We start from the raw sequence: 115,343 nt of genomic DNA, 5'->3' as shown, positions 1-115,343 counted from the left end.
TTCACAAAAACCGATCAAACCTTTTTGGCTTTTCAAGCGTCTTTGGTAAAAGATAATAATATCACGAATTTCTTTTTTCAGCTCCACGGTCAACTCCTTATGGAATTCCGCCTGCTTTTCCCAAATTTTATCAAACTCATCCAAATAATCCTGCCGGTAGAACACCATGTTACGCAGACTTGTATTGGGATTCTTTTCCAGTTCAGCCATTTGATATTGACCTACCGTCTGACGATTAAAATAAAGGACCTTGCTCCGGTCGCTAATTGCTCCTAAATAACCACTTGAAGTACTTATCTGTCCATTAATTTCCTGCAACACCACTGCAACTTTTTCCAAGTCGAGCTGCTCCGTAAGAGCTTGTACACGCCAACAATAGTTCTCTTTTCTTTGTTCCTCCTTTTTGACAGTCCGTTTAAGACCGACGAGTTTACATTCTTTTTCCACACGTTCTGTTTTGGACTCTTTTTCATTCCAAACAACCATTTCATCCGTCCAAATAAAGTATTTCGCCAGAATAGCCCATGTCTGGCTTTTATTCTTTCCTTTGATTTCTTCTTTGGCGGTATCACAAAAGGCTTTCGGGTTAAACTGTTTTTGGAAGTTCCATATTCTATCAAACTCTTCCTGCAAATCGGAACTATAAAAATCAGGCAGAGACTTTTTGCCCGATTCGAGTAGCTGTAGACAAAGTTGCCCGGGAGTTAAATCCTCATCATACAATTTTTTAGCAACCTCCATTCCGTCAATCAAAGTTCCGGCCTCTTTTTCTTTTATTTTTCGACTGCTTTTATATCCCCGTTTTTTGTTGATCATCAACAACACACGTGCAAGTTCCTGTAAAGAGATTTCTTCATCGGGAGCTTTCGCCCTTAAACGATAAGTCTCAAATGTCGTTCTGTTTCCTTGCTCCGAAAGAATAGTACCATCCGTTATAAACCCAACTTTTTTTAAAAGCTTTATTAATGCATCGCGCCGCAATTTATACCGCTGCAAATTACGGCGCATACTTCTTTTAAGAGTCCTGTCCGCATTAGTAGTAATACTTTTCCCTTTCTCAAAATTTTGCATTTCATCGACAGTCAAAGGATTTACTCGTACACCCAACTTAATGATCGATGATACCTCATCACTATTTTCAGCTTCATTTACCAATGCCCACCCTATACTGTTCGAACCCAAATCCAGACCTAAAATCTTTTTCATGATATATTTGTTTTAACTTTCCCAAATATAAAAATTTTATTTTAAAAATATTTGCACATAAACCATTTATTTTATACTTTTGTCATACTAAAATGAAGCAAATCACAATAAGGATCATTCCGTTGTGAAAACATTAGGTTCCCTCGCCCTTCTGCGGGGGATTTTTACAGGTAAAGCTTATGTTTTCCGGCAATTTAAATTCTATGAAAACACGTCCTACCCTATTTTGAAGTAAGATAAGGCTTTATAAATTTAATTCATAAAAATAGAATCTTAAATATTCTCCCATAAAGATATAAACCACACCTTAAAAATAAATAAGATATCCGCCTATCCCGAATAAACCACATTTATAACATAACTAAAAATAATATGAATTTAAACCAAAAAATCTTATCATTACTATCTCTCATAACGATAAGCAGCTATGGACAACTTGACAAATCCCATAATCGAATATGTATAGGTGATAGTCTGATAAAACAACAAATAGAATATGTCGATCCCGGAAAACCCGGAAAAAATATCACTTGGGATCTCAGCCAAGCACAAGTTATAAGAGAGGAATATCCGATAATATACTCCTCTCCGAAATTAATCGAAGATTCTATATACGTCATCGGAAATGACACAATACTCAAACGATATGTACCCAATACCGAATATTATATCAAAAAAGAATACGGAACTATGTATTATTATCAATTCAAAAACGATACAATATCTCTAATCGGACATGAAAATCCCACTGTCAGGCTCAGATATACCGAACCGTTAATGGAATGCGTATTCCCGCTAAACTATAATGACGAATTCTTGTCTCCTTATCTTTTAGAAGGAGTCTATTCTAACTCATCAAAAATATTATCTTCAGGTAATATAAAAATAAAAGCCGACGCTTACGGAAAAATAATACTTCCTGAAGGGGACACGATCTCTCCGGTTCTACGCGTAAAAACGACACAGACAATATGTCGATCCATGCGTTCCTCCATATACAAAGATTCTATACGACCCAATGTCCAAGACAAAGTCATCGAGACGTATAAATGGTATGCCAAAGGATACCGATATCCGGTATTCGAAACTGTGCACAACATCATAAACGATACACTTTTTTTCGGAACATCCTTTCTCTTCCCACCCCGGCAACATACTTATACCAATATAAAGGACATAACACGTTCCGATTCATTAAATCGGTCATGGGATATCGATAAGAAAAACAAATCAAAAAACAAGGATTCTGAAACATACCAAGACGGTATCGGAAGAGATATGTCGGAAAGAAATTATGAGGTTTTTCCCAATCCTACAGATTCTTATCTAAACATAAAATATGCTATTACAAAGCCTTCAAGAATAAATATCAGCTTATACACAGAAGACGGCAGATTGGCATTAAAAATAGAAAAAGATCTATCTGCATCCGGCTCATATTCTGAAATTATAGATTTCAGAGACTTTATCAAAGGCAATTATCTTTTACAGATTACAGAAAATAAAAGGATAATATTCAGTAAAAAAGTAATTAAAAAATAATATACAATGAGAAAACAATATAATATCGTTGCAGCTTTATCCCTATTCTGCTCCATAAATGCATCCGCCCAATTTTCGGCATCATATCCTAATCATGACGGTTCTTATGTATCTTCTACCTTTTTTAATCAATATCCGGATTTATTCAACACTTTAGTAGAAAAACCTAAAGCTGCTGAATTATTTAAATTCCCAGAACCTGACATTTCTTATGCCACAGGAAAAATAAATCTACAAATACCGATTTACACAATGGACTTACAACTTTTGACTCTACCATTGACCTTGCAATATAATTCCTCAGGTATCAGAATACAAGACAAACCGGGAGTCGCAGGATACGTTAATGGTAAAGAACTCGATCTTTTTCACGGATTGAACTGGTATGACTATCTCGCTCGCGGAATGGACCCGGCCGCAGGAAGGTTTACCGCCATTGATCCTCTCTGCGAGAAATATTTTGCATTATCTCCATACGTGTTCTGAGCAAATAATCCGGTTAACTATATTGATCCTGACGGAATGGACTGGTTTCGCACTAAAGATAATAGTGTGCAATATGATCCTAATATAAAAAAGAATTCTAAGCTGGAAGATGGATATACTTATTTGGGAGAAACCTATCAGATTACAGATAATAACGGTAATATTTTGGAAAATTATAGAGCAGATGGCAGTATTGTTTTTTCTAATCCTACCAAAGCTTATCAAAGAATAAATAACAATACTCTCAAAACAGGAAACGAAGAAATGGCTATAGTAACAAAGGATAAAATATTTGTCTTACCTAATTTTCTAAATACTCCGAATGAAGCGAAGGTAGAGGAATATGGTTATTCATGGGATAATGGGAATCTCATTGATAATATAACAAAAAAGAAAATTCCAACAGAAACAACAATACATACTCATCCCGGGAAAAAAGAGTACGATGATGGATGGGCAAGACCAAGCTCTGAAGACAAAAGATATTTTGGGACTTACACTCCAAATAAAGCTTTTCATGTATTGGGATATGACGGAATCATATGTACCTAAAGATTATAAGAATCAATATATCCCTATATATAAAGTTTCTACTCTAAAAAATTTATTAAATGGTAAATATAAATTGAAAAGATAATGTTATGAAAAAGCTTCTATTTATACCATTATTCATTTTTATTATTAATTGTAATAACAACCGTATCTCACAAAATACAGAAAGTGAAGTTTCAACATTAGAAAACCGATTTATTTCCAATCAGTTAGCCAATATACTATATAATTATATTTCATTTGATGACAGCTGCATATATGCATTATATATCGACAAACGGTTACCGGATGATTATGTTGTAGCTCTGATCAAATATCCTAAACCATCGAAGTATAGGTTTGAAATAGAATATAAAAGTATGAAAGGGCAGAATTTCAATAGCAATTTATCCATAGACACTATTACCAATCAGGCATTTTCCTTGTTTGAGCAATTATATATATTATGCAGGAAACCGCTAAACTATATTACTATAAAAAACAAAAATATATTTATTTTTTCCGGAATAGAAGATCTTCTCAAACAAAAAAACGACACTCTCGAATTTTTATTGGAATATACATCTATAAAAGGTGGACATAATCCGTGGAGTATATTTCTGCAAAAAGACTCCTCCTTTTTACTTGAAGAATCTGATATTGCTTTTAGTGGAATAACCCAAGGATATGAAGATTCTGTTGCTCCACTCGACTCATTCATTAAGCACATCTATACCCTCAAAAACTTACCTCAAATCAAATCGACAGGGCTATTTGCCTTATCCACCAATTTATATAAAATAATAGCTTCATTTATAAAAGAGAACCGGATAAAAGACGGGATTATTGAATTAAAGGTGCAAAAAACAAACTATCAAAACCATGAAATAACAATAGATCTTCGAAAAGACGAACCGGATTATTTATTGAAAAAACATCCGGTTAATATATCATTCATAAACGGACATCCTGTATATATTTATACCGGAATAGAAAATTTTATAGAAGTGGGAATCGACAAAATATATAATTATACGCCTCAGGAACAGCCGATAGCCTCATGGAAAATAGTAATCTCTCCTAAAGTGTCTTCACCATAATATCTAAAGACTAATTAGCTCTATTATGGTCCTACTCCAACAAAATCACAAATTAATAAAAAACAAATAGCGATTATCGGGTTGGTAAAACCTCAATAATCGCTATTCTAATTATTTTTCCCAATTGTCCGTACGGAAAGGAGATGCCGGAAACAACTCTTTATTGTACAGGTTACAAACCGGACTGTTGGAAAATCCATAACGCACAGCAACAGGTTTCAGCACCTTCGGGCTCGAGACAATCACTTGATCTCCATCGATCACGGCATCAGCCCAAACAAATTTACGGTCTTCTCCGGCAATGCAGAACCCGGTAAGTTTCTCGGAATTTTTAGGTTTTTCTCCTTTAGGTGTATAGGGAGAAGATGCTATTGTCAATCCGCTTCCGCAATTACTGAAATGAATAATCGCCTTATCCCCCTCTATCGTCATGCTTTGGTATAATGGACCAGAAGCAATTATCTTTTCGCCGTATGCTAATTTTCTTGCTGCTAATGCCAAACGATGTCCTACGTCATATTTATCGATCGGATGCAGATCGAAAGGATCACCGACATCGATAGTCACAGCCATAGCCGTATTGGGCAAAGCAAGAGCTTTTAATTGTCCTTCACGCACCCAACGCCAGCCTTGTCCTTCTTCTGAAGGTTTCTGATCGACAGGTCCGAAATTCGGTAACTGTACGTATATAAAAGGGAAATCTCCTATTCCCCATTTTTGCCGCCAATCATTTATCATGCAAGGGAACAGCGTAGCATATTCTTTCCCTGATCCTCCGGAATTGAATTCTCCCTGATACCATATCACTCCTTTTATCGACAAGGGAATTAAGGGATTGATCATCGCATTGAACAGATTGGTCGGTCCGTTATTTCCTCCATTCGGTTTAGGCGGATCTGAAGGACGGGGAGAACTCGGTTTCGGTTTTTCAGGAATAGGAAGTCCGGCTGCCTGAGCCTTCTTTACCTCAATAGCCCATTCTTTTTGTGCCTCGTCCCACTCTTTACCCACAGTATTATTCCACTTTTTTATCGCTACGTCAAACTCGGCTTTCCTCTGTTTATAATTAGCGACAACTTCAGGATTTATCCTGACATTTTTTTCATAAAGATCGACATAACGTTTCAACTTAGGTTCAGCCTTCAAAGCAGACAGACTCGTCCAAGCCTCAGCACGTGTACCTCCCCACGCACTTTGTATTATTCCTAAAGGACGACCGTTTGTTTGACGAATATCCCGAGCAAAATAATAAGCTGCACTTGCAAATCCTTGTCCGTTTATTTTCCTCAATGCCTCAGGTGTACATAAAACCCATTTTGCAGCCCATTCGGGGTTTTGGGTATCTTCGGGCATATAAATATCGGACAGAGGATCAAGCGAGGTATTTCTCGGGACAAAAAATAGCCGCAACAAGGAATCTGCCGAAGCATCTACATCTTTTTTATAATGATTTTTATTAATACCCCATTCCATATTAGACTGTCCCGAAGCGACCCACACGTCTCCGACCAATACGTCCTCATATATAATTTTATTATTTCCTTTTATCGTGAGGGTCTGCCCTTTCGATTTCGTTTTTATGGGTTTCAAAGAAACTTTCCATTTACCATCCTGTCCGGCAACCGCCTTTCCTTTTTTTCCGGCAAGAGTCACGACCACCTTTTCTCCGGGATCGGCCCATCCCCATATGGATAATTGCGAGTCCTGCTGCAATACCATATGGTCGCCAAAAATTCGTGGCATACGAATATCGGCTTTTACTGGACAACTACATAAAAGATATGCTCCGGCAATAATAGCTATCTGCTTTATCGATAATAATTTATTCATGATCTTATTCCAATTTTATTCTGCCATAAAATCATTACATTATTTTACAAGAAATTCGTGAATACTCCACCAAGTCGAAACATCTTTAGTCAATGCGATCTTTATATATCTCGTTTCGACAGATGAAGGAAAAGTTATTACCGTTGCATCTCCTTTAATCCCTTCTCCCGTAATAACTGGATTTCCCCAATCTTTTCCATCTTTAGAAAGATACACGGCATAACCTCGAGGGAAATCATTTGCACTACGGCCTTGCTGTAATTCGATCACACTAAATTTCTGAGGAGTCTTCATATCGACAATAATCCAATCTCCCGCAACTTGCGGTTTTCCCAATGTCCAACGAGAATCGAGATCACCATCGACAGTTTTAGAAGGATTTTGAAAATCAAATTTATAATTAGATGCTGTTACAGTCCATTCCGTACGGTCAGTATCTCTTTCTTGATTCTCATTATTCGTTGCAGCTCGTAACATTCCGATCGAAACGATAACACACAAAACAAATACGGTAATTCTTTTTGCATTCATGATTTTAAAAGTTAATGATTAATATATAAAATGTGTCTTTATATAAACAAATATAGGAATGACCGCTTAACAATTTTCGGAAAACGAACTTAATTGAAAATTAATAAATAGCTTAATATCGGAAATATGGTAAAATCAAAAAAGTAACGACTCAATTTCTCAAGAAAACTATAACATGCCTAGGTATAATTATAAAAAAACAGGGGAATGAACTATGTTAAAATCGCTCATTCCCTCTTAAATATATTTTTTTGGGCAAATCAAATATAATGTTCGTCTGTATTTCCCTGATGTTTCAATACTTTTGCATTTACAAAAAAGATTATCTCTTCTGCCATATTCGTAATATGATCTCCCGCACGTTCCAACTTACGAAATACACTGACCAAATTCAGACAAGTCAACCGATCATCCGGATGTTCTCCCAAATAATCGGCAAGAATAGGTGTTACCGCCGAATTTATATCATCTAATAAATTGTCTTTAGCAAGAACAGATGTAGCCAAATCCGGATTTTCCTCATCCAAAGCTCGCTTAGCCATATCCAACATATCAAGAACTGTCATAAACATCGTCTTTAACTGCAATCTTTCCATCAATGCTTCATTTAACGGTTCAGGACAATGAATTACAAACCGAGCTATTCCTTCTGCAAAATCTCCGATTCGTTCCAGGTTCGAATTGATCTTCAGCATTGCCAGAACGAGCCGAAGGTCTACCGCCACCGGACTGTATAAAGCAATTATATCTTCTATATCACTGTCTATTTTCAATTCAAAGGCATTGACATGTTTTTCTCTTACAATGACTGTCTGTGCATCTTCCCTATTCAAATTTTGCACTGCATTCCCAGATTTATCAATCTGCGTTCTTACCAGCTCCCACATTTCATCCACTTCTTTGCGAAGACGGACTAACTTCGATTCTATAAATTCGACCATAACCTTATCTATTTCTAATAATATCAACCAAAGCGACCGGTAATATAATTTTGCGTGGCCTCTTTACCCGGATTTGTAAATATCTTTTTAGTATCGTCATACTCAACCATCTCTCCCATATAAAAGAAAGCTGTCTTATCGCTGATACGCGATGCTTGTTGCATATTATGTGTTACGATAACAATCGTATAATCGTTTTTCAGTTCATGAATCAACTCTTCTACTTTTGCCGTAGAGATCGGGTCAAGAGCCGAAGCCGGCTCATCCATCAATAAAACCGAAGGAGAAACCGCCATAGCACGTGCAATGCACAACCGCTGCTGCTGTCCTCCCGAAAGAGCAAAAGCCGATTCTTTCAACTTATCTTTCACTTCATTCCACAAAGCTGCACCTTTCAATGTTTCCTCTACGCGATTCCGAATAAATTCTTTATCCTTTACACCGTTGACACGCAATCCATAAGCAACATTCTCAAATATACTTTTCGGAAAGGGATTGGGTCTCTGAAAAACCATTCCTACATTTTTCCGCAATTCATCGACCTGTATATCCTTATCATAAATATTTTTCCCATCGATCAAGATTTCTCCATTCAACCGTGTATCGGGAATCAAATCATTCATACGGTTAAATAATCGGAGAAACGTAGATTTTCCACACCCCGACGGACCTATAAACGCTACGACAGATTTCTCTTCGATCTGCATACTTATTCCTTTGAGAGCGTGAAAATTCCCATAGTAAAAGTTTACGTCTCGGGCATCGATCTTATTCATTTTCTTTTTATATTAATTTGTTTTTACTTTATTTGAAAAATACTTTCTCAAGGCATTTGCCAGTAAATTGATAAACAGAATAATAGCGATCAGGACCAATGCTGTCCCGTATGCCAACGGTAACTGAGCTTCCATGTTTGTTCCGCTTGTAGAGATAACATACAGATGATAAGGCAACGCCATACACTGATCAAAAATACTTTCGGGCAACTGTGGCAAAAAATAAGCAGCACAAGTAAATAATATGGGGGCTGTTTCTCCTGAAACTCTCCCTAACGCAAGAATCAAACCGGTAATAATATTGGGCATTCCCATCGGTAAAATCACATGCCATATCGTTTGCAGTTTAGTTGCTCCCAATGCCCGGCTACCTTCTCGCAGACTATCGGGAATAGCTTTCAGAGATTCCTCTGTCGTCCGAATCACCAGCGGCACGCAAAGCAACCCTAAAGTTAATGAACCGGCTATAATACTATCCCCAAAATTCAGATATTTTACAAACAACGCCATACCGAACAGTCCGAATACAATGGAAGGTATTCCGCTCAGATTGTTTGTCATAACCCGTATAAAACGCACCAACTTTCCTTTAGGAGCGTATTCGTTCATGTATATACCGCTCATCACTCCAACCGGAAATGCGAACAAGGCACTTCCGACCATCAAATAAAATGTTCCGACAATCGCCGGCCATATACCTCCCGCAGTCATCCCGTCTGTCGGAGATTCGGTAAGGAAATCCCAACTAATAACCCCGATTCCTTTGTAAATGATAAAGCCCAAAATAGCAAACAGAATAGCTACTACCAGAACACTCAGAAAAGAAAAAATTCCGAATGCAAAGTGTTGAGAACGTCTTTTCCGGACCTCATACCCGGATGGATAAATATTGCGAATATTCATGTTTTTACTTGTTTTTTGATGATACGTATTCTACACATGAGTTTATTATCAACGTAATAAAGAAAAGCACTACACCAAGCATAAAAAGTGCTTGATAATGAGCTCCTCCAGAAGGAGCTTCTCCCAATTCGGCAGCGATAGTAGCGGGTATCGTTCTTAAAGGTTCTAAAATAGAAACAGGGATTACCGCCGCATTTCCGGTGACCATTAAAACCGCCATCGTTTCTCCTATAGCCCGACCTATTCCCAAGACTACTCCCGAAGTAATTCCGGAAATCGAAAACGGAACAACGACTTTATATATAGTCTGCCAACGAGAAGCTCCCAAAGCCAGACTTGCTTCGCGCATCGTACGAGGACAGTTTCTCATGGCATCTTCTGCAACAGTAATGATAGTCGGTAGAGCCATAATCGCTAAAACGACACTTCCGGACAAACCTGTCTCTCCAACCGGTAAATTAAACACCTTCTGTATTATAGGAACAATGACAATCAAACCGAAAAATCCGTAAACTACCGAAGGAATTCCACTCAATAATTCAATAAGAGGTTTAAGGATGCTCCGAACTCTCGGAGTGGCAATTTCAGACATATAGATAGATACGGATAGACCGAAAGGCAATGCTATAAGTATGGCAAAGAAACTTACCCATAATGTTCCCGTAATCAAAGGCAAGAATCCGAACTGCGGTGCCGGCGTTGCCGTAGGGAACCACTCTGTTCCGGCAAATACCTCTTTTAATGAAATCGTTTGATCTTCTAAAACATGAACATTCTGAGGATTCTCAACAAATTTTCGGGGTATAAAAGCGATGATTCCGGGGTCATCTTTAATCAGAGTCTCTATTTTAGATGATGCAAATTCATAAGATTCTCCCAATTCAGCTTCAGAATAATAAGCAGTCAAATCTTCCAGTCTAAAAAGCTTTATAGGTAAATCTTTTCCTCCCACTTCTTTCCAATTAACGATTTCCTCATCGAAAATATCTTTTATTTCTCTGCTGCTTAACTTTCCGATCTCATTTTCTTTATTCAAGACCAAAACATAACCGTCCTCTATTACCTTGTTATTAAATAAACCGAAAGCTTCTGTAAAAAGGAAAGCTACGATCAGCAAAATAGTAATACTTGTTATATATCCGCTACAAGTGAGGATACCTTCTACAATCTTTTCAAAAACTTTTTTCATCGTGTTTCTGTTTGTTGGCACAAAGGAATGAAACTCATATTAAGATCGTGTAAAGGAGATTTGAATAAACTGTTTCAAAATTATTACATTCATATTACAAAAATATCCGAGAGAGGTTTTGTAACTGTCAAATAACACCATTGTAAACCTTTTGTAATATCAGCTCTATTTCTTTGCGAATAAAACAAAAATATGAAACGAACAAAAAGTTATCTGATTATTTCTTTATTCCTCGCCACAACATCATTATATGCACAACGTATTAAGGGAAGCGATACCGTTCTGCCTGTTTCACAACAAGCAGCAGAAAATTTCATGAAAAAATATCCTAAAGCACATGTTACCGTTACAGGAGGTGGAAGCGGTGTCGGAATATCCTCCTTAATGGACAATACTACCGATATAGCAATGCTATCGCGTCCTGTCAAATTCAGTGAAAAAATGAAATTGAAAGAGGCGAAACAAAATATTCAAGAAGTTATTATCGCTTACGATGCTCTTGCCGTTATCATTCATCCAGACAATCCGGTAAATAAACTCACGAGAAAACAATTGGAAGATATTTTTCGAGGAAAAATAAAAAACTGGAAACAGGTAGGCGGTAAAGATCAAAAGATAGTAGTATATACTCGGGAAACATCCTCGGGGACTTATGAATTTTTCAAAGAAAGCGTCCTAAAGAATAAAAATTATATGAGCGGAACACTCTCTATGCCGGCAACCGGAGCTGTAATTCAGTCGGTAAGTCAAACTAAAGGCGCTATAGGGTATGTGGGATTAGCATACGTAAGTCCTAAAATCAAGACATTAGCTATATCATACGACAACAAAAATTACTCATTACCTTCAGTTTCCAATGCTTCCCGAAAATTGTATCCGATCGTTCGCCCGCTTTATTACTACTATAATAAACAAAATGAGAAAACGATCTCTCCATTTATTCAATATTTACTATCCGATGAAGGACAGAGCATAATCAAAGATAACGGCTATGTTCCAATCCGATAAAATACTCAAATCAAAATTGTCTGAGATAGAACCTGAATAAGTAGAATTTTAAACAAAGAAAAAGACGACTCCGAAATTTTTTTTCGGAGTCGTCTTTTTCTTTGTTTTATTTCAAAAGGAATTTAGATTATCTCTTTTTCTTTAGCCGGATTTCTGTAATATACTTTACCTTCTTGATATTCCTGAGCAGCGATCAGTGTAGGTTTCGGCAACTTTTCATAATATCTTGAGATTTCAATCTGCTCTCTGTTTTCGAATACTTCTTCAAGATTATCATTAAAAGAAGCAAATTCCTGTAACTTCTTTTCCAGATCATTTTTCATTTCTACAGAAATCTGATTAGCTCTTTTTGCTATAATACAAACAGTCTCATAAACATTTCCTGTATCCGATGACAAAGCGATCATATCACGGGTAACAGTGTTTGTCGGTGCATTCGTTTTCTTGTAATCCATATTATTGTATTGATTAATCTTTTACGTATTTACTTGCTACATTAAAAATTTTCTTAGCATCCTTTGCATTTGCTCCATCGGGAAAATCATTGATAAAACTATAATATTCATCGATCACGTCTCTGAACCGTTCTATCTTTTTCTCTTCCACACTCTGTATAGCTTCTTGATATTTCGATTTCAAGATCAACATCGAAAGATCTTCTTTTCTCTTTGTATAGGGATAATCTTTCAGAGCATTCTGTGCAGTAATCACAGCCGCATCATAATTGTTACCCATATAGTTGCCCAAATTATAATATAATTGTGCATTCAACCACTCTTTTTCTACCAATTTTTCCTGTAAAGCAAAGATTATATCTTGAGCTTCCTTTGCTTTTTCGCTTCTCGGAAAATATTCCAGAAACATCTGCATCTCATCTATTGCCTTATAGGTTCCCGACTGATCGAGTTCCGGCTCGGGAGAATCCAAATAATAACCATAACCGGCATAAAAACGGGAAAGCTCTGCAAACTGGCCTTTAGGATAGTTGGTATAGTATGTTGTAAAATACTGCCCCGATGTTGAATAATCTTTCGCCATATAATGACTACGAGCCAACAGATAAAGGGATTCTTCAGCTTTATCTGTACCCTTATATATTGTCACCAACTCTCCTAACAGAGTATATGCCCGAGCATATTTTTTCTGTTCAAAATATTTCTTGGCATATTCATATTTCATATCATAATCGGTACTTTTAAGTATTTTATTATACTCACTGCACGAAGCAAGAAATAATACCGATACAAATAAATATAAAATTCTCTTCTTCATATAGACAAATAATGTGCAAATGTAGATAAACTGATTGAATAACGAAAACAAAAAAATGAATTTTAACGGATTAAGAAACTGCTTTAAGTCATCAAGTTTGAGAGCCTCTACGCAAAATTCAGACCGACACTTCAAAATCCATTTGAATTTTTACATGTCTCCAAATATACGAAATAGTGCTGTATATCCGTCTTATGAAAACAAATATACGGCACTATTCTATATTCATCAAATTTTTTATCAAAGTTTATACAACTGATGCGCAGCCATCAATTCGAGCCGATGTTCGGTCAATACCCGAATACAATTCTCTATATTATCCGGACGAATAACGACATGGGCAACATCTCCGGCTGCAAATGCATACATATATTCAATAAAAACATTTTCATCGGAAAGATACCCTAATGCTTTAGCCAAAGCTCCCGGCGTATTCGGACAGTTAAGACAGACGACATCGGTCAAAGAGACTCCGAAATGGTGTTTCTTCAAAGCTTCCAAAGCTTTATCCGGGTCAGAAACAATAACACGAAGAATGCCGAAATCTGCGGTTTCAGCCATACTAAATGCCGAAAGGTTTACACCTTCTTCTCCCAATATACGGGTTACTTCGTTAATACGTCCGGTCTTGTTTTCAAGAAAAACCGATAGCTGTTTTATAATCATAATCGTATCGTTTTTTAATCAATTTTGCGGTTATCAATCACTCGTTTAGCTTTTCCCTGACTGCGTTCTATGCTACGAGGTTCTACCAATTTTATATTGGCAGCAATACCGAGAACACTTTGCAGTCGGTGTCCTATTTTCTTTTTCAGCTCCATCATTCTGTTGATCTCGTCCGAATAGAATTGCTCCCGAACCTCTACTTGAACTTCCAATGTATCCAGATTATTTTTACGGTCAACAATCAGCATATAATGAGGTTCGAATTCTTCCAGTTCAAGAATTACACTCTCGACCTGAGAAGGAAATACATTTACTCCCCGAATAATCAACATATCGTCACTGCGTCCGGTAATCCGGCTCATACGCACAGTGGTCCGCCCACAATCGCATTTATCATATATGAGAGAGCATAAATCTTTGGTACGATAACGAAGCAAAGGCAATCCTTCTTTCGTTATCGTCGTAAATACCAATTCTCCCGACTCTCCCGGCGACAATGGTTCGAATGTTTTGGGATCGATGATTTCCGGGAAAAAATGATCCTCACTGATATGCGCACCATGTTGACACTCACATTCATAAGACACACCAGGTCCCATTACCTCACTCAAACCGTAAATATCAAAAGCTTTGATACCCAATTTAGATTCTATTTCACGGCGCATATTTTCAGACCAAGGCTCTGCTCCGAACATACCGACCCTCAACTTAAATTCTTCACGAGGGATACCGGAATCTTTTATCGCATCAGCTAAATAAAGAGCGTAAGAAGGGGTACAAGCCAAAGCCGTAGAGCCGAAATCATGCATCAACTGTATCTGTTTAGCCGTATTTCCACTCGACATGGGAATAACCGTCGCACCCAAATTCTCTACACCATAGTGCAAGCCCAAACCTCCGGTAAACAACCCGTAACCGAAAGAGACATGAAATATATCGTGCTTATCCGTACCATAAGCAGACAGACAACGAGCTACAACCTCTCCCCAAGTCGCCAAATCCTGGCGAGTATATCCTACGACAGTAGGACGACCGGTCGTCCCCGAAGAAGCATGCAAACGCACAATCTCCGACATCGGAACTGCAAAAAGCCCAAAGGGGTAATTATCTCTCAAATCCTGTTTTGTCGTAAAAGGGAGTTTGACGATATCATCAATACTATTTATATCGTTAGGGGTTATTCCCAGTTCCTGCATTTTCTTACGATAAAACGGAGTATTATGATAAACTCTTTCTACGGTTTGCCGCAGCCGGATTCCCTGTAACTTGCGCATTTCATCCCGACTCATGCATTCGATCGTTTCATTCCAAATCATGGTATATTACAACTTTTATTTTTCGTTTAATTTCATACTATGACGACAAAGTAAATAAAAAAATATCAATCCTACTATTTGTTTAGCAAAAATACAATAAAATGAAAGTAAAATATATGATTAAGAAGACAACAGAAAGTTTGAAGGTAATAGCATGAAAAGAGAACGGATACAGCCGTTTCTCCGAGTTTTTTCGTAACTTCGCAAATCAAAATATATATGGCATTTATGGAGTTCAAAATCGTTTCACCCTACCAACCGACCGGTGACCAACCGGAAGCAATAGAAGAGCTTAGCCGGGGAGTCTTAGACGGACTTTCCGCTCAAACCCTACTGGGAGTTACCGGGTCAGGTAAAACATTTACCATGGCTAATGTCATCGAAAAAGTTCAGAAACCGACGTTGATCCTGAGTCATAACAAAACTTTGGCAGCCCAACTGTATGGAGAATTTAAAAGTTTTTTCCCCGATAACGCCGTAGAATATTTTGTATCATGATCATGATTATTACCAGCCGGAAGCCTATATTCCGACAACCGATACCTATATAGAAAAAGATTTGGCAATCAACGAAGAAATAGACCGACTCAGGCTTTCAACGACATCAGCTTTATTATCAGGCCGCAAAGACATTATCGTCGTATCTTCGGTTTCATGTCTTTACGGTATCGGCAACCCGGAAGATTTTCATAGCAACGTGATAGATGTCCGTGTCGGTCAAAATATAGAACGGAATACATTTTTACGAGCACTCGTAGGCAGTTTGTATTCCCGTAATGAAATCGAACTGAATCGAGGAAATTTCAGGGTCAAAGGAGATACGGTGGATATATATCTGGCCTATACGGAAATCATCTTGCGCATTATCTTCTGGGGAGAAGAGATAGAATCGATAGAAAGCGTAGATCCGATGACCGGGCACACGATTACTCTATTCGATGAATATAAAATATATCCGGCTAATATTTTTGTAACTACTAAAGAACGAATAGACCGGGCAATCGGTGAAATAGAACTCGATTTAGGAAAACAAGTCGAGTTTTTTAAGTCGATAGGAAAAGAAATTGAAGCCAAACGCTTGTATGAGAGGGTAACATACGATATTGAAATGATCAGAGAAGTGGGACATTGTTCCGGAATAGAAAACTATTCACGATATTTCGACGGACGGGCTGCCGGCACCAGACCATTCTGTCTGTTAGACTATTTCCCGAAAGATTTCTTAACCATTATTGATGAAAGCCATGTTACAATACCTCAAATAAGGGCAATGTACGGAGGGGATAATTCCAGAAAAGTAAATCTTGTAGAATACGGATTCCGATTGCCGGCTGCAATAGATAATCGTCCGCTGAAATTTTCAGAATTCGAAGATCTTACCAAACAGACTATTTACGTCAGCGCTACTCCGGCAGATTATGAGTTGATGAAAAGCGAGGGCGTTATCGTCGAACAGGTTATCCGCCCTACCGGACTGCTCGATCCAATAATCGAAGTCCGACCAAGTCTCAATCAAATAGACGATTTACTCGAAGAGATACAACAAAGAATCGAAAAAGATGAGCGGGTTCTGGTAACGACTCTTACCAAACGTATGGCGGAAGAATTGAACACATACCTGTTACGACTCGACATTCGCTGTAATTATATTCACTCAGACGTCGATACGTTAGAACGTATTCAAATCATAGAGGATCTACGCAACGGGCTTTACGATGTCCTTATCGGAGTAAATCTTCTTCGTGAAGGTTTAGATTTGCCAGAAGTCTCATTAGTCGCCATACTGGACGCAGACAAAGAAGGCTTTTTAAGATCTCATCGTTCTTTAACTCAAACGGCAGGACGGGCCGCCCGAAACCTGAACGGAATGGTAATCATGTATGCAGACAAAATTACCGAAAGCATGCAAAAAACGATCGATGAAACTAATCGGCGCAGAGAAAAACAGTTGGCTTATAACGAAGCAAACCATATTACGCCTCAAGCAATACAAAAAGCCAGAAACTCTATTCTCACAAAAGAAGCGGATGTTCAAACCGAAAAAGGTCAACCGATTTTATATAAAGAGGAATATGATATTTCGCATGTCAACATAGCTGCCGATCCGGTAGTCCAATACATGAATAAAGACCAATTGAAAAAGGCTATTGAAAATACCCGGAAAGCAATGGTTGAAGCTGCTAAACGAATGGAATTTATCGAAGCTGCCCAATACCGGGACGAATTGGTAAAACTACAAGACCGATACGATTCATTGTAATACAGCAAACTGAATTTCATAAACCGGATAAAACAAAGAAACAATCGGACGACAATGAAAGAATATAAACTACAAGATTGGTTACCGACTACAAAAAAGGAGCTTGAGATCAGAGGATGGGATTATCTGGACGTAATTCTTTTCTCAGGAGATGCATATGTCGACCATCCTTCTTTCGGGGCTGCAGTAATCGGACGTATTCTGGAATCCGAAGGGTTACGTGTCGCTATTGTTCCCCAGCCGAACTGGCGCGACGATCTAAGGGACTTTAAGAAATTAGGAGAACCCAGATTATTTTTCGGGGTCTCTGCCGGAGCTATGGATTCAATGGTCAACCATTATACGGCAAATAAAAGACTTCGTTCCGATGATGCTTATACTCCAGACGGACGAGCAGGAATGCGACCCGACTATCCGACAATAGTATATACTCAAATATTAAAAAAACTCTACCCCCACATACCGGTTATTATCGGAGGCATAGAAGCCTCACTGCGACGAGTTACTCATTATGACTATTGGGAAAACCGTTTAAGACCGAGTATTTTGATCGATAGCGGAGCAGATATGCTCATCTATGGTATGGGAGAACTCCCGATCAGAGAATTGATAAAGCGGCTTCGGAACGGTGAAAAAACAGGTCAGATCAAAGACTTGAGACAGACCGCCGTTATTACACCTGAAAACGAGTTGCCTCACGCACATGAAAGCGCAACCGATCTCGTTTTGTTCTCTCATGAAGAATGCTTGCAAGACAAAAAGAAACAATCCCGCAATTTTTTCCATGTCGAAGAGGAATCGAACCGATATGAGGCTCGCCGATTATGGCAAAAATATAAAAACTCGGTTATAAAGGTAAACCCACCTTATCCTCCTATGAGCGAAAACGAGATAGACGCTTCTTTCGACTTGCCTTATACTCGTCTGCCTCATCCTAAATATAAAGGGAAAAACATTCCGGCATACGAAATGATCAAGTTTTCTGTAAATTTACATAGAGGCTGTTTCGGAGGATGTGCATTTTGTACGATCTCCGCCCATCAAGGCAAATTCATAGCCTCCCGCTCGAAACGATCGATTCTGAACGAGGTAAAACAAATTACGGAAATGCCCGGATTCAAAGGATATATCAGCGATTTAGGAGGACCTTCGGCCAATATGTACAAGATGCGAGGTTCCTGTCAGGAAATATGTCGTAAATGCAAACGTCCGTCTTGTATACATCCCGAAGTCTGCAAAAATCTATATACCGATCACACTCCGTTGTTAGATATATATCATAGCGTAGATCAAATAAAAGGAATCAAAAAGTCTTTTATCGGCAGCGGGATAAGATATGATCTATTACAACACCGTCATGAGGATGAAAAAGTAAATGCAAGTACTTCGAAATATACATATGAAGTTATTACCCGACATGTATCTGGACGATTAAAGGTTGCTCCGGAACATACGTCCGACAATGTTCTGATGCTAATGCGGAAACCTAACTTCAAAAAATTCGAAGAATTTAAACGGACATTCGAAAAAATAAACGATGAAGCCGGACTCAACCAACAACTCATTCCGTATTTCATATCAAGCCATCCGGGTTGTAGAGAAGAGGATATGGCCGAACTGGCCGCTATCACAAAAAAATTAAACTTTCACCTCGAACAAGTTCAAGATTTCACCCCTACCCCGATGACGCTTTCAACCGAGATATATTATACAGGATATCACCCTTATACGGGAGAAAAAATATATACAGCCCGCAACCAAAACGAGAAACTGGCTCAAAGGCAGTTTTTTTTCTGGTATAAACCCGATCAACGAAAACAGATTTTATCGGAACTGCAAAGAATGGGACGGCCGGATCTAATCAATCGTCTATACGGTCCTCCCATAAAAAATACAAAAACAGAAACATCATCAAAAACAAAATACAAAAAGAAGAAATACAAATAATAGTAAAACTTATGAAATTACCAATCAGCAAACTCATTATGGCAAGTGCGGTACTTTTGTCTGCTTGTCAGACACAGAAAGAGAGCAGCGAAGGGATCATAGGCAAAAGCCATCCCAAAGTAGAAAACGGAATCATGACTCCGGAAGTCATGTACACTCTTGGGCGCGTCGGGGGTATAGAAATATCTCCGGATAAGAAAAAAATCCTTTATGGAGTAACATACGTGAGCATACCCGAAAACAAAAGCAATCGGGAACTATTTGTTATGGACATTGACGGAAGTAATAAAATTCAAATCACCCATACTCCTAAATCCGAACAAAATGCTGTATGGATCAACAATGGAAAACAAATAGCGTTTCTGACATCCGAAAGCGGAAGTTCTCAATTGTGGATAATGGATGCCGACGGATCGAACCGAAAACAAATCAGCAATCAAGAAAAAGGAATAGACGGTTTTCTCTTTTCTCCCAATGAGAAAAAGGTCGTATTCTTTTCGAATGTAAAATACGGTCAACGAGCCTCGGATATTTATCCGGACCTGCCCAAAGCAACCGGACGTGTTATTGACGACCTCATGTATAAACATTGGGACGAATGGGTAGAAGCCATTCCTCACCCTTTTATAGCAGACTTTAACGGCAGCACGTTAGAAAATATTAATGATATTCTCGAAGGCGAACCGTATGAAGCTCCGATGAAACCTTTCGGTGGTACAGAAGGTTTTGCATGGACTCCGGACAGTAAAAGTATTGCATATACTTGCCGAAAAAAAACCGGATTGGAGTATTCCATATCTACCAACTCCGATATTTATCTATACGATACCGAGACGAAAATAACCAAAAACCTGACCGAAGGAATGATGGGTTATGATACGCATCCGAGTTTTTCTCCCGACGGACGTTATTTAGCATGGATGAGTATGGAACGTGACGGATACGAATCAGATAAAAACCGCTTGTTCGTTATGGATATACAAAACGGAGAAAAGAAATATCTGACAGACGAGTTCGATTACAGCTTAGACATGTTAAATTGGGCAGAAGACGGACAATCGATCTACTTCTTAAGCGTATATCAAGGAATAGAGCAAATCTTCAACATTCATATCGATGATAAAAAAATAGAACAGATCACAACCGGACAGGTCGATTACGCCGATATAAAACCGATAAATGATAATCAACTGATCGTATTACAGCATTCTTTCTCAAAACCGGATGAAATTTATAGTATCAATCTAAATGATAAAGCAATTACGGAATTGTCATTCGAGAACAAGGAAACTTTAGATCAAATTACTATGGGCAAAGTGGAAGAACGCTGGATTGCCACAACAGACAATAAAAAAATGTTGACATGGATCATATATCCTCCCCATTTCGACCCGAATAAAAAATATCCGGCATTACTATATTGCCAAGGAGGTCCGCAAAGCCCTGTAAGCCAGTTCTGGTCATATCGATGGAACCTGCAGTTAATGGCAGCAAACGGATATGTCATTGTTGCACCTAACCGCCGAGGGTTATACGGGTTCGGTCAGGAATGGCTGGAACAAATAAGCGGTGATTACGGCGGTCAGAATATGAAAGACTATTTCTCTGCTATCGATGCTGTAAAGGCAGAACCATTTATCGATGAGAATCGCCTTGGAGCAATCGGTGCAAGTTACGGAGGTTTTTCTATTTATTGGTTGGCCGGGCATCATCAAAAACGATTCAAGGCATTTATCGCTCATGCCGGAATATTCAATTTAGAACAACAATATGTAGAAACAGAAGAAATGTGGTTTGCCAACTGGGATTTGGGTGGCGCTTATTGGGAAAAAGACAATGCTGTTGCTCAGCGTTCTTATGCCAATTCTCCACATCGTTTTATAGATCAATGGGATACTCCTATACTAATTACTCATGGAGAAAACGATTACCGAATACTTGCCTCTCAAGGAATGTCGGCATTCAACGCCGCTCGATTAAGAGGAGTTCCTGCCGAAATGGTTGTCTTTCCTGATGAGAATCATTGGATTGCGCAACCTCAAAATGCCATTTTATGGCAACGGATATTTTTCCGTTGGCTCGACCATTGGTTAAAACCGGAAGAAAAGAAATAAAGTTATCCCAAACGTAGAAAGCGGGCGCAAAGGTTTTATACAAAGTCTTTGCGCCCGCTTTTTATTCAAAAAAAACAAGTGTTTATAATTGAAAATTACAACATACTTTTATTATATTTGCAATACACAAACTATATACACACATATCCATGAAAAATAAAATTCTTGCCGGAGTATTATTATGTACTCTTTTTTCCTGTTCTCCTAAAATTGTATTAAACAAGATACAGGAATATCCGTCTTTATCTCAAGAAGATACAATTATGGTCGTAAATGAGGGAGAAAAAGTCCCGGTCGCTGCAACTTTGATAGGACAAGTTGCTATTTTAGACCGAAGTTTTACTATTCGATGCCGATATGATCAAGTACTGAAAATAGCCAAAGAAGAAACAAGAAAAGCCGGAGGAGATATTCTGCAAATCACCGATCACCTTTTACCGGGTGTCGCAAGTTCCTGCCACCAAATTTCAGGAAATATTCTCAAATCCGGTATATCCGATTCTACATACAACACACAAACGACATTCTACAATTATAGTGTAAATAATGTCTTGAACAAAGTACGCCCTTTACCTCCAAGAGTCGATTTTTCATTCAATGTCGGTTACGGATGGTTACCTAAAACAGAAGGGCTCACTGGGACAGATAAACAATTCGATGATAAACTGACTTCCGGACTTGCATGGGATTTGGCATTCCATCATTATATTAAAAATTTCGGATGGGGAATTTTTTATTCAGGGTACAGTTCTGACAGTTATTACGAAAAGACGAACATGGATCATAATGTCTTATTTTTATATATCGCACCTTTATTTTGTACAAAATATTCGTTCAATAAAAAATGGATGATAAACGGAGAAGTCGGTATCGGATATTTAAAATTCTCAGACAAAATATCTTCAGGAATTGAAAAAGGAAAAACCTATGTATCGACTATCGGGTTTAATTATGGAATCGGAATCGAATATAAACTTAACAAACACATGGGAATAGGTATCTCATTCAATGAAATCATAGGTTCTGCATTCCTGAAAAACATAAAGATGGAAAATGTACATAGTACCATAGTTTATAACGACTATGACAGAATAAACTTAAACCGGTTTAATTTACTTGGGGGTATCCGTTTTTATTTCGGAGACAGATAATAAATAATCAAAATATTCCGTACTATCCGGTAGAATGTCCGGATAGTACGGAATATTTTACATTACCGGACAACTCCAGACTACACGATTTTCGAATTCTTCATCTTATATCTAAAACGAGAATAAAACATGACTCCTGCCAAAGTCAGACCAATCGGAAATCCCCACCAGATACCCATAGCACCACCCCGACAAACAAAGCCAAATAAATATGCCGCAGGTAAACATACAAGGAAATAACTGACAAACGCAATCAAGGCCATCGGTTTCACATCTCCTATTCCCCTTAAAGCATTCGCATACGCAACTTGTAAGCCATCTCCGAACTGATATACCATAGTCGGTATTATCAACAATGCTACGATTCCGTTCACTTCTTCCGAATCTGTAAACAGATAACCTACCTGTTGTCGGAACAAAGCCATTATGATTACAATACATACGGCCAAAAGAATTATTACATGAAATCCGGCATTTGCTATCGATCTTACTTTATTCATTTCTCCTGATCCTTTAGCATTACTTACCAAAATCGTAATAGCCGACCCGATACCGTAATAAAGCATAAAACCGATTGTAGTAAAAGTTGCAACTGCCTGATGTGCCGCCAATGCTGCCGTACCGATCCATCCCATCATAATGACACTCAAATTGAAAGATCCGGTTTCCATCCCCATTTGCAAAGCAATAGGCATTCCCATTTTGGTTAAATGAAGCAATTGTTTCCCCGAATCACCTTTAAGATGACGAAAGCCTTCTTTAAATCTGCCATAACGAGACGTAAAGAAAAACAGATACACAAAAACCGACAACGTGAAAATACGAGATAATAATGTAGAGAATCCTGCTCCGAGCAGTCCAAGTTCTGGGAAAAAACCCGGGCCGAATATCAATAAATAGTTACCTATAATATTCAGCACATTACCACACAAAAGTATGTACATCGAGATACGAGTATCCATAATGCCATCGGCAAATTGCTTGAAAGCATTAAATAGCATGATAAAAATCAAACCCGACAAATGAATCAAGAAATAGGGTTTAATTAAAGGCAAAAGTTCTTCCGGTTGTCCCATCCGGTCTATATTAACATAAACTACGGACATAACCCCGATCAGTAAAATCGCTAAAAGCAAATTGGCGATAAGACCATATCGAAGAGTCTGACCGGCTTTTGCTACCTGATTTTTTCCGACCAGATTCCCGATCAACGGAGTAAGCCCCAGAGAAAAGCCTAAAGCAAACATCAACGGAAGATTAAAAAGATTATTTACAAAAGATGCTGCAGCCAACTCCTCCGAAGTATGATGACCGACCATCATATTATCGGCAAATCCAACAATGATAATCCCCAACTGTCCTATCATAATCGGGACTCCCAATCTCAACAATGCTACATAATGATCCCTGTATAATCGAAATGTTTTTTTCAGCATACTACACCCTAATCAAATTAAAGGTTGCAAAGATATAAATCTTATTTCAAATCAATGATCATATAGATTCGGGAATATTAAAGTCTGTCTAAAAGAAAGGCGGTATCCCGCAACGGAACACCGCCTTTACTCAACAAACTAACTCTATATACTTACGATTCACAATCCTATTAACAAAGAATTAGAAGCAGAACCTTTCATCCATTCTTCAACCGTCGACCAACGGATCGGTGAAGCACCTTCCAAAACGACCGTTTGCAAGGCTGGGACACCGTCCCAAGCTGTAGATGACAAATCTATACGTAAACGAACTTTGTCACCTTTTTTTAATCCTGCCAAAGAATATTCATTTTCTCCGCTCTTCAACTGTACCGATTTAGAATCGATTACTTTTCCGCTATTATCTGCAACCTCAACAAAAACCTGAATTTTTCCACCAGCATTTAATTCTGCCCACGCTTTCATTTTTTCAACAGCCGAATCCATAGGACGCCAATCGGTTACTTTCTGAGCTTTACGCATAGCTTCCACACCATTTGTATAAAGTTCTTTTACGGCTTTCTCATCCATCGTCGTACGGGCAACAAGAACATCATCTATAATAAATTTACCTGATGAAAAACGCTGAGACCCGGCAATACGTTCCAGTGGTCCGGCAAAAGGTTTCTGGAAAGCCTTCTTATCCAAACGACCGTCTATGTAAATCGCTCCTTCTTCTTTCTCAGGATTGTAGGTATAAACATAATGTATCCATTTTCCCGATTGCAATTTATTGTTACCGCGAACGTCGCTATTTTCGTAAGAAAGAATTGTTTTTTCTTGGAAAATACCGGCTGCCAACCGTGTTCCGGTTACATCGACATCCGCCCCCATCGGAGCTTGTCCACCGAAGAACATAGCCTGACCGTTATCCATCTGGTTCAGATAAACCCATGCTGCCAAAGTAAACGGTTTCCGGTACAGATCCATACCGCCTGCATCGACAAAAGTCTCTTTTTTGTCTTTCTTAAAACCCTTTCCGTTTTTGCCGTCGATAATTTGGGCTTTACCTTGAATCGGCAACATTTTTCCGGTAATCTCATTTTTGACTTCTTTATCTGTCGCTCCTTCGAAAGTTATATAAGCCAACGGGTCTTGCAATGCCAATCCGATTCCTCCCGGAACAATCAATTGTTGCTCTGCTTCAGTACCGACTTTCACACGGAATGTACCGGAACGAGGGAATGCGTATTTAATTTCGACACGCTGACTAGCTCCAGCATCCAAACGCAACGGTTGTGATGCAACGGTTACGCCTTCTACTTTCACATCCAAACTCTTATTAAAAGGTTCACTTCCTACATTTCGTGCCTCTGCGACATAAACCATTTCTCCTTTCTCGGTCATATTGATCGAACTACCTTCCAAAACGAGTTTTGCCGGAACTTTCGAAACTTTTAAAGGAACGGATTTTATCTGATCATCCAAAATTACGGTTAAAGTCTGATTGCCGCTTGCATATATCTGCACATCAAAAACCATTTCTTTTGTTTCTCCGGCTTCGATCTCAGCACGACGATCATCCAAGAAACTATTTCCATACAATTTAACATCAGCGATATCTAATAAATTTCCGCTGTTCTTCACCTTTACGACCACCTTAAACGATTCTCCGCCTTTTACACTTTTCGGTGCCGATACGGTATATTCAAAATCTGCTTTGTAGTCTTTATCGACCGTAAACTCACCGGAAATACCTTGGCTCGGATCTTTAAAACCGATTTTCTGCTTATGTTCGGTAGAACCTTTTGGCGGTTCAGGACAAACTCCTCCGACATGCATTCTGAATTTTCCAGCTTCCAAAACTCGTTTCATATCCGGATTCAATAAAGAAAGCAAATAAGGGTTCAGTTCGAAAGTAACGGTTTTCTTTTCTCCCGGTTTCAAGAAAACACGCTTAAAACCTTTCAAATCTATAACTGCGGTATTTACCGAAGCTACCAAATCGGTTATATATAACTGAGCTACTTCTTCACCCGGCCTTTTCCCGGTATTTTCAATATCTACCGAAACAGTCACAAAACCGGGATCTCCGCTTTTAGTAGTAGCTTTAAGGTTAGAATAACGGAATGTCGTATAACTCAATCCATGACCGAAACGGTATAATGGAGTAAACGGCATATCATAATAGTCATAATTACGTCCGGAAGTTTCATAATTATACCACAAAGGCAACTGTCCCGGATGACGAGGGAATGAGATAGGCAAACGTCCGGACGGATTCTCATCACCAAAGATAATGTCTGCAGTTGCATTACCGCCTTCTTCTCCCGGATACCAAGTTTCAAGAATAGACTCGATATTTTCATCTTCCCATGTCAATGTAAACGGTTTACCATTTACCAAAACCAGCACGACAGGTTTTCCTGTTGCTTCGACAGCTTTAATTAATTGTCGCTGTACTCCCGGTATTTCTAAAGTAGCACCATCAACATTTTCTCCCGTAGTACTTTTTTTGTTTCCGTTCTCATGTCGGTTCGAATTATCTCCCACAACAAGAATCACGGCATCAGCCTGTTTCGCAATATTCACAGCCTCTGCAAAACCTGTAGTATCCATATCGAGTTGCGTACAACCTTGCGCATACAAAACTTTTGTAGAAGGACTCACATGGTTTTTGACACCTTCTAAAACCGAAATTATCTGACCGGGTGCATATTTTGCAGAGTAGTCACCAGTCTGTCCCTGATCTGCATTCGGACCGATCACAGCGATTGTCTTGATATTTTTATCCAACGGAAGAAGATTATTTTCATTTTTCAGAAGAACCGTACTTTTTACTGCTACTTTACGAGCCAAAGCCCGATGTTCGGGAGTATCATATTCCGGAAGTTTGTTCCAAACCATATTTTCAATACTCGGTCTATCAAACAATCCCAAGCGCATCTTAGCTCTGAATACTCGACGCAGGTTGGCATCCAATTCGCTTTCTTTTATAATGCCTTTCTTTACTGCCGAAGCCAACGCCTTTTTATAAGCCGATCCACATTCGATATCTACTCCGGCACGAACAGCCATAGCGGCAGCTTCTTCCATAGTACCCACAACAGACTGTTTCCGCTGAATATTTTCAGGGCCGCTACAATCAGAAACGACAAAACCTTCAAATCCCCATTCTTCACGAAGGATTTTCTGAAGCAACTCTTTCGAACCGTTATCAGGCACTCCGTTCCAAAGCCCATAAGCCGCCATAACTCCGAATGCATTCGCTTCTTTAATAACATCGCGGAAAGGTGCTAAATGAATATTACGCATTACTCTATCCGACAATCCGTAATCATGACTATCACGACCGCCGACCGGTTGTCCGTGACCGGCAAAATGCTTAGGACAGGCAAACATGTGTTCACCCTGAAAACCCTTGATCCATGCTACACCTATACGACCAACGAGATAAGGATCTTCACCATAGGTTTCCTCGACACGTCCCCAACGGGCATCACGCGCCACATCCAACACCGGAGACCAAGAAACCCGTAAATTTGCAGCTTTAGCCTCAATTGCCGTAGCTTTACCGACTTCTTGTATTAATTCCGTATCAAACGTACTACCCATATTAATCCCGTGTGGAAATATGGTAGAACCGGTAGCATAAGACTGGCCGTGCAACCCTTCGGTTTTCAACATTGCAGGAATCTTCAACCGAGCAATACCTTTTGATCCCCAGCTATCACTCAATTGAATTACTTTCTCCTCAAGAGTAAGCCGAGGTAATAAGTCATCGATACGTTCCTCAATAGGAATGTTCGGATTTAAATACTTTGGAGTCTCTTTACTCACTTGTTGGGATATGCCCGCATTTGCCATCGAACGATTGTAAGCTTCTTCGGGATCCATACCTTCCATTTCACAAGGACAGATCTCTTCCGTTACTGCCTTATCATTTATTTCTCTTTTGTCTTTCGTGTCGGCAAAAGAAATAAACGACCCCACCAGTAACGCAGGCAAAACAATTCTCCATGTTTTTTTCATTCTGTGTGTGTTTTTAATTATTGATTAGTAATTTAAAACGAGCCAAGCAACCGGAAATTTCTCCCGACTACAAAATTTGTTACAAAAATATTCTTGAACAATTATCTTTTCACTTTATAGAGAATTAAAATGCACTTAAAAAAACGGTAAATTGAAAAATTAATCGGCAACCTTTATCAAAGACTCCAGCCATGCATATACATTTTAAAATAATTATATTTAGAAATATCTCTTTTTCAAAAAATAGCAGAATAAATGTTCTCCTTTCATTTTTTTATTACATTTGTAATGTCAAAACAGGATGGATATACAATATCAAGAAATAACACACACATTATCATCATGAAAAAACTTTTTGTCATATTTTGCTTATTATACAGCATTTCTGTTTATTCTTCTAACATAAACGGCGGATTATTTTTCAGATCACACCAACAACCGGGAACAATACGCACACGACTTGTACTGAATGGAGGAAAACCTATAAAAATAGAAAACGGAAGAACCATATCATTCGACCTCATGCTGCGAAAAGAGATTGTATGGGGATATGTCGTGAGAATCATTACAAATACACAAAAAAATATAGATCTCGTATATCTTGCCAACAAGAAAAACGATCGTTATCCGGCATGGATACTCAATGAAAGTCAACATCCGATTACACAAGATCTGACATACAATAAATGGATACCGATAAGCGTCAAATTAATGCCGAAAGATAATAAAATCACTTTTTCGTTCGGATCGATTCAAAGCACTCAATCTTTTGATTTTTCAGGATGTAAAAATGTGACTATCCATTTCGGGACTTCCGGAATCAAAAACTTTCAAGTCGGAGATGTCGCTCCCATCAATATTAAAAATGTACGGGTATTAGACAACAAAGACAACGAAATATATCATTGGGAACTAAAACAACATGCAGATAGTATCTGTTATGATCTCATAAAACAATGTCCCGCAATTACAGAGAATCCTATATGGCTCATCGATAATCACTCTTCATGGGATCAATTATATAAACAAAAAATTAAAGGAAATCCCCAAATCACATATAATTCTGATAAAAATTTATTTTACATCATTAACGGGAGCAATCAACTGACCGTACTTAATCCTATCACACAAAAGTCATATTCAATAGATAATATCAAGGGAAAATTAGCCAGTGAAAAAAACAACCAAATAACTTATGATCCGTACAACCATAGGCTCATATCTTACAGCCTTGACCAGAAATCAATTTCGGTATTCTCATCGGAGAATAATTCTTGGAGCGGTACTTTCACGAACGGTATGGATCCGGCCTATATACACCATACTGTGGCTATATCCCCTAAAGATACCTCTTTAATTACGTTCGGAGGATATGGATATTATCTGTATAAAAACACATTGTTCAAGGTAAATTTGAATACTCATCGATGGGACAGTCTTCAAATCAAAGAGATTTCACCTCGATTTTCCGCCGTATCGACAATCGTAAACAATACTCTTTACATTTTCGGTGGCAAGGGAAGCAAAAACGGACGCCAAGAAGAAGTCAGTCATAACTTATATGACCTGTATGCTGTCGATTTAGCGACATTCGGAATAAAAAAAATATGGGAAATCAAATCAAATATTGGAGATGAGACAGACCTTTTATTAAGAGGAAATATGATTTATAGTCCGACAGATTCATGCTTTTATGCAATCAATGTCTCAAAATCACAAGGTTATTTAGTCCGAATTTCTTTAAACCGTCCTGAAATAAAAAGATGCTCAACCAATATAGGAGACATGTCGGCAGGGTATTTATTTTGTAATCTGTACTACTCTCCCGACAGCAGCAAACTATATACGATATTTAACAGGGAAATAAGGAATAGCGATCCGGAAGTCTCTATTTATTCGATAGATTTCCCGCCGATTGCATTAAAAGACACGATTCAAAAAACCCCTTCGAAAAATAAGTTATGGGTAGGAGTTATCATCTTTCTGATTTTTTTATCGGGCTACGGTTTATATAAATTCTCTCGTCGGAAAAAAGATAAAAAACCGGTCTCTATCGAAATAAAAGAAAAAGAAACAGCTCCTCAGGAAGAAATCAAAAAGACATTTGACAGATCAAAAAGCAGCATCAGCTTATTAGGAGGATTTAATGTCAAAGATAAAGAAGGAGGAGATATAACGAACCAATTTACTCCTATACTAAAATCTTTATTATTAATCATATTATTGTATAGCGTAAAAACAAAGCAAGGAATTAGCAGCAACAAACTGGATAGTATCTTATGGGAAGATAAAGATGAAAAATCTGCAAGAAATAATCGCAATGTCTCTATTCGCAAATTGCGGGTTTTATTAGAAAAAGTCGGAGACATACAGGTTGTTTTTGAAAATAATTTCTGGAAAATCACATTCGGAAACGAAGTTTTTTGCGATTATGTTGCCGCAATACAATTTATTCAGGATACCTCTTTCGACGATTTTACTAAAGAGGCTACATTATATCAATTGTTAGAATTACTCGTCTTCGGTCCGTTATTACCTAATACTCAAGCCGACTGGATCGATAATTTCAAAAGCGATTATTCAGACATAACGTTAGATCTTTTACATTCTCTTTTACAAAAGAAAGAATTTGAAGATAAAGAAGATATTCAATTATTGATCGCAGATACCATTTTTTTGCATGATATTTTCAATGAAGAAGCTTTGAGGGTCAAATGCTCTATTTTATACAAAAAAGATAAAAGAAGCATTGCCAAAAACACATACGACAATTTCTGCAAACAATATAAATCATTATTAGGTACGGATTACAAAATATCATTTTCAACTATCGTAACTTCTAAGACCACCTCATAATAATAAGTTTGTTTTTAGTGGCCGTCTAAATTTTGCTCGGGTCAAGCATGAGAGAAATCCATATGAATAGTCTGTTTCCCTCTCGAAAAGAAAACTGTAGCGATACTGTCAACATCGTTATAGATCTGAAGAAAACGTAAAAATGGTCTGATGATATTTTCTTGTCTGAAAAATTTAGACAACAGCATATTAATTTTCCAAATAAAAAATCTATTTTAAACAAAAGCCCAAATATCTTATAAAATAATCGATAAATTACTCTTATTTTATTTGCCAGTTTATAGGTATTTTGTATTTTTACGAAGACCAATTCTTTTTTATTTAACATAGATGAATCATGTAAAGAAGGTATTTAGAGCCTCCGTTACATGATTCGTCATGTATGTTAGAAATAAGAATTGGTCCTTTTTATTTAAAAAACCGGAGGCTCTTTTTATTTATATAATTGTAAAGAGAAAGTGCATGAACAATAAATACGATGTTTCCGAAATAATAACCAAAAGGTTCGGAAAAATGTTTGACTATTCAACTTATTTAACACATATTTTTACAGAATATATTACCAGTTTCATTCCATCAAAATCAACAATCGACAATTGTTCAAGGCTACGACTCAACCCCGATTTATACAGAAACTTATCTACTGATACTCTCCATATCATTATCGAGGAAATTAATGAAGAATATCAACTACCTACAAAACTCTTTTTAGCCGGTAAAGGAGTTAAAGAAATATCTCGTGAAACAGGTATCCCGATTCGGAAAGTATTACATCAAATTTATTGCGGAGAGAAAGAAATTAAGGCTCATTTAAAACAATTATAAATAAACATCCGAGAAAAAATAAAGCCGCATTACCGATAATCAGAATAATGCGACTTTACTTATATATAGAACTTGACTTATCGAACTTTATGAGCTTTCATACTGTCCTTCAACAAATAACCAATCAGAGCCAAATACAATACTAAACCAAGTACTTGTTTTATTGTATCATTCATCTCGCAACTATATTCAAATCCTCCAAAACGCAATCCGGCACTGACAACCCCCATCAATGCTCCACCGGCAATAAATCCGGATGCCAACAATGTACCTCTTTCATACCGGGATTTATTTACTTCGGCATTTTTGCTGCGTGTACTGACATACCAGCTTACCAATCCTCCTACAACTAAAGGAGTATTCAGTTCCAAAGGAATAAACATTCCTAAAGCAAAAGCCAAAGCCGGAATTTTACAAAAAGTCAGTACTACGGCAATCAATGCTCCGATACCATATAGCAGCCAAGGAGCGCCTTTCCCCGACATAAGAGGTTCGATAACAGCTGCCATAGCATTCGCCTGAGGAGCAGCCAAACCGTTTTCAGAAGTAAAACCGTATGTATCATTCAAAATCAATATAACCCCTCCTACCGTCGCTGCAGAAACCAGCGTTCCTAAAAATTTCCAACTCTCCTGCTTTGCCGGAGTAGAACCCAACCAATACCCGATTTTTAAATCGGTTATAAAACCTCCGGCCATAGAAAGAGCCGTACAGACAACCCCGCCGATAATTAAGGCGGCAACCATACCCGATGTACCTTTAAGGCCAACAGCTACAAGAATAACAGAAGCCAAGATCAATGTCATCAAAGTCATTCCCGATACAGGATTTGTCCCGACTATCGCAATCGCATTGGCTGCAACCGTCGTGAACAGAAAAGCAATGACAGATACCACAATAAAGGCAATAAAGGCCTGTGTAAAATTATGGATAATGCCTAAATAGAAAAATAATAAAATCAGAATCAGTGTTGCGATGCAAGCAATAGCGATAAATTTCATAGAAATATCTCGCTGCGTACGTTTCACCGAAGTCATAACAGCTCCGGCTTTGCCTCCAAGTTCTTTGGATGCCAAACCGACAGCGCCTTTTATGATTCCCCAAGAACGTATTATGCCGATAACTCCCGCCATGGCTATACCTCCTATACCAATATGACGTCCGTAAGTAGTAAATATTTGTTCGGGAGTCATTTGTCCTATGGAGACAGTAATATCGCTGTTTCCCATAGTCAAGACCGAATCTCCCCAAAAGAGTCCCATAAAGGGAACGATAAGAAACCAGACAAATATAGATCCGGCACAAATAATCAAAGAATATTTAAGACCGACAATATAACCGAGTCCCAATACAGCCGCTCCCGTATTTATTTTGAAAACAGCTTTTGCCTTTTCGGCAATTGTCTCACCGAACGGCAATACTCGTGTAGATAGTACCTCGCTCCACCAACCGAATGTAGAAAGGACAAAATCATAGATGCCGCCAATCAACCCAGCAAAAATCAGGGGTTTTGCTTGGTTACCGCTCTTTTCTCCGGATATAAGCACTTGTGTAGTAGCTGTCGCTTCAGGAAAAGGATATTTGCCATGCATCTCGGATACAAAATATTTTCGGAACGGTATCAAAAACAGTATTCCCAAAATTCCACCTAAAAGAGAACTCAAAAATACCTGCATAAAATCGACCGTAAGTCCCGGTATAATATAAAGTGCAGGAAGCGTAAATATCGCTCCGGCAACAATAACGCCCGAACAAGCTCCAATGGACTGTATAATGACATTTTCTCCTAATGCATTCTTACGACGAGTAGCGTTAGACAAACCGACTGCAATAATAGCGATAGGAATAGCCGCCTCGAACACCTGCCCGACCTTAAGTCCTAAATAAGCAGCAGCCGCAGAAAACAGAACAGCCATTATAATTCCCCACGAGACCGACCATAAAGTAACCTCCGGATAATTTTTAGAAGGCGACATAACCGGCTGGTACTCTTCTCCTTCACCTAATTCTCTGAATGCATTTTCAGGCAACTCTACCGGTTGCTTTTCTTCCTCTTTCATGTCTTTGATAAAGTTTGGGTTAGCATAATCATAATAAAAGAATGGCAAGTTACTAATTTTTACAGAAATTTCAGTAACGAAAAATAAAAATAGCGTCAATTTTAGCTATGTTTGCAAGCTATAAAATATGAATAGTGATGAAAGATATACTTGATTTTTTAACAGAACTGCGTCAACACAACAATAGAGATTGGTTTAATGAGCGTAAAGATCGGTTTTATGAATTACGAGCTACATTTTTAAATAGGGTTGACGAACTGATCCGCCTCATTTCGATATTCGATGAAGAAATTGCCGGTTTAGAGGCAAAAGATTGCGTATATCGAATTTATAGAGATACACGTTTTTCTCCGGACAAAACGCCTTATAAAACATTTTTTTCGGCATATATAGCTTCTAAAGGCGGTAAAAAAAGTTTACGTGCCGGATATTATTTACACTTAGAACCGGGAAACTGTTTATTAGGCGGAGGTGTATGGTGTCCGGAATCAAAACTATTGAAAGAATTACGAGAAGCGGTATATGAACATTGCGATGAATTTATCGAAATAACGGAAAACCCGGAGTTTAAAAAAGTATATCCGGCTTTCGACGGTGAAATGCTTAAAACAATTCCACGGCCATTCCCGAAAGATTTCAAATATCCTGAATTGCTAATGAGAAAAGACTACGTCGTAATGGGGAAAAAGCAAGACCGTTTTTTCGAGGACAATAACTGGATACAAGAAACAGCCGCCGATTTTAAAGTTTTGCAACCGCTTAACCGCTTTCTAAATTATACCGTAGATGAAGTATATGATTACTGATCGATTTATAAAAATAAAAAATGGCGTATCGATTTTTTTTCGATACGCCATTTTTTATTAGAGTCTGTTACCGTAACTGTATCTTACGAGTAATCGTGTTCTTTCCATTCATTCCGACAACGATATAAAGACCTTTTTTCTTATTTAACCGGATGGTCTGATAATCGTCATCTATATTGAATTTATCCGACAAAGTTCCATTGATATTGTATATGCTGAATGTATATCCTGAACATTGCTCGAATCTCAACATGTCACCCGAAAGATACACTTTACAATTATCGGTATCCGAATTCGACAGACCTTCAGGTATACTTTCCGACCCATTGAAATCGTCCAGACAGAAATATGTCGGGATAGTCGTTCCCCAATCATTTTTTCGAGAGCCGTCCACCGTAAAAGTGATTTTCTTGACCTTCCCTAAAGAAGTTAAATCAAACCACTCCCAAGTATCTACAACGATTCCTTCTGCCGAATTCCGGTAATCTACCAGATAAAATTCTGCCGAATTACCATTATCTCCGGTAGCTATTATTTTATAATAATCCCCGATAGTAAACGGCAGATTCGCATCTTCCTTCCCGCTCGAGTTCATTCCCGTACCCTGTTCCGTTACATATTTCACCCAAGCTGTATTCGTTACATAACAGCCTTTGACAACATCTCCCTCCGGATTATTCAAGACTTCAACCTGCGTCGGACCAAAATAGCTTGAAGCATACGCAACCGCATAATTTTCAGATTCATGTACCCCGCTACCGGCTGCCGCCCCAAATTGATTCGAAGGGAAATCCGCCGGATTATAAACCGTTGAAGTCACATTTGAATAACCGAAATAAGCCCATGTTGCATAATCCGGCTCATAATAATTAGAGAATTTATAAGAACCGCTTACAAATGAACTCATAGATTCTTCCGGATCACCCATCCAATAGCTTTCAGAATCAAGATATAAATTTTCAAAAGTTGCGGCAGCAGCTTCTCCGGTTACAATTACCCGAACCGTTATCGTTGCAGTTTCACCCCAAGCATCCGTCACAGTCAAAGTATAGTCGCCGCATTCCTGAGGAACAAAAGAATACTGTTCTTCAGTGGAAAGGATTTCATTCTTCGAGTTTCTCCAGCTATATGTATATGGAGAAACTCCTCCTGAAACATCGGCTGTCAAAATTACGGACTCACCTTCCGAAACAGTCTTATCGTCTGCCGTTACCATCAGTTTTTGGGGGTTACCGCTGAAATTATCTATATAAACATTACCCTTACTACTTAAAGTTATAGAAGTTATTTCTCCCCATTCTTTTAAACTGTAATATATCCACCGATCCTGAGTCGAAGCTATAGTCCGGGTAGAAATCTCAAGTTGACCTTTTGATGCAGATATTGTAACATCGGCATCCGACTTCAAATAAAATCCGGTCAATATCAATCCATCAGAAGTATTTATCAAAGTAACAGTTCCTTCTGTTTGGAGTTTTGCTGCTTTCCGGCTATCTTCTATTCCATCAGTAATCTCTTCTACGACAAAACCATTGAATCGAGCCGTTCCATCTTCAAATCCGGTTTCCGTAACGGTTACATCTTCAAATGTGGACACAGATGTCGGTGCATAAACTGTTGTAAAGGCGCTCATAGCGATAACCTCTGATAATTGACCGTCTGCCAAACCTTTCAAAACAAAAAACGCATAATATTCAGTATGCTGTTTCAATTCGGTCAACGGGATTGCTGTTTCCTGTCCTTTAGAAAGCGAAACTTTATTATCGGCAGCAATAACATCTTCCACAGAAGGCTCTTTTTCGTCATTCTTTAATAAATAATAGACTTCTGCATTAGCCGTTACTTTGACAGTAACAACCGCCGAATTATAAGTCACATCTCCTGACAAAACCGGATATCCGGATTCCATCGCCGGCAATTCTGCTACAACAAATTCATAAGCTCCGATAGTCGGGAGTTCCGTATCACGCACATTTCCGACAATATCGGTAGCAACAAAATCTAACGGAATACCGGCATTAAGGCCGTCCAAAGTTTTCAATGCAAGTATTTCGTCTGACTGAAAAGTCACTTTTTGATTAATACTATTAGATTCTTTAGAACCGGTCAACCAATTCTCGATCGTAGTATAATTTTTCGCAAAAACAGTTCCGGAAGTATAAAGAGCATTATTATTGAGCGTCGTTGCTTTCAGCGGCTTGCTGTTTATCCAATAAACATAACCGCCGGCTTCGTTTTGTATAATATTGTTCTGTACCGTAATCGATTCGCTGAAATTGGAAATATTATATATTCCGGCACATTTTTCGGTATTATTTCCACTCAAACGTATCGTATTGTTCACAATATCCACAAAGCTGATTTTATTTGTCGTAGAGCCTCCGGTTACCGAAATTGCATACGCATTATCCGATGATGTCAAAGATTTCAGATTCAATACATTATTATATACGCGGAAGTGCTTTTCTTCTGAACCGGAAACAGGTCTCAGCTTTATGCCGCAGATATAGGGCATTGTCGCAGATATCACATTATTCCGCACAACCGTATTATAACAAGTATTCATATCTATCCCATTATATTCTTTTTTCGATGAACAGTTGCTGCTAATCACGTTTTTCTCTATAACTCCATCTACATCATAATTCAGATAAATCGCTTTACTCCATTGATTCCTGAACGTATTTCCGATAATCTTCGTTCCTTTATTCGTATCTGTCGGATTTGCTCCACCTGCCTGAACCGCAATATAACCTCCTTCAAAAAGGTTGCCCTCAACGGTCATATAGGTATCCGGAGTATTTTCTACAGCTTGATTTACAAAATTCGTATGCAATAATTTATGAGGATCTGATGTAACAGGTTCAGAAGTCATGACCTCTCCTTTAAAATAACAATTCCGAATAGTAACATAATTACTTGCATTTTTCACATCCATCAAATAATAATATGTATTATCAGGATTAGTAAAAGTAATTCCTTCTACCGTCAAATAATCAGCTCCGAATATGGTCATTACAGCCGAGTTTTGTTCGTCATATCCTCCGGAATGGTTTTCTGCCGTAATCGTCACATCGCTATAATTTCCACTTTTAGATTTCAATGTAATCGTATTCGCAGCAGAAGCTCCCGGAATTTCAGGAATTATCACCTCCTCATTGTAGATTCCGTTTTCTAATTCAAAAACGACAGCACCATTTATACCATCTTTCATTGCTTCGACTGCAGCAGTAATAGTTTTATATTTCCCATTCTCTCCGATAGTATGCGTACCATGGAATCCATCTTTAATTTTCAGATTTGCAATTTCCGACGATTCTATTGCAAATGGATTTCCATTAACCTTGATACCGGATTGAACAAAGCTCAATGCCGTTCCGATTGCAGCATCGCTTCTTATATCACAAGTCAGCCAAAAATAATAAGTTCCGGGTGCTGAAATACTCTGTTCTCCCGTAAATACCGGAGTATCGCCCGTTTGTTCTGTGCCAAACTGACTTTCAGGACTGAATACATCACTCGTACCGGTAAAATAAACTTTCGTATTCATCAAACTCTCTGAATTCGTCACTCCGAATGAAAGTTCATCCACAACAAACGAACCTCTATCTCCGATAGCTTCTACGGCAACCTTAAGCATTTTTTCATTCAGAGAACCACCCAAAAGTTCACTTTTTTCATTAACAGATGTCGCCTTCACTGTACCACAGCTCAACGGTTTCAGCGTATAAGAGCTCACCTCTATCTCCCAACCGTCATTGACTATGTATCCCGTTCTGTTAAATCTGATTGTCAAAGAACCGTCTTCTGCCTTAGAGATAATCGATTCCGGTAAACTTTCATTCAGATCTCCATCATATTTCACCAATAAATTTTCATTCTCGACTCCTGTACCATCGTATATTTCCAAATAATCACGGACACTGGTCTTGAACCGTTTGAATGTCAGCTTTATTACATCTCCCGGTTTCGGAACAAATGTCAAAGCACCTTCTTGGGTCTCACTATATTCTCCGTCTGCACCTCCGTCATCATAACAAACATAAGGAAAATCTCCCACATTGATTGTATCATGTCCCGATACCGGTAACAGACAAACATTCTTTATTTCCCGATCGCCTTCCGGATCTCCGTTTTCGACTGATTGCAAAACATTATTTATGGTAACCGACAGTAATTTTGCATCTAACTTCTGTGATGGTGTAGCTCCGACTTTGACATCGTAAGTTATCCAAAAATAAGTATCTCCTTCTTCCAGAATAAAGTCAGACGACACAAGAATCTCCAGATTCCCGACAGAACCGTCAACATCGACACTGCCGATTTTATTTGTTGTTGCAAACGCATCATTCTTACCTGTATAATAAACGGAGACTTTATCTACACAAGATTGACAGTTTTTCAGATCGACAGCAATTTTATTTAAAGGCAACGGGTTTTTATCGCCTCCGGTCACTATCTTAAACCACAAAATTTCCTGATCGGCAGTACCTCCAGCTACAAAGTCCGAACTTGCCTGCACGACATCTATCCCGTCGAATGACATATCTTTCGATTGATATTCTCTTACAAAAGCATGCCAGCCGTCTGCATTATAAAACGAATCATTGGCGTTGAAAAGAACAGTGACAGCTCCGTCTTCCGATTTAGAACGAATAATAGTTTCCGGCCCGTTTTTTCGCTTATCTGCGGTATTTGCTTTCCACAATACTTCTCCGGTCGTTCCTTTACCGCTATAAATTATATAAGTAGCATCCACTCCATAATATCCAGAGCTTGCACTCACGGCAAAATCCTGATACTCCAATTCTATAATTTTACCTTCAGAATACGGAATAAATGTAACGATTTGATTTCCCTGTACAGCTTCATATCCACTACCATACTTTTTGGGGGTATGCGTATAAGTCCAACTACCATAAATCGTTTTTTCAAATGTTCCTACCGTAGAAACGTATTCATTTTTTATCGTACGGTCGCCTTCCGGATTGGTATCGGCAATAATCTCTTCCTTACCCGACAAGACAACAGCGGTGCATCCCGCATCGATTTTATTTCCGGCTACAGCTCTCGGATCTATATCGTATGCCAACCAAAAATAGTTGTTTCCTTCTCCCAGTTCCTGAGTACAACCGGTTATTTCAAAATCAGAACTACCGTTTAAAATAACCTCTCCTATTTTATTAGAAGAACCGAATTCCGCTTTTTTACCCGTATAATAGACCGATGCTTTTGTCACATCTGCAGTATTAGTCGTTCCGGATGTAGTAAACTTAAAAGTCTGCGCTATTATAGGAAAGATATTCTCTGTCTGTATATTCAATGACAATATAGGTTGTAAAAGATCTCCAGCCATAATTGTTCCGTCGGTATATTGTGCTGCAACAATAGATTTCACAGTCATTTCTTTGGGCTCGACCTCAGAAACTACGGCTTCAAAACCATCCCCGAACAATGCACCCGTTACACTGGTCAACGCAACAGTCAATGCTCCATCGTCTGAAGAAGATGTTACCGTAATTATATCTCCATTGGAAATTTGAATATTCAAGTCAGCCTCATTTACCGATTTACCGTTATACACCTTTAGTATATCGCTTTTATCGCTGGTCGTGGTACTGAATAATGCCACTTTCTTGAATTCAATTTGAATCCGCCTACCCAATGTCGAAGGTATAAAAGTCGTCTGCCCTTTAAAACCCTCCGATATTTTTCCGTCAGGCCCGCCATCATCATAAAAATTCAAAGATGTCTGGCCTACATAACAATTCTGCCACATCGCAGACATGCTCAATTCACTGCCAATATAAACTTCTCCTACAGAAGCAATCGGGGTCTCAAGCACCTCGTTTCCGGCAACCTTTATCGACGTACATTGTGCCACTATTTTATTCCCGACAACAGACGCCGCCGTTACATCTCCTACCAACCAAAAATAATTATTTCCCGATACAAGTTCTTGCGATCCGGATGCCTTAATATCGGAACTACCTGATGATCCGGAAGCATAAAGATGAGCATCATTAAACTGTAATTTATTTCCCGAATAATAAACTTTTAAATTCTGTAAATCCGAGACAGAAACCGTACCGTTAAGATTAAAAGATAATTCACTTACCGTTAACGGATTAAGGCTTCCTTCCGCCTTTACGTTAATGAGCATTATCGGTTGACATTCCGAACCTACTGGAACGGAAGAAACGCCCGTAGAAAGAGCGATGCATTCACCGATTATCATATCTTTAAGAGATACGCTTTTCACGACCGCTTTCCAGCCTGTACCCGACATTCCCGGACAATAATAGCCGACTGTCATTTTCCCGTCAGGAGAAGCCGACTGAAAAACAGAATTTGCTGCAATTACACCTTTGTCTCCGTCGGGTAAATCATCATAACCGACATCGACAAAACCGTCATAAATTCTAAATTGAGCAGATTTTACATCGACTGTTTCAAAAGAGACTTCTATAACTTCGCCTGCATTTCCCGGCACAAAACATACCGATGACGGATAATCACACCACGATTCGGCATTGCTTGAGCTTCCGCCGCTATCATAAAATGTTATCGGATCGGTTACCGTAACGGTTTTCGGATTGTCATAGTCATCGCCATACGGCATCATGACTGAGGTTGTTTGTCCCCAAACCGACCCCACCTTGCATAAAAACGCAAAAGCAATCAAGAATGTAATAATTCTTTTCATAAGCATTTTAAATTAAACAATTATTTGAATCAAAACATAATATTCAAATCACCGAATAACTTATACTTACAAAAAGTTATAGGAAAAGATACAGTATAGAGCCAGCGTAACCCGTTAACGTTACATTTTATACTTACCTTTGCTTTAACCCCCGAAAGCATAAGATATTCTGAAAATGTACGGCAGGTCTTCTGACTTATCTCTCCTCTTTCGGACGTCTTCCCAGCATAATCGAAACGAGCCTTTCGATTTTCCCAGTGACATGAATGTCCGGAATCAACGAGAATTACAGCAGCGGGACTGTTCAGGACTTGCACCTGATTCCCTTTTAATCACCTGAGCAGAAAAACGCAGGCGAACCAATACGAATGCAAACTTACCTGTTTAATCTTTGTTAATCGGATTTACTATGTTAAAATAATAAAATAACATATCGTGCCTATAATTAAAAAATTTATTTATTACTGTTTCTCTCTCGATAGAACTCTTATTAAGAGTATGAAGAAGCTGTCCATAAATTTTCCAATAAGAAAATATTATCAGAACATATTTCCTTTACAGATTAATCTTTACGCTATGTTTATGTTTGTTTCGTATTAGAAGTTAAAATCTTATGCGTTTTTACACATCTTTTATCCCCTATTGAGCGAGTATGTCCCCCCCAAAAAGACATTACTTATGAGACTTCTTCCTGATTTTCCTTCAAACAATAATCCGTAATTTGGTTAAACAAACCGATAATTTATCTACAAAAGTTCTTTTTAAGACTCTCTATTTTTGTCATACAATAATGAACGAAAACATAAACTTAAAAATTTTCCAAACTCTACCTCAAAACATAAGTTGAATATTAACTACAAAAATAAAAACAATGAAAAAAAATTTATCAATTTTATTTCTGCTGTTTATTGTTCTATCAATAACAGCCTGTGGAAAATCAGATGAATCGTTTATTTCGGAACAAACAGAAAACAGAAATGAGAATAACGATAAAACCGATACACCTATCTCCGGAAAAAATGGACATTATTTAGTCCTTTACAGTTCACGTACAAATAATACCGAACATGTGGCACAAACGATTCAATCAATACTCGATTGCGATATTTTAGAGGTTGAACCTCAGATTCCCTACGATGATGACTATAATTCTATACTCAATCGAGCACAAAAAGAATTAGAAGAAATCCGCCAAGGCAATTATCCTGCTATCAAAACTTCTGTCGATAATTTTGACAATTATGACATTATATTTATCGGCTATCCGATCTGGTACGGAAGCATGGCAACACCGATGCAGAGTTTTTTGCGCCAACATGCTTCAAAACTTTCCGGAAAACAAATAGCCCTGTTTGCTACAAGCGGCAGCAGCGATATTGCCTCCTCTGTTAACGAAGCACGATCGATCTGTACCGAGTCTATCCTGATCGAGCAGTCATTACTGTTGACCTCTTCAACCCTTCCGCAAATGGAGAGCCGTATTACTGAATGGCTTGACAGAATAGGTGCTGATCGGGAGGAATCGGATATACCGGAGAGTTCTTCTCAAAATATAAACATCAAGATCGGTAACCGCACCATTACCGCAACAATGGAAGACAACGCAGCTGCACAAGATTTTCTTTCCCGTCTGCCATTGGAAGTAACGTTAAATGACTACAATAATACAACCGAAAAAATCTTCTATCCTTCTCCAACCTTGACAACCGAAGGTGTTACTCGCGGTTGTACTCCCATACCCGGCGACATTACTATTTATGTTCCATGGGGAAATGTCGCCATTTTCTGCAAAAATTGGTCACATAGTAATGATCTGATAAAAATAGGACATATAAACGGTAATGATATCGAGGCTTTAAGCATTGATGGAGATATACAAGTAAAAATCGAACAACAATAATATGACTAATTAATATGACTATCGAAAGTTTCAAAGCATATGTAAAAGCACGTAAGGCTCTTAATACAGAGGAGATTCATCACTTCATGGATGATATGAGCAATGAAGCGAGGCGCATCACATTCCGGCTGAATACGGCATATCATGTTCCCGATAAAGTCAGAGAATTACTTTCCGAACTGTTTGGCTATTCTGTTCCGCAGACACTTCGAGTGTTCCCTCCATTTTATACTGATTTCGGAAAGAATATTTCCATAGGTGAGAATGTATTTATCAACGCTTGTTGCCATTTCCAAGACCACGGGGGAATAACAATCGGGGATGGTTGCCAAATCGGACACAACGTAGTGTTTGCTACACTCAATCACGGATTAGCTCCGGAAGACCGTAAAACGACTTATCCTGCACCCATTATACTCGGCAAGAATGTCTGGATAGGTTCTAATGCAACTATTCTTCAAGATGTCAGTATCGGAGATAATGCCATTATCGGAGCAGGAGCGGTTGTGACAAAAAATGTAGAGGCTAATACAATTGTAGGCGGAAGTCCTGCACGATTTATCAAATTGATCGAAAATAAATAACACTAAAATTACAACAAATGAAAACTATATCGAATGCCGAATTCGGGGGCGAACGCCCCTTATTCGAGTCACATGACCTTCGTTTAGAAAATGTGATTATTCATGCCGGAGAATCGGCTATTAAAGAATGCAGCAACATAGAGGCCATAAATTGCAAATTTGAAGGGAATTATCCTTTTTGGCACGTACATGGTTTTATTATCGACCGATGCTTTTTCGATATCGGAGGACGTTCTGCCTTGTGGTATTCCGATCATTTAAAAATGACCAATACTCGGATCGATGCGCCTAAAATGTTTCGTGAGATGCACGATATCGAAATAAACAATGTTGAGATAACAGATGCCGACGAAGTATTTTGGAGGTGCAACAGACTGAATATAAAAAATTTGAAACTACACGGAGGGACTTACCCGTTTATGTTTTGTAACGATATTTATATCGACGGACTGGAAAGTGACAGCAAATATATATTCCAATACGTGAAAAATTTAGAGCTGCACAATGCAAAAATTACTACGAAAGATGCTTTGTGGGAAACGGAAAATGTAACAATTTACGATTCTGAATTAAACGGTGAATATTTAGGTTGGCATTCACGCAACCTGCGTCTTATAAATTGCAAAATTTCTGGCACTCAACCATTATGCTATGCCGAAAATCTCATATTGGAAAACTGCATCATGGCCGATGATTGCGATCTTGCTTTTGAGTACAGCAGTGTAAATGCCACGATCAAGAGTCCTATACATAGTGTAAAAAATCCCCGCACCGGCAGTATAACGGCCGACAGTTACGGTAAAATCATTCTTGACAAGAATATCAAGTCTCCAGCTGATTGTAAATTGAAACTTTGGGATGAAAGAACTTGTTTCTCCGATTAATAAATTCTTTATGTATCGATGAGAACAAGGGTAAATAAAACCGACTATCTTTTATCTCTTATCCGGGAAGGTAAAAAAATGACCCTGAAACAGCAGTTAAAACTAACTGTATACCTCAGTATCCCGGCTATTATGGCACAACTGTCTTCTATTGTCATGCAATACGTAGATGCGTCGATGGTCGGCAGTTTGGGAGCAAATGCATCGGCTTCTATCGGACTGGTATCAACAACGACATGGTTGTTTTGGGGATTGTGTGCAGCAGCTGCAACAGGCTTCTCCGTGCAAGTGGCACATCTTATCGGAGCTGGAAATTTTGCCGGAGCAAGAAAAATTTTACGTCAATCCATTACTGCGACATTGCTATTCGGCTCTTCATTAGCAGCTATCGGAGTTTTCATCAGTGACTTTCTCCCCGGCTGGTTGGGCGGAGACGAGATAATCAGAAAAGATTCATCTGTCTATTTTCTGATTTTTTCTCTCTTTTTACCGGTATTACAAATGAATTTTTTGGCCAGCGGAATGTTACGGTGTAGTGGAAATATGTATATACCGAGCATATTAAATATACTGATGTGTCTGCTTGACATAATATTCAATTTCTTTCTGATATTTCCGAAACGACAGATCGAAATCATGGGTCTAAATATCGACATTTATGGCGCAGGTTTAGGGGTAAAAGGCGCAGCATTGGGAACAGTACTTGCCGAGTTGGTAACTGCCGGAGGGATGATGTGGTATCTCTGTTACCGTTCGCCCATACTGAAATTATCCGGGGAACGAGGATATTTTTTACTCCGGCAAGATACATTACGAAATGCTGTCCGCATATCCTTTCCAATGGGATTTGAACATATAGCTATATGCGGTGCTCAGATTATGACAACAATTATAGTAGCACCACTCGGTATCATAGCCATTGCCGCCAACTCGTTTGCCATCATTGCCGAAAGTCTCTGCTATATGCCCGGATACGGTATTTCCGAGGCAGCAACAACATTAGTCGGGCAAAGTCTTGGTGCAAACCGATTAAAATTGCTTCGTCGCTTTGCAAATATAGCCGTATGGTCGGGAATATCGATTATGGGAATCATGGGTGTATTTATGTATATAGCAGCCCCGCAAATCATCGGCGTAATGACTCCGATAGAAGAAATCAGAACGTTGGGAACTGATATCTTAAGGATAGAGGCTTTTGCCGAGCCTATGTTCGCAGCAGCTATCGTAACCTATGGCATATTTGTCGGAGTGGGCAATACGTTCATTCCCAGCCTGATGAATTTCGGAAGTATTTGGGGTATAAGACTAACACTGGCGGCTTTGCTCGCCCCAACAATGGGATTACGAGGCGTATGGCTGGCCATGTGTATCGAACTCTGCTTCCGCGGAGTGATATTTCTTTTCAGATTATGGCAAGGCAAATGGATTTATAAAGTACGACTAAAAATATAAATTATGAAATACAATTTTGATGAAATAATCCCGCGTCGCGGGACAAATTCCTATAAATGGGATACTCCTGAGGAAGAGAATGTACTGCCTATGTGGGTCGCAGATATGGACTTCCGCACAGCTCCGGCAATTATCGAAACTTTGCGACGAAGAGTGGAACACGGAATCTTCGGTTACACCAAAGTACCGCAAAATTATTATGATACAATAGTCAAATGGTTCATAAACCGCCATCAATGGGAAATAGATTCTCAATGGATTATCTATACAAGCGGAGTAGTTCCGGCAATCTCGGCTATTATTAAGGCCATGACCATACCCGGTGACAAAATAATCGTCCAAACACCTGTCTATAACTGTTTTTATTCGTCAATCCGGAATAATGGATGTAGAATGATAGCTAACAATCTTATTTATCAAGAAGGACGCTACACAATTGATTTCGATGATCTCGAACTCAAAGCCGCCGATCCAGAAACAAAACTTTTGCTGTTATGCAATCCGCACAATCCGGTCGGGAGAGTTTGGACATCAGAAGAATTACAGCGTATCGGTGATATTTGTCTGCAAAACGGAGTATTTATAATTGCAGATGAAATACATTGCGAACTGACATATGAAGGTCACAATTATACCCCTTTTGCATCTCTATCCGAAGAATTCCGATTGCATTCTGCAACCTGCATCTCACCCAGCAAAGCTTTTAATCTTGCAGGTTTACAGATTGCTAATATCGTGGCAGCAGACAGCAATATCCGCAGCCGGATAGACCGAGCGATCAACGACAATGAAGTGTGCGACGTCAATCCATTCGGTGTCATCGCCACAATAGCGGCCTATGAGAAAAGCGAAGAATGGCTCGATGCCTTACGAAAATATCTCTGGGAAAATTACACATATATTCGTTACTTTTTTAAACGGCATTTACCTCAATATTCTGTACTTCCGCTTGAAGGTACATATCTGGTCTGGATCGATTGCCGAGCCGCCGGAATCGGATCAGACAACATAACTTCATGTTTGCAAAACAAACAGAAACTAATGGTTAATTCCGGTACATTATACGGCCCAGGTGGAGAAGGATTTATCCGCTTAAATATTGCTTGCCCCAGAAAGCTTCTTATCGAAGGTCTGAAAAGACTCGCCAAAGTTCTTGGACATTGATAAAATTAAATTTCCGAAATTATTACTAAGGGCTGATTAAAAGACATTGTTAATATCTTAATATTCTATTGTTATAACATTAATAAGTTTAACGATGATATAAAATATCCCTGAAAAGATTCTTCGAAATAATCTTGAACAGAATTTAAACGGGCTTTTATTTTACAAGCCAATTACCAAGCTGTTTGTTTTAAAAATTTATATCTTTGCAGCATAAAAATACAAATGTCATAAAGACGACAAACTTAATTGAGAATTTTATGAATTTAGTTGACCGTTTTCTGCACTATGTAAGTTTCGATACACAATCGGACGAACTGACACACATGACTCCCAGTACTCCGGGACAAATGATTTTTGCACAAGAACTCGAGAAAGAATTAAGGAAAATAGGTATGACCGAAGTATCGCTCGATGAGAACGGATACTTGATGGCAACCCTTCCTCCCAATACATCCAAAAATATTCCTGTCATCGGATTTATCGCCCATCTCGATACAAGTCCCGACCTTTCAGGGCGGCATGTTACCCCTCGTATCATAAAAAACTATGACGGCAATGACATTCCATTATGTCCTGAAGAAAACATTATCTTACATACCAAAGATTTTCCGGAAGTAAAAAAATATATAGGACAAGACCTTATCGTCACAAACGGTAAAACGTTATTAGGTGCTGATGATAAAGCCGGAATTGCCGAGATTATTTCGGCTATGGAGTATCTGATACAACATCCGGAAATCAAACACGGAAAAATACGCGTAGCATTTACTCCAGACGAAGAGATCGGGCAAGGTCCTCATAAATTTGATGTTAAAAAATTTGGAGCAGAATGGGCTTATACTCTCGACGGAGGAGAAATAGGTGAATTGGAATATGAGAACTTTAACGCTGCTATCGCTAAAATTTTGTTTAAAGGGCGCAATGTTCATCCGGGATATGCCAAGCATAAAATGATCAATTCATTACGCATCGCCAATCAATATGCCATTATGCTACCTCGCTGGGAAACACCAGAACATACCGAAGGGTATGAAGGGTTTTATCATCTAATTTCTTGTGAAGGAACTGTCGAGCAAACTACATTGACTTATATTATTCGTGACCACGACCGAGACCGTTTCGAACGCCGCAAAAAGGAATTCGAACATCTGGTTCGCAAAATCAATAAAGAATTTCCTAATTGTGCAAGCCTCGAAATCAAAGACCAATACTACAATATGCGTGAAATGGTAGAACCGGTTATGCACATTGTCGATTTGGCTTCTCAAGCGATGAAAGAGGTCGGGATCGTGCCTATCGTAAAACCGGTACGAGGAGGAACTGACGGAGCTCAGCTTTCATTCATGGGACTACCGTGCCCCAATATATTCGCAGGCGGTCATAATTTTCACGGACGATATGAGTTCGTACCTATACAATCCATGGAAAAAGCCCGTGATGTCGTTATACAAATCGCTCGACTGGCTGCAGAAAAATAATTAAATCCAAGAGTCTGTCTAAGATGTGACCCGTACAAAACTTAGGCAGGCCCTTAGAGGCTTTAAACAAACTACTATAAAAGTTGTATCAGTATGCAGCAAGCTACATTCTCGATACAATTTTTTTATATCTGTATAATCAATATGTCCGAAAAAACTTTGATTGTTTTGCTTGGTCCTACCGGAGTCGGAAAAACAGATCTCAGCCTTCGAATTGCCGAACAACTTCATTGTCCGATATTATCATGTGATAGCCGACAACTGTATAAAGGACTGGAAATCGGGACAGCAGCTCCCTCTAAAGAACAGTTGCAACGGGTCAAACATTATTTTGTCGGGACTCTGGAACTGCAAGACTATTATAGCGCCGCATGCTATGAAGAAGATGCTATAAACCTTCTAAATCGTCTTTTCTCCGATCTCAATGTAGTTTTAATGACCGGAGGATCCATGATGTATATCGATGCCGTTTGCAATGGTATAGACGAATTACCTACCGTATCAGACGAAGTGCGGAAACTCATGATCGAACGTTATAAAAATGAAGGATTAGAAAGCCTATGTAACGAGTTGAAACGCCTCGACCCTATTCATTATGAACAAGTAGATTTAAAAAACCATAAACGGGTCATCCACGCACTCGAAATTTGTCACATGACCGGAAAACCGTATTCTGAATTACGTACGCATTCGAATAAACAACGTCCGTTTCGTATTTTAAAAATAGGATTGACCAGAGATCGAGAAGAATTATACGAACGTATTAACCGAAGAGTAGAGCAAATGATTTCAGAAGGGCTCGAATCCGAAGCTCGGTCAGTTTACCCTCACCGAGAATTTAATTCATTAAATACAGTAGGTTATAAAGAAATGTTCGCATATATTTCCGGTGAATGGAATCTTGAAAAAGCTATAGAGAAAATCAAACGAAATACAAGAGTCTATTCCCGAAAACAAATGACTTGGTTCAAGCGAGATCCTCAAATCACATGGTTTTCTCCTGAACAAGAAAGTGAAATCATGTCATTCATCAAAAATCAGATCTTCTGATCGAATAAATAAGAAGGTGCTTACAGCGCCTTCTTCATAAATTTATTTTTGCATTATCTTATACGATCGGCCGAACGCACCAATTGCTCGTCCTGATTGATTTTCCGATACGCCATATATTCCAAAATAACCGCAACCAAAGGAATAACTAATGCTGCTGCCAATGATGAGGTTGCAGCCAACGATTTACCGTTCACCCACAGATACAAGAAAAATATCGGATAAAAGGCAAGTAGCATTAGTCCATTAAACAAACAAAATTTCATTTGCAAGATACGGTTTTTATATAAAAATATAGATATACAGGCCAATAGCCCCATTAATGCAATTAAGATAGCAATAGGCCAAGCCGGCAACACCATTTGTGCAGGATCTGCCATTGTATAAACTCCCATTGCCCAAAATTGCCAATTTCCATCAGCATTGGAATAACCGGCCAACGGCATAAACAGCATAGAAAGTACCAATGCTGCGACTAAAAAAAGATAAAAAGATTGAATACGCTGTATCATAGTTAAAAATATTGATTTTATCATGGAGTTTCTACCACTCCCCTATGCATATAAAATACTATTACAAAATACGACACCATAACGGTCCGTACTCTATTTAGTTCAAAATGAGACCTGGTATTGTCAACACATAATATTTAATTTCTGCAAAACGACTCGTATTTTTTCATACGTAGTAATACGGGTGGGAACAAGGGGTAACCGCAACCGATTACGAATATATCCCATAGAACTTAAAATACTTTTTACTCCGGCTGGATTTCCATCGACAAAAAGCAACTCAAACAATTCGGTAAATTTATGATGTATCAACAACGCATTTGCATAATCTCCTTCCAAAGCCAAACGCACCATACGACTGAATTCCCTCGGAAATGCATTCCCTATTACCGATATTACCCCGACAGCACCCAACGTTATCAAAGGAAAAGTAATACCGTCGTCTCCAGATATTACCATAAAATCTTTCGGTTTGTTTTTGATTATATCATCCATCTGCGTTATATTTCCGGATGCCTCCTTGATCGCCACGATATTATCAAATTCACGGGCCAAACGCAGAGTGGTCTCTGCTGTCATATTCACACCGGTACGACCGGGCACATTATAAAGAATAACGGGAAGTTTAGTTGCCGAAGCAATCGCTTTATAATGCTGATAGATACCCTCTTGAGAAGGTTTATTATAATAAGGTACGACAGACAGTATGGCATCTACACCCTGAAAAGACTCTGTCTTCAAACGTTCCACTATTCCTCTCGTATTGTTTCCACCTAACCCTAAAACTATAGGTACCCGTTCTTTTACCCTCTCGATAACAAAAGAAAGTACTTCATTTTTTTCTTGTTCGGTCAAAGTTGGTGTTTCAGCTGTAGTCCCTAATACTACTAAATAATCTATACCGTTTTGTATCTGATATTCTATTAATTTGGAAAGAGCGTCAAAATCGATCGATTCGTCATCCTTGAATGGCGTGATCAAAGCTACCCCCATTCCTTTTAAATTTATTTGTGCCATATATATTCTTGTTCAAAAAATATTATTTTGAGGGCTCAAAGTTATAAATTATTATCTTTTATATCAATACTACGCCAATAAAAGAGTATTTTTTCCAGCAAATCCCGTGCAGTTATATCCCCCGACGTACGAATCATAAAATCATACGGGTTCAATGAGACTTTTTGCAATCCGATTTTCATACGGGCCATCGATATACTCATCAAATATAAAAACGGCAACCGCTCGACAAGACTCAAATCACATAACACTCCGGTATTAAATCCGATAAACTTTCTGACAGCATTTTTATCAGGTAACCGTTTACCGAATCTCAAATTTTCCGGAGTCAATTCTAAAATATCCATTTCAGGATAAGCAGATACATCAAGGGCATTCCCATTTCCCAACACAACCAACGAAAGCCTTATCGATTCTTTCGACAAATCTTTAACAACAGGAAGAATCGAATCGAGACTTTCCCGTTCTATCAATAGCGTCAAGATTTCGGTCTTTCGATAATCGACAAATCGCTTTTTCCGTTTTTCTTGAGAACGAGCAAGCTGCCGGGCGATCTCCTTTTTTATCCAGTATGTCCACATATCATCCGATTTTAAATTACTACTTGGGATTATTGTATTATCTGCAGAAAATCTTCTTCAGAAATAATTTTTATTCCCAATTTCCGAGCTTTCTCAAGTTTAGCCGGCCCCATATTCTCTCCGGCCAAAAGATATGTCGTTTTAGCAGAAACCGAACCCGTATTTTTCCCGCCGTGCTGTTCTATCATCTGCTTATACTCATCTCGAGAATGGTGTGTAAATGTTCCACTGATTACAATCGTAGCTCCATCGAGTTTATCGGTAAAACCAGAAAGGCGATCTTCAGAAATTCTCATTTGTACCCCAGCTTCTTCCAAACGTTTTATCAAATTCCGGTTCTGCTCATTCTCAAAATAAGCCCGGACACTCTGCGCTATACGAGGACCGATTTCATCGACACCGACCAAATCGTCTAAAGTTGCTGACTCCAAAGCTTCTATCGAAACAAAAGAGTTCGCCAACTTCTTCGCGACTGTCTCTCCTACAAAACGAATTCCCAATGCGAACAAAACCCGTTCAAAAGGTACTTGTAAAGATCTATCGACAGCCTCTATAATGTTACGTGCCGACTTTTCTCCCAATCTTTCTAAAGAAGCGATCTCCGACTCATTCAAACTATATAAATCCGCAACTGTCCGCACCATTCCCAATCGGTAAAACAGATCTATCGTTTCAGGTCCCAAACCGTCTATGTCCATAGCACGACGACTGATATAATGTTCTATCCGTCCCTTTATCTGAGGAGGACATCCCATCTCATTCGGACAATAATGCGCAGCTTCACCCTCATAACGAACCAAAGGCGTTCCACATTCAGGACACTGTTTTATGAAAGTCACTTTCTCCCCTATCAATAACCCTCTCGCATCAAAATCCACTCCTGTAATTTTCGGAATAATCTCTCCTCCTTTCTCTACAAATACCATATCTCCGATATGCAAATCAAGAGATTGTATAATATCATCATTATGTAACGAAGCCCTTTTTACGACAGTTCCCGATAATTGAACCGGATCAAGATTAGCAACCGGGGTAACCGTTCCGGTACGTCCCACTTGATAAGAGACAGAATTCAATCGGGTAAGTGCCTGTTCCGCTTGAAATTTATATGCCATCGCCCAACGAGGAGATTTTGCGGTATATCCCAAATTCTTTTGCTGCCTTAAAGAAGCTACTTTAAAAACAATACCGTCAGTTGCAACAGGCAGATTTTTTCTGTTTACATCCCAATAATCGATAAATGCTTTCATTTCTTCTAAAGAATGGCACACCTGCATAGCATCTGAAATCTTAAATCCCCAAGAACGTGCTATCTGCAAGTTTTCATAATGGTCATCAGACGGCAGATCTTCGCCTAAAAGATAATATAAGTAAGCATCTAAATTACGGGATGCTACAATCGCAGAGTTCTGCAGTTTCAATGTACCGGATGCGGCATTTCGAGGATTGGCAAAAAGAGTTTCCTCTTCTCTTTCTCTCTCTGCATTCAATTGTTCAAAAACAGTCCAAGGCATTAAAATTTCACCTCGTATCTCAAATTCATCCGGATATCCAGTTCCCCTTAATTGCAAAGGAATACTACGAATCGTCTTCACATTCTCCGTGACATCATCTCCTTGTACACCGTCGCCTCTCGTTACAGCCCTAAGCAATTTCCCATGTCGATATGTAAGCGATATAGACGTGCCGTCATATTTCAATTCTCCTACAATACGAAAATCTTCATTAAGTCCCGAACGCACCCGGTCATAAAACGACGCCACTTCATCGATCGTATAAGTGTTTCCCAAAGAAAGCATAGGATATTTATGCTTCACCTGAGTGAAAGCCTTATTAATATCATTGCCTACCCGTTGTGTCGGAGAGTTAGGATCGCTATATTGAGGATATTCTTTTTCTAATTGTTGCAGTTCTTCCATCATCCGGTCAAATTCCCGGTCTGATATAACAGGAGCATTCAATACATAATAATTATAATTATGTTCATTCAGTTCCTGTCGCAAATGTTCTATTTTCTCTTTTATTTCATTCATCGATTATGCCTGTTACGGTATGCAAATATAGGAAATTTTAAAATGATTCACACGGGCAATTAAGCGAACTTTATAGCCTATATGCAAAAAATAAACAAAATAAAAGGGTTGCATAATCATCCGTAAAGTCCTATTTTTGCAGCCAAATTAAGGAAGTATGCACATCGACATCATCACCGTTTTACCGGAATTATTGGAAGGACCGTTAAATCACTCCATACTAAAACGTGCTCAGGATAAAAAGCTGGCAAAGATAGTGGTACATAATCTCCGGGATTATTCTACTAACAAACATCGACGCGTAGATGATTATCCTTTCGGTGGTTCAGCCGGAATGGTGATGCAAGTCGAACCGATAGATCGAATTATTTCTAAACTGAAATCGGAAAGAAATTATGACGAAATCATTTATACTTCTCCCGATGGCGAAACATTCAATCAACCGATGGCAAACTCTTTATCGTTATGCCAAAATTTAATTATCTTGTGCGGACATTATAAAGGTATCGACTACCGCATTCGAGAACATCTGATTACCAAAGAAATATCAATAGGAGATTATGTCCTTACCGGCGGAGAATTAGCGGCTGCCATAATATCGGATGCCATAATACGGCTTATACCCGGCGCAATCGGAGACGAACAATCGGCTTTATCGGATTCTTTCCAAGACAATTTATTAGCACCGCCCGTATATACACGACCGGCCGAATATAAAGGGTGGAAAGTTCCCGAGATACTCCTATCGGGGCATCAGAGAAAAATCGAAGAATGGCAACATGAACAATCTATTGAACGTACCCGTCGCCTTCGTCCGGATTTACTCGATGATTAGAATTACCGTTCTTTTATATCCGTAAAAACCGATGTTGATGCTGCTCGATACATAATACACGCTGCCGGAAAACTCTCGGTAATCGTACGGGCTTCCAGCAATCGTTCAAAGATCGCTTTTTTATTTTCCCCTATTACCGGAACGAGTAATGGTGTACTATTCAATATGACAGGCCCGGTCAACGTTATACGCAACTGTTTCGATTCTGGATGTACCGCTACAGCATACGATCTCGTATCATTCAATAAAAAATTACAAGATGAAAATATCGAAGCGGTGTGTCCGTCAAGACCGATTCCTAATATAATTGCGTCAAAATAAGGGAGTCCGTTTTTCTTAGGGAGTTGCTGATTTATAAGCTCCGAATAACGATTTGCCTCCATAGACGGGTCTTTTTCTCCGAAAATACGGTAAATATGCGTCCGAGGGATTCCTATCGGTCTGAATAATTGTTGATCGGCATGTTTAAAATTACTTTCATCATCTTCAGGAGACACGCATCGTTCATCCACCCAATAAAAACGGATTCGATTCCAATCTATCTGCTGTTTATATTCCTCTTGCCAAAGAGCAAAAATCCGTTGTGCAGTACTACCCCCTGACAGCGCCAGATTAAAAGGGACAAGACCTGGCTTCGATTGCATGATCTTTATCAGTTTATCTGTCATCCTCCTCAAAGCATCTTCGGGAGATTTAGCATAATAAATTTCCATATAGCATTTATTTTATCACATCATTTCATTACAACAATTGCATTTTTTATCATGAGGCATTAAACGATCTATTTCTTCAGGATCACTTCCAGAAGCATAAAAAGCAAGGCCATCCTTTCCTCTCTTAACCCAATTTTTTATAATCGGATCTATAAAATTCCAACTTGCTTCCTGTGCATCTGCCCGGGAATAAAGTGTTGAATCCCCCAACATAACATCCAATAACAAGCGTTCGTAAGCATCCGGTAGCTTTTTATCGGACAATGAACTATATAAAAAGTCCATACTCACCTGACGAACTTCAAATCCCGAACCGGGAATTTTAAGTCCGAAGCGCAAAGCTATACTCTCATTAGGTTGCACACGAATAATCAACTGATTGCAAGAACTTCCAGAACACTGCCCTACAAATAATTGCTGTGGAGTCGATTTGAAATGAATGATAATTTCTGTTTTTTTCTCAGACAACCGCTTTCCTGTATAAATATAAAACGGAGTCCCTGCCCAACGCCAGTTATCCAATTCGATTTTCACAGCCACATATGTTTCTCTGACCGAATCGCCACTTACGTTTTTTTCATCTCTATAACCCTGTACACTCTCCCCGGCTATCGTTCCCGCTGTATATTGTCCGCGCACAATTTGCTCTTGCATTTCTTCAGGAGTATAATGATGCAAGGACTTGAATACTTTAGCTATCTCGTCTCTTATAGACTCCGGATCGAATGCCACAGGAGGTTCCATTGCAATAAAAGCCATTAATTGCAACAGATGATTTTGCACCATGTCTCGCAAAGCTCCCGATGATTCATAATAGCCTCCTCTATTCCCTATTCCCAATGTTTCGGAAGAAACAATCTCCACATGATCTATATAATTCCTGTTCCATAAAGGTTCGAATATGCCATTCGAAAACCGGAGTACAAGAATATTCTGCACAGTCTCTTTTCCTAAATAATGATCGATCCGGTAAATATCATGCTCATCGAATATCGACTCTAATAATCGAGTGAGATGCTTAGCGGACTTTATATCCGTTCCGAACGGTTTTTCAACAACAATCCGACGAAATCCATCAGATGTATAAGCCAGACCGCATTTTTGCAATCCGAGAGGTATTACTTCATACATTTCCGGAGGTGTTGCCATATAAAAAACGATATTATCGGGTAAAGAATAAAGGTTTTGCAGCTCCTCTACTCGATTTTTCAATGTTTCATATTCATCTGTATTTTGCGTATCAAAACCCATATAATAAACACGTTTCAGAAACAAACTCAAGCGAGCATCTTTAGCCGAAAGTTCTTTTTGTGAAGTCAATATACCGTCACACTGTTTTCTTCGGAATTCATTATCTGTCAATACCGTACGTGCCGCACCTAAAATGACGAAATTTTCAGGCAATAAATTACGAACATACAATTCATATAACGCCGGAATCAATTTTCGAGTAGTCAAATCACCCGAAGCTCCAAAAATCAGTAACATTTGAGCATCCGCTTTTTCCATAATTCCAAACCTTTATTCTTACTATTAAAAATTTTTCCAATCGGTATGAAAAAATACCCCAGAATCTGCATCCGTCCGTTCATAGGTATGTGCTCCGAAAAAGTCTCGTTGTGCTTGTATTAAGTTAGCCGTCGAATTTTCAGTACGCAAACCATCAAAATAAGTAAGTCCGGCTGTCATACACGGTAAAGGAATTCCCGAGAACAATCCCCGAGATATCAAAGTTCTCCACCCGTTTTGCAAAGAAATAACCGTATTTTTAAAATAATCATCAAACAAAAGATTGCCGAGAAACGGATCTTTCTTATACGCAGAAACGATCTTTCTCAAAAATGCAGATCGGATTATGCAACCATTTTGCCAAATATATGCAATAGATGCACAATCTAAATGCCATCCATAATGAGACGAGGCCCGCTGTAATAACGAAAAGCCTTGTGCATAGGAAATCATTTTGGATACATATAACGCATCCCGTGCCATATCAACGGAAAAGTCCGTATCATGCCATTTTTCCGTTATATTATCCGGATAGCAGGATGCTGCTTCTCGTCGAATTTCGGGTAAAGCAGAAAGCATCCGAGCATATACGGCTTCCGTAATCAACGTCAAAGGCTCTCCCTCATTCAACGCCACTTCGATACACCAGCGTCCCGTACCTTTTTGTCGGGCAACATCTCTTATCTTGTCAACCAGATACTCTCCGGATTTTTCTTTATAACGTAATATCGATGCCGTTATCTCGATCAGATAACTATTTAAATCTCCATGATTCCATAATTCGAACAAGCGAGATATTTCATCGTTGCCTAAACCCAACGCTTGTTTCAATATCGCATACATTTCGGCGATGAGTTGCATATCTCCATACTCAATTCCATTGTGAACCATTTTAACAAAATGTCCGGAACCACCCGACCCGATCCACCGACAACAAGGTGAGCCGTCTTCTAATTTTGCAGCGATCGACTGCAGCATGTCCTTTATAAAAGGCCAAGCCTCTACCGAACCGCCCGGCATTATAGAAGGACCGTTTAAAGCTCCTTCAGCTCCTCCTGAAATACCGCATCCGACAAACCAGATACCCCGACTTTCCATAAAACGAACCCTTCTGTCCGTATCTCTGAAATCGGAATTTCCCCCGTCTATTACAATGTCTCCCAAAGACAAATGCGGCAAAAGCTGATCTACCAACTCATCTACCGGATCACCGGCAGTTACCATCAATACTATTTTTCGAGGACGAGATACTTTATCGACCAACTCTCCTATCGTAGCGGCCGGTATGAAGTTTTTATTTTTTCCATTCTCTTTCATAAAACGAGATACGACATCTTGTCCCTCTCCTTCCTTCCGGTTATATACAGCCACAACATAACCGTTACGTTCAAAATTAAGAGCCAAATTCGCCCCCATTACGCCTAAACCGATCAGTCCCAAGTCTCCAACTTTCATAATTCATTTTTTTGATATGTATGTCAATTTCCAATTAACCTTCTATAAATAACCCCAAATACTCACAGTTTGTTCATAGAGAAAAATCCGAGTAAAATATTTTCTCCCATATTATTTCTTTTAAAGAATTATACTTATATTTGAAGAAATAAACATATCTAAGTATTATCTATCTGTTATTCATTCTAAAACACATAAAGATAATAATCAACTTTTGATATTATTTGTTATAACTCAATATATTCATTCGGGAGAATTATGATTTTAGACACAGGAAACATTCTTTTAATAGGATCTATTTTACTATTTATCAGTGTTATTGCCGGTAAAGCCGGTTACAAATTCGGAGTCCCGGCATTACTTCTGTTTTTAGGAGTAGGAATGATTTTCGGCAGTGACGGGTTAGGAATACAATTTCACAATCCGCATGAAGCTCAATTTATCGGAGTAATAGCATTAAGTATCATACTCTTTTCTGGAGGTATGGACACCAAATTCACAGAAATCAAACCGATAGCAGGTTCGGGTGTAATTTTAGCAACAATAGGTGTATTAATCACCACAATCATTACAGGAGGTTTTATTTATTATATCTCCGGATACATACCGAATTGTCCGAATCTGACCCTAATGGAATCAATGCTGCTTGCTGCCGTTATGTCCTCTACAGACTCAGCTTCGGTCTTTTCTATTTTACGCTCCAAAGGATTAGGACTCAAACAAAGATTACGACCGGTATTAGAATTAGAGAGCGGAAGTAATGACCCTATGGCATACATGCTCACAATTCTTTTAATACAAATTATACAGATCGGAGAATTTAATGTATGGCAATCGATCGGGATGTTACTCATTCAACTAAGTGTAGGAGCATTGTCCGGATATATTCTGGGACAAGTAACGGTTTGGGTTATGAACCGTATAAATATAGACAACCAATCTTTATATCCAGTATTACTATTAGCTTTCTCGTTCTTTATATTCTCTTTTACAGACCTGCTGAAAGGAAACGGTTATCTTGCCGTATATATTGCCGGACTGGTCGTAGGGAATAAAAAAATGGTACACAAACGGAGTACAGCGACTTTTTTCGACGGCTTTTCATGGTTGTTTCAAATCGTCATGTTCCTCACATTAGGGTTATTGGTCAATCCTTCCGAATTATTACCCGTTATCGGTATCGGTCTATTGATCGGTATTTTTATGATCATATTTGCTCGCCCCATCACTGTTTTTCTGTGCTTGTTACCATTCAAAAATTTTACCACTAAAGCACGCGTATATATATCATGGGTAGGACTTAGAGGAGCTGTACCTATAATTTTTGCCACTTATCCGTTAATCGCAGGCATCGAAAATTCAAAATTCATATTCAATATCGTCTTTTTCATCACGATCATTTCCTTACTGGTACAAGGCACTACTGTGAGCGCTATGGCCAGATGGTTAAAGTTGGACTCTGAAGACGAAACGAAAAAAGAGTTCGACGTATCATTACCGGATGAAATAAAATCATCTATGTCGGAAATACAAATTACCGAAACCGCTCTTGCAAACGGTAATAAATTGATGAATCTGACACTGCCGGACAATACTCTCGCCGTAATGGTGAAACGGAACAACAAATATTTTGTTCCTAAAGGGCACACAACGATTAATCCGGGAGACAAACTTCTTGTAATCAGCGATAACGAAGAAGAGTTGAAAAAGGCTTATGAAAGTTTAGGCATCGAACGATATTCTATGGAAAAAAATTAAAGGAAGTCGTTAGAGCCTGTCTCCTAAATTTTTCTATAAATAAATTCAGTATTTGAGAAACATATCCCGAGAGATATGAAAATCCTCGGGATATAGATTCGACAAAAAACAGATATTTGATTTCTCTTTACAAATCAGTCTTTGATAAAATAAGACAACGGACGACGCAAAGAGTGTGCCGCAGGTAAAGCATAACCAACTCTCAACAATATTACCGGATACCCTGAAAGAAATAAGTTTTGTCTCAACGTGACCGATAATTCTGCTATTTCACAAGGCTGATTCATAAAGGCACATGCAATACCGCATTGTGTAGCTTTTAACAAAAAACGTTGTAAAACACACCCCAACATAATCCAATTGATAATATCATTTTCAGACACAGTAAATAAAGCAAAATGAGATGAAGATTCTATTTTTTTTGAGTCACTACGATTCTGAATCAACGGATTCAAACAAATTTCCATAACCAATTCCGAAACAAAACGAGGCAAATCAGGTGCTCCAAAAACAGAATAACTCAAACCATCTTTAGTTTCCATAGCATGTTTATAATTATATCTCATCCACTTTTTCAACTCATTTTTAAACGCCTTATCCCGTAATTGTATAGTATTCCCGTTTACAATATAGTTTTTCAGCAAATCAAACGAATCCGACCGATTCGGGAACAAATGTACTTTTACACAATCTGTCCAAGAGACCGACTCCAACACCCCAATTATATCTGACGAAATTTTTTCTCCTGAATATATTTTTCGATTGGTCTGCCGTACAGAAATCTGATTAAACATCTCTAAAACTGAATCATTTTTTTCTTTCGCACATGTCAGAATTGCAAAAACTTCCCCATCTTTCCGAATATCAAATGTCACGTTATATCCCCGCTTTTGAGCAGCCCAAAAAAAATTCTCAACAGCACAACCTAACGATACAAAAAGCTCCCGATTATCAGGATCGACTATCGGTAAACATTTGCTTATATCCGGATATATACGTATATAATTCTCATCAATTCCGAATAACCAAGGCTGAGTATTATGCCCCGAAGGAGCTTTTACAGTTTGTTCTATTATAAACAAAGCATCTTTTCTATTCATAATCCTAAATTTTAATTTCACAATTTTGAAATCCAAAGGGAGATAAGCTCATCTATTCCTTCTTGTAATTGTTCCCATCCCTCATCTGTCTGAAGAGAAATACCATTATAGAAGTCACAATTTTCCTCAAGTAAAGCAAGATAACTGATCGACGCACTCAACAATGTCGCAATAACGGCAACTTCTCTACAAGGATGACCGGACAACCGGGACACAGCCTCTATAAGCCATACACCTTTGTCTTCTCTCTGTCTCCTCAAATCTTTGATAAATTTATTACCGGACATAAACTCCCATCGATATAACCGACGTAATGTATAATTTCCCCTAAGAACAGCAATCTGACAATGAAACATCTCTTTTATAAAATTCTCCAATCCTTCTTTTTTCGGTAAATTCGATTTAAAGTTTATCCAAAAATCATACTGTTCGATATAAGCCGCCACAAGTCCATCTAATGACCCGAAATATCTGTATATAAGCATCTTCGATACTCCGGCTTTGGATGCTACGGCATTTATACCTAATTTCTCGAAACCGGATTCCTCAATCAATTCCTGTATAGCTGACAATAAACGTTGCTCTGTCGCTTTTCTGTTTCTTAAAAGTTCTCTTTCCATATAGTTTAATATAACATTCAGAAACAAATATATGTTACCTATCGGTAACATACAAGTGAATATATAAATAAACCAAGATCAAAAAAATTTTATCCCCATCAAATGCGAATAGTATAAATATATTAAATTACACATATATTATAATTATTATAGATATACCATTTCACATAAAAACCCCATATTATTAACAATGTCAAAGACGAATTTAACATAGCAATTTTTTTAGCAAAAAGAAAAAATAAGATTTCACAAAGCTATACGATGAAAATTTTATGTACATTTAGGTGCTTAATCTTATGTACGGATGCACAAACATGCACGAAGAAGATCTTTGGAATCCTCGTCGTGTGTATGTTTGTGTACCGTTAATTAAGATTAAGCAATTGATTAACCGACGAGGATTCCTTTTTGTTCACGATAAATTCAAAATAAATGGAAACCTTTAATTTCGAACATGAGTTACTCTGCATTCAAGAAAAACTTTTAAATTTTGCCATAGCTTTAACGCATAACCCGACATACGCATGGGACTTAGTACAAGAAACAAATGTTAAAATATTGGAGAACCGTAATAAATTCGAAAGCCATTACTATCCGATTAAAATAGGTTATACTTTTATTAAGAATCTTTTTATTTCAGACAGAAGAAAGATAAAACAACTTCAGGAAAAAGCCATAATTCTCGATCCTCAAGACCAATATAAAATCGAAGGAGGCGAACCTGTTCAAATAAATTATGATTACAACTACATTCTGGAAGTTTTGAATCTTTTAGACAACCAAAGTAGAAAAATAATAAAACTTCTTATTGAAGGAAAACGATATGCCGAAATATCAGAAATTCTAAATATCCCAGAAGGTACGGTAAAAAGCCAAATACATCGTATCCGGGAACAACTTAAACAGTCGTTAGCTGAACTGTTAGAAACAGATACAAAAGAATAAAGAAATTTACAAATTAACAGGGAATAAATTAGGAGAAGATATTTAACCCTAAACTGAATTCAAATATTTTTATATATAAACTCATCAGTATTTGTTGTATTATATAAATATTTGATTACTTCTTTTTCAAATCCAATTAAATACTCTCATACATTACTTATTAAAATGAATAACAAAAAAATTGAGATAAAAGGTATTAATTACCAACGTAAGCAATTTTGAGATGCTTCAATACTTGGTATTCTATATAAACAGAAAATAAATTCATCCCCTATTTTGACTCCTAAAAACAAAAAGCGCTTATAATTTATTGATTATAAGCGCTTTTAAAAAAAAATAAAGTGGAGCATACAGGACTCGAACCTGCCACCTTTTGACTGCCAGTCAAACGCTCTAGCCAGATGAGCTAATGCCCCCTCTTCTTGGTGCAAAGATAGAATCATTTTCGAATAATCACAATATATCACGAAGTTTTTCTATTTTTGCAATATATAAAAACGGGCAATACAGAGTTATTCAAATTTTATGGAAATCTCTTTTGACAGCTCATTCATAGTTAATAAGTTGCATTTCAAATTCTAAAAAATCGAATTTGTTCTACCTCGATCGAAACTAATTATAAATAAAAACAATGATCATAATCAATACAACATACCACGCATCTGACAATATAAAAGAAATATTCATCAACTGGATAAAGGAAATATATATTCCGACAGCTTTACAACATGAAGAATTAAGCGAACCTCAGCTTTGTCGTATAATAACAGGAAACGAAAATGAAGGAGAAAATTTCTCACTCCAATTTCACGTAAAAGATACGGCTTCTTTGTCTCGCTGGTATAACGAGACCGGAGATGATCTAGCACATGCTTTGACCGAAAAATTCAAAGATCAAGTCGTAGGGTTTACTACTCTTCTCGAAATTATCGAATAATATGCCGAAGGAAAGAATTATTATCGGTATTGATCCCGGAACTACAGTCATGGGATACGGAGTACTAAAAATAAACGGTAATAAGCCGGAACTTATTACCTTAGGTATCTTGCAGCTTAATAAATTCGATAATCATTATATGAAATTACGTAGGATATTCGAAAGAGTGTTAGGACTGATAGACCAATATCATCCGGATGAGATGGCTATCGAATCGCCTTTTTTCGGAAAGAACGTCCAATCTATGTTAAAGCTCGGAAGAGCACAAGGTGTAGCGATGTCGGCGGCATTATACCGAGATATTCCTATTACAGAATATGCACCTCTGAAAATAAAAATGTCTATCACCGGAAACGGTAACGCCTCTAAAGAACAAGTCGCAGATATGCTAAAACGAATGTTACATATTCCGGAAGAAAACATGCTGCCGCAATTAGATGCCACAGACGGGTTAGCTGCCGCTTTATGTCATTTTTTCCAAACAAATCGCCCGCAAACGGAAAAAGCTTATACAAGCTGGAAAGATTACATTGCAAAAAATCCCTCAAAAATTAAGAAATAAATATTTCTCCGGCACTTTCCTATTTTTTTATAACTTTGCTTTCGCTTAAAAGAATAAAACGTAAGAGAGCAAAAGATCACAAATTCAGAAAAATATGACGATACAAGATGCGCTAAAGCAACGAATATTGATTCTCGATGGTGCAATGGGTACTATGATTCAACGTTATAACCTGTCTGAAAGCGACTATCGAGGAGAACTTTTTACTAACCATCCCGAAGAGCTTAAAGGCAATAATGATATTTTATGTCTCACTCAACCCCAAATCATCAGCGAAATACACGAAGCTTATCTACAAGCCGGATCGGATATCATCGAAACAAATACATTTAATGCAACATCCGTGTCAATGAACGATTACGGCATGCAGAATCATATACGGGAAATAAATATAAAAGCAGCGCAATTAGCACGCAAAGCAGCCGATAAATACACAACAGAAGATAAACCTCGTTTTGTTGCCGGATCTATCGGACCGACAAACAAAACCACATCGATGTCTCCGGACGTAAACAATCCTGCATTCAGATCTTTGAGCTACGATAATCTGGTATTTTCTTACCTGGAACAGATAAAAGCTTTGCTCTCCGGCGGCGTAGATGCTCTATTGGTCGAAACCGTATTCGACACGTTAAATGCAAAAGCAGCTTTATTTGCCGCCACTGCGGCAATGGAAGAAACCGGAATTCACGTTCCGATCATGGTTTCTGCCACAGTCTCCGATTCCGGAGGTCGAACATTATCGGGACAAACATTAGAAGCTTTTCTCGCATCGATACAACACGCCCCAATTCTTACATTAGGATTGAACTGTTCCTTTGGAGCTCGAGACATGAAACCTTTCTTGAAACAGTTATCTGAAATCGCACCGTATTATATCAGTGCTTATCCCAATGCCGGACTGCCGAACCGTTTCGGAGAATATGACGAAACTCCCGAAGCCATGGCAAATCAAATGAGAGAATTCGTTGAAGAAAGACTGGTCAACATCATAGGGGGATGTTGCGGCACTACTCCTGCACATATAAAACTATATAATGAGTTAATCGACGGGAAACAGCCTCATATTCCCATTGATAAACCGAATGTATTATGGCTTTCCGGATTAGAACGTCTCGAAATAAAGCCGGAAAACAATTTCATTAATGTAGGAGAGAGATGCAATGTTGCCGGCTCTCGTAAATTTCTCCGCCTCATTTCGGAAAAAAATTATGAAGAAGCTTTGGGCATCGCCCGAAAACAAGTAGAAGACGGTGCTCAAATCATCGATATAAACATGGATGATGCCATGCTCGACGCAAAATCGGAAATGATCACATTTCTAAACCTGATTGCTTCCGAGCCGGAAATATCGAAAGTTCCTGTCATGATCGATTCATCCAAATGGGAAGTAATAGAGTCAGGGCTAAAATGCGTGCAGGGTAAATCTATTGTCAATTCGATCAGCCTGAAAGAGGGCGAAACCATATTTCTCGAGCATGCCCGTATGATTAAGAAACTGGGAGCTGCAATGGTCGTCATGGCATTCGATGAGAATGGACAGGCAGACAGCTTCGACCGCAAGATAGAAATATGTGAACGGGCATACAAACTATTGACCCAAAAAGCAGGTATAGATCCAAACGATATTATTTTCGATCCGAATGTATTGGCTGTAGCAACAGGTATAGACGAACACCTGAATTACGGCATCGATTTCATCAAAGCTACGACATGGATCAAGAAGAATCTACCCGGAGCAAAAGTCAGCGGAGGAATCAGCAATCTCTCTTTTTCTTTCCGAGGGAACAACTACATACGAGAAGCAATGCATGCAGCATTTCTTTTTCATGCTGTTAAAGCCGGAATGGATATGGGAATCGTCAATCCCGGAACTTCCGTCACATATACAGACATACCGAAAGAGGTTCTTTCGGTCATCGAGGATGTAATACTGAACCGGAAACCGGACGCTACTGAAAAACTGATAATTCTCGCCGAAGAATTAAAAAATCGGCAAAACGGCAAGACCGTAGAAAAAAAAGATATAAGAGACGAAATGACCTTAGACGAGAGATTGGAATATGCATTAATCAAAGGTATATCCGAAAATCTGGAAACCGATTTGTCCGAAGCCATGCGAATATATGGCAAGGCCGTAAAAGTCATAGACGGTCCGCTTATGAAAGGAATGAACACGGTAGGAGAACTATTTGGTGCCGGGAAAATGTTTTTACCGCAAGTCGTAAAAACAGCTCGTACAATGAAACAAGCGGTAGCCATTCTTAAACCGTTTATCGAAGCTGATAAAGCAGACAAAAGTTCTCCGGAAAAAGCCGGCAAGTTCTTACTGGCAACAGTTAAAGGTGATGTTCATGACATCGGGAAAAATATCGTAGGAGTCGTTTTGGCGTGCAACAACTATGAAGTTATCGATTTAGGGGTTATGGTTCCTACCGAAAAAATCATAAAAACCGCCATCGAAGAAAAAGTGGACATCGTCTGCTTAAGCGGGCTTATTACTCCATCTCTCGAAGAGATGTGTCACGTAGCTGAAGAAATGGAGAAAGCAGGGATGACAATTCCTCTCATGATCGGTGGAGCAACGACTTCAAAAATACATACTGCCGTAAAAATAGCCCCTCATTACAGCGGTCCGGTGATTCACGTGAAAGACGCTTCTCAAAATCCTCTGATCGCAGCACAACTGGCAAACAGCGAAACCCGAAAAATTTTCTTGGAACAACTAAAAAAGGAACAAGAAAAACTCAGAGAATCTATTCAAGAAAAAATACTTCTCACTCCGTTAAGCAACGCGAGAAATCATAAAATCAAAATAGAGTGGGAAAAATATAATCCGGTAAAGCCGTTATTGACCGGACAGGTTCAAGAACTGCATTTTTCAATTAAAGAAATTCGCCCTTACATCAATTGGATATTCTTTTTCAATGCATGGAAATTAGGAGGGAAATTCGCATCTATCGCATTCATAAACGGATGTGACCACTGCAAGGCATCTTGGCTTACCCAATTTCCGGAGCAAGAAAGAGCAAAGGCTGCCGAAGCGATGCAATTATATAAAGAGGCTTCCCGAATGCTCGACAAACTGATCGAAGACCAAACTGAAACGGATATTTTGGTCGGAATATTCGAGGCAAATTCTCAAAATGAGTCTATATATATTCAGAAAGAAGGCGTATCGCACATCATACCTTGCTTGCGACAGCAAGTACAAAAAAAAGGAAGCGAAGCCTGCTATTATTCGCTTTCAGATTTCATCATGCCAGCAGACACCCAAAAGACAGATTACATTGGAGTCTTTACAGTAACGGCAGGAAAAGAAATCGAGAACCGGATCGAATACTACAAACAGCAAGATGATAATTATAATGCCCTTTTACTGCAATCTCTCTCTGACCGCATCGCCGAAGCTGCAACCGAGCTTCTACATTATCGGGTGCGAAAAGAGATATGGGGATATTCACCGAATGAGACCGCAACGGTAGAAAACTTGCTGAAAGAACATTATCAAGGAATTCGTCCGGCAATCGGCTATCCATCTCTTCCCGACCAATCGCTTGCTTTCGACATCGACAAACTGCTCGGATTCGACCAAATCGATGTTTCATTAACCGAAAACGGTGCGATGAAGCCAAACTCTACGGTCTCAGGAATTATGATAGCTCATCCGCAATCTGCTTATTTCCATATCGGACAAATCGATATGGAACAACGGGCTGAATATTGTAAAAAAAGAAATTTTTCGATAGAAGATTCTTATAAATGGCTTTCTGTATAAAAAAATGTACATAGAAAATAAAGTATCCGACTCTGAATCGAAACAGTATCATTTCCCCGATATTTATTTTCAAGATATAACGGAGATACATAATAATAAAGAATTTTCCGTTAAAAGGAAATATACCGGCTTATATACCGTCTTTATCAATATAATCGAAGAAAAGACGCAAAATTGTCGCATCAGCTTCTCCGGTGTATTTCCAAGAATGACCTATATTTGTAAAAATCATGATTTTTCGGATACAGAAATATATCATCTCAACAAATTCCGCATTCATTGTAACCGGATAAGACAAAATCGGGATATTCCTTCATACGAGGATTATTTACATGACCTGAAAAGCTTGTCCGATTTCATTGCAAAAATATACGAGAGACCGATTCCCGAAAACTTAAAAGAATGTCTTCCTCATGCAACCCGGTCAATCACATCTGCAGACTATGCACCCGATATTAATATAAGAATCACCGTTTCGTCTTGGGATAAAGATTTCATCACAGGCTACACCGAAGACGATAATTCGGTTTTCGTAAAAATAGATTATCACAAATATGCTCAAAATAACGATCTCGACTACATAGCCGATTTATTAGCCGAGAATACACAATTATATCTGTTGAACACGAAAATCGAGAAAAACGGAATTCTTTGTCCGGAACAAATCATTTACGAACCGGACTATCTACTCGAGATCTCTACAATAGCCCGTTGCTGGAAAGAATATGGTGATCATCCCTGCAATTATCTGCTGGAAAAAATATCACCTGCCCGAAACACCCCGGCTATGCTCTTAGGAAATCTGGCCGGACAATTTCTCGATGAAACCATCAATACACAAGATCTGCATGAGAACAGTTATAATAACTCGATCAAACGCTTCTTCATTAAGTCTGCACTAAAAATAATCACGTGCGAGGAAAGTCTGAAAGATTTTCATCATCAGGCAAAAGAACAGATGAAAAATATTCGGAATTTTGTTGAAAAAATTTTTCCCGAAATTCATAACATCGAACGGGACAAGCTCATTCTCGAACCGTCTTTTATCTGCAAAGAACTGGGTATTCAAGGACGTGTAGACCTTTTACAAGATAATTACAAAATTTTGATGGAACAAAAGTCGGGTAAAAGAGATATTTATACCAACGGGCATAAAGAAGAACATTATATCCAGATGTTACTATACCGTTTACTGCTCTCTTATAATTTCAACATCAAAAGTAAAGATTCGGAACAATATCTGTTATATTCGAAGTATCCCGACGGACTGATGCTCGAAAGTTCTTCCGACCCCAACCTCATGAGGAAAATTTTAAGACTAAGAAACCGTATAGTCAAATATGAAATGCTCTACGCAGAAGGTGCGATAAAAAATATTCTCGAAAATCTGACTCCGGAAGAGCTAAATATAAATGCAAAAACAAACGTGCTCTGGAAAAAATTCCAGCTTCCTCATATCCGGCAAATATTAAGTATATATCAAAACGCATCATATCTCGAAAAATGCTATTTTGCAAGACTTTTTACCTTTATCTCTAAAGAGCATCTTCTTGCAAAAACCGGGAATTCAAGCAAAAACAGAGGGTTCTCAGGAATATGGAGATGCGAAGTAGCAGAAAAGGAATCTACCGGGGATATTTTAACAGGACTTGATCTTGTAAATAAAGAAGAGTCAGGAATATACGGAGGGTATGATACGATTACATTTTCCGTCCCGTCACAAGAAGATGATTTACTGCCTAACTTCAGAAATGGCGATATAGTATTACTCTATTCATATCCGGAGGGAGATATCCCCAATGCCTGTAAAGCGAAAATATTACGAGGAACTATCAAGAATATATGTTATACAGAGGTAACCGTCAGACTGCAATCTCCTCAAAAAAATACTTGTATCTTCCCGGAAAACCAAAAATGGGTGATAGAACACGACTTTTGGGAATCTTCCTATACCTCGATTTATCAAGCCCTATTCGCCTTTTTATCGGCAGATAAAAAAAGAAAAGAGTTATTATTGAATTTATGTTTGCCGACAAAAGATTCTACAAAAAAACTAAATGGAAACTACAACACCGAAAATGTATTTCTCAACGATGTAATATTGAAAGCCAAACAAGCCAATGACTACTTTTTGCTAATAGGACCTCCCGGTACAGGAAAAACATCGTATGCTTTGGTTGCAATGGTGAAAGAAGCCCTCTCCGAATCGTCTTCGATACTACTGTCGGCTTATACCAACCGGGCAGTAGATGAAATCTGTGACAAGATGGATAAACACAAGATCCAATATATCAGAATCGGTTCGGAATTATCTTGTGACGAACGTTTTAGAAAAAATCTGTTGGATGAGAAAATACGATTAAATCCGAATGCGGATATTGTTCGCAAAGTAATTCAGGAGACCCGGGTGTTCGTAGGAACGATAACCAGCATATCGGGAAAACTCAACTTATTCGGCATCAAACATTTCGATCTGGCTATTATCGATGAAGCATCTCAAATTCTCGAACCGAATTTACTCGGAATACTATGTGCCAGACATAAGAATCAAACAGCCATAGATAAATTTATCTTCATCGGAGACCACAAACAACTGCCCGCTGTGGTTCAACAATCCGAAAGAGAGTCTATCGTATCAGAACCAGAATTGATAAAGATAGGAATGAGCGATTGTCGTAATTCTCTATTCGAACGGCTGATTAACATACAAAAGAAAAACGGTTCGGAAGATTTCATACACATGTTGTTTAAACAAGGGCGCATGCATCCGGAAATTTCATCTTTCTCAAATGAAATTTTCTATGAAAAAAAGTTGAAACCCATTCCTTTAAAACATCAATTAGAAATACTTCATTGTCCTTCTTACGACAAATCTGACGGCTTACAAAATCTTATCGCCTCTCACCGATTGGCATTTATCGTATCAAAAGGAGACAAGAACCCCATATCCGATAAAACAAACAAAGATGAAGCCATACGTATATCGGCTTTATTAAAAACAATTTATACAATAAACAAAAATAATTTCAACCCTCAAACCGTAGGGGTAATCGTTCCTTATCGCAATCAGATCGCTCTGATACGAAAAGAAATAAAACAACTAAATATCCCAGCATTGTCGGATATCACGATCGACACAGTAGAACGGTATCAAGGCAGCGAACGAGATTTTATTATTTACGGATTTACCGTACAAAAAATTTACCAGCTCGAATTTCTCACCGGAAATGTATTCAAAGATAATGGTCAGACTATAGACAGGAAGTTGAATGTCGTATTGACCCGTGCCCGTAAACAGTTGTTCTTGATAGGCAATCCGCAAATACTCTCATACAATATCATTTTTCAAAAACTCATTAAGTTTATCGACAACAGACAAGGGGTATGCGACATACCTATCGAATATTTCATACAAGGCAAATTCTCTTGCTCTCCAGCAGATAAAACATCTGTGCCCGATTCAAGACAAAAACTTAACGTTTAAGAAGCAAAAAATCAAAACATTTTTTTTCATATTTTGTTATTATTGTATCGTCATTAACAACACAGAATATGATAAAGAAAATAACCTGTCTTATTGGCATCAGTTTTTATTTTATAACCGTTTTTTCCGAAACGAATCAAGTCTCACAAATCATTTCCCGTTTAAACCAAATAGAACATTACCGGGGAGAAGCCTTATTCCGCGTTACATTACCGATGACCGATGAAGAGGTAGAATACAAACTCTCTCTTCAATATCAGAAAAACCCGGCAGATACCTTATACGGATATTCTTATTTCATAGATCTCACATCAGAAAGCAATCCGGCAATAAACGGAGATTTCATCTATTACGACTCCGGAAACTATTACAATTTCAGCAATCACAGATTGCGAGAATATCATGCGGAAGAAGATCCTGCACCTTTCTATGATAAAATGAACAATAAAAGCGAATTGCCGGGAATACATCGTTCAGGATTATTTATAGAAGAATTTCCTATGGAAATAGCATCTCGATTGCAAAAAAGTCTCAACAATCCGGAAAACCGCATTCAAACATACTCCGATACATTGATAAATAATCGTAAATGCAATGCTTTGTATATAGACGAGTATATCAACGGGGAAACAATTCGATCATCGGTCTACATATTCGATTCTGAGTCTGGCACTCCGATATTTAAGGAAATAGAAAATAATCCCGGACATTTAGGATCTCAAACAGTCACCGTCAAATACATATCATCAGATATAAAAACACCTTTTCCGAACAATTTTTTTTCAGAAGAGAATTTCATAAAACAGAAAGGCAATATTATCGCACCGTTCCGAAGCAACTATTTTAAAGCCCAAAACCTGGCAGGTAAAACTGCTCCCAACTTTTCGCTCCCACTGCTGAATAATGAGAAAAGATTCGATTTGTCGGAATATGAAGACCGAACTCTGATACTTGCATTTGTCGATACTACAAGTAGTTTCTGCAAAAAGACATTGGATTGCGCAAAATATTTCTCTGATAATAAAAGCCTCCTATGGATTACTTTATTATCTGAAAAAAATTCGGATGATCTGATAAAATATCAAGAAGAAAACGTACTGCCCGGAATCGTTATTTGTGATGCTCAAAATATAGCAGCCCAATACGGTATAGCAAACTATCCTACTCTATTCGTCATCTCTCCCGAAAAAAGAATTATTGGGGTACAAATAGGATATGATCCTGATATGGTCCAAAATTTACAACAAATATTAGAAACAAATATAAAAGATTAAACGGAATATTTCTTTTATTTGTTATTTCAAAATAAACAATAGTATAAACACAATTTAAAATTAAAAATTATGGCTCAAATAAAATTTAAAGGGAATCCCGTTTCTACCAACGGAGAATTACCCAAAGTAGGAAGTAAAGCACCTTGCTTCAGTTTGGTAAAATCAGATTTAAGTGAATTAAGTTGTTGCGACTTGAAAGGGAAACGACTGGTTCTTAATATTTTCCCAAGTCTGGATACGAGCGTTTGTGCAACATCGGTTCGCAAATTCAATAAACTTGCAGCCGATATGGATAATACGCTTGTAATAGCAATATCTAAAGACCTGCCTTTTGCTCAAAGCCGGTTCTGCACGACAGAAGGGATAGAAAACGTGATCCCGGCTTCGGCATTCAGAGCCTCGGATTTTTCTCAACAATATGGCATAGAAATGGTAGACGGACCGTTAGCCGGACTATTAGCCCGGGCGGTAGTAGTAATAGACGAAAACTTCAATGTCATATACAAAGAACTCGTACCGGAAATTACTCAAGAACCGAATTATGATGCTGTCATAGCAGCTCTAAAAAAATAAAAAGTCCGGGAAATAACAATAACGCTTTTTGAGAGCTAAAATAACGGATATAATAAAATCTCCTTATTGCAGTTTTTAACAGGAACTCAATAAGGAGATTTTATTTTTTAAGTCTGTTTAAATTTTCCGATAAGAAAAAAACAATTCAGGATCACGCCGAGATGAAAAATTCTTAAACAGATAATCGGTAAACGGTGTTTCAAACACTCTTGCCTGATTAGGACATTCCTTAACACAAGCACAACACTTGATACACGACTCCGGATCACTTACAATTCCATCTTGCAATTCAATAGACTGTGTAGGGCATATTTCGATACAATATCCGCATTGTGTGCAAAGTTCTGAAATCGTAACCGGAGTTTGAGGTGTTTTATTTCCTTTTACCTTATATGGGAAATTTCCCTTTACTTGTAAATCAATAAACTCTCCCGACCAATCATTTAAAAAAGCTGCTGTTTTCGAACCGAATGCAAAAGCCGTATCTATATCCGCTTTATCCGGGCGTCCTTCAGCAACCGGACGATCCGGACGACTGTACGAATGTTCTCCGATAAATGCTCCTCCCGACACCGGAATAAAGCCTTGCTCTTTTGCAATATCCCGTAACTCTATCAATGCATCTTCATAATCTCTATTTCCGTAAACAACGGCAACCACGGCTGGAATATTATTACCTCGTATCGAACGCAAGCGTTCTACAGCCGTTTCGGCAACTCGCCCTCCATATACAGGAACAGAAATGACAGCAACGCCCTCCTCTATTAAAATATTCTTTACAGGTTTCTCATACGTAATATCCAACTCTTTATGTTCACAAGTACCCATTCCCTCGGCAATAGCATCTGCAATTCTCAAAGATGTATGTGTCGGAGAGAAAAAAATAGTATGTACGACCGATATTTTCATAAGCTATATATTTCTTTTATTTTCTGATTAATACCAAATTGTGGCGACCAATTTACGAGGGCCTCCATAATCTCTGAACTCACACAGATATATTCCTTGCCATATTCCTAAAGCCAACTTTTTATTGCGAATGGGAACGGTCAATGACACCCCTATCACAGAAGATTTCAAATGAGCGGGCATATCGTCGCTTCTCTCCAATACATGCGTATAATAGGACTGATTCTCCGGGATTAAATGATTGAACGATCGCTCAAAATCTGTACGAACCGAAGGATCGGCATTCTCATTTATAGTCAATCCTGCAGAAGTATGCTGTATGAACAAATTCAACAGCCCTTCTTCCGGCAATTCTGGAAGTTCCTTTTCTACCAATGAAGTAATCAGATGAAAACCTCGTCTGAAAGCAGGAAGACAAAAAGAATTTTGCTTTACCATAACATAATATATTAATTATTTCGTTCCAGCTCACGCAAGTTATCGATTCTTTTCTTTTCCAAGAAATCGTATATTCCTCCTAAGTGTTCTATAACTCGCTTATTCCCGAATTCATATACTTTATCCACCAAACCATTTAAAAAATCACGGTCATGAGAAACGACAATCAATGTGCCGTCAAATTCTTTAAGAGCTGTTTTAAGAATATCTTTTGTTTTTAAATCCAAATGATTCGTCGGCTCGTCTAAGATCAACAGATTTACAGGTTCTAACAATAACTTAATCATTGCCAAACGGGTACGCTCACCGCCGGAAAGCACTTTTACCTTTTTGGCAGAATTCTCACCGCCGAACATAAATGCACCCAATATATCTTTTATCTTTGTTCGTATATCCCCCTTGGCAACATCATCTATCGTTTGAAAAACCGTGAGTTCTTCATCCAACAGAGAAGCTTGATTTTGAGCGAAATAACCAATCATTACATTATGCCCGAGAGTTAGTGTTCCGTCAAACTTCGTCTCTCCCATTATACATTTGACCAATGTCGATTTTCCTTCACCGTTTTTCCCGACAAATGCAACTTTCTCTCCCCTTTCGATAGTCAATGTAGCCTTCGAAAATACGGTATGGTTACCGTATGATTTCGAAACATCCTCTATAATTACCGGATAATTACCCGAACGGGGAGAAGGAGGAAAACGTAATTTCAGAGCAGAGGTATCTTCTTCATCGACTTCGACCAGTTCGAGTTTTTCTAACATCTTCACACGAGATTGCACTTGCAAAGTTTTGGAATAAGTCCCTTTGAAACGTTCGATAAATTCTTTTGTTTCAGCAATCATTTTTTGCTGATCTTCATAAGCTTTCTGCTGTTGTTCTCGCCGTTCTTTCCGCAACTCGAGATATTTCGAATAATTTACCTTATAATCATAAATACGCCCCATAGTTACTTCTATTGTCCGAGTAGTAATGTTATCTACAAAAGCCCGGTCGTGTGATATTACGATTACTGCTTTCGCATTCGAAACAAGAAAATTCTCCAACCATTGTATCGACTCGATATCCAAATGATTGGTAGGCTCGTCGAGCAACAGAATGTCCGGACGCTTCAGCAACAACTTAGCTAACTCGATACGCATGCGCCAACCTCCGCTGAACTCAGAAGTGGATTTGGAAAAATCGGATCGATTAAAACCTAATCCCAACAATACTTTTTCAACATCTTCTTCATAATTGGTCGCATCTACCGAATAAAATTTTTCACTCAATAAAGAAACATCTTCTATCAGCTTATAATACTCCTCAGACTCATAATCGGTACGAGTAGCCAATTCATTATTAAGTCGCTCTATCTCTTTTTCCATCTCAAAAAGATGAGAAAAGGCCTGCGATGTCTCTTCAAATACAGTTCGCTTGTTATCAGTCATCAAATGCTGGGGAAGATATGCAATTACCGTATCTTTAGGTACTGAAATACTTCCACGGGAAGGTGTCCTCACCCCTGCCAGAATTTTCAACAAAGTGGACTTTCCCGCCCCATTTTTTCCCATTAAAGCAATGCGATCTTTTTCATTAACTACAAACGAGACATCTTGAAAAAGTGTCGTGCCTCCAAATTCTACGGTCAGCCCGTCAACAGAAATCATATATTTATTGTTATATTAAAATGCAAAGATACTATAACTCTTTAAATAAAAAGATCGAAAATTCCTTGCTTTCGGATTAAAATACAAAAAGCGAATGTCGATATTTAACCTCACGAAATAAAAAAATTAATTAAAACCAATACAGTAAAGCCCAAATTATTTCGTACTATAAAGAAAATATCTATCTTTGCCAGCGTTTTAGTAGCATATTTCAAGATAAATATATAAACAGATAACAAAATGAAAAAAATAAGAGCAGCTATCGTAGGATACGGTAATATCGGGAAATACGTTTTGGAAGCTTTACAAGCTGCACCAGACTTTGAAATAGCAGGTATCGTTCGCCGAGATGCAAACAACGTTCCGGACGAACTAAGAGAATATCCTGTTGTCGAAGGCATAGAAAACCTTCAAGACGTTGCAGTCGCAATTCTGTGTACTCCAACCCGTAAAGTCGAAGATTTTGCAATCAAAGCTTTATCCTTAGGTATCAATACTGTAGACAGTTTCGACATTCATACACAAATCGCAGATTTACGCAGCCGACTCGACGCTATCGCCAAAAAACATAACTCCGTATCGATTACAGCAGCAGGATGGGATCCGGGCAGTGACTCGATCGTCCGTGCTTTAATGGAAGCTTGTGCTCCTAAAGGCATCACTTATACAAACTTTGGCCCCGGAATGAGCATGGGACACACTGTTGCCGTAAAAGCCGTAGAAGGCGTAAAAGCCGCATTATCTATGACAATTCCTCTCGGAACAGGAATCCACCGACGAATGGTATATATCGAATTGAAAGACGGTTACAAATTCGAAGAAGTTGCTAAAGCTATCAAAAACGATGCCTATTTTATAAATGACGAAACGCACGTCATGCAAGTAGAAGACGTCAATGCTCTTCTCGATATGGGACATGGAGTACACATGACCCGTAAAGGTGTATCGGGAACTACCCAAAACCAGCTTTTCGAATTCAATATGAAAATCAATAATCCGGCTTTGACCGCACAAAATCTGGTCGGTGTAGCCCGAGCTTCATTACTTCAACAACCGGGATGCTATACTATGATCGAAATACCTGTTATCGATATGCTTTACGGTGACAGAGAAACTTTGATCAAACATCTTGTGTAAGAAATAAGGAAATATCATCAAGTCATCTTTGCTTTTTTCAAATCTGACTTGTATAAATTTATACGGGTACTAAAATATAAATTCTTACGAAAATATTCTTACCTTTGTGCCTTGTCAATAAAATAGATATTGACAAGGCTTTTTTTACAAAATCAAACACAAACGATCAGATGTTAGATGTTGTCACTTGGACTGTCGATCCGGCAATCTTTACTATTTTTACAAGAGAAATACGTTGGTACGGATTATTTTTTGCCATCGGTTTTCTGTTAGGATACCAAATCGAAGATAAAATATTCAAGCATGACAATGCCCCTGCCGGATGGTGCGATAAAATCTTTATCTATGTAGTCATCGCGACAGTCATAGGTTCACGGCTCGGACATTGCCTTTTCTACGGATGGGAATATTACTCAGCCCATCCATTAGATATTTTTAAAATATGGGAAGGCGGACTTGCCAGTCATGGCGGTGCAATCGGTATCATTATAGCTTTATTGATCTATTCCAAGCGAGTAACTCATCGCAATCCGTTATGGGCATTCGACCGTCTCGTAATTCCGGTTGCCCTTGTCGGTGCGCTTATACGTACGGGAAATCTGATGAATCATGAAATCTTTGGTCACCCGACCGATCTGCCGTGGGGATTCCGGTTTATTGAAAACCTTCATCAATGGCACTATTTAGGTGCAGAACCGATTTTCACTGCTCCGTCCCACCCTACTCAAATATATGAAGCGATATGTTATATTATTGTCTTTATTTTATTGATGTATATGTATTGGAAACGGAATGCGGGAGACCGTCCGGGACTTATCTTCGGAGTGTTTTTAATCGGAATTTTCCTGTCCAGATTCTGTATCGAGTTTTTGAAAAACAATCAAGAAGATTTTGAAGAAAATATGATACTCAATATGGGACAGTTATTGAGCATTCCATTTGTTTTAGCCGGTATCTATTTGGCTATCAGAGCTATGAAACAACCAATTGTTTCCGGCCGTATTGAAAATATTAAGCCTAAACAGAAATAGAATATGAACAATTTTTTCAAGAAATACGATAAGCCTTTGTTTATCGTATTATTTTTAGTGTGTCTTTTACCACAGGTCACTCCTGCAATCGCATTATTTATAGGATTAGCGTTCGCTTTGACATTAGGACAACCCTATCCCAAATTCAGCAAAAAAACATCTAAATATTTATTACAGTTTTCGGTTGTCGGGTTAGGTTTCGGGATGAACCTTCATGAATCATTACAGGCAGGGAAAGAAGGCATGATTTTTACTATCGTTTCGGTAGCATCGGTTATGATCATCGGATTTTTGATCGGAAAATGGTTGCACGTAAATAAGAAAACCTCTTATTTAATTTCTTCCGGAACTGCAATATGCGGAGGTAGTGCCATCGCTGCAGTAGCTCCGGTGCTTCGTGCAGATGACAATCAAATGTCGGTGTCTTTAGGAACAATATTTATCCTCAATGCTATCGCCCTTTTTATTTTTCCTCCGATAGGACACTTGTTAAACATGACTCAAGAACAATTCGGACTTTGGGCGGCAATAGCCATACATGATACGAGTTCTGTTGTCGGTGCAGGAGCAGCATACGGGCAAAAAGCCCTTGAAGTCGCCACTATGGTAAAGCTTACCCGAGCTCTCTGGATAATACCGTTAGCATTTGTTACAACTTTTATTTTCAAAGAAAAATCGAATAAGGTATCTATTCCTTGGTTTATTCTCTTTTTCGTATTAGCCATGATCGCTAATACTTATCTGTCCATTCCCGAGAATATCAGCGGCAGTATAGTATGGGCAGCCAAGAAAGGTCTGACTGTCACACTATTTCTTATCGGAGCGGGATTGTCTCGTCAAGTATTAAAACATGTAGGTATAAAACCACTTGTACAGGGAGTTATGTTGTGGATATTTATAGGGCTGATGAGTCTTACCGTCGTATTATATATTTAGATTCTGTCGCTAATTCAACATTAAAGACATACATGGAACGGGGCAAGATTTATTAGAAAATATTCTCTCAACAAGTTTTGCCGGTGAAAATATAAAACCGACATTGTCGCATTGAAAGGGCTTTTTCTTACAAAAGCCCTTTTCTAATATATAAGTTGCCGTGTTCGAAGGTATCTGTTCATCCCTAAGAGAAATAGTCATATCAATTTCCGGATATGCCGCGGCATAATACTGCAAAATCATAGAAGCGTCGATAATCCTCATCATACCGAAAGGAGTCCCTTCTTCATGCGAAACCGGAATGATCGAAACAATTTCATGTCGGGGATAGAGAGATTCTATTTCGAAAAGCAGCTTTTTTTTCATTTCATCATTATCATACATCCACTCTTTTATCCAAACCTTTCCGGAATCCGGAACGACTAAGGCCAATCCTCCTATATGCCCTCTATCTCCGGAAACCGCAAATACTTTTCCACCCGCAAGATATAAATCTGCAAGAATAATCTGGAAATCTTGAAAAGAATGTTGAATACAACACGGTCTTTTTTCCATAGAAATCATAAAATAAGCATATAGTTCTTCTTCAGAATAACTATGAGACAAAGGGTATTTTTTGATAGGGGTAACTTCATAATTCTTCATACAAGAATGGAAAACCGTCCCGTAACCGAGTCTTCTATAAAAATCGAAAAGCCATGATTCTGCCGGAATCAGTGTAGAGAAATGAACATCTCTCGATCTCATTACTCTAAAAGCTTCTGTCAACAAATCTTTCATCAGTCCCCGCCCTCTTGCTTCCGGCCAAGTCGAAGCTCCGGAAATATAAGAGATACGAAGTTCTCTTCCCCAACAAGTCATCGAATAGGGCAACATCTGTAAAGCCGACAGTACTTTCCCGTTTTCAATATGCACAAGAGTGTTTTCTTCTGTGTACTTCGTAGAAAAATAGAGCCGGACAAACGCTTCAGAATCATTGAAACATTCTTGCCATAAATCGACAACTTGCTGTTTATCAATCATAAAAAATTATTTTTATACATGATGAAGAATTGCAACATTTTTCTCTAATAAGATAGTCGGATGATAAGATAATTTGGCTTTTCTCAATCCGGGAATACCTAAATCTTCTTCTCGGTTAATATAAATATATTGTTCTGGAATATGTTGAGCAAATTCTTGATTAATCACGGCATAAGCTCCTTCAATATCCGTATCGGCTTTTTCAACATGTACCCCGAAAGTATCATGGGTTATAGGCGCACCAAAAGTGAATGCCACGATCTCACCTCCTACCCAAATAGCTCCTCCCATAATACCTAGTTCTTCGAAATGTTGCAGTGCATAAGTCATTGAACGGCGCTCATTCAACAAATCTTCATTATCTGAACAATTATTCTCTTTACACCACTTTGTTTCCAATTCGAGGCACTGCGGAATTATATCCAATGTAAGAGGGGTATAACGATAATTATCGTACTCTTGCCGGAATCGATTAATATGATTTCTTTTCGGCTGATATTTCTTACCGACTAAATACGCTAAATCGGAACGTAAATAGATATAATCGAAATAATCTCGTTCAGGGATAAAACGAAACTTGCCAGGGAGAATTTTTTCAAGCTGATTTTTAGCTTCCGGAGTTATTCCCAACAAACAAAGTGTATGTCCCATAGAACGGGCGTCATCGTCTAATAAATTTATCATTTTTTCCAACGATCCGTTCCCCAACGGTATCATATATGCAGGACGGCGATCTTCTATATAAAAGCGTATCAACAACGTGTCGTCAATAATGGCATACTCGCTATCATACAAAAAACGCCAACTGCACATATTAGCAAAAGAAAAATCACAATTCCGGGAATTACTGGATAACGTATATGTTGTTATTTCTTTCTTATCGGACAAAGTAATCGGTTTAAAAGGTATCATCTGTTTCTCTTTACTTATTATTCATACGTTTTTTTAATAACACGAATTTATGATGAATTGTTGAATCGCAACAAAAGCCCGTTCAAATTTTATAGAAAATTATTAACGAGCCACCCGATTCCAAATGATGCACAATGCCTCTCATCTCCTCTCTATCATGTTAAAATACGATTAAATAATTTGGAATCTTTTGAAAACCAATTTTATCCTATCCCTAATAAAATAGATCGAACAGCCTTTTTTAATCAACATAAAAAAGATCTGACATAATCGTGTCGGAAATAAAAAGGCCCTTCCGGGTAAGGCGTAAATGCTTCCCTGACATAATCAAATTGCCGGATTGGATATGAATCAAGGCTTGTTGTAAACAGTACATATAACGGTCATTCCCATACAAAAACTTGACTTTGTCCAGATCAAGTCCCCACATTGTCCGTAAAGAAGTCAGGACAAAATCATTATACAGATCATCAAAAGACAATTGTTCTAAAGTATATGCCATATTTCCCGATTCTATTTTATCGCAATACTGTCTCAAATCGGGCACATTCCATGAGCGAGTATAACCGTTATAACTATGAGCTGAAGCCCCGATACCTAAATAAGGTACATTTTGCCAATATGCAGTATTATGACGCGAATAGCGTCCGGGCAAGGCAAAATTAGAAATCTCATAATGTTCGAACCCTTCATATTCCAACATGTCAATTAATAATCCGAACATCTGTAAGGCAAGCTCTTCGTCACATTCCCGAACTTTTCCCTTTCTCAATAATTCTGAAAGTCCCGTCCCTTCCTCATAAATCAGATTATATGCCGATATATGAGGAACTTTCAAAGCTATAGCCATCTTCACATTTTGTTCCCAAGACTCTAATGTCTGCCCCGGCAAACCATATATCAAATCAACACTCAAATTTTCGAACCCGGCATCTTGACACAATTTTACTGCATTAACAGCTTGCAAAGAGGTATGCCTCCGATTTAAAAAAAGAAGGTCTGAATCCTTAAAACTCTGAATTCCCATACTAATCCGGTTCACCGGCAATGACACAAGCCCTCCGACATAATCTTTTGTAAGATCATCCGGATTAACTTCGATAGTAACTTCTTTACATTGTCCCCAATCAATACCGATTAAACTATCGAACAAAGAGTCTAATTCTGAAATACACAACTGTGACGGTGTTCCGCCACCTAAATAAACCGTATCGATATTTACATTTCCCAATTCCGTACACCGGCCTTGCCATTCTCTACTTAATGCCCGAATATACCTCTCTTTCTGAGACATATCAATACTGGAATAAAAATCACAGTAAATACAACGTTTTTTACAAAAAGGAATATGTATATAGAGTCCTGCCATAATTATAAACAAAGATAATATTTTTCAGAAGTTAAAGAACAAAAATGATCAGTGTTCAAAAACACTGTTTTCTAACACAGTGCGGCAGATTGCTTTTTTCATTTTAATTATATAATTTGCGAACGCTCTGTGAAAAATTCACAGGGAAATCACTGATTGTCTCACCTTAAATCATGACCGTTATGAAAGTATATCAGTCTCATGAGATTAAAAACATCGCCCTATTGGGTAGTAAAGGATCTGGGAAAACCACACTTGCAGAAGCTATGCTTTTCGAGTGTGGGGTTATAAAACGTAGAGGAACCGTAGATGCTCAAAACACGGTTTCAGACTATTTCCCGGTGGAACGAGAGTATGGTTATTCTGTGTTTTCCACCGTTTTTTATGCCGAATTTTTAGGGAAAAAACTCAATGTCATCGACTGTCCGGGGTCTGATGATTTCGTTGGAAGCGCTATTACTGCTCTCAACGTTACCGATACCGGTGTAATTGTTATTGACTCTCAATACGGTGTTGAAGTCGGTACTCAAAACATATTTCGATATACCGAGACTTTGCATAAACCGGTAATCTTCGCGATGAATCAATTAGATGGAGAAAAAGCCGATTACGACAACACCATAGAACAACTCCGAGAATCTTTCGGAAACAAAATAGTACAAATACAATATCCGATTTCCTGCGGGGCGTCATTCAACGCAATGATAGATGTTCTGAAAATGAAAATGTATAAATGGAAACCGGAAGGCGGAACTCCTGAAGTTCTGGAGATTCCTGCCGAAGAAAAAGAAAAAGCAGCAGACCTGCATCAGAAACTAATAGAAGCTGCAGCCGAAAATGATGAAGGACTCATGGAAAAATTCTTTGACCAAGGAATCTTGACCGAAGATGAAATGCGTGAGGGTATTCGGAAAGGTCTAATTACCCGTAGTATGTTTCCGGTATTTTGTGTCAGTGCATTAAGAGACATGGGAGTGCGCCGAATGATGGAATTTCTCGGAAACGTAGTCCCGTTTGTAAGTGAAATGCCCAAACCGGTCACAACTGATGGTATTGAAGTAGCTCCCGATGCGAAAGGCCCCACAAGTTTATATTTTTTCAAAACAACAGTAGAACCCCATATCGGTGAAGTCTCTTACTTTAAAGTAATGTCCGGTACTATAAAGGAAGGAGACGACCTGCAAAATATAAATCGCGGGACAAAAGAACGTATCGCCCAAATGTTCTGCGTATGCGGACAAATAAGAACAAAAATAGAAGAACTGGTTGCCGGAGATATCGGTGCGACAGTCAAACTAAAAGATGTACGCACAGGAAATACACTCGATGATAAAAATTGCGAGTATGTATTTGACTTCGTAAAATACCCAGATCCGAAATTCCAAAGAGCCATAAAACCGGTTAATGAAGCCGATGCCGAAAAACTAAGTGAAATTCTTACCCGAATGCACGAAGAAGATCCGACTTGGATTATAGAACAATCTAAAGAACTGAAACAAACTATAGTTTCGGGACAGGGAGAATTTCATTTAAGAACTTTAAAGTGGCGTATTGAAAATAACGACAAAATAGCTGTCGAATATAAAGAGCCGAAAATTCCTTATCGTGAAACGATTACTAAAGCTGCCCGAGCAGATTATCGTCACAAAAAACAATCGGGTGGAGCTGGACAATTCGGAGAAGTACATTTAATTATAGAACCTTATTACGACGGGATGCCTGCTCCGGAAAGCTACCGTTTCAATAATCAAGAATATAAGATGAATGTACGGGATACTCAAGTAATTGATCTTGAATGGGGAGGTAAACTCGTATTTGTTAATTGTATTGTAGGCGGTGCTATCGATGCACGTTTTCTACCAGCTATATTAAAAGGACTAATGGACCGTATGGAACAAGGGCCTCTAACCGGCTCTTATGCTCGTGATGTCAGAGTATGTGTTTATGACGGAAAAATGCACCCTGTAGATTCTAATGAGATTTCATTCCGTTTAGCCGGAAGAAATGCGTTCAGCGAAGCATTCAAAAATGCCGGACCTAAAATTCTAGAACCTATATATGATGTTGAAGTTTTAGTTCCATCGGATAAAATGGGTGACGTCATGAGTGATTTGCAAGGACGCCGGGCAATCATCATGGGTATGTCGAGTGAAAAAGGTTTTGAAAAAATCAGTGCCAAAGTACCTTTAAAAGAAATGGCATCTTACTCTACTTCACTGAGTTCTATTACTGGAGGTCGTTCATCTTTCACAATGAAATATTCATCATATGAATTAGTTCCGTCCGACATTCAAGAAAAATTGCTGAAAGCATATGAGGCCTCACAAGGTACAGAATAATGATATTGAAAATTCAAACAGTGATATTGTTAAATATTAATAAAAAGTCGTCAATAGCTTGACGACTTTTTGTTTGTAAACATTTATATGTTAAATTCGCACTGAAATGTTAAACAGAGAATTCCTAAAAAAATTCATTATTCTGTTAAACAAAAAGCGAACAAGGTTGTTTATCTAATAAAAATGTTGAAAATATTGGGGAATGAAGGGCAAAATTCAAAAAAAATTACTGAATCAAGCTCTATAAAAAATAATTTACCGGATAAACGATTATGAAGAAATCGACAATATGGTTATTGGCAGCAATTATGGCACTTACCTTTATCGGGTTGCTCTATATGCAGATCAGCTATATGGAAAATATGGTGAGGATGAGGAACGAGCAATTTTCCGAAGCGGTAAAACGCAGCCTATACGATGTGTCGACAACTTTAGAACAAGATGAGACAAAACGTTATTTGGCCGAAGATATCGAAGAAACGCAGAAGCGTCTGCTCTCATTCGAACGGGGTACTAGTAAAACTTTAGGTAAAGATGTAATTTCAACACACCACCAGTTTTCTATTGTTTCTCCTGACGGCACAGTATCAAATTTCAGCTTTAAAGAACTGACGAGCACGATAATGATGCAGCCTAAAGTATCAGTTACTCCTAAAGAGGACAATAACTCGATAACTAAAACATACAGAGGGATGCAAGAGATGCTGAAAGGACAGTATCTTTACCAAAAAGGATTATTGGATGAGGTAATACTTAACATTTTAAGTACTGCGAGCAATAAACCGATTATGGAGCGGGTCGACGCAAGAAAGATCGAAAATTATCTGAAATCGGAATTGCAAAATAACGGATTGAACATCCCGTTTCAATATGCAATTATCAATAAAAACGGAAAAACGGTTTACAATACTCCAGAGTATGCACCCCAAAAAGAATCGGCACTATTCACTCAGATTCTTTTTCCGAACGATCCGCCGAACCGACTCAACTATCTGAAAGTTTATTTTCCGACAAAAAGCGATTATATTTTCAGTTCGATACGATTTATGATCCCCTCTTTTGCCTTTACGATGGTAATGTTGATTACTTTTATTTTTACTATCGTAACCGCATTCCGGCAAAAGAAGTTGACTGAAATGAAGAATGATTTCATCAATAATATGACCCATGAATTTAAAACTCCGATTTCTACGATTTCTTTGGCAGCACAAATGCTGAAAGATCCGGCAGTAGCTAAAAGTCCACAGATGTTTCAACATATATCAGGTGTTATAAACGATGAAACGAAAAGGCTTCGCTTTCAGGTAGAAAAAGTTTTACAAATGTCTATGTTCGAAAGACAAAAAACCATGATGAAGCTCAATACGGTAGATGTCAATGGTATTATTACCAGCGTAATGAGTACATTCAAACTGAAAGTTGAAAAATACGGGGGTACGATAGAAGCCGATCTCGAGGCAGAAGATGCATGGGTGAAAGTAGATGAAATGCATTTTACGAATGTAATTTTCAATCTATTGGACAATGCAGTAAAATATGCACGGGAAGATGTTCCGTTGTCCTTATTCATACGAACCCGTATTTTAGACAACGATAAGGTCGAAATATCGATTCAAGACAACGGAATAGGTATTAAAAAAGAAGACCTGAAAAAGATATTCGAAAAATTCTACCGTGTCTCGACCGGAAATGTGCATAATGTCAAAGGATTCGGTTTAGGACTGGCATACGTGCATAAGATCATACACGATCTGAACGGAACAATCCGTGCAGAAAGCGAACTGAATATAGGAACAAAATTTATAATTATATTACCTCTAATAAAAAACAAATAATTATGGAAGAAAGATTGCGTATATTACTATGCGAAGATGATGAAAATCTTGGCATGTTGTTAAGAGAATATTTGCAAGCAAAAGGTTATGCAGCGGATCTTTTCTCAGATGGAGAAAGCGGATATAAAGCCTTTTTAAAAGGTAAATACGATTTATGTGTACTGGACGTAATGATGCCTAAAAAAGACGGTTTCACTCTCGCCCAAGAGATTCGTACCATAAACAGTGAAGTACCTATTATTTTCTTGACTGCTAAATCGCTAAAAGAAGATATTCTCGAAGGATTCAAAATCGGTGCTGACGACTATATTACCAAACCTTTCAGTATGGAAGAGCTGGTATTCAGAATTGAAGCTATCTTGCGCCGGGTAAAAGGAAAAAAAGGAAAAGAAGTTACTATGTACAAAATCGGAAACTTTACATTCGATACTCAGAAACAAGTTTTGTCTATCGGTGATAAAGTAACCAAACTGACGACAAAAGAATCAGAATTACTAAGTCTTTTGTGCGCTCATGTAAATGAGATTTTGGAACGTAATTTTGCATTGAAAACAATATGGATCGATGACAATTATTTCAATGCCCGCAGTATGGATGTTTACATCACTAAATTACGTAAACACCTGAAAGATGATCCTTCGATCGAAATTATCAATATCCACGGTAAAGGGTATAAACTCATTGCTCCGGAAATTGAAGTCAAGACTAAATAAGGAAAGTTTTATATCAACAATTTAATTAAACAGGTTGCTTTAAAGCAACCTGTTTTTTCATAATCATAATAAAAAAGAAATGGAAATTATTCATGACCCAGATCGAAAAACATTCAGTATGATAATCAACGGCTATACCGGATATGTTTCCTATCAAATTAGAAACGGAAAGCTCGATATACTCCATACCGTAGTTCCCTTTCAAATCGGAGGACAAGGAGTTGCATCACAACTGGTAAAAGCGGCGTACGACTATGCTATAAACAACTGTCTCAAACCGTCAGCAACTTGCAGTTATGCCATAATTTGGTTACAGAGACACCCAGAATACAGAGATCAATAAAAAAGGATATACAATTTTGTACACCCTTATTTTTACCAGCTTCATGTTCCGGATTATATTTCCTAAAACCAACACTTCTTCCTCTTTTTATTTTTCTGATTCTCATCGCTACCATTTCCGCCATAACCATAAGCAGAACTATAACTATACTTAGAGCCATACCCGTAACCGTAGCCATAACCATATTTTCTATAACTATAAGAGTGAGCCTGCATATCGACTGCATTAACGATCAAATAAGTTGACGTCAGTCTTTTATCTGCTACATAACTATTCAGTAATGCCAAATATTTTTTCGAAGAATAATTAGCTCTCGTAACATATAAGTTAACATCTGCCAAACGATTCAGCAAAAAAGTATCTGAAACCATTCCGACCGGAGCAGTATCGACAATAATGTAATCATATTTTTCACGCAATATCTCAAACACCTGATCTAAACGAGAATTTGTAAGCAATTCATTCGGATTAGGAGGGATAGGACCGGCGGGTAATAGATCGAGATATTCAGACATGCCGGAAGGAACTATCAATCCGTCTAAATCAGTTTCCTGACCTGAAAGATATGAGGTGATCCCTTTATTCGTCATAATAGAAAAATGTTTTTTCAACTGAGGCCTACGAATATCTAAACCCACCAATATCACTTTTTTGTTTGTCAAAGCAAAACTCAAAGCCAAATTCATCGAAAAGAATGTCTTACCTTCTTGTGTCACGGTAGACGTAACATTTATTACCTTTTTGTCCGGTTCATTCAACATAAATTGCAAACTATTTCGAACCAGCCGAAATAATTCGACAATGGGAGCTGTCGATTTTGCCTTTACGACAAACTGATCGCCAGTATCGTTCTTTGCTATTTCTCCTAAAACAGGGACAGAAGTCAAACGCTCTACATCCATACGATCTTTAAATTTTACATTGAACATATCTTTTAAAAAGATAAATAATGCAGGTATCGAAAGACCAAAAACAAATGCAATCAAAAAAGTCTTAGGTTTATTAGGCTCGACAGGACCTCCTGTCACATCGGGAGTATCGACAATACTGGCAACAGGGACTGTCAACGTCTTATTTAAGGAATTCTCTTCTCTCTTCTCTAATAGGAAAACATATAATTTATCTTTAATAGATTGCTGGCGCATAATTTCCGTTAATTCCCTTTCAACTTCAGGAACCGACGCTACCATATTATTAAGTTGACGATTTTTAGCCTGCAAATCTTTTTTTTCTATATTCAATCCTTTACGAACAGAAATTATACCACTCAAAACACCTTTTCTTAAATCAGATATATCATGGTTTATATCTGCAATCAAAGGATTATCTTCAGAAGAAGAACGTAATAAACGTTCTCGAACGAGCAGCATTTGGTTATATTTATTAATTAATTCGGAGAATCCGGCATCAGTAATACCCAAATAAGGAATAGGCGTATACACATGTTGTTTATTGGAAACAAACTGATCTACATAATCGACCAGATTTAACTGCGTCTCCAATTCGAATAATTTTTTTTCGGTCTCCGATAACTCCGTCGTGAACTTCTCTCCTTCATTCTTCACATCTGTCAACTTATGTGCTTTTCGGAAATTTTCCGCCTGTTTCTCAACATTTCCTAATTCCTTGGATATAGAGACAATACGTTCATCGATAAATCGTTCTGTATTCAATGCTACTCGATTCTTCTCTGCCATACTTAATTCATTATAATAAAATACGACACGATTAAGTACGTCTTTAGCCTTCGCAATATTAAAAGTATTCAATGAAAGAGTCAATATCGTAGATCCCTTGCTCAATGCATCTGCAACAATGGCTTTCGAAAGATAATTCGCCATATTTCTCGGATTCGATACAGTAATTATAATATCTTCTTCAGGAAGTTGTACAGCAAAATTGCGGGTCATAGTGAATGAAATATCCCCGATATTTACCGGCAAAGGGTTAGCTGTCAAAACTAATGACTTGTTTTCTCCATTGTAAGAAACTTTTACATCATAATCTTCACTTGATTTCGGAACGGCATGTATAGTTATCGGAAATACTAAACTCCTCACTGTTGCACTATCAATAGATAATTCTATCGGAGTATCTTTGTAGAGGTCTATCTTACGCATTCCTTTTTTCATTACATAATTTGTATATAACTCCAGATCCATGACAACCTGAAGCATCACGTTTTTGGAACGCATGATCTCAACTTCATTTTCAAGATTGTTTTTAACGGATGCCATTCCCAAACTCTCCATCATCAACATATCGGGAGTAGCACCGCTCTTATCATTTTTCATCAAAACAGAGGCCGTTACCGTATAAACATTATTTTTACGTGCCAAGATGAAAAAAGCAATACCCATCGCCACTATAATACTGGCAACGAACCATTTCCAATGAACCAAATAATTAAAAAGTATTTCTCTAAAATCGACTGCTTTATCTTGCCCTTCTTCTTGTGAGAGAATATCCTTCGAATCCATTCAAAACTGTATTAACGAGTTAATGTAACTATAATATTAGTAATTCCCAATAATGTGGAAAGAATGCTCAAACTTAAGGTCAGCATCGGAGGTACGGTATAAGCAGTCCGGGCCTTCGATTTGTTCGGCTCGACATACAATATATCATTCTGCTGTAAATAAAAATATGGAGAGAATAACAAATTCGGATCATTCAGATTGATGCGAGCTACTTCTTTAGAACCATCACCTTTAAAACGAATCAATAGCACATTATCCCGGCGTCCGGTAAGCTGCAAGTCTCCGGCCATCGCAACAGCCTCTAATACGGAAACTCTCTCATTCGGAACATTATAAATACTCGGAGCTTTCACTTCGCCCAATACGGCAATCTTAAAGTTTTCGACACGAATAGTTACTGTCGGTTCTTTTTTTACATATTGAGGATATATCTTAGACTTTATAAACTCTTCGGCTTCGGTACGGGTCATTCCCCCGACATTCAATTTACCGATAATCGGGAAATCAATTATTCCTTTATTATCGACAAGATAGGTCGAATTATCGGAAACAGAAGAGGAAGTCATCGCATTTTCGGTAGTACCTGAAGAAGAAGATAGCTTATTAAAAATCGATACGGATTCCGGACTATCCGACCCCACAGAGATAGATAACAAATCTCCCGGAACAATACGAGGATCTGCCAACAAAGACTTTTGCTGTAAAACTTCTACAGGAAGGCTTTCGACCTTTTGTAAATAAGTAACACGCTTGGTTTCACTACAAGACATTAAAAATATTGCCAGAACAGCAAATAGAGCTACTTTTCTCATTCCAATACCAATATATATATAGGACAGATACAACACCAATTATCAGATCAGATATTAGCAAAACAATCCCTAAGAAATGCTAAACGACCTGCAATTAAAAAAACAAAATAATAATCCCTTTCCGCAAAGATACGAAATAGAGTATTATTAACCAATAATATCCATAAAAAACAGCTTTGGGAAGTTTTTCCAAAGCTGTTTTTTATGGATATTAATATATCTGAAGAATCATGAAAGATAAACATTATCAAAAATTGTATTGCACCATTGCCTGAATACGGTTTGCATGACCGCAACTTTTATCCATACTCATACGACGACCATACAAATATTCTACGCCCAACTGACAATTGGGTGTCACATTCCAAAATACATTTCCAACAGCATATTGTCCATATTTATAACCTTCTGCATCATAATAGCCATGTCGGGAATATAAACGTACCTGACTATAAGATGCCGAAGCAAAACATTTGGATGTAAAAGCATATTTCACTCCACCTAAAAAGGCTAAAACCGGTAAAGCCTGTAAACGCCCTTCAGAGCATGGATCAGGGACAAGATCTGAATTGTTACTATCTAAATCATCGATATACTGAGAAATACCTTTTCCGTACGTTCCCTGATAATAAAATGTAAAACCCGGAAACAAGGTTGCCAGTCCACTCAATTGAGCACCCCATCCCACCAACGTCCGATTATTTTCCGTAACCATGTTTCGATAACTCAATCCTCGAAATAATCCGGTTGCCCGAATATGGCTCGAAGCTCCCCAATTATATTGTATATAAGCAGGAATATCCGGCATACGCTGCTTGATACTTCGGGAATAAGTTCCATAAGTAATATCCGGATTCGGATTTTCTGCTGCAATGGCTATCTGCCAATGTTTATTTATATTATAGGTATATCTTACTTGAACATTTCTCAAAGTTGTATTGGCATTAGGCCCTTCAAAATCGATTGTCGGAGGGATCGATGCCAAATCAGAAAAAGTACTCCAAGACTGTCCCAATAAAAATCCTCTCATCGATACATATGCCTGACGTAATCTTAACGTATGATGATCTCCCCGAAAATCAGTTTCGATATAAGCGGAAAATTTTCCTAAAGCTTTATTGTTTCCCACCAATTTCAAAAAAATACGTGATGTCGAAGCATCCATTTGATACTGACTCTTCTCGGCAGGATTTGCCGGTGTAGGAATATCATAAGGCACAAAATCTACATTGTCCGAAATGCCTCGAAAATCATACGATGTAGTAAGTCTCACATATCCTCCGATACCTAAAGCCATCTGATGTTTTTGATCTACTAAAAGGAAACGCGGAGCATCCGGATCTTGAAAATGTAAAGACCTTGTCTCCCTGAATATATTGACAATGTCTTTGCAACTCGGTCCGTTTTTCCCCGTAAGTATAATAAAATCATCATTAAATAACGGGGACATCTTTTTTTTCTGTGCATGAACAGGCATAAACAACCCCAATAAAACTGCAATAAAACAGATTCTAAATATTTTCTCCATAATTGTAATTTTTACCAGACCTTTTTGGACGATCCGATAAAAACAACAATACTAAACACAGAAATGTTTATCTCAATATTAGATATAACATTGCTATTAAATATTATATAAAAACAGTGTGTCCTCTATATAAAAATACAAGACACACTGTTTTAAAAACCTATTTAAATTTTCTGATAAAGAAATATATCAAGCTACCTTTATATATTCTTCCAGCTTATTTTCATTCGCTAGATAGCCTGCTTATCATCTTTACTCCCACTCGATCGTGGCAGGCGGTTTAGAACTAATGTCATAAACAACACGGTTCACGCCTTTTACTTTATTGATAATCTCATTCGATATTTTAGCAAGGAAATCATACGGAAGTTTTGCCCAATCGGCAGTCATTGCATCTGTAGATGTCACGGCTCGTAAAGCGACAGCTCGCTCATAGGTTCGTTCATCTCCCATCACACCAACCGATTGTACCGGAAGCAATACAACTCCTGCTTGCCAAACTTTATCATATAATCCCCACTCACGAAGTCCGCGAATAAAAATATCATCGGCATTTTGTAAAATCGAAACTTTTTCGGGTGTAATATCTCCCAAGATACGAACGGCCAAGCCGGTTCCGGGAAAGGATGTCGTGTAATCAAATGTTCCATCATACCCAATTCTCTACCAACCCGACGAACTTCATCTTTAAACAACAAACGTAGAGGCTCGCACAATTTCAGATTCATTTTTTCAGGAAGACCACCGACATTGTGATGACTCTTTATCACTGTTCCCGTTATCGAAAGAGATTCGATACAATCCGGATAAATCGTGCCTTGAGCCAACCACTTCACATCTTTGATTTTACGAGCTTCTTCATCGAAAACATCGATAAATCCTTTTCCGATAATTTTCCTTTTACGTTCGGGTTCTGTCACGCCTGCTAATTCTCCGAAAAACTTATCATGTGCATTCACTCCTATCACATTCAATCCTAGATGCTCGTAATCACGCATCACATTTTCGAACTCATTTTTCCGGAGCATACCGTGATCTACAAAAATACAGGTAAGATTCTTGCCAATCGCTTTATTTAATAAAACTGCAGCAACAGAAGAATCTACTCCTCCGGAAAGAGCGAGAATCACTTTATCATCCTTCAACTGTTCTCTTAACTGTGCCACCGTAGTCTCAATAAAAGACGAGGGAGACCAGTCTTGTTTACAACCGCAAATTTCTACGACAAAATTACGAAGCAATTGTGTTCCTTCTTCGGTATGATAAACTTCTGGATGAAATTGTACGCCCCATATATTTTCGCTCTCTACCTGATAAGCCGCAATTTTTACCTCGTCGGTAGAAGCTATTATTTTAAAATTTGAAGGAATCGAGGTTATCGTATCGCCATGAGACATCCAGACTTGCGTATTTTCCTTTATTCCTCTGAACAACTTATTTTCTTTGGAAAACGAAGATAAGTGTGCCCGTCCGTATTCTCTACTTCCTGCCGGTTCTACTTTTCCGCCATTGCTATACGCCATAAACTGAGCACCATAACAAATTCCCAAAATAGGATACTTTCCCCATATTCTGCCTAAATCGGCCTTGAAGGCATCTTTATCGTAAACAGAAAACGGACTACCCGAAAGAATCACCCCTTTTATATTCTGATCGTCTTCAGGGAATTTATTATACGGAAGAATCTCGCAGTAAGTATCCAATTCACGCACACGCCGTCCTATAAGCTGAGTCGTTTGCGAACCGAAATCAAGAATTATAATTTTTTCCTGCATAAAGTGTGTATATAAATTATTATATTTTTCGTGATACAAATGTAATTATAAAGAGGTAAATACGCAACTACTATTATTTCAGCAATGCTTCAATCCGGGCTTTTGTCCCCACAATCCACAACATATCCGTCTCCTTCAAAACAATATTCCCGGTCGGAGCCAAAAATGTACCGTCCATGCGTTCTACTCCGACAACAAGACAAGAATCTTTTTCCCTGATTCCCGATTGGGCGATCGTCTTTCCAATTAACGGAGAATCTTTCGGAATAACTATTCGTTCAAGTTCAAAATGTTCTTCGTTTTCTGTTTCATCTACAGAAATTTCTTCCGGTTCTACAGCATCGAGAAACTTCTGTATTTGTTCATCTGTACCGATCACACTCACGACGTCTCCCGGGAAAAGACGGCTATCCCCTTTCGGAATATTTATCCGTTTTAATCCTCTTTTTATACTTACGATATTTACACCATATTCTTTACGGATATTTGCATCCTCCAAACGTTTTCCAATAAATGCACATTCTCCATTCACTTCCATATGGGCTAAATGCATATTGCGCACCAAATTATTCTTTCTACCCGTCCGACGTAATTCCCTTTCATTCAGATTATCCATAAACTTTCCTTCAAGAGAAACGATTTGTCGTTGCAGCCTTTTCGACATCAGCAACATAACGATAACAAATAAAACTACACCCAACAAAACTCCGGTACGTTGAGAATAAGCAACTGACAAAAAATAAATTACAAATCCCAAACCTATAAAAAACCGGAATATAACCATAAAGAAAAGAGGAACTTGATTCGCCCGTTTATTTTCTTCTAAAGTAAGTAATTTCCGACTATTTATTCGTTTCATAGTCAACGCCCAAAGAAAAGGAAGCATTACCAAGAGCGTAATCCCTACACCGATATACTTTCCCCATACGGAGGGGATCAGTTCTTTCATCAAAGGCAAGAACCAAGTAAGCGAAAGTAAAATAATCCCGACAAGAATAGTCGAATAAAGTGCTATCTTACCCAAATAAACTCCCAGTACCCGCTTCCAGGTGTTCTCAGGTTGTACAGCCGAAGCGTTTGCACTATATCTCTCAAGGATAAAATTCAGTTTTGCGGGCAAATGTTTCTCCACCCAATTTGCAACCGGATCAGAAAGCTTTATAAAATAAGGCGTTGTAAAAGTCGTTATAACCGATACGGCAACGACGATCGGATATAGGAATCCGTCGATCACTTTCAGAGACATTCCCAAAGTTGCAATAATGAAAGCGAACTCTCCGATCTGGGAAAGACTGAATCCCGATTTTATGGCAATTTTCAACGGTTGACCGGAGATCAACATTCCACTTGTTCCGAAAAATATTTGTCCGGCAATTACCACCAATGAAAGAATAATAATAGGAATAGCATACTGCACCAAGGCTTCAGGACTGACAAGCATCCCGACAGAAATAAAAAATACAGCACCAAACAGGTCTTTAACCGGTTGCATTACTTTCTCAATTCGTTCAGCCTCATTCGTACCGGCCAAAATAGAACCCATGACAAAAGCCCCCAAAGCAGAAGAAAAGCCCGCATAAGATGCTAATACGACCATTCCCAGGCACAACCCCATAGAAACGACTAACAGCGTTTCGGAATTAAGAAAGCGTCGGGCTTTTTTCAAAAAAGTGGGCAACACAAAAATACCAATCAAAAACCATGTTATAAGAAAAAATGCTAACTTCAATATACTATAAATCAGTTCCGAGCCCTCCAGCTCATTATTTACGGCAATAGAAGAAAGAAGTACCATCATCAAAACGGCAAACATATCTTCTACGATCAACACGCCAAACACAATTGTCGTGAACTGTTGTTTTCGCATATTCAAATCGGTAAATGCCTTGATGATAATCGTCGTAGACGACATCGACAGCATTCCCCCTAAAAAAATACTATCCAAATATGTGAAATGCAACAAGCGTCCGGCAGCATATCCCAATAACATCATACCGACAACTATCACTAATGCCGTTATTACCGCAGAACCTCCGACATTGACCAACTTCCGAAAACTGAATTCTAATCCCAAAGAAAACAGCAAAACGATAATTCCTATTTCCGCCCAAATATCGATATTAGCAACATCGGTTACAGTAGGGAAAAATGAAAAATGCGGTCCTGCCAGAAAACCGGTGACAATATAGCCTAAAACAACCGGTTGCTTCATCCATTTGAAAAGCAACGTTGTTATTCCTGCCAGCATAAGAATCAAAGCTAAATCTGAAATCAACGGATCTAAATGATTCATGTTCTTTAAACTATAAAATTAAATAATTATCATTTTTCAGAGTCTGTTTAAAATTTCCCATTCCGAATAAATTTAAAACAGTTAATCTTCAAACAAAAAAGCAGAAAACTGCTATTCTTTATCTCTCGGTAGGTTTTCTGCTTTTTCGTCATCACAAAATATTTTTTTAAAATTCACTGGTAAAATGGAACTTTATTTTCGGAAAATCTGTCTGTGCCATTTGCAATACATAATTGGAATCTGCAAGAAATACATCCCGGTCTTCTTTATCTTTTGCCATAAACTGATATTTCCGTTTTTTGAAATTCTCCAAAGCCTCGGCATCATCACTCTCTATCCAGCAAGCTTTATAAAGGCTGATAGGTTCCCATTTACATTGCGCTCCATATTCATGCAGCAAACGATATTGAATCACTTCAAACTGCAATTGTCCTACCGTCCCGATAATTTTCCGCCCGTTAAACTGATTGACAAATAACTGAGCAACACCCTCATCCATCAATTGGTCTATTCCTTTATTCAGCTGTTTTGTTTTCATCGGGTCAGTATTTTCTATATACTTGAACATTTCAGGAGAGAAACTCGGCAATCCTCTAAAATGCAACTCCTCTCCTGCCGTTAAAGTATCTCCGATTTTAAAGTTACCGGTATCCGGCAACCCGACAATATCCCCGGGATAAGCCTCATCGACCGTAGATTTCCGTTGTGCCATAAAAGCTGTCGGACTGGAGAACTTCATAAATTTACCATTTCTCACATGTTTATAGTTTGCATTCCGTTCAAATTTTCCAGAACAGACTTTCACAAAGGCAATACAACTCCGGTGGTTGGGGTCCATATTTGCATGTATCTTAAAAACAAACCCCGAAAAATTAGCCTCTTCAGGGCAAACGACACGTTCTACAGCTTGTACCGGTCTGGGAGATGGCGCTATTTTCACAAAACAATCCAACAGTTCTTTTACTCCGAAATTGTTTAGTGCCGATCCAAAGAATACGGGTGCTATATTACCTTTTAAATAATCGGAAACATCAAATTCAGGATATACTCCTTCTATCAGTTCCAAATCAGCTCTAAGTTTGGAGGCATCTTCTGAACCGATATATTTTTCCAACTCAGGATTATTAATATCTTTAAATTCTACCGATTCGGTGACTACCTGCTTACTCGGAGTGTAAAGATTCAATCCTTCCTCATATATATTATACACTCCTTTAAACCGCTGCCCCATATTGATAGGCCAGCTTAACGGACGCACACCTATTTTAAGTTCCGACTCCAGCTCGTCAAGCAAATCGAAAGGATCTTGTCCTTCCCTATCCAATTTATTTACAAACACAATTACAGGAGTATTACGCATGCGACACACTTCCATCAGTTTACGAGTCTGCATCTCAACTCCTTTTGCAGCGTCTACAACAATAATCACACTATCCACAGCTGTCAATGTGCGATAAGTATCTTCTGCAAAGTCTTGATGACCGGGGGTATCCAAAATGTTTATTTTATAATCTCCGTAATTAAACCCCATCACCGAGGTCGCAACCGAAATTCCTCTCTGCTTTTCTATCTCCATCCAGTCTGAAGTCGCCGTTTTCTTGATCTTATTCGATTTCACAGCACCGGCCACATGAATCGCCCCCCCAAATAACAGCAGTTTCTCGGTCAATGTAGTTTTCCCGGCATCCGGATGACTGATAATAGCAAATGTTCTTCTTTTTTGTATCTCTTCGGTTATCGTAGCCACTTTACAATAATTATTTCATTAATAAATTAATACACTTTACAAGACTGTTTTCCCAATATGGTATGGAAACCGAATATGTCTCTTTTATTTTTTTCTTATTCATCACGCTATAAAAAGGTCGCGTCGCTTTTGCCGGATATTCGCTTCCTTCTATCGGTAGCACTTCGCAAGTCCTAATTCCGGCAATACGGTGTATTGCTTTAGTAAAATCATACCAGCTACACACTCCTTCATTCGAAAAGTTATAGATACCGGGAATAAACGTCTTATTATCGATAATAATCATTATCGCCTTTGCCAAATCTCCTGCATAAGTAGGTGTACCGATTTGGTCAAATACGACACTTAATTTCTCCCGCTCTTTTCCAAGTCGAATCATCGTTTTCACAAAATTATTGCCGTAAGCCGAATATAGCCAAGAGGTCCGCAATACAACGGCATCGGAACAATTATCGAACAATAACCGCTCGCCTTCAAGCTTCGTAACTCCATATACCGAGCATGGCGCTGTTTCGTCACCCTCCGAATACGGTTTATAATGGACTCCGCTATATACATAGTCTGTAGAAATATGAATGACTTTAGCTCGATTCATTGTAGCTGCTTTTGCAAGATTCGCTACAGCCAAAGCATTAATCTTTCGACAAGTATCCTCATTATCCTCTGCTTTATCGACCGCAGTATAAGCTGCACAATTGACAATAACCTCGATACCGTGACCTGCAACATACTTCATTACGGCTTCCAAATCGGTAATATCCATATCTTGTATATCCGTAAACAGAAAAGTATTTTTTTTATCTTCTTCCGCCAGACAGCGCATTTCATTACCCAACTGACCGTTAGCACCGGTTACTAAAATTTTTGCCATGCGATGTTTTTTTTTAAAATTTTATAATTCCAGATCTCCGGCTTTTTCTTGTTTATATTTTTCAGACAATAATGCTAAAAAAGTCGATATTTGTTTCATTGCAGCCTGTGTCTGTTCAGAAATCTCCTTTTTCTGTAACCGAAGCATTAAGATTCCATAAAGCGCATTAAAACAAGTCTCTATTTCACCAACCGGTTCGTCTCCTGTTTTTGCCCTCAACTCAACAATATAAGGGAGCGTTTTGAAAAATGTCGCCCCATAAAACGGTTCTTTCGGTGACTTCAATAAAGCCAGATGCAAATCGGTAAGATCGATAATAACATTTTTATTCAACTGAAGATGTCCGCTTTCCACCACACCTTCACGTCTCATCATATCGATAAGGCTCTCATACCACTCCCGAATTTCTTTCTTTTTATCATCCGGAACATTATATTTCGAGACAATCTGTTCATCGATAGTATCGATATCCAGCTTATATGCCCGGATAATATCTTCGATCTGCCACATATAGAGCAAATACTCAGCGATATTTTCTTTCCTTTTTTGGCTGGCTATAATCATATTTCAAAATTTATCCGGAGAACAAATAAACAATTTATTTTTAACAATTTCAGAATATACATTCAAAAATCGCATAAAACTCTTTATCATTCACCCCTAAATGACGACAAGCTAAACGGGCAGCATTGATATCGCCCAAAAATTCTTCATCAAATAATGTTACAGGTACTCGTCCATAACGGGTTTCCAACTCGATATTATCGTCTGTTCTTACAATAGGATGCGGTAAATAGGGAACGGCTGTTATATCCTCTCTGACCGTATCTGCCAAATCCTGAAGTAAAGGAATATTCTGATTATATATAAATTTCCCGTCCCGCTCGATCGAAGCGACCATGCCCCTCCAGAAATCGACATAAGATTCGAAAGTCGAATGCGTTTTCGTCGGATGCCACAACAAATCGGACATGATCAATATATGCGGTTTATATTGCTGGTGAGCCAATGGCTTCTCTTCAAGAAAAGCATCTCCCTCCAATAATGAAATCCGCGCATCATAGCTCAGAGAAATCTGTTTCTCCTGACCCGGAATCTCATTCAACGCAACGTAATCGCAACGCATGTTTTGCTTACGCAAGGCTTTCAGAACCATACTCATAATTCTGTTCGGATGCCGAGGATTACAAAAAACCAAACGTATCTTATCTTTTGCCATTCTCAACACAAGTTCCGGAACAGAAAGGATCAATAACCCGGATTCCTTTGCACGAATAAGTTCCGGATGATCAGAAACCGACTGCAACGGAGAAACGACAAAGTCGATCTTTTCCTTAAAAGGATCGTTTATCGGCTGTAAGTCTGCCAACAGAATATCTTTCTCCCTCAAAATATCAGCTTCAGCTCCCATAATATCCGCTCCGGAACAACTGACACTATATCCTTTTTCACGTAAAGCGACAGCTAAACGGAACATATATGTGTCTCCAAGGGATATAATATGAACTTTTTTCATGTACTCCTCTCTACTTATAAATTATTTTATCCTAAAGAAATATACAGACAGATTGAAACAATTGTTCGACAATCTTTAAGATTTATGGATATTTCTCAGAATGATCCCCAAAAATTGAGTGCAAATTTAATACAATAGAACGAAGCTACACAGAATTGAAGCAATTTTTTTTCTATATCCAAACTATCTTCGACAGCTGCCGATAATTATAAAAATTAAGCATGATAATTCCAAATCAAACCTTTTCGTTCCGGATATTTATGAGATAAATAAACCTCTTTTAATTCAGAGAAAATAAGCGTATCAGCATTAGCGACCCATCTTCGAAACAGGGTATTGGGTTTGTAAATCGCAATAGACTGCAACAATGCACTCAAATCGAAATTATCAGATACGATACCCGCTCCTGCACGCAAAGCGTCAAAAGCATTGCATTCCTGTTCTATATGTGCAGGTACCATTAACACAGGTTTCTGCAAATAAAGTGCTTCGCATACCGATTCAAATCCGGCTGTGGTAGAATAAGCTTTGCAACCTGCCATTTGTTTCAGAAAAGACTTGTCATTAATTCGAAACAGAGAAAATGTAGAAGATATGTCCAGCCTTTCGGCTGCATCTTTTTTATCCCAGAAAAAATGCAATGTCTCTTCAGGATTATGTTCATGCCATTTGCTTATTTCGGAAAGATAGCCACTATTCAACATATAACCCAATATATAATCGCCTTTAACAGGCTCTAAACGGGTGACTTCGGAACGTAACAACGGAGGGACGACAACAATGTGACGAGAAATATCATCTCCCATGGGATAAAAAGACAAAGCCAACCTTCGATCAGCTCCCATACTAGTAAGCCGAGTGAAAAATTTCAAAAAGAAAAGTTCGACAGGAGACTTTTTCGGGAAACGGAATTTTCGATGTAGAAACATATATTGGTGTCCGATACAAACCATTGGAATCGAAGGAGGCATAAATAAATAAGTCAATCCGGTCAACAACTCATAAAAATTAAGCACGATGTCCGGCTCATATAGTTTTATCTGTTTCCGAATAAAATTCATATTCGAAATAAAAACAGGTAACTTCAACAAATTATAAAATACGCTTTTCCATAGCCCGGGACGCTTATTTTGCGCTGCCGGTAAAAAATTAGGACTCTCGAATTGAATAACCGGTGCTGTTGCCTGATTTAGGAAATAATCGGGTAACTGTCTTGCAGAGCTTTTCCCGACCAAAAAAGCCGCAATTTCATCTCCCCTCATCCGTATTCGCTCCTGCATTACCAGCGCCTGAGTAAAATGCCCCCGACCTTCACCTTGTACAACAAACAGATACTTCATATATTTTTAGACTATAACCCATAAAACAAAAACAAATAACGAACAATTTATCAAGCGGTTCTTTCGGACACTTCATTTTCAAATAAACACTCTTCATAATGATATATCTCCCACGTACCATCTACATGCTCGATCAAAGCGCTAAGAGACTCTACCCAGTCACCTGAATTGAGATAATGAATATTTCCATACCATGTATTTGCCGGCTGATGAATATGTCCGCAAATAATTCCGTCGAAATGACGGGCTGCTGCAAGTGCTGTCAGTTCCTTTTCGAAATCTGAAATATAAGATACGGCAGATTTTACCTTGTGTTTGACAGACTGTGAAAAAGAGTAATAAGGTTTTCCCTGTTTCCGTCGATAATTATTCAATATCCTATTTATCCACAAGAGAGCTGAATAGCCATAATCTCCAAGTTTAGCCAGCCAGACCAAATGTGTACTGATATTATCGAAAACATCTCCATGCGTTACATAATAACGTTTTCCGTGAGATATATGTACATAATCCTTTACCAATGAAACGGATGGAAGCGACAAAGGCAGTATCTTATCTAAAAAGTCATCATGATTTCCACGAACATAAATAACTTTCGTTCCGTGTTTTTCCATCATTTTCATAATAACTTTTATAAGTTCCGTATAAGAACGTTTCCAGCGTCCGAAGGGATTTCGCTGCAACTTCCACCCATCCAGAATATCTCCATTCAAAATAAGCTTATCACAATCGATATTTTTCAGGAAAGAAGTCAACTCTTTCACTTTTGAATGCTCTGACCCGATATGTACATCCGACAGAATCACCGTAGAGACTTTTGTTCTTGCCATAGAATAATTTTAATTTTCGTTTAACAAAAGAACAACCGTTATATTTCCTGCATATTACAAGAATGTTTGTTTTCTGTTTCAGAAGATTACACCTTGCTTTCAAATCATAAATTATGTAAAACCACACTATTTTATTCAATAAATAATATCGGGAACAATCTTACTTCTTTTAATTTTGTTATTAATATATCATACATTTATAAAATCAGATATATTATGGAATACAGACAACTGCAACATTCAGAGCTTACTTTATCGGCTATCGCTTTCGGCGCATGGGCTGCAGGGGGTTGGATGTGGGGACAAACAGACCGGCATGAAGCAATCAAGGCCATGCGTGCGGCATACGCTGAAGGTATGACCTCCTTTGATACCGCCCCGATATACGGACAAGGAGAAAGTGAAGAGATTGTCGGAGAAGCATTACAAGATATTCCCCGCGACAAAGTGCAAATACTGACAAAATTCGGGTTACGTTGGGACTTGAATAAAGGAAATTTCTATGTCCACAGCCAAAATAATCAGGGGAAAGATATCGATATCTATAAATATGCCGGAAAAGAGAGTATTATACAGGAATGTGAAAATAGCCTGAAACGATTAAAAACCGACTATATAGATCTCTATCAAATACATTGGGCCGATATAACGACCCCTATATCGGAAACATTCGAAGCAGTAGCCCGCCTTATCGAACAAGGGAAAATCCGATATGCCGGAGTATGCAACTACACACCTGAACAGATTGAGGAAGCTGATAAGGCAGTAAATATAATATCTGACCAAATTCCTTTCAGCATGGTAAATCGAGGAAGTGAAGACAAAATCATTCCATTCTGCATCCGAAATGAAAAATCGGTAATTGCTTATAGTCCTATGGAACGAGGATTATTGACAGGAAAAATGACACCGGGACAAAACTTTAAAAAAGGAGACCACCGAAAAACCAATCCGTATTTCACAGATGACAGTATTATCAGAACCAACGCTTTTTTAGCGAAAATAAAACCGATTGCCGATGAAAAAGGCATTACCCTTTCTCAACTTGTACTACGCTGGACAATCGATCACCCGGGCATTACCATTGCTTTAGCCGGAGCTCGTAACAAAGAACAGGCAATCTCCAATGCCCGAGCCGCCGACGTGCATTTATCAAATGACGAAATTTTATTCATAAATAAACAATTAGAATTTCTTTAAAAACACTTCACAATGAAAAATCTATTATTATCTATCACGGTTTGCGGAATCATAGCTTGCGGATGCGCTCAAGCTAAAGAACTAAAAACAATACAACTGAATGACCCGGACACGCAACGAGGAGATGCCGTAATGACAGCACTAAAAAACAGAAAATCTACCCGGGAGTTCTCTACAAAAGAGCTAAGTCTTAAAGATCTTTCAGATCTTTGCTGGGCGGCAAACGGTATCAACCGCCCTGAATCGGGGAAAAGAACGGCTCCATCGGCAATGAACAAACAAGATATAAAAGTATATGTTTGTACAGCAGACGGAAGCTACTTATATAATCCCCAAAAGAATACACTCGAACCCGTCAGCTCCGGAGATGTAAGACCTTTAAAAGCACCGGTATGTCTCATTTTAGTATCTGATACAAGCAGCGACTGGGGAGCAATGGATGCCGGAATAGTATCTCAAAATATATCGCTATTTTGTGCAGGAACAGGTATGGCAACCGTTCCACGCGGAAGTATGGATAAAGCAGCATTAAAAAAGGCATTGAAACTTACGGGAGATCAGACTCCTTTTTTAAATCATCCGGTAGGTTATTTTAAATAAATAATCATTTCATAAAAATCGGTGTAGTCTATTTCAACATATGATATTCTGGGCTGCACCGATTTTTATATTCAAGCACAATTCCCCAACCGCTGAAAAAAGTTTCGTCTACCTCACAAATTTCAGCAACAACTCCGTATTAAGCCGTTTTTTAATTGCCATTTAAGTAAAACTTAAGTAACCGATAAAGCCTCCCCGCTTATTTTTGCGCTATAACTTAAATATATAAAAACATGAGACGACTTATTACTAAAAGAAAGACCTTCAGTCTAATGATCATTATGGCAATATGTGCCATAACGACAAAAACTTCTGCCGCAGAAGAGATAAAGAATTATAAAGGAACTCCGTTTAAAAAACTCGAAATACCAGGAACTATAGAAGCAGAAGATTATGACAACGGAGGTTCTGACATTGCCTACAAATTTAAAAACGGGAAAGACGGAAATAACAAACAATACAGGGAAGATAAAGGCGTATCTCTAAACAAAAACGGACAAAAAACATTTATCGGACATACAAGTTCGGGAGACTGGACTAACTATACCGTGAATGTCATGCAAGACGGTGTTTATACAATCGAGACATTCTGCGTATCGGGAAGCGGAAACGGAAGATTCTTTTTCGAATTGGATGGAGAACCCGTATGTAAACTTCAAAATGCTCCGGACGATAACTGGAATAATCTTTCCTGTTCCGTAAAAACAGACGGGATACGTATAAAGAAAGGGAAACATATTCTCAAATGGTACACTTACGGCGGCATGAATATTGACAAATTTACGTTTACTCGTACAGGAGATTTGATCGGGAATAATACAAAACCGGGAGGATTTGACTATAAATACCCGATAATAACCCGACAAGAGCGAAATCCGTTATTTGTCAATTTGCCTTCACAGATGCATAATAGCCCGTTCGTAGGAAATCTCTACACAGCCGACCCGTCTGCTCATGTATGGAAAATCAACGGAAAAGAACGGTTATATGTATATGCTTCACATGATATGGAACCATCTCAAGGATGTGATCACATGGACCGTTATCATATATTCTCTACCGATGATCTGAAAACATGGACCGATCATGGTGAAATATTGAACTCCGATGACGTAAAAAAACAAACCGGAATAGGTATCGATGGTTTTATGTGGGCGCCCGATTGTGCTTACAACCCCAAAGACAAAACATATTATTTTTACTTTCCTCATAAAATACAGAAAAAAGAGAACGGAACAGGGCAAGATATCTGGCGTATCTTTGTAGCGACCAGTAAAGACCCGGCAGCCGATTTCAAAGTCAAAGGATTTATAGAAGGTATTCCCTCAACCATTGACCCGTGCGTGTTTGTCGATGATGACGGCCAACCATATATATATACCAGCGGTGCCGGAAAAGGCGGATGGGGCTGCAAATTGAAAAAAGACGACTGGAGCAAACTCGACGGAGAAATGAAACCTATGAGCGGATTTGTCGATTTTCACGAAGCGCCATGGGTATTTAAATATAAAGGGAAATACTATATGACCCATTCAGACAACCATCGCTCGAATCTGGGCGGCAACCAACTTGTATATGCCATGTCGGATAATCCTTTAGGTCCGTGGAAACATTGTGGAGTTTACATGCATCCTCACGGAGAAGAAACTGCACACGGTTCTATCGTACAATTTAAAGGTAAATGGTATGCATTCTATCATACAGCGAATTATTCGGGAACAGGAAGCTTACGGTCGGTCTGCTTCGATGCGATCGATTTCAATCCGGACGGGACACTGCAAGTAGTCCGAAATTGGGGTACTCCCAAAGGTGGAAAATCTCCCGAAATATCTTTAACTAAAACAACTAAAATCGAAGCTGAAGACTTCAATAACGGCGGTTCACACTATGCTTATTATAAAAGGCCGGCAGAAGGAGACATCAAAATCGAAACAAAAAACGGCGCAACATTTTTAAGCCACATGAAAAGAAAAGAGTGGGTACGTTACTCTATCGATGTAAAAGAAACAGGACGATACGCTATAACCTGTATGGTATCACAAAATCGAAGCGGTGGAAGTTTTCAACTCGCAATCGACGGAACTTTTGTCCGTGCCGATAAAATAAAAGTAAACTCCGCAACCGATAAATGGGAAACAATAGAAATATTAAATATCGAACTGCAACCGGGAGAACATTATATCGAATGGCGTTCCCAGGATGGAGATTTGAACTTGGACTGGATAAGTATAGCTGCATCCGTCAATAAAGTACCGGGTATTATCGAAGCGGAAGACTATGATGATAACGGCTACAAGTTCAAGAGCGGACAAATGGGCAGTCATAAAAAATACCGCCGAGATCAAGGTGTAGCTATCAGCGCAAGTAAAAATATTATCCATATCAGCAATACATCAAACGGAGACTGGCTCAACTATTCGTTTGATGCCGAAGCCGGGACATACGATATAAAGGTATATGCCGCCACTCCTAAAAACGGACGTTTTTCTTTATCTTTTGATAATGGTAACCAAAAATCAAAAGAATTTCATGTCGAAACCGGAGAATGGCAAAAATATGAACCGTTTGTAATGGAAGATGTGAAACTAACGCAAGGTAAACATGTCATGACCTTAAATATTGCAAATGCAGTAAATATAGACCGTATCGAATTCGTAAAGAAATAACGGCCAAGAGTCTGTTTAAACTTTACTCGAATTAGTTTTAAATGAAATCTACATGAACATACAGTTTCCCTCTCGAGAGGGAAACTGTTCCAATACCGCCACATCGTTATAAACCCGAAGAAGACACAAAAGTGACTTAATAATATTCTCCAATAAAAAACTCTCACGAACTTAAATAAATTAAAAAGTGTAAAAATCATCACAAGAGCGGTTTTTACACTTTTTATAGTTGATTTTTTTTTACACAATTTCCATATCAATTCTTATTTTTTTTGATTATATTTGCTAAATAGTTGTATAATAAGTACCCGATATTCACTATTCAAGCATAGATATACATAAATTATATAATAAAATCTGCCATGAAAGGAATCGTACTGCTTATTACGGTAGGATTTGCAACATCTCTATTCGCTCAAACTCCTATCATCAAACTCAGCCATAACAAATGCCGATGGGGTGACAGGCTTTTAAAATGGCAAGTAGAATATAAAGATCCGGGAAATTCAGGTGAAAATATTCTCTGGGATTACAGTAGTCTAAAAATAGTGGACGACAATTACAAAATCAGATACCGGGAAAATGAAACCGATACAGCCGGTTATGTAGAGAACGCCCATAATACCTCTTATTATTACAGGATTACACGCGATTCCCTGTTTCTCGACAAATATGTAAACGGTACGACCCGCATGATTTACACTTTACCGGAATTGAAATTGACCTATCCGTTTAATTATAAAGACAGTATCAATTCTCCACTCGCAGCAAAAGGTAATTATTGCGGAAAGTTACCATTGCATATCTCGGGAAATTCAGAAACGACAGCTGATGCTTTCGGAAAACTAATAACTCCGGAAGGAGATACATTATCTGTTTTACGGTTACATAATAAAACGATTTTACAACAAACCGATACCAACAAATATTCTATACAAAAACAAACTTATACATGGTTTGCCAGAGGGTATCGGTATCCTGTATTCGAAACAATACAAACTCAAATCATACACCCTTCCCGCAAAAACATATATTACTCATCTTTCTATTTTCCTCCGGAAGAAAATGCAAATATGAATCCAGACCCGATAAATGAAAAAGAATTACAAGAAATGGCCTTTGAAAAAGCACTGGCAGATAGCATAGCGGCATCAAAAGAAAAAGATCCCGAATATAACGAATGGGTCGAAAATATCAGACTTTATCCTCAACCGGTCAAAGATTTCTTAAAAATCGAATATCATTTAAAAAAAGAAACTCCGGTTCAGGTATATTTATATGATTCAGGATTCAGACTAATAAAAATAATATCACAAGAAACATTACCCACCGGAAATCATACAAGACAAATCGATATGCAAGAATATCAACCCGGAGAATATCATATACATTTAATTTTCGGGAATTATATAGAAAAACGGACTGTTTTAAAAAGTCTCTAAAAACATATAACCTCTGTTTTATTTTAAAGTATCATGCCATGAAACGATGTATTTTAGGTGTCATTACATTTTTTCTATCCGTACAATACGGAATATCGATCGATATAGCATCCTATACATTCAATAATTACGGAGAAATTTGTCAAGGGGTATATACCATCAACGAAGATCCTTTCAACAATATCACCGAAATAGCCGTTACGGCCAACCGGCGAATGGGTATCAAAATCGACATGTGCGGTTCTACCGATTATGCCATTACACGAATAGAGATCCGAAAAGGAGATGAAGTGATTGCGACAAGTGAAATGAGCCGCACCTGTTACGCTCCGGAGATAACCGGCATCTTAGAAGCATATTACCCGTACAAAATACGGTTATATATAGATACGCAGATTGCTCCTTATCCGATAACGGCAGCAGTGCGAGCCGAAAGTTTTCGTCCGCAAGACGGAATAAACGGATATGAACAACCGGTTTACATCGAAGAGATAAAAGAGGGACTCTTCTCCTCGAAACAATACAATACCTATAATTATACCAGTACATTTCCCGGAACGAACCCTGATTGCGGAGATATTGTTTATAAAATAAATATCTCAGGCAATATTCCTATGAAAATACATCTCGAAACAGACTTTATAACCGAATCTTCTACAAGTAAAAATACATGTATCCGGGCGTACTCCGAAAATAACATTGAAAATCCGATATTTACAGAAACAAATACTTTCGACCAAGTCTTACCCCCCGGAATTTACTACATCGTTGCAGAAAGTAATGAACCGGACATTTATGACGGGTTCATAAACATTTACTTTTACGGGTATTATACTCAAAACACTCCACCTACGTATAACCCGATATACATAAGTCGCTATGACAACAAAACTATTTTATTCGATGCTTGTAACAGTGATTACAATAATAACGGACTGAAAGATGCCAAATTCAAAATCAATATAGACAGAGGTGAAGGAGTCCCAGTTTCTATAAAGACCAGCCAAGCTGTAAACATGTATATGTATAATGACACATTGAGACAATTATTTGTAAAAAAAACCAATAACCTCAAAGTTATTCTAAAAGAAGGAGATTACTATTTGATTCTGGAAAAAGACATTACCAACAAGGGAACGGTTAAGGTAGATTTCGGGTTCTCCTATCCTGACGATTACCTGTTAATTACAGAAATTTTTCACAGCATACCGTCTTCAATTGCGGCAAATAATCAAGGACAGTTTATCGAATTCTATAATCCGACGGAAAGACCGATCGAAATGAAAGACTGGAAAGTAAAGTCTGAATTCTTAAACGAAGAATTTCAGTTCCCCGATACCTTGATCATTCCCCCCAAAGGGATGCTCCTCAGTGTATACAGACAGGATAATCAGTTTCAGATAACAGATATATTTCCACAATTGAAAGAAAACGAAAAGCGTATAGTCATATACCGAAATACGTTCTTAATGACCGATAAAGTTCCGGATATCAAATTGTATGACTGGAAAGACAAGTGTGTCGACCAGATAGATATGAAGAAAGACTCCGTTTTATTCTCTCTCAACACCTCTTCCGATATCAATTCATGCCGATCTGTACAACGCTGCAACAGTTTAGTAAAAAATGGATCCAGCAAATTTTTTGCCTCATTTTTCAAAAACGGACAAGTATCGCCTCTGTCTCTTTATTTCGATCTCAATCCGTCCGATGAGAATATACCGTCGATGGACGAGAGTCCCGAGATAAATCTTCCGATAAATTACACCGGAAAAAATGCGATAACTTCCGTTATAATGACAAAAGAGAGCAAAGATCTTGAATCTATACACATTACAAGCGATAATTCCTTGACCAATATACAATATTTCGACGGGCTCGGAAGGATCATTCAAAACATAGAAAAGAACATATCCCCTTCGGGAGCGGATTTAATCTCCACCATAGAATACGACAATATGGGAAATGCGGTCAAAGAATGGGTAAAAACACCTGTCCCCTCCAATAATGGGGCTTACTTTCAGGGATTTATTTCTGTTGCTCAATCATTCCACAATGAAGAAGAACCATATACGGAAAAAATTTATGACGATACTCCATTAGGCCATTGCCATTTGATAAAGTATCCCAAAGATTTAGGCAGATACAGTGAAGATTATACCTTAAACGGGCTATGGCTTCCTGATGAAACAGTCAATAAATACGAAATAACAAATAACGGAATTAAAAAGAACGGGACTTATGATGCCAATCTTTTATTGAATAAAAACGTTTTCGATAATCTGACAGAAACTTACAATTTCACGGATAAAACGGGAAGAACCGTACTTATTCGATACCCGGATATCTTTCAGGGAAATTATGACACCTATTTCATATATGATCAGTACGGAAATCTAAGATATGTACTTCCTCCTCTTGCTGTCGAAAAAATGACCGGTACGGAATATACCCTTTCTACCGGAAACCCTCTCGATCTATATGCCTATATTTACGAATATGACCACCGAAACCGGATGATCAAGAAAAAACTGCCCGGTGCCGAACCTATATACATTATATATGACAAAGCCGACCGCCCCATATTGACTCAAGACGGTAACCAGCGCGAACGGAACGAATGGAGCTTCGTCAAATACGACAATTTATCACGTCCTCTCTTAACGGGAACTTTAACCGACAACCGGAGTGTAGCCAAACTGCGAACTGTGTATGCTGACATGTTAGTATCGGAAATATTTACAGGAAATTCCGGAGAATACGGAGGATACAGCAACGAGTGTCCGATGGGCGACCTGAACATTCTGACGATAAACTATTACGATAATTACAATTTTCTCAAGCTGACAGACTCACATAGCAACCGATTGGCTTACGATTCGCAAACTACCGGAGATAAAATCCACACCGACAGTCAAGGGTTGCTTACAGGTAGCATTGTCGCCTCTTTCGACAAATCTGTTCCCAATAAAGTCACCGTACATTATTATGACCGGAAAGGTCGTGAAATACAGACCCGGTCTAATAATCACTTAACCGGTTACGATATTACAAACACAGAATATTCTTTTACCGGAAAACCCGTAAGGATAGAAAAATCACATTCTTCCTCTATTTTAAATAACCCGGTAAAAGAGATTTATACCTATACGTATGATAATGCAGAACGACCGACCGGAATAAAACTGCAAATCGATAATCTTGCCGAAAAGCAGATAAACCGAATAACTTATGACGAACTGGGACAAGTAAAAAACAAAGAACTGACAGACAATGTCAGCATAAATTACCATTATGATATCATAAACCGAATAGATACATTGAACGCAGCTCCCTATTTTTCAGAAAAAATAGGATATCGATACAAAAACATAGCTTCCATAGCATGGACTTCTGCATCCCGCCCCGAAAAACAGAGTTACGGTTTTTCCTATAACAATAGAGGCTGGTTGACATCAGCCGGTTTTACTCCAGACTCTTTGAATTTCTACTCGACATCTTATACACATGACAGAAACGGCAATATTACGCATCTCGAACGAAAAGGCATAATCGGGAAAGAGTTATTCACGTATGATGACGGATCACAGGCTTGGGTAGATAAATACGGGTATATAAACCACCTGACTTTTACCCATAACGGGAATCAACTCAAATCGGTACAACAACCCGACAGCATATACGATATAAATATCGGAAATATGGTGGAGGAAGAAACGGAATTCTTTTATGACAACAATGGCAATCTGGTACAGGACAAAAACCGGAGTATAGATAACATCGATTATAATATTCTCAATTTGCCGAATAATATCTCTTTCAAAGAGAAAGGTCTGAACATCGGTTTCTCGTATGATGCCGTCGGTCGGAAATTAAAGGCCCGTTACGGAACTTCGGCTCACAACCTTTTTGTTCCTGTAGGAAATACGATGCCCGTTTCAGAAAACGATATGCAATATACCGACAGTACCGACTATTGCGGGAATTATCTATATGAGAACGGAGCATTAAGCAAAATATATATACCCGACGGTTATATAAAAGTCGGTAAAGGAAACGGTAGCGAGCCTGAATATACTTTTTACCAGTATATTCACGACCATCAGGGGAATATACGTGCCGTGCTGAACGGCAACCGGCTATGTTATAACTACGATTACTATCCCGAAGGAGCCATGCACGGGGATATCGACGGACTTGAACCGCAAACCGATGACCGTAAACGGTATAACGGGAAAGAACACGAAACCATGCACGGATTAGGTTGGTACGATTATTCTGCACGTTGGTATGATCCCCGCCTGACTGTCCGATTTACCACTCCCGACCCCAAAACCGAAGAATTTTATGATCTAAGTCCTTATATTTATTGTGGCGGAGATCCGGTAAATTATATCGATCCGGACGGGATGAAACTATTATATGCCAACGGGGTTTCAGAAAATTTCAAAACTAAATTTAGTTTAACTATCCAATTTATGAATAGAATGGGATCAAGTGGAATTATAAAAGCAATAAACGATAGACCTGAAATTATTTATATTTCCGAAAAAAAAGGACAATCAAGTTTCAACCCTAAAACTAATACAATAGAATGGGATCCTAATTTGGGAGTACTCACAAATAATAATATTATCATTTCTCCTGCAACAGTCCTTAATCACGAAGCAGATCATGCTTTACAAGAATATATTCATCCCATACAAAAAAGAGAAGATTTAAAGAGTAGTGATATAAGATATAAAAATAAAGAAGAAAAAAGAGTAATAACAGGTAGTGAACAAGAAACAGCATTAAAACATGGAGAAATAAAAAAAGGAGAAATAACTCGTACAGATCATGAAGGAATAAGATATTATACAAAATCTCCTATATCAACCAAATCCAAATTTGAAATTAACGTCATTGCTAAGCCTAAATAAAAACATCATGAAAACACTACTATTAATATCTTATTTATTAATCTCATTTTCTTGTTTTTGTCAAAAAGTGAGCCATATTGATATTTCCTATGTCGATCCTAACACTGATTTCGCTTATACAATTTCCAATACAGAGTTTGAATCAACCTTTAAAGAAGAAATCAAAACAAAAAAAATATCTGATAAAAAAGATATAGCCCAAATCATATTTGAACTTAATAATTTGAGGATCTTTAAACCCTGTACTTCTTTAGACATACGAATTAAAATGGAAATTTGGAATGATAACAAACTATTATCAGAAGTATATATTGATCGGTTTTTCGTTTTAAAAAACGGAATGACATTCAACTTATCAAAATCTCTCAAAAAAATCATATATAGAGAAATAGGTTTCCCAATCAAATAAACACAAGTTATATGAAATATTTCACACTTATCATTCTACTACTTTGCTCATCCTGTAAAAAGGAGAAAAATACATTTTATTCTTTGGATGAATATTCATTAAAAGGGACTCAATATTATGATATAAAAAAAGACAAAGGTCCATATATATTTCTCAAAAGACATAAAGACTCTCTTTATGTCTCAATATTGGGAATTGAGAAAGATAAAAGTTTTACTCGTATTTACACGAATGAAGGGAATTATTGGTATAGTGAAATGAAACGAGAAATTCCAATGTCCCAAACAGACTTGAATACACCTATTTGGAAAACACAAAAACGCTATGTATATAATGATACGATTATGACCTACGAGTATTATACGATAAATGATAGCCTGTATAAATTTCCAACATTGGAATTCGAGACTCGACATAATAAAATACTATTTAATCTATCTGATAAATTCTTACAGAAAATATCTTTTAAAGAATTAAAAAACTTATTTTTCAATTATCAAAATAAATTCAATTACATGCAATACAATGTTTTAGGTAACAATATTTCTTACAGGTACTATAACAAAATAAAAATAAATGACACATTATATATCTACGAAAAATCAGAT

The 115,343-nt window shown here is 38.1% G+C and carries 81 protein-coding genes, 1 tRNA gene, 2 pseudogenes and 1 riboswitch (2 of these 85 cut by a window edge); of the genes and pseudogenes, 42 read left to right on the top strand and 42 right to left on the bottom strand.

The features are described 5' to 3' along the window. Nucleotides 1-1,206 carry the start of a type II CRISPR RNA-guided endonuclease Cas9 gene (gene cas9, locus QUE35_RS00870; RefSeq protein ID WP_022599516.1) on the bottom strand. It extends 3,093 nt beyond the left edge of the window, so 1,206 of the gene's 4,299 nt are visible here — the first part of the coding sequence; the start codon lies at nt 1,204-1,206; the stop codon falls past the left edge of the window. 372 nt (nt 1,207-1,578) lie between these two features. Between cas9 and QUE35_RS00865 the strand changes: the two genes are divergently transcribed. The 4 genes from QUE35_RS00865 to QUE35_RS00850 all read left to right on the top strand — a co-directional run bounded on the left by QUE35_RS00865 (nt 1,579) and on the right by QUE35_RS00850 (nt 4,865). Further along, nucleotides 1,579-2,748, top strand: coding sequence for a T9SS type A sorting domain-containing protein (locus tag QUE35_RS00865; RefSeq protein WP_022599517.1), 1,170 nt, complete (start codon nt 1,579-1,581; stop codon nt 2,746-2,748). 6 nt (nt 2,749-2,754) lie between these two features. Next, nucleotides 2,755-3,234: a hypothetical protein gene (locus tag QUE35_RS00860; protein WP_022599518.1), complete on the top strand. Its 480-nt coding sequence runs from the start codon at nt 2,755-2,757 to the stop codon at nt 3,232-3,234. Nucleotides 3,235-3,270: 36 nt separating this feature from the next. Next, complete coding sequence (locus QUE35_RS00855) at nt 3,271-3,786, top strand: hypothetical protein (protein WP_022599519.1); 516 nt, start codon at nt 3,271-3,273, stop codon at nt 3,784-3,786. Between the two features lie 89 nt (nt 3,787-3,875). Continuing rightward, the gene (locus tag QUE35_RS00850; protein ID WP_022599520.1) at nt 3,876-4,865 is read left to right on the top strand and encodes a hypothetical protein; all 990 of its coding nucleotides are present in this window, start codon (nt 3,876-3,878) and stop codon (nt 4,863-4,865) included. Nucleotides 4,866-4,976: 111 nt separating this feature from the next. Here the strand turns inward: QUE35_RS00850 and QUE35_RS00845 are convergent, their stop codons facing one another. From QUE35_RS00845 to pstC, 6 genes are all read right to left on the bottom strand, one after another. Beyond that, a complete protein-coding gene (locus tag QUE35_RS00845) occupies nt 4,977-6,695 on the bottom strand; it encodes a sialate O-acetylesterase (RefSeq protein WP_022599521.1) in 1,719 nt (572 codons plus the stop codon). A gap of 39 nt (nt 6,696-6,734) precedes the next feature. Continuing rightward, on the bottom strand, nt 6,735-7,226 hold the full coding sequence (locus QUE35_RS00840) for a discoidin domain-containing protein (RefSeq protein ID WP_022599522.1): 492 nt from the start codon (nt 7,224-7,226) through the stop codon (nt 6,735-6,737). Between the two features lie 260 nt (nt 7,227-7,486). After that, the gene (gene phoU, locus QUE35_RS00835; protein WP_022390672.1) at nt 7,487-8,167 is read right to left on the bottom strand and encodes a phosphate signaling complex protein PhoU; all 681 of its coding nucleotides are present in this window, start codon (nt 8,165-8,167) and stop codon (nt 7,487-7,489) included. A 23-nt stretch (nt 8,168-8,190) separates the two neighbouring features. Then, entirely contained in the window at nt 8,191-8,943 is a 753-nt protein-coding gene (gene pstB / locus QUE35_RS00830) for a phosphate ABC transporter ATP-binding protein PstB (RefSeq protein ID WP_009316745.1), read from the bottom strand. Between the two features lie 12 nt (nt 8,944-8,955). Then, nucleotides 8,956-9,846, bottom strand: a complete 891-nt coding sequence (pstA, locus tag QUE35_RS00825) for a phosphate ABC transporter permease PstA (RefSeq protein ID WP_022599524.1) — start codon at nt 9,844-9,846, stop codon at nt 8,956-8,958. A gap of 4 nt (nt 9,847-9,850) precedes the next feature. After that, the gene (gene pstC / locus QUE35_RS00820; RefSeq protein ID WP_022599525.1) at nt 9,851-11,035 is read right to left on the bottom strand and encodes a phosphate ABC transporter permease subunit PstC; all 1,185 of its coding nucleotides are present in this window, start codon (nt 11,033-11,035) and stop codon (nt 9,851-9,853) included. Between the two features lie 192 nt (nt 11,036-11,227). On the opposite strand from pstC, the gene QUE35_RS00815 reads away from it, so the two are divergent. After that, nucleotides 11,228-12,043, top strand: coding sequence for a phosphate ABC transporter substrate-binding protein (locus tag QUE35_RS00815; protein ID WP_009316742.1), 816 nt, complete (start codon nt 11,228-11,230; stop codon nt 12,041-12,043). Nucleotides 12,044-12,165: 122 nt separating this feature from the next. Here QUE35_RS00815 and QUE35_RS00810 read toward each other — a convergent pair whose 3' ends face one another. The 4 genes from QUE35_RS00810 to QUE35_RS00795 form a co-directional block, all read right to left on the bottom strand. Further along, complete coding sequence (locus tag QUE35_RS00810) at nt 12,166-12,498, bottom strand: DNA-directed RNA polymerase subunit omega (protein ID WP_009316741.1); 333 nt, start codon at nt 12,496-12,498, stop codon at nt 12,166-12,168. A gap of 13 nt (nt 12,499-12,511) precedes the next feature. Continuing rightward, nucleotides 12,512-13,315, bottom strand: a complete 804-nt coding sequence (locus QUE35_RS00805) for an outer membrane protein assembly factor BamD (RefSeq protein WP_022599526.1) — start codon at nt 13,313-13,315, stop codon at nt 12,512-12,514. A 240-nt stretch (nt 13,316-13,555) separates the two neighbouring features. Then, nucleotides 13,556-13,981 carry an ACT domain-containing protein gene (locus QUE35_RS00800; RefSeq protein WP_009316739.1) on the bottom strand — a complete coding sequence of 142 codons (426 nt, stop codon included), beginning with the start codon at nt 13,979-13,981 and terminating at the stop codon, nt 13,556-13,558. Between the two features lie 14 nt (nt 13,982-13,995). Continuing rightward, nucleotides 13,996-15,297, bottom strand: coding sequence for a phenylacetate--CoA ligase family protein (locus QUE35_RS00795; protein WP_009316738.1), 1,302 nt, complete (start codon nt 15,295-15,297; stop codon nt 13,996-13,998). A 228-nt stretch (nt 15,298-15,525) separates the two neighbouring features. Between QUE35_RS00795 and uvrB the strand changes: the two are divergent. The 4 genes and pseudogenes from uvrB to QUE35_RS00775 all read left to right on the top strand — a co-directional run bounded on the left by uvrB (nt 15,526) and on the right by QUE35_RS00775 (nt 22,769). Next, a pseudogene (gene uvrB / locus QUE35_RS00790) lies at nt 15,526-17,557 on the top strand (excinuclease ABC subunit UvrB). 54 nt (nt 17,558-17,611) lie between these two features. Next, complete coding sequence (locus QUE35_RS00785) at nt 17,612-19,504, top strand: YgiQ family radical SAM protein (protein WP_022599528.1); 1,893 nt, start codon at nt 17,612-17,614, stop codon at nt 19,502-19,504. A gap of 11 nt (nt 19,505-19,515) precedes the next feature. Beyond that, on the top strand, nt 19,516-21,618 hold the full coding sequence (dpp5, locus tag QUE35_RS00780; RefSeq protein ID WP_031258048.1) for a dipeptidyl-peptidase Dpp5: 2,103 nt from the start codon (nt 19,516-19,518) through the stop codon (nt 21,616-21,618). A 149-nt stretch (nt 21,619-21,767) separates the two neighbouring features. Next, nucleotides 21,768-22,769 (top strand): hypothetical protein, encoded by a 1,002-nt coding sequence (locus QUE35_RS00775; protein WP_022599531.1) that lies wholly within the window; start codon nt 21,768-21,770, stop codon nt 22,767-22,769. 80 nt (nt 22,770-22,849) lie between these two features. Here QUE35_RS00775 and QUE35_RS00770 read toward each other — a convergent pair whose 3' ends face one another. Together QUE35_RS00770 and QUE35_RS00765 are read right to left on the bottom strand one after the other, a co-directional pair. Then, nucleotides 22,850-24,205 (bottom strand): MATE family efflux transporter, encoded by a 1,356-nt coding sequence (locus QUE35_RS00770; protein ID WP_022599533.1) that lies wholly within the window; start codon nt 24,203-24,205, stop codon nt 22,850-22,852. 159 nt (nt 24,206-24,364) lie between these two features. Then, nucleotides 24,365-28,216, bottom strand: a complete 3,852-nt coding sequence (locus tag QUE35_RS00765) for a glycoside hydrolase family 3 N-terminal domain-containing protein (protein ID WP_022599535.1) — start codon at nt 28,214-28,216, stop codon at nt 24,365-24,367. Between the two features lie 342 nt (nt 28,217-28,558). Here QUE35_RS00765 and QUE35_RS00760 point away from each other — a divergent pair, with 342 nt between their 5' ends. Both QUE35_RS00760 and QUE35_RS00755 read left to right on the top strand, forming a co-directional pair. Then, nucleotides 28,559-31,072 (top strand): Kelch repeat-containing protein, encoded by a 2,514-nt coding sequence (locus QUE35_RS00760; RefSeq protein WP_147404851.1) that lies wholly within the window; start codon nt 28,559-28,561, stop codon nt 31,070-31,072. Nucleotides 31,073-31,534: 462 nt separating this feature from the next. Continuing rightward, nucleotides 31,535-31,897 carry a hypothetical protein gene (locus QUE35_RS00755; RefSeq protein WP_009316728.1) on the top strand — a complete coding sequence of 121 codons (363 nt, stop codon included), beginning with the start codon at nt 31,535-31,537 and terminating at the stop codon, nt 31,895-31,897. A gap of 77 nt (nt 31,898-31,974) precedes the next feature. On the opposite strand, the gene QUE35_RS00750 is transcribed toward QUE35_RS00755, so the two are convergent. Further along, on the bottom strand, nt 31,975-33,957 hold the full coding sequence (locus QUE35_RS00750) for an OPT family oligopeptide transporter (protein WP_022599541.1): 1,983 nt from the start codon (nt 33,955-33,957) through the stop codon (nt 31,975-31,977). A 134-nt stretch (nt 33,958-34,091) separates the two neighbouring features. Here QUE35_RS00750 and QUE35_RS00745 point away from each other — a divergent pair, with 134 nt between their 5' ends. Then, nucleotides 34,092-34,763: a DUF2461 domain-containing protein gene (locus tag QUE35_RS00745; RefSeq protein WP_044261343.1), complete on the top strand. Its 672-nt coding sequence runs from the start codon at nt 34,092-34,094 to the stop codon at nt 34,761-34,763. Nucleotides 34,764-34,830: 67 nt separating this feature from the next. Here the strand turns inward: QUE35_RS00745 and QUE35_RS00740 are convergent, their stop codons facing one another. Further along, nucleotides 34,831-41,469: a BNR-repeat neuraminidase N-terminal domain-containing protein gene (locus tag QUE35_RS00740; protein WP_169721108.1), complete on the bottom strand. Its 6,639-nt coding sequence runs from the start codon at nt 41,467-41,469 to the stop codon at nt 34,831-34,833. 164 nt (nt 41,470-41,633) lie between these two features. Next, nucleotides 41,634-41,849, bottom strand: a riboswitch (cobalamin riboswitch). Nucleotides 41,850-42,340: 491 nt separating this feature from the next. Between QUE35_RS00740 and QUE35_RS00735 the strand changes: the two genes are divergently transcribed. The 7 genes from QUE35_RS00735 (at nt 42,341) to miaA (ending at nt 49,984) form a co-directional block, all read left to right on the top strand. Next, nucleotides 42,341-43,369: a cyclophilin-like fold protein gene (locus tag QUE35_RS00735; RefSeq protein ID WP_022599549.1), complete on the top strand. Its 1,029-nt coding sequence runs from the start codon at nt 42,341-42,343 to the stop codon at nt 43,367-43,369. A gap of 14 nt (nt 43,370-43,383) precedes the next feature. After that, nucleotides 43,384-43,953, top strand: coding sequence for a sugar O-acetyltransferase (locus tag QUE35_RS00730; protein WP_022599551.1), 570 nt, complete (start codon nt 43,384-43,386; stop codon nt 43,951-43,953). Nucleotides 43,954-43,970: 17 nt separating this feature from the next. After that, nucleotides 43,971-44,837: a DUF3737 family protein gene (locus QUE35_RS00725; protein ID WP_022599553.1), complete on the top strand. Its 867-nt coding sequence runs from the start codon at nt 43,971-43,973 to the stop codon at nt 44,835-44,837. 18 nt (nt 44,838-44,855) lie between these two features. Further along, nucleotides 44,856-46,289: an MATE family efflux transporter gene (locus QUE35_RS00720; RefSeq protein WP_022599555.1), complete on the top strand. Its 1,434-nt coding sequence runs from the start codon at nt 44,856-44,858 to the stop codon at nt 46,287-46,289. Between the two features lie 3 nt (nt 46,290-46,292). Continuing rightward, complete coding sequence (locus QUE35_RS00715) at nt 46,293-47,453, top strand: MalY/PatB family protein (protein WP_022599557.1); 1,161 nt, start codon at nt 46,293-46,295, stop codon at nt 47,451-47,453. Between the two features lie 260 nt (nt 47,454-47,713). Further along, on the top strand, nt 47,714-48,934 hold the full coding sequence (gene pepT / locus QUE35_RS00710) for a peptidase T (RefSeq protein WP_031258054.1): 1,221 nt from the start codon (nt 47,714-47,716) through the stop codon (nt 48,932-48,934). Between the two features lie 144 nt (nt 48,935-49,078). Next, nucleotides 49,079-49,984: a tRNA (adenosine(37)-N6)-dimethylallyltransferase MiaA gene (gene miaA / locus QUE35_RS00705; RefSeq protein WP_031258056.1), complete on the top strand. Its 906-nt coding sequence runs from the start codon at nt 49,079-49,081 to the stop codon at nt 49,982-49,984. Nucleotides 49,985-50,037: 53 nt separating this feature from the next. Here the strand turns inward: miaA and QUE35_RS00700 are convergent, their stop codons facing one another. The 4 genes from QUE35_RS00700 to ligA all read right to left on the bottom strand — a co-directional run bounded on the left by QUE35_RS00700 (nt 50,038) and on the right by ligA (nt 54,127). Continuing rightward, entirely contained in the window at nt 50,038-50,496 is a 459-nt protein-coding gene (locus QUE35_RS00700) for a DUF4293 domain-containing protein (protein ID WP_009316715.1), read from the bottom strand. A 123-nt stretch (nt 50,497-50,619) separates the two neighbouring features. Continuing rightward, on the bottom strand, nt 50,620-51,513 hold the full coding sequence (gene dapA, locus QUE35_RS00695; RefSeq protein ID WP_022599562.1) for a 4-hydroxy-tetrahydrodipicolinate synthase: 894 nt from the start codon (nt 51,511-51,513) through the stop codon (nt 50,620-50,622). 41 nt (nt 51,514-51,554) lie between these two features. Next, nucleotides 51,555-52,094 (bottom strand): DUF6913 domain-containing protein, encoded by a 540-nt coding sequence (locus tag QUE35_RS00690; RefSeq protein ID WP_009316713.1) that lies wholly within the window; start codon nt 52,092-52,094, stop codon nt 51,555-51,557. 29 nt (nt 52,095-52,123) lie between these two features. Then, a complete protein-coding gene (gene ligA / locus QUE35_RS00685; protein WP_009316712.1) occupies nt 52,124-54,127 on the bottom strand; it encodes an NAD-dependent DNA ligase LigA in 2,004 nt (667 codons plus the stop codon). A 157-nt stretch (nt 54,128-54,284) separates the two neighbouring features. Here ligA and trmD point away from each other — a divergent pair, with 157 nt between their 5' ends. Then, nucleotides 54,285-54,962, top strand: a complete 678-nt coding sequence (gene trmD / locus QUE35_RS00680; protein WP_022599566.1) for a tRNA (guanosine(37)-N1)-methyltransferase TrmD — start codon at nt 54,285-54,287, stop codon at nt 54,960-54,962. A 2-nt stretch (nt 54,963-54,964) separates the two neighbouring features. Here the strand turns inward: trmD and pgl are convergent, their stop codons facing one another. The 3 genes from pgl to gnd are packed head-to-tail and all read right to left on the bottom strand — an operon-like array spanning nt 54,965 to nt 58,639. Next, nucleotides 54,965-55,675 (bottom strand): 6-phosphogluconolactonase, encoded by a 711-nt coding sequence (gene pgl, locus QUE35_RS00675; protein ID WP_009316710.1) that lies wholly within the window; start codon nt 55,673-55,675, stop codon nt 54,965-54,967. A gap of 15 nt (nt 55,676-55,690) precedes the next feature. Further along, on the bottom strand, nt 55,691-57,184 hold the full coding sequence (gene zwf / locus QUE35_RS00670; protein ID WP_022599568.1) for a glucose-6-phosphate dehydrogenase: 1,494 nt from the start codon (nt 57,182-57,184) through the stop codon (nt 55,691-55,693). Between the two features lie 24 nt (nt 57,185-57,208). Next, nucleotides 57,209-58,639 (bottom strand): decarboxylating NADP(+)-dependent phosphogluconate dehydrogenase, encoded by a 1,431-nt coding sequence (gene gnd, locus QUE35_RS00665; protein WP_022599570.1) that lies wholly within the window; start codon nt 58,637-58,639, stop codon nt 57,209-57,211. Between the two features lie 258 nt (nt 58,640-58,897). On the opposite strand from gnd, the gene QUE35_RS00660 reads away from it, so the two are divergent. After that, nucleotides 58,898-60,397, top strand: a complete 1,500-nt coding sequence (locus QUE35_RS00660) for a potassium/proton antiporter (protein WP_009316707.1) — start codon at nt 58,898-58,900, stop codon at nt 60,395-60,397. A gap of 134 nt (nt 60,398-60,531) precedes the next feature. On the opposite strand, the gene QUE35_RS00655 is transcribed toward QUE35_RS00660, so the two are convergent. Together QUE35_RS00655 and QUE35_RS00650 are read right to left on the bottom strand one after the other, a co-directional pair. Next, the gene (locus tag QUE35_RS00655) at nt 60,532-61,497 is read right to left on the bottom strand and encodes an Acg family FMN-binding oxidoreductase (RefSeq protein WP_022599573.1); all 966 of its coding nucleotides are present in this window, start codon (nt 61,495-61,497) and stop codon (nt 60,532-60,534) included. 17 nt (nt 61,498-61,514) lie between these two features. Beyond that, a complete protein-coding gene (locus QUE35_RS00650; RefSeq protein ID WP_031258059.1) occupies nt 61,515-62,117 on the bottom strand; it encodes a TetR/AcrR family transcriptional regulator in 603 nt (200 codons plus the stop codon). A gap of 432 nt (nt 62,118-62,549) precedes the next feature. Here QUE35_RS00650 and QUE35_RS00645 point away from each other — a divergent pair, with 432 nt between their 5' ends. Continuing rightward, entirely contained in the window at nt 62,550-63,062 is a 513-nt protein-coding gene (locus QUE35_RS00645; RefSeq protein ID WP_009316702.1) for an RNA polymerase sigma factor, read from the top strand. A 342-nt stretch (nt 63,063-63,404) separates the two neighbouring features. On the opposite strand, the gene QUE35_RS00640 is transcribed toward QUE35_RS00645, so the two are convergent. Continuing rightward, a tRNA-Ala gene (locus tag QUE35_RS00640) sits at nt 63,405-63,478 on the bottom strand. 215 nt (nt 63,479-63,693) lie between these two features. On the opposite strand from QUE35_RS00640, the gene QUE35_RS00635 reads away from it, so the two are divergent. The 6 genes from QUE35_RS00635 to tpx all read left to right on the top strand — a co-directional run bounded on the left by QUE35_RS00635 (nt 63,694) and on the right by tpx (nt 73,670). Further along, nucleotides 63,694-63,999, top strand: coding sequence for a DUF4286 family protein (locus tag QUE35_RS00635; protein WP_009316701.1), 306 nt, complete (start codon nt 63,694-63,696; stop codon nt 63,997-63,999). 1 nt (nt 64,000) lies between these two features. Further along, nucleotides 64,001-64,561, top strand: a complete 561-nt coding sequence (gene ruvC / locus QUE35_RS00630; RefSeq protein WP_009316700.1) for a crossover junction endodeoxyribonuclease RuvC — start codon at nt 64,001-64,003, stop codon at nt 64,559-64,561. Nucleotides 64,562-64,643: 82 nt separating this feature from the next. Then, nucleotides 64,644-68,339 carry a methionine synthase gene (gene metH / locus QUE35_RS00625; RefSeq protein WP_081705557.1) on the top strand — a complete coding sequence of 1,232 codons (3,696 nt, stop codon included), beginning with the start codon at nt 64,644-64,646 and terminating at the stop codon, nt 68,337-68,339. Nucleotides 68,340-68,343: 4 nt separating this feature from the next. After that, nucleotides 68,344-71,823, top strand: a complete 3,480-nt coding sequence (locus QUE35_RS00620; RefSeq protein ID WP_022599578.1) for an AAA domain-containing protein — start codon at nt 68,344-68,346, stop codon at nt 71,821-71,823. A 68-nt stretch (nt 71,824-71,891) separates the two neighbouring features. Then, the gene (locus QUE35_RS00615; RefSeq protein ID WP_022599580.1) at nt 71,892-73,097 is read left to right on the top strand and encodes a peroxiredoxin family protein; all 1,206 of its coding nucleotides are present in this window, start codon (nt 71,892-71,894) and stop codon (nt 73,095-73,097) included. Nucleotides 73,098-73,166: 69 nt separating this feature from the next. Continuing rightward, entirely contained in the window at nt 73,167-73,670 is a 504-nt protein-coding gene (tpx, locus tag QUE35_RS00610; RefSeq protein ID WP_022599581.1) for a thiol peroxidase, read from the top strand. A gap of 117 nt (nt 73,671-73,787) precedes the next feature. Here the strand turns inward: tpx and QUE35_RS00605 are convergent, their stop codons facing one another. From QUE35_RS00605 to QUE35_RS00595, 3 genes are read right to left on the bottom strand one after another with little or no spacing between them, the layout of a single operon-like run. Next, a complete protein-coding gene (locus QUE35_RS00605; protein WP_022599583.1) occupies nt 73,788-74,579 on the bottom strand; it encodes a 4Fe-4S dicluster domain-containing protein in 792 nt (263 codons plus the stop codon). A 27-nt stretch (nt 74,580-74,606) separates the two neighbouring features. Next, on the bottom strand, nt 74,607-75,017 hold the full coding sequence (locus tag QUE35_RS00600; protein WP_022599584.1) for a secondary thiamine-phosphate synthase enzyme YjbQ: 411 nt from the start codon (nt 75,015-75,017) through the stop codon (nt 74,607-74,609). A gap of 11 nt (nt 75,018-75,028) precedes the next feature. Then, the gene (locus QUE35_RS00595) at nt 75,029-76,666 is read right to left on the bottom strand and encodes an ABC-F family ATP-binding cassette domain-containing protein (protein ID WP_022599586.1); all 1,638 of its coding nucleotides are present in this window, start codon (nt 76,664-76,666) and stop codon (nt 75,029-75,031) included. A gap of 240 nt (nt 76,667-76,906) precedes the next feature. Here QUE35_RS00595 and QUE35_RS00590 point away from each other — a divergent pair, with 240 nt between their 5' ends. From QUE35_RS00590 to QUE35_RS00580, 3 genes are all read left to right on the top strand, one after another. Then, nucleotides 76,907-77,803, top strand: a complete 897-nt coding sequence (locus QUE35_RS00590; RefSeq protein WP_022599588.1) for a diaminopimelate dehydrogenase — start codon at nt 76,907-76,909, stop codon at nt 77,801-77,803. A gap of 170 nt (nt 77,804-77,973) precedes the next feature. Beyond that, nucleotides 77,974-78,834, top strand: a complete 861-nt coding sequence (gene lgt, locus QUE35_RS00585; protein WP_009317148.1) for a prolipoprotein diacylglyceryl transferase — start codon at nt 77,974-77,976, stop codon at nt 78,832-78,834. A gap of 3 nt (nt 78,835-78,837) precedes the next feature. Continuing rightward, entirely contained in the window at nt 78,838-79,770 is a 933-nt protein-coding gene (locus QUE35_RS00580; protein WP_009317149.1) for a YeiH family protein, read from the top strand. A gap of 9 nt (nt 79,771-79,779) precedes the next feature. Here the strand turns inward: QUE35_RS00580 and QUE35_RS00575 are convergent, their stop codons facing one another. The 3 genes from QUE35_RS00575 to hemW form a co-directional block, all read right to left on the bottom strand. After that, complete coding sequence (locus QUE35_RS00575) at nt 79,780-80,793, bottom strand: GNAT family N-acetyltransferase (protein WP_022599590.1); 1,014 nt, start codon at nt 80,791-80,793, stop codon at nt 79,780-79,782. Nucleotides 80,794-80,805: 12 nt separating this feature from the next. Continuing rightward, the gene (locus QUE35_RS00570; RefSeq protein ID WP_022599592.1) at nt 80,806-81,705 is read right to left on the bottom strand and encodes a DUF2156 domain-containing protein; all 900 of its coding nucleotides are present in this window, start codon (nt 81,703-81,705) and stop codon (nt 80,806-80,808) included. 241 nt (nt 81,706-81,946) lie between these two features. After that, nucleotides 81,947-83,074, bottom strand: coding sequence for a radical SAM family heme chaperone HemW (hemW, locus tag QUE35_RS00565; protein ID WP_022599594.1), 1,128 nt, complete (start codon nt 83,072-83,074; stop codon nt 81,947-81,949). Between the two features lie 182 nt (nt 83,075-83,256). On the opposite strand from hemW, the gene fusA2 reads away from it, so the two are divergent. The 4 genes from fusA2 to QUE35_RS00545 all read left to right on the top strand — a co-directional run bounded on the left by fusA2 (nt 83,257) and on the right by QUE35_RS00545 (nt 88,304). Continuing rightward, nucleotides 83,257-85,413: an elongation factor G2 gene (gene fusA2, locus QUE35_RS00560; protein ID WP_009317153.1), complete on the top strand. Its 2,157-nt coding sequence runs from the start codon at nt 83,257-83,259 to the stop codon at nt 85,411-85,413. A 272-nt stretch (nt 85,414-85,685) separates the two neighbouring features. Beyond that, a complete protein-coding gene (locus QUE35_RS00555; RefSeq protein ID WP_022599600.1) occupies nt 85,686-87,248 on the top strand; it encodes a sensor histidine kinase in 1,563 nt (520 codons plus the stop codon). Between the two features lie 2 nt (nt 87,249-87,250). Further along, complete coding sequence (gene rprY / locus QUE35_RS00550) at nt 87,251-87,961, top strand: response regulator transcription factor RprY (RefSeq protein ID WP_009317155.1); 711 nt, start codon at nt 87,251-87,253, stop codon at nt 87,959-87,961. Between the two features lie 79 nt (nt 87,962-88,040). Continuing rightward, the gene (locus QUE35_RS00545; protein ID WP_022599601.1) at nt 88,041-88,304 is read left to right on the top strand and encodes a GNAT family N-acetyltransferase; all 264 of its coding nucleotides are present in this window, start codon (nt 88,041-88,043) and stop codon (nt 88,302-88,304) included. Between the two features lie 62 nt (nt 88,305-88,366). Here the strand turns inward: QUE35_RS00545 and QUE35_RS00540 are convergent, their stop codons facing one another. The 11 genes and pseudogenes from QUE35_RS00540 to QUE35_RS00490 all read right to left on the bottom strand — a co-directional run bounded on the left by QUE35_RS00540 (nt 88,367) and on the right by QUE35_RS00490 (nt 103,496). Further along, entirely contained in the window at nt 88,367-90,784 is a 2,418-nt protein-coding gene (locus tag QUE35_RS00540) for a GumC family protein (RefSeq protein ID WP_022389940.1), read from the bottom strand. A gap of 11 nt (nt 90,785-90,795) precedes the next feature. Further along, nucleotides 90,796-91,596 carry a polysaccharide biosynthesis/export family protein gene (locus QUE35_RS00535; protein ID WP_022599603.1) on the bottom strand — a complete coding sequence of 267 codons (801 nt, stop codon included), beginning with the start codon at nt 91,594-91,596 and terminating at the stop codon, nt 90,796-90,798. 247 nt (nt 91,597-91,843) lie between these two features. Then, entirely contained in the window at nt 91,844-93,124 is a 1,281-nt protein-coding gene (locus QUE35_RS00530; RefSeq protein ID WP_031258067.1) for a DcaP family trimeric outer membrane transporter, read from the bottom strand. A 252-nt stretch (nt 93,125-93,376) separates the two neighbouring features. After that, nucleotides 93,377-94,899 (bottom strand): annotated as a pseudogene (gene guaA, locus QUE35_RS00525) (glutamine-hydrolyzing GMP synthase). A 73-nt stretch (nt 94,900-94,972) separates the two neighbouring features. Beyond that, nucleotides 94,973-97,192 carry a cation:proton antiporter gene (locus tag QUE35_RS00520; RefSeq protein ID WP_022599607.1) on the bottom strand — a complete coding sequence of 740 codons (2,220 nt, stop codon included), beginning with the start codon at nt 97,190-97,192 and terminating at the stop codon, nt 94,973-94,975. 166 nt (nt 97,193-97,358) lie between these two features. Then, the gene (locus QUE35_RS00515) at nt 97,359-98,939 is read right to left on the bottom strand and encodes a peptide chain release factor 3 (RefSeq protein WP_022389937.1); all 1,581 of its coding nucleotides are present in this window, start codon (nt 98,937-98,939) and stop codon (nt 97,359-97,361) included. 10 nt (nt 98,940-98,949) lie between these two features. After that, nucleotides 98,950-99,810 carry a dTDP-4-dehydrorhamnose reductase gene (rfbD, locus tag QUE35_RS00510; RefSeq protein WP_022599609.1) on the bottom strand — a complete coding sequence of 287 codons (861 nt, stop codon included), beginning with the start codon at nt 99,808-99,810 and terminating at the stop codon, nt 98,950-98,952. Between the two features lie 21 nt (nt 99,811-99,831). Beyond that, nucleotides 99,832-100,374: a DUF4924 family protein gene (locus QUE35_RS00505; RefSeq protein WP_009317165.1), complete on the bottom strand. Its 543-nt coding sequence runs from the start codon at nt 100,372-100,374 to the stop codon at nt 99,832-99,834. Between the two features lie 49 nt (nt 100,375-100,423). Then, nucleotides 100,424-101,326: a hypothetical protein gene (locus QUE35_RS00500; protein ID WP_022599611.1), complete on the bottom strand. Its 903-nt coding sequence runs from the start codon at nt 101,324-101,326 to the stop codon at nt 100,424-100,426. Between the two features lie 215 nt (nt 101,327-101,541). Then, the gene (locus QUE35_RS00495; protein ID WP_022599612.1) at nt 101,542-102,666 is read right to left on the bottom strand and encodes a glycosyltransferase family protein; all 1,125 of its coding nucleotides are present in this window, start codon (nt 102,664-102,666) and stop codon (nt 101,542-101,544) included. 50 nt (nt 102,667-102,716) lie between these two features. Further along, a complete protein-coding gene (locus QUE35_RS00490) occupies nt 102,717-103,496 on the bottom strand; it encodes a UDP-2,3-diacylglucosamine diphosphatase (RefSeq protein WP_022599614.1) in 780 nt (259 codons plus the stop codon). A gap of 216 nt (nt 103,497-103,712) precedes the next feature. Here QUE35_RS00490 and QUE35_RS00485 point away from each other — a divergent pair, with 216 nt between their 5' ends. The 7 genes from QUE35_RS00485 to QUE35_RS00455 form a co-directional block, all read left to right on the top strand. Then, complete coding sequence (locus QUE35_RS00485; protein ID WP_022599615.1) at nt 103,713-104,696, top strand: aldo/keto reductase; 984 nt, start codon at nt 103,713-103,715, stop codon at nt 104,694-104,696. Nucleotides 104,697-104,708: 12 nt separating this feature from the next. Further along, a complete protein-coding gene (locus tag QUE35_RS00480) occupies nt 104,709-105,296 on the top strand; it encodes a SagB/ThcOx family dehydrogenase (RefSeq protein ID WP_009317170.1) in 588 nt (195 codons plus the stop codon). Between the two features lie 233 nt (nt 105,297-105,529). Then, nucleotides 105,530-107,962 carry a family 43 glycosylhydrolase gene (locus QUE35_RS00475; RefSeq protein ID WP_122329696.1) on the top strand — a complete coding sequence of 811 codons (2,433 nt, stop codon included), beginning with the start codon at nt 105,530-105,532 and terminating at the stop codon, nt 107,960-107,962. A gap of 362 nt (nt 107,963-108,324) precedes the next feature. Beyond that, nucleotides 108,325-109,404 carry a T9SS type A sorting domain-containing protein gene (locus QUE35_RS00470; protein ID WP_009317172.1) on the top strand — a complete coding sequence of 360 codons (1,080 nt, stop codon included), beginning with the start codon at nt 108,325-108,327 and terminating at the stop codon, nt 109,402-109,404. Nucleotides 109,405-109,442: 38 nt separating this feature from the next. Next, on the top strand, nt 109,443-114,326 hold the full coding sequence (locus QUE35_RS00465; protein ID WP_022599624.1) for a DUF6443 domain-containing protein: 4,884 nt from the start codon (nt 109,443-109,445) through the stop codon (nt 114,324-114,326). A 7-nt stretch (nt 114,327-114,333) separates the two neighbouring features. Then, entirely contained in the window at nt 114,334-114,735 is a 402-nt protein-coding gene (locus tag QUE35_RS00460) for a hypothetical protein (RefSeq protein WP_022599626.1), read from the top strand. 11 nt (nt 114,736-114,746) lie between these two features. After that, on the top strand, nt 114,747-115,343 hold the 5' portion of the coding sequence (locus tag QUE35_RS00455; protein WP_147404850.1) for a hypothetical protein. The gene runs 126 nt beyond the window's last position; the window shows 597 of its 723 coding nt (coding positions 1-597); the start codon lies at nt 114,747-114,749; its stop codon lies beyond the right edge, outside the window.

Origin of the sequence: Coprobacter fastidiosus, assembly GCF_030296935.1 — a bacterium.
Classification (GTDB): Bacteria; Bacteroidota; Bacteroidia; order Bacteroidales; family Coprobacteraceae; genus Coprobacter; species Coprobacter fastidiosus.
The sequence above is the reverse complement of the archived record's forward strand: the minus strand, read 5'-3'. Positions and strand labels throughout refer to the sequence as shown.

Coding starts and splice junctions, on each gene's coding strand:
- QUE35_RS00500 (WP_022599611.1), bottom strand. CDS start 101,326: ATGAAAAAAGTTCATATTATATCCCTTGGAGACACATATATGTTCCGT.
- QUE35_RS00810 (WP_009316741.1), bottom strand. CDS start 12,498: ATGGATTACAAGAAAACGAATGCACCGACAAACACTGTTACCCGTGAT.
- QUE35_RS00775 (WP_022599531.1), top strand. CDS start 21,768: ATGAAAAATAAAATTCTTGCCGGAGTATTATTATGTACTCTTTTTTCC.
- QUE35_RS00495 (WP_022599612.1), bottom strand. CDS start 102,666: ATGAAGTATCTGTTTGTTGTACAAGGTGAAGGTCGGGGGCATTTTACT.
- QUE35_RS00855 (WP_022599519.1), top strand. CDS start 3,271: ATGGACTGGTTTCGCACTAAAGATAATAGTGTGCAATATGATCCTAAT.
- QUE35_RS00575 (WP_022599590.1), bottom strand. CDS start 80,793: ATGATTGATAAACAGCAAGTTGTCGATTTATGGCAAGAATGTTTCAAT.
- QUE35_RS00845 (WP_022599521.1), bottom strand. CDS start 6,695: ATGAATAAATTATTATCGATAAAGCAGATAGCTATTATTGCCGGAGCA.
- QUE35_RS00690 (WP_009316713.1), bottom strand. CDS start 52,094: ATGTGGACATACTGGATAAAAAAGGAGATCGCCCGGCAGCTTGCTCGT.
- QUE35_RS00570 (WP_022599592.1), bottom strand. CDS start 81,705: ATGATACCTTTTAAACCGATTACTTTGTCCGATAAGAAAGAAATAACA.
- QUE35_RS00545 (WP_022599601.1), top strand. CDS start 88,041: ATGGAAATTATTCATGACCCAGATCGAAAAACATTCAGTATGATAATC.
- QUE35_RS00655 (WP_022599573.1), bottom strand. CDS start 61,497: ATGAATAGAAAAGATGCTTTGTTTATAATAGAACAAACTGTAAAAGCT.
- QUE35_RS00660 (WP_009316707.1), top strand. CDS start 58,898: ATGATTTTAGACACAGGAAACATTCTTTTAATAGGATCTATTTTACTA.
- QUE35_RS00725 (WP_022599553.1), top strand. CDS start 43,971: ATGAAAACTATATCGAATGCCGAATTCGGGGGCGAACGCCCCTTATTC.
- QUE35_RS00795 (WP_009316738.1), bottom strand. CDS start 15,297: ATGATTTGGAATGAAACGATCGAATGCATGAGTCGGGATGAAATGCGC.
- QUE35_RS00865 (WP_022599517.1), top strand. CDS start 1,579: ATGAATTTAAACCAAAAAATCTTATCATTACTATCTCTCATAACGATA.
- ligA (WP_009316712.1), bottom strand. CDS start 54,127: ATGAATGAAATAAAAGAGAAAATAGAACATTTGCGACAGGAACTGAAT.
- QUE35_RS00760 (WP_147404851.1), top strand. CDS start 28,559: ATGAAAAAACTTTTTGTCATATTTTGCTTATTATACAGCATTTCTGTT.
- QUE35_RS00475 (WP_122329696.1), top strand. CDS start 105,530: ATGAGACGACTTATTACTAAAAGAAAGACCTTCAGTCTAATGATCATT.
- ruvC (WP_009316700.1), top strand. CDS start 64,001: ATGCCGAAGGAAAGAATTATTATCGGTATTGATCCCGGAACTACAGTC.
- QUE35_RS00815 (WP_009316742.1), top strand. CDS start 11,228: ATGAAACGAACAAAAAGTTATCTGATTATTTCTTTATTCCTCGCCACA.
- QUE35_RS00485 (WP_022599615.1), top strand. CDS start 103,713: ATGGAATACAGACAACTGCAACATTCAGAGCTTACTTTATCGGCTATC.
- QUE35_RS00590 (WP_022599588.1), top strand. CDS start 76,907: ATGAAAAAAATAAGAGCAGCTATCGTAGGATACGGTAATATCGGGAAA.
- QUE35_RS00850 (WP_022599520.1), top strand. CDS start 3,876: ATGAAAAAGCTTCTATTTATACCATTATTCATTTTTATTATTAATTGT.
- QUE35_RS00740 (WP_169721108.1), bottom strand. CDS start 41,469: ATGAAAAGAATTATTACATTCTTGATTGCTTTTGCGTTTTTATGCAAG.
- QUE35_RS00595 (WP_022599586.1), bottom strand. CDS start 76,666: ATGATTTCTGTTGACGGGCTGACCGTAGAATTTGGAGGCACGACACTT.
- QUE35_RS00785 (WP_022599528.1), top strand. CDS start 17,612: ATGAAAGAATATAAACTACAAGATTGGTTACCGACTACAAAAAAGGAG.
- QUE35_RS00540 (WP_022389940.1), bottom strand. CDS start 90,784: ATGGATTCGAAGGATATTCTCTCACAAGAAGAAGGGCAAGATAAAGCA.
- QUE35_RS00505 (WP_009317165.1), bottom strand. CDS start 100,374: ATGATTATAGCCAGCCAAAAAAGGAAAGAAAATATCGCTGAGTATTTG.
- pstC (WP_022599525.1), bottom strand. CDS start 11,035: ATGAAAAAAGTTTTTGAAAAGATTGTAGAAGGTATCCTCACTTGTAGC.
- QUE35_RS00860 (WP_022599518.1), top strand. CDS start 2,755: ATGAGAAAACAATATAATATCGTTGCAGCTTTATCCCTATTCTGCTCC.
- dpp5 (WP_031258048.1), top strand. CDS start 19,516: ATGAAATTACCAATCAGCAAACTCATTATGGCAAGTGCGGTACTTTTG.
- QUE35_RS00480 (WP_009317170.1), top strand. CDS start 104,709: ATGAAAAATCTATTATTATCTATCACGGTTTGCGGAATCATAGCTTGC.
- pepT (WP_031258054.1), top strand. CDS start 47,714: ATGAATTTAGTTGACCGTTTTCTGCACTATGTAAGTTTCGATACACAA.
- QUE35_RS00555 (WP_022599600.1), top strand. CDS start 85,686: ATGAAGAAATCGACAATATGGTTATTGGCAGCAATTATGGCACTTACC.
- trmD (WP_022599566.1), top strand. CDS start 54,285: ATGCACATCGACATCATCACCGTTTTACCGGAATTATTGGAAGGACCG.
- QUE35_RS00650 (WP_031258059.1), bottom strand. CDS start 62,117: ATGGAAAGAGAACTTTTAAGAAACAGAAAAGCGACAGAGCAACGTTTA.
- QUE35_RS00465 (WP_022599624.1), top strand. CDS start 109,443: ATGAAACGATGTATTTTAGGTGTCATTACATTTTTTCTATCCGTACAA.
- QUE35_RS00460 (WP_022599626.1), top strand. CDS start 114,334: ATGAAAACACTACTATTAATATCTTATTTATTAATCTCATTTTCTTGT.
- QUE35_RS00765 (WP_022599535.1), bottom strand. CDS start 28,216: ATGAAAAAAACATGGAGAATTGTTTTGCCTGCGTTACTGGTGGGGTCG.
- dapA (WP_022599562.1), bottom strand. CDS start 51,513: ATGGCACAAATAAATTTAAAAGGAATGGGGGTAGCTTTGATCACGCCA.
- hemW (WP_022599594.1), bottom strand. CDS start 83,074: ATGGCAGGACTCTATATACATATTCCTTTTTGTAAAAAACGTTGTATT.
- QUE35_RS00605 (WP_022599583.1), bottom strand. CDS start 74,579: ATGAAAATATCGGTCGTACATACTATTTTTTTCTCTCCGACACATACA.
- QUE35_RS00580 (WP_009317149.1), top strand. CDS start 78,838: ATGAACAATTTTTTCAAGAAATACGATAAGCCTTTGTTTATCGTATTA.
- QUE35_RS00645 (WP_009316702.1), top strand. CDS start 62,550: ATGGAAACCTTTAATTTCGAACATGAGTTACTCTGCATTCAAGAAAAA.
- QUE35_RS00755 (WP_009316728.1), top strand. CDS start 31,535: ATGAACAATAAATACGATGTTTCCGAAATAATAACCAAAAGGTTCGGA.
- tpx (WP_022599581.1), top strand. CDS start 73,167: ATGGCTCAAATAAAATTTAAAGGGAATCCCGTTTCTACCAACGGAGAA.
- QUE35_RS00840 (WP_022599522.1), bottom strand. CDS start 7,226: ATGAATGCAAAAAGAATTACCGTATTTGTTTTGTGTGTTATCGTTTCG.
- pstA (WP_022599524.1), bottom strand. CDS start 9,846: ATGAATATTCGCAATATTTATCCATCCGGGTATGAGGTCCGGAAAAGA.
- QUE35_RS00800 (WP_009316739.1), bottom strand. CDS start 13,981: ATGATTATAAAACAGCTATCGGTTTTTCTTGAAAACAAGACCGGACGT.
- pgl (WP_009316710.1), bottom strand. CDS start 55,675: ATGGAAATTTATTATGCTAAATCTCCCGAAGATGCTTTGAGGAGGATG.
- lgt (WP_009317148.1), top strand. CDS start 77,974: ATGTTAGATGTTGTCACTTGGACTGTCGATCCGGCAATCTTTACTATT.
- gnd (WP_022599570.1), bottom strand. CDS start 58,639: ATGAAAGTTGGAGACTTGGGACTGATCGGTTTAGGCGTAATGGGGGCG.
- rfbD (WP_022599609.1), bottom strand. CDS start 99,810: ATGGCAAAAATTTTAGTAACCGGTGCTAACGGTCAGTTGGGTAATGAA.
- QUE35_RS00635 (WP_009316701.1), top strand. CDS start 63,694: ATGATCATAATCAATACAACATACCACGCATCTGACAATATAAAAGAA.
- QUE35_RS00770 (WP_022599533.1), bottom strand. CDS start 24,205: ATGCTGAAAAAAACATTTCGATTATACAGGGATCATTATGTAGCATTG.
- QUE35_RS00535 (WP_022599603.1), bottom strand. CDS start 91,596: ATGAGAAAAGTAGCTCTATTTGCTGTTCTGGCAATATTTTTAATGTCT.
- QUE35_RS00620 (WP_022599578.1), top strand. CDS start 68,344: ATGTACATAGAAAATAAAGTATCCGACTCTGAATCGAAACAGTATCAT.
- QUE35_RS00805 (WP_022599526.1), bottom strand. CDS start 13,315: ATGAAGAAGAGAATTTTATATTTATTTGTATCGGTATTATTTCTTGCT.
- QUE35_RS00490 (WP_022599614.1), bottom strand. CDS start 103,496: ATGGCAAGAACAAAAGTCTCTACGGTGATTCTGTCGGATGTACATATC.
- phoU (WP_022390672.1), bottom strand. CDS start 8,167: ATGGTCGAATTTATAGAATCGAAGTTAGTCCGTCTTCGCAAAGAAGTG.
- zwf (WP_022599568.1), bottom strand. CDS start 57,184: ATGGAAAAAGCGGATGCTCAAATGTTACTGATTTTTGGAGCTTCGGGT.
- QUE35_RS00750 (WP_022599541.1), bottom strand. CDS start 33,957: ATGAAAGAGGAAGAAAAGCAACCGGTAGAGTTGCCTGAAAATGCATTC.
- rprY (WP_009317155.1), top strand. CDS start 87,251: ATGGAAGAAAGATTGCGTATATTACTATGCGAAGATGATGAAAATCTT.
- QUE35_RS00700 (WP_009316715.1), bottom strand. CDS start 50,496: ATGATACAGCGTATTCAATCTTTTTATCTTTTTTTAGTCGCAGCATTG.
- QUE35_RS00600 (WP_022599584.1), bottom strand. CDS start 75,017: ATGGTAAAGCAAAATTCTTTTTGTCTTCCTGCTTTCAGACGAGGTTTT.
- QUE35_RS00520 (WP_022599607.1), bottom strand. CDS start 97,192: ATGAATCATTTAGATCCGTTGATTTCAGATTTAGCTTTGATTCTTATG.
- QUE35_RS00715 (WP_022599557.1), top strand. CDS start 46,293: ATGAAATACAATTTTGATGAAATAATCCCGCGTCGCGGGACAAATTCC.
- fusA2 (WP_009317153.1), top strand. CDS start 83,257: ATGAAAGTATATCAGTCTCATGAGATTAAAAACATCGCCCTATTGGGT.
- QUE35_RS00530 (WP_031258067.1), bottom strand. CDS start 93,124: ATGGAGAAAATATTTAGAATCTGTTTTATTGCAGTTTTATTGGGGTTG.
- QUE35_RS00720 (WP_022599555.1), top strand. CDS start 44,856: ATGAGAACAAGGGTAAATAAAACCGACTATCTTTTATCTCTTATCCGG.
- miaA (WP_031258056.1), top strand. CDS start 49,079: ATGTCCGAAAAAACTTTGATTGTTTTGCTTGGTCCTACCGGAGTCGGA.
- pstB (WP_009316745.1), bottom strand. CDS start 8,943: ATGAATAAGATCGATGCCCGAGACGTAAACTTTTACTATGGGAATTTT.
- QUE35_RS00735 (WP_022599549.1), top strand. CDS start 42,341: ATGAAAAAAAATTTATCAATTTTATTTCTGCTGTTTATTGTTCTATCA.
- QUE35_RS00615 (WP_022599580.1), top strand. CDS start 71,892: ATGATAAAGAAAATAACCTGTCTTATTGGCATCAGTTTTTATTTTATA.
- QUE35_RS00730 (WP_022599551.1), top strand. CDS start 43,384: ATGACTATCGAAAGTTTCAAAGCATATGTAAAAGCACGTAAGGCTCTT.
- QUE35_RS00470 (WP_009317172.1), top strand. CDS start 108,325: ATGAAAGGAATCGTACTGCTTATTACGGTAGGATTTGCAACATCTCTA.